We start from the raw sequence: 112,611 nt of genomic DNA on the forward strand, positions 1-112,611 counted from the left end.
TGGGCGGCCTCGTGATGCTGGCCGGCTGGATCGCCCTCGTCGTGGTGCGCCGGCGGTTCACCGCCCCGGCGTAGGCGGCCCCCGGCCCGGGCGGTGGAGCCCGGGGGCGACGGAGCCGTGTGGGCCCGCCCCGGCGCCCACCCGCCCCGACCGCGTCTGTGACGCGGATTCAGCGGAAGGATCCGGCGGAACGCGGACGGGGCCCGGACCGCGCGGTCCGGGCCCCGTCGGGTGCGCCGTCAGGAGGGCATCAGCACCGTGTCGACGATGTACACGTTGGCGTTGGCGGTCTTGACGTTGCCGCAGACGACCTTCGAGGAGTCGTTGACGGTGTAGGACTCACCGGAGCCGGACGTGGCGAGCTTCGACTTCTCCAGGGTCGGGAAGGAGCCGTTCTCCAGGTCCTTGGGCGCGAGCTTCCGGCCGACGACGTGGTAGGTCAGGATCTTCGTCAGCTGGGCCTTGTCGGCCAGGACCTTGTCCAGGGTGGCCTTGGGGATCTTCTTGAAGGCGTCGTTGGTCGGCGCGAACACGGTGATGTTCTGCGCGTTGTTGAGCGTGTCGACCAGACCGGCCTTCTTCACGGCCGAGACCAGGGTGGACAGGGCCGGGTTGTTGGAGGCGGCGGTGGCCACCGGGTCCTTGGCCATGCCGTCGAAGGAACCGGCGCCGTCCTTGGGCACCGAGGAGCAGGCGGGTCCGAACGGCTGGTCCATGGCAGACGCGGAGCTGCCCATGCCGTCGTCCGCGGCGCCGGCCGACGCCGACGCGGAGGCCTTCGGCGCGGAGTCGGACTTGCCGGAGTCGCTGCCGCCGTCGGAGCAGGCGCTGAGCGCGAGCGGCAGGGTGGCCGCGGCGGCCAGGGTGACGGCGGTACGGCGGATACGGGAGTTCATCGGTTCTCTCCTGTCGGTAGCGGCGGCCGGAGCCGCCTGTCATGGGGAAAAGAGGTGGTCGGGACGGTCACTCGACGGTGACCACGACGGAGTGCCAGCCACTCGCGCCGTCGGGAACGGTCCGGGTGCGTCTTTCGGTCTGCACCCGGCCGGAGCGGTCGGTGGCGCGCACGGTGAGGGTGTGGGCGCCCTTGGCGGCCCGCCAGGGCAGGGACCACTGGCGCCAGGTGTCACGGCTGTCCTCGGCGGCCAGCCGGGCCTCCTGCCAGGGGCCGTCGTCGATCCGGACCTCGACCCTGCCGATGCCGCGGTGCTGGGCCCAGGCGACCCCGGCGACCATGACCGGGCCGGCCGCGGGCCGCGCGAAGGGCTTGGGGGTGTCGATCCGGGACTGGGTCCTGACGGGCGCCCTGCGGGCCCAGCCGCGCTCGACCCAGTAGGGGTCGTAGGCGTCGAAGGTGGTCAGCTCGAGGTCCGTGATCCACTTGCAGGCGGAGACGAACCCGTAGAGCCCCGGCACCACCATCCGCACCGGGAAGCCGTGGTCGAACGGCAGCGGCTCCCCGTTCATGCCGACGGCGAGCAGCGCGTCCCGGCCGTCCATGACGTCCTCGACCGGGCTGCCGATGGTCATGCCGTCCACCGAGCGGGCCACCAGCTGGTCGGCCGGCCCGCCGCGCGACGGCGGCCGCACCCCGCACTCGGCCAGCAGGTCGGCCAGCCGGGCCCCGGTCCAGCGCGCGGTCCCCACATAGGGGCCACCGACCTCGTTGGACACACAGGTGAGGGTGATGTCGCGTTCGACCAGGTCACGGCGGAGGAGCTCGTCGAAGGAGAGCACGACCGGCCGGGACACGCCCTTGCCGTGGATGCGCAGCCGCCAGGTGGTGGCGTCCACCTTCGGGACCACCAGCGCGGTGTCGACCCGGTAGAAGGAGCCGTTGGGGGTGATGAAGGGGCTCACCCCGGGGATCCGCAGAGCGGCGCCCCGGGGGACGGCGTCCGCGGGCGAGCCGGGCGCCGGCAGCACCAGCCGGTCGCGGGAGGCGACCGCGTCCCTGCTCCTCGCGCCGTTCAGCGACCGGCCCAGCGCGCCCGCCCCGGCGGAGGCGACGGCGGCGGTCGTGGCGGCGAGCACGAACCCGCGCCGGTCCCAGTCGCCGGAACCCTCGCCGGTACGCCGGTCCGCGGGGGCCGGCTCCCGCCACGCGAGCCGGGCCGCGAGGACGAGGAGGACGGCCGCTCCGGCGCCCGCGCCCACGAGTGACGGCAGCGCGTCGGACGGGCCGCGCGAGTCCGGCCGGCCGGTCGCGGCCAGCGCACCGACCAAGCCGAACAGCACGACGCCCGCCGCGCCGGTGCGCAGGAAGCGCAGCGCGGTGATTCCGAGGGCGCATGCGAAAAGCGTCAGCACCGCCAGAATTCCGAGTTGCAGAACCAGTTTGTCGTCGGTTCCGAAATTCCGGACCGCCCAGTCCTTCACGGCGGCGGGCGTGCGGTCGATCGCCGCCCCTCCCACCGCGACGACGGGCCCCGCCTGCGGACGGACCGCCACCGACACCAGCTCGGCCGTCGCGAGCGAGGCGAAGCCGGCGACGGCGCCGGCGAGCGCGCCCGCCGTCACCCGGAGCGGCCCCGAGGGCCTGCGCGGTTCCTTCTCGTCGTCGGTCACGTGGGGAATCCGGTTCCGCCGGGGGTCCGGATTGGCCTTTGCCTCGATCGAGTGAATCTTTTTTCCGCACCAATCCGCACCCCGCGCCGCTACGGATGAAGAGGAAATTCGAGGGCCGGTGATCCGGGTCCCGCCGGTCGTGCATCCGCCGGTGCCCCGCCGCCGAAGAAGTCGTGCGTCACAGGCACGGCGCACAGGTGTCCAAGTGGAGGAGACCGGACGAGAGGAGCCGCCCAGTGGCGGGGGCCCGCACACCGACCGCACCACCGGACGGCGGAGGCGTCACCGACGACGCCCTGCTCACGGTCCGGGCCGCGGAGGGCGACGAGGACGCCTTCGCGGTGCTCGTGCAGCGCCACGCACCGGCGCTGATCCGGCTGGCGGCGGCACGGGTGACCGTGACGGGCCTGGTCTGCCCCGGGGCGGGGCCCGGCGCTGCCACCGGGCTCCGCCCCTCGCGCCGCGCCGGTCCGGCCGTCAGGCCGGGAAGCCCAGCAGGGCCACCGGCGCGGACGTCGGCTTCGAGGAGCCGCCCGCCGGCTCCACGGTGACCCCCATGCCCGAGGCGCCGTCGACGCCGCCGCGCAGCAGCACGGCCTGGTCGGTGCGGCCGGGATCCATGAGACCGGCCGACCGCATCGTGCCCTTGTCGTCGAACCAGAGCTGGTAGACCTTGCCTCCGGCCGGCCGAGCCATCCCGGAGGCGACGAACACGGCCCTGTCCCGTTCCCGGGAGACGACGACGCTGCCGGTGGCGCCGTCGCCCAGGGCGGCGGTCCGGGTCCGCGCGTCCGGCGCCGCCAGCACGGCGGCGATCTCGGCGGTGCCCTGCCGGGCGCTGCGCGCCTGCCGCAGGGCGTCCTCGGCCCGCTGGTGCTGCCACACCGTCGTGCCGCCGAGGGTGGCGGCCGCCGCGAAGCAGGCGGCCAGGGCCCAGCGGGACAGCAGCCGCGCCCGCTTCCCGGACCGGCCCCCGGCACGGACCCCGCTCTGGCCGGGCGGTACCTGCCGGACGGAGGAGATCCGCCGCAGGACCTGCCCGCGCAGGGCCGGCGAGGGCGTCACGGTGGCGGCGAGCCCCAGCCGGGCCGCGGTGGCGGCCAGTTCGGCGGTCTCCTGCGCACACGGCTCGCAGTCCGCCAGGTGCCGCTCGAACGCGGCGCGTTCCTCGTCGGGCAGGGCGTGCAGGGCGTGGGCGCCGGTCATCCGGTGCAGGTCGGCGGTCGTGTTCACGCGGTCACCCCCAGGCAGTCGCGCAGCCGGATGAGGCCGTCCCGCAGCCGGGTCTTGGCCGTGCCGAGGGGGAGGGTGAGCGCCTCCGCGACCTGGCGGTAGGTCAGCCCGCGGTAGTAGGCGAGCGTCACCGCCTGCCGCTGGATCTCGGTCAGGGTGCGCAGGCACCGCCGCACCTGCTCCCGCTCCAGCCTGGCCTCGACCTGTTCGGTCACCTCGTCGAACTCGGGCGTCCGCGCCAGCAGCGCCGCCTTGTGGTCCCTGGCCGCCGCGGCCTCCACCGAGCGCACCCGGTCCACCGCACGGCGGTGCGCGAGCGTGAGCACCCAGTTGCGGGCCGTCCCGATCTCGGGCCGGTAGCGGGGCGCGGTCCGCCACACCTCCACCAGCACCTCCTGCGCCACCTCCTCCGACTGGGCCGGATCACGCAGCACGGCCTGGACGACCCCGAGCACGGGACCGGCCACGGCGTCGTAGACGGAGGCGAACGCGTCCTCGTCGCCGAGGGCGACACGGCCCATCAGCTCCTGCAGATCAGGTTCCGACGAGGGATTCACGCCGATGAACACGGCTTCTCTCACAAAGGGCCTCCGCGGTTGCGACATCTCCGGACGTAATCCGGTCCCGGGGAGGCCGCGGATTGGTCCCGGCGGTGAAAGAGCGCGGATACCCCCGAAGGGCGGCCCGAAGCCTGTTCGCCGGGCCGCCTTCACCCCGGCTGGAAGGGCCCCCATTCGGAGGAGCCGAGCGGATGGCTGTACGCGGGGCGTCCCACGTTCCCGCTGGTGCGGAAGGGCCTGCCGTCGTCGTCGACGCGCACGGTGCCGTGCCGGGCACCGCTGGACCAGTCCAGCTCCAGGTACCAGCTCACGTTGTGCGCCCGCGCGTCCGCGAAGACGTAGAAGACCTCGGGGTCGGACTCGCTCACCTTGTACGGGAAGTCGCGCTGACCCGCCTTCGGGGTGAGCGTGGGCCGCCCGGCGTCGAGATCCGTCCCGAACGACGCCGTCTCCACGCCGCCGCCGCACCCGACGCCCATCGCGAAGTCGTTCCAGGCGAGCGGCGCGCTCTTCTCCACCACGCGCACATGCAGGTCCTCCAGGACGACGGTGGCCCTGCCGGTCCCCTGCACGGTCAGCGCGAGCATCTGCCGGCCGCCGGCGACCCCGCCCAGCGCGGTGACCCACCCGCGCGCGTCCGGCTCACCCGGCGGCGGAGGCACCTGCTCGGGCTGCCGGTCGATCAGGTAGTGCTGAGTGCACGGGTCTTCCCACTTGTACGGATCGACGGCGACGGCGGGCGCGGTGGCCCCGTCCTCGGCGCCGCCCTGCGGCGATCCGCCCCCACCGTCACGGGAGGCGGAGGGGGACGGCGGGGGGCTCGCGCCGCGCGATGCGGACGGCGACGGCGACGGCGAACCGCTTCCCGCACCGGCCGGCTCGGAGGCGCCGGCACTCCCGGAGACGGGCCGGGAGGCCGCCGCCGGGGTGGACGGGGCGCCGGCCCGGCGCTGCTCGCCGCCGTCGGTCAGGAGGTTCGCCACGAGCGCGGCCGACACCAGGGCGGCGGCCACCCCGATCCCGGCGAGGACGACGGTACGCCGCCGCGCCGAGTGGGCCGCCGCCGAACGCACCGGCGCACCCTCGGCCCGGCCCCCGGCCCCCGCCGCCTCGTCGGGCTCCGCTCCGTCGCCCGTGTCCGGCGTCCCGGACACGGGCGTCCCGGGCTCCGCCGGCCCGTCGGCGGGCTCCGTCGCGGCCGTCGCTTCGGCCGCGGCGGCTCCGGTCCCCTCCGCCGCCCCGCTCGGCCTCTGCCGGCGCTTGGCGTCCGCGAGGACCCACCGCCGGTGCAGTTCCACCAGCTCCTCGGGCGTCGCCCTGCACAGCCGTGCGAACCGTTCCACGGGCGCGTAGTCCGTCGGCACGGCGTCCCCGTTGACGTACCGGTGCAGCGTGGACGCACTCGTGTGCAGCCGCTTGCCGAGCACCCCGTAACTGAGCCCGGACCGTTCCTTCAACCGGCCCAGCAGCTCCGGGAAATCGTCCCCCGTCACCGTTCCGTCCCCTCCAGGCGTCCCGCGCCCCCGTTCCAGGGGGAGGTCATTTCAGCAGGTCAGAGCTGTTGCGGGCATTCCAGCGTCCCGGATGTCCCGGCGGTCCTGGCGGCCGGGACGAAGCACCGCACAAGCTGGGGCCATCCAAGCACGCCGCCCCCGGGTCCCGGAGGAGCGGCCCACGCCAACACCCGTACGCACAAGGGGGATCCCATGTCCGCTCGCACCCGCCGCACCCGTCTGCTGTTCGCTTCGGCACTCGCCGCCGCCGCGCTGACGCTGACCGCCTGCGACAGCAGTGGTGACCTCCACGACGAGGGCGCGGCGGCGGGCTCCGCCGCCACGCAGGCGCCCACGGCCTCCGCCGCGCACTCGTCCGAGGTGAGCGGGGGAGGCTCCGCCGACTCGGCGGACGGCGCGGCCGGCGGTGCGGCCGCTTCGAACGGCGCCACGGGCGCCCGGCACTCGTCCGGGGCCAAGGGGGCGTCCGGGTACACCGGCTCGTCCGGGTCCACGGGTTCGAAGGACGCCGGCGGGTCGTCCGGGGCGAAGGGTGCGCCGGGCTCGAGCGGCGCGGGGACGGCCTCCGCCCGCTGCTCCGTCTCCGCCACCCGGACGACCGCGACGGTGGTCTCCCGCCCCCTGAACCACCTGCTCCTCACCGTCACCAACACCGGCTCGAAGAACTGCGACCTCCTGTACTACCCGGCGGTCCGGTTCGGCGAGGCCCAGTCCGTCCCGGCGGCCTACGAGGACTCCAAGCCGCAGGCGGTGGTCACGCTGGCGCCCGGTGAGTCGGGCTACGCCGGTGTCCGGCTCTCGGCCGGCGACGGCAGCGGCTCTCACGGCTACACGGCCAAGTCGCTCGAGGTCTACTTCGACACGGGCGCGAACACCGCCGCCCGGCCGTCGCTGCCCGCGAAGGGCGTGTACGTCGACGACTCGATCCGGGTCTCGTACTGGCAGTCGACCATGGACGACGCCCTGAACTGGTGACACGCGAACGAGCCGGGGCCCGCACCTCGAAGGTGCGGGCCCCGGCCACAGGGTGCGCGAACCACCGGCTCGCGACGATCTCGCGTCAGCGTCAGGCGGGAACGATGTTCTCCGCCTGCGGGCCCTTCTGGCCCTGCGTGACGTCGAAGGTCACCTTCTGGCCTTCCTGAAGCTCGCGGAAGCCGCTGGTGGCGATGTTCGAGTAGTGGGCGAACACGTCGGCGCCGCCACCGTCCTGCTCGATGAAGCCGAAGCCCTTTTCCGCGTTGAACCACTTCACGGTGCCAGATGCCATATTGAATCTCCCTTGAGGGGCAGTGCCGGATCCGCACTTTACGGAACCGAGTGGCCGCGATGATCACCCCTCCGGAAAGATCCGGAAAGCCGTGCAAAGAAAAAATCTCTGGCAATCAGAACTGCAACCGGTAGCAAGCTAACACAGGTCGCGGCCGCGGCGACTGAGCATTTTCCGGAGCGTCGGGTAATTCTCGTCCCGCCGTGCCCGGTAATTCTGTACCAGCGGGACTAGGTATTCGTGCCGCGCCCGTCCAGCTTCCGGCGCATGTCCCGGCTCAGCCGGAGGGCGTCGTCGAGCTGGTCCTCCAGGGACACGATGCGGCAGGCGGCCTCGACGGGAGTGCCCTGCCCGACCAGCTCACGGGCCCGGGCGGCGGCGCGCAGCTGGCGGCGGGAGTAGCGGCGGTGACCGCCCACCGAGCGCAGCGGGGTGATGAGCCCGGCCTCGCCGACGGCCCGGAGGAAGGCGGGCGTGGTCCCGAGGACGTCCGCGGCCCGCCCCATGGTGTAGGCGGGATAGTCGTCGTCGTCGAGGTTGCCGGCGACGGGGGCGTTATCGGCGGGCATGGCACCTTCGTCTCGGGGCGCGGAGGGCGGTCCGGGCGCGGGGCACCGGTGCGGCGCGGACTCGGCGCTCCGCCGCCTCGCATGGCGACCCTGGCGTCGGGAGGCACGCACTTGTGGCCTCACCGCTGCAGATTTCCGCGCGGGCCCGTGCCGGCCGCACCGGACGTGGCGGTCGGCGGGGTGGGGCCGGACGGCGGACACGGCCCCGGACGCCCGTTCAGCCGGTGCGGGAGCCGCGGCCGGCCGCCGGGTCGCCGGCGGCACGCCGGTACTCGGCGTTGATGCGCTGTGCTTCCTCGAGCTGGTCCTCCAGGATGACGATGCGGCACGCCGCGTCGATCGGGGTCCCCTTGTCGACGAGTTCGCGGGCCCGCGCGGCGATCCGCAGCTGGTAGCGGGAGTACCGGCGATGGCCCCCCTCCGAGCGGAGCGGAGTGATCAGACGGGCCTCCCCGATGGCCCGGAGGAAGGCCGGGGTGGTGCCGAGCATCTCGGCCGCCCGGCCCATCGTGTACGCGGGGTAGTCGTCGTCGTCCAGACGATCGTTCAAGGGGTTGTCCGATGTCATGTCACCTCGATGTGCAACGCGTCGAGGGGCCCTGGTGCCGTACGGCACCAGGGCCCCGAAGGAAATTGAACACCATCTGTCGGCCCTACTGCTGTGCCGACCTTCTGTTTCCGCTACCCGGCCCGGCAGGGCGGAGCGGGGATCGCAGCTGCGTGACCGGGGACCACCATCCATTCCGGGGTCTTGCGGTACCCGGACCGAGTGCTCCTCGGACCGGGCGATCCTGATGGCGTCTGCTCCTCCGTTCCTCTCTCGGACCAACCACTGAACTCACTGGCGTCGAGGTCAGCCAACGGCTCTGACCTGCGTACTCCGTCTTCTTCCACCCGCCCGTTCGCGTCTGGCGGGCCTTCTTCGACCTTGTCTACGTGAAGAAGCATACCCAGGGTGTCACCGAATATCTACTCCGGAGAGAGCAGGTTTCGCTCGTTCGGAGGAGGAGGCTTCTGTCGCGGCCGGTCTTCGCCGGTGGGAGCGGGGGTGCTTCCCGCCGTGCGCAAGTGACGGGGGCCCACGGGTGGTTCGGATACGCGCGGGGCCGCATAGGCTCTGTTGCCATGTCGAACCCCGATGATCTGCTCGTCGCCATCGCCGCCGCGGTCGAGGCCGAGCGAAGCAATCAGATGTCGCTGACCGTGGTCGTCGGCGGCGCCGTCCTGACCGGCCGGCTGGCCCCTGAGGCCGTATGGAGGGAGCGGGTGGCGGAGGTCCTCAGGGACTCGGACCGTCTGGGCCCGTTCGCGGACGTCTTCCGCCGCCCGCGGGGCGACCGGTCCGATCGCGGCGGGACCCCCACCCATCTGCACTTCCACCTCGCCCGGATTCTGCAGGGAAGCCTCGGCATCCCGGAGACGGGCGGCATGTACCGGGTCGCGATCGAGGACGTCGGCGCCTGGACCGTGGGGGACTTCAGCTACGTCGACCGGTGACACCGCCGCGGCTGAGAGCGCCCCGGCCCCGCCCCGGAACAGCAGAAAGGCCCGGGTCTTCCGACCTGGGCCTTCTTCGTGGAGCGGGTGACGAGAATCGAACTCGCGCTCTCAGCTTGGGAAGCTGATGTTCTACCATTAAACTACACCCGCGTGATCACGGGCCGACCGCTTCCGCGGAGTCGATGCCCGAACGCTCGCTCACTGTACCCCATCGTGGACCCCCGGTGCCCGGACCCGGGGGGTCCACGTGCGTCCGGGGCATGGGATACCGCTGCGGGGGAACGGAGTTGGGGCGTACCGTGGCGGGGTGGGAGAGGGGCCGGGCGAGGCCGGAGTGCCGCCTGGAGAGTCGTCTCTTTGATCCCGTAATGTGGCTTTCGTCGCCGGAGCAGCAGGGCGACGAGGCTCTTGGGGAAGGGACTTGAGGGATTTGATGGATCGCACCGTCGTTCGTTGCGCGGACGGACACGTCTTCAGCGCCACGTCGTTCCCGATGCAGAAGGCCGAGCGGCTGGGGCCCGGCCGGCTCGTGCGGTGTCCGCGGTGTGCCCGGCTCCGCAGCGTGGTGCCGGTCGCCCTGGAGAGGCGGTAACCGGACCGACCGCACACGGACACAGGCGCGCGGACCCGTCACGATTGTCGGGGCTCCGCGCGCCTTGCGTATCCTCGGGGCGTGCTTCTCTCAGACAAGGACATCCGGGCCGAGATCGACGCCGGGCGGGTACGGATCGATCCCTATGACGAAACAATGGTGCAGCCGTCGAGCATCGACGTCCGGCTGGACCGGTACTTCCGGGTGTTCGAGAACCACCGGTACCCGCACATCGACCCCTCGATCGAGCAGGCCGATCTGACCCGGCTGGTCGAGCCCGAGGGCGACGAGCCGTTCATCCTGCACCCCGGTGAGTTCGTGCTCGCGTCGACGTACGAGGTGATCACGCTTCCCGACGATCTCGCCTCGCGACTCGAGGGGAAGAGCTCCCTCGGCCGGCTCGGGCTCGTCACGCACTCCACCGCCGGGTTCATCGACCCGGGGTTCAGCGGTCACGTGACCCTGGAGCTGTCCAACCTCGCCACCCTGCCGATCAAGCTCTGGCCCGGCATGAAGATCGGCCAGCTCTGCATGTTCCGGCTGACCTCGCCGGCCGAGCACCCGTACGGCAGCGAGCGCTACGGCTCCCGGTACCAGGGGCAGCGCGGGCCGACCGCCTCGCGGTCCTTCCTGAACTTCCATCGGACCCAGGTGTGAGGGCGGCCGCATGACGCAGGCACGTGAGAATTTGACCTACGAGCGGTTCGGCACCGCGGTCCGCGAGCTGGCGCAGACCATCGCGGACGACGGGTACGAGCCCGACGTCGTGCTGAGCATCGCGCGGGGCGGGGTGTTCGTGGCGGGCGGCCTGGCCTACGCCCTCGACTGCAAGAACATCCACCTGGTCAACGTCGAGTTCTACACCGGCGTCGGCACCACGCTCGAGATGCCCGTCATGCTCGCGCCCGTGCCGAACCTGATCGACTTCTCCGACAAGAAGGTGCTGATCACCGACGACGTCGCGGACACCGGCAAGACGCTCAAGCTGGTGCGCGACTTCTGCCTCGACACCGTCGCCGAGGTGCGCTCCGCGGTGATCTACGAGAAGTCCCACTCCCTGGTGAAGTGCGAGTACGTCTGGAAGCGCACCGAGGACTGGATCAACTTCCCGTGGTCCGTGCTGCCTCCGGTCCGCAGGGCCGGGGTGCCGGTCACACCGTCCAAGGACGCCCTCTAGGACACGCGAACGGTCCGGCGCCCGGAGACTCGTGCCGCAGGGCGCCGGACGTGCCGTCAGCGCGCCGTCGTCACTGCCCGGCCGCCTGCTGCTGTTGCTGCTGCTGGGTGCAGTTGATGACCGTGTTCTCGCCGTCCTTCGTGACCGTCTTCAGGACCTTGGCGGACTTGGTGGTCTTCGTCGCCTTGGCCGCCTTGGACGCCTTGGCGGACTTCAGCGCCTTGGCGGCGGCGGGGTCCGCAGCGGCCTGCTGCTGTTGCTGCTGCTGGTTGCAGATGACGGTGATGGTGCCCGCGCCGTCGTCCTTGGCGGCCCGCAGGGCCCTGGTGGCCATGTCGCCCGTGCGGACCTGGTCCATCGAGGGGTAGGCGACCTTCAGGAGCGTCATGTTGTCCAGCAGCGGAAGGGCGTCCCCGACACCGTGCGCCTGGGCGCCGCCCGCGCTGAAGAGGACCGCGGCCGTAACAGCGGCGCTGATCGCGGCACATCGTTTGGCGAACTTCACTCGACCAACCTTTCGTCGTCCCTGGAGCCGAATTCCTGGCTTCGGTGGACAGAATGGTCACGACGGGCTGCGAAGGATCACTGGGCACGCTGCGGCGCCTTTCTTTTCCCCCGTACAGCCTCACCAGGGAAATCCGCCGAATCCCGCGCGAAAGGCCCCTGGCGGGTCAGCGCGCGGGGGCCTTTCGGGGAGGACGGGCCGGGCTAGAACGTGCCCAGCTTCACGATCGACAGCAGCGCGATGAGCTGGATGGCCGACGCGGCCAGCGCCTTTGGCCAGGGCAGGTCGTGCGAGCGGGACACCATCAGGGTGAGCAGCGCGCCCGCGCCGATCCACGTGGCCCAGCCGAGCACCTGGACGAAGCCCGCGTCGCCGCCGAAGAACATGGCGAAGACCAGGCGGGGCGCGTCCGTGAGGGACGTGATCAGCATGGAGAGGCCGACCGTGGGCTGCCAGGCGCCGTCGCCGCCGAGCTGGCGGGCCAGGGTGTGGGTGACCACGCCCAGGACGAAGGCGCTCAGCACCATCGCCACGGCGGTGACCAGGACGATCGGGATCGCGTTGGACAGCGTCGCGTCGATCACGTCCGCGCGGGCCCCGTCGAAGCCGAAGACGGCGAGCAGGCCGTAGAGGAACGTGACGATGAGCGCCGGGGCCCACATCGTGTAGTCCCGCATCCGCAGGAACGTCTGGTTGGGCGCGAACACGACGCCCTTCAGCAGTTCCTTCCAGTGCAGGGGCGGCCCGATCGGCCCGGACGGCGCGGCCGTGCCGGCGTGGTAGGTCGAGCCCTGGGTGTAGCCGGCGGCCTCGTCGACCGAGAACGCCTGGGTGTGGCCCGGGTTGTTCGCCGCGTACGGGTCGTACCCGCCGGGGCCGGCGCCCGGGTGGCCGCCGTCGCCGAAGTACTCCGGGCCGTCGCCGGCCGGCCCCGGGTACCCGTACGGCTGTCCCTGCTGCGGGTACGGCGGCTGCTGCGCCGCCGGGTAACCGTACGAGGGGCCCGCGGGCCGTCCGTGCGACGGTCCCTGACGTCCCTGCGAGGGCCCGCCGGGCCGCCCCTGTCCGTACGACGGGCCCTGCGGCGCCTGCTGTCCTTGGGGGGTGCGGTTGTCGCGGCCCCCACGTCCGCTCCTGAATCCAGCCACGTCATCGAACGTACCTGGTCCCGGAGACCGGCGTGCCGGACCCGGGCGTCCGGGCCCGGCTTTGCGGCCGACCTGTGACATCCCCTAAGGGGCCGTCAGGGTCGGTCAGTCGGCGAAGTTGGCGCCGAAGAACGGCGCTCCGGTGGTCGAGACGCCCGAGGTGCTCGGGGAGATGGCGCGGGAGCCGGTCGTGGTGATCTTCGTGCCGTCGGAGGGCAGGTAGGTCACCGCGCCGTTGTCGTCGTTCTCCCGGGATCCCACGATCAGGTCGGCCCGGTTGTCGCCGGTGACGTCGTCGAGCTTGACGTCCTGCCCGAAGTAGTCGTCGTCCTCGTCGCTGCCGGGCACGCCCGCCGTGGACTGGGCGAAGGACTGGGCGCCGGAGGTGGTGTCCAGGCCGTCCGGGGTGCCGTAGAGGACGGTGACCGTGCCCGTGTTGGCGGCGCTGCCGATGTTCTCGCCGGCCACCCCGATCGCGAGGTCGAGGAAGCCGTCGCCGTTGACGTCGCCGAGGTCGAGCTCGTACCCGAAGAAGTCGTTGCCCTCGGCGGTGCCGGGGACGTTGCCCGTGTCCTGGGTGATGCCGTGGGCGTCGGAGGGGCCGCCGTCCGAGCCGTACGTCACCCAGACCTTGCCGCCCTTGCCCGAGTCCGGGATGGCGGTGCCGTCCGACGTGGTGGGGTTCCAGTAGGCGCCGCTGACGATGTCCCCGTAGTGGTCGCCGTTGATGTCGCCGATCGCGGTGATCACACCGGGCTTGAGCGGCATGGCCTCGGACATGTGCAGTCCGTCGGTCCCGCCCGGGATGTAGTAGTTGCGGTTCCAGCCGTCGGCGGTGCCGCTCTCGAAGCCGTCGACCACCAGGTCGGTCTCCCCGCTGTTGTCGATGTCGCCGGCGGTGAGGTTGAGCGGGCCGTTCGCGTCGGTGCCCATGATCGGGGGCTTGACCGTGTACTTGCCGCCGGGGGTGCCGGAGGAGTCGAAGCCGCCCTTGAGGACGTAGACGGTGGCGGTGGAGCTGCCGACGGCCAGGTCGGCCCGGCCGTCGCCGTCGAAGTCGCCTGCGGCGAGGTTCTTGCCCCAGTAGTCGTGCGCGGAGGGTGCGGGGTCCGCGACCGAGACGCCCTTGCCGGTGATCCCGGAGACGGAGCCCCACAGGATGACGACGCCGCCGCCGTCGGTGTCGCTGCCGACGTCCTCGCCGGGGGTGCCGACGGCCAGGTCGTCGTAGCCGTCGTCGTTGAAGTCCGCGTACGCGGTCTCGGCGCCGAAGTGGTCGCCGGTCTCGGCGGAGCCCGGGTTGCCGGCGGTGTTCTGGCTGATCGTGGAGCGCTTGGCGGACGAGACGCCGCCGCTCTTGGAGCCGTAGAGCACGACGAGCTGGCCGGCGCCCTTCTTGCCGCTGACGTACGCGCCGTCGGCGGAGAAGGCCGTGTCGCCGATCCCGTCGTTGTTGAAGTCGGCCTGCGGGACGACGGTGGAGTCCGCGGCCGTCGCGGTCACGGCCGAGAACGTGAGCAGCCCGCCCGTCAGAGCGGCGGCGGTGGCCGTCGCGAGGGCGAGTCGCAGAGGCTTGTGCATGCGGTTTCTCCTGCTGCATGCGGGGGATGCCTGGCGGGCATCCGCAGTCGATGGGGTGCGGACCGTCCGGGTTCGCCGTGGGTTGTCCCGCGGTTCACGGAGCGTTCGGCGCAGAGGAGACCTGCCTCGGTGCGCAAGGGTTGTACGTGAGCCCGGACACTTTCCGGGGCCGGCGGGAACCGAGCCCGCCCGGATCACATCGCCAGGAACGCCGAGGTGGAGAAGGTCACCGCGGGCCGGCCGTCGAGCAGGTGCTTCGCCGAACCCCGGTACACGGCGACGGTGTCCTTCGTGCCGCCCAGCTGCGTGCGCACCACCAGGTCGGCCCGCCCGTCCCCGTCGAAGTCGCCGGCCGTGAGGACCCGGGTGGCGCCGGGCCCGGGCGGCGCCACCGTGACCGCGCCCTTCCCGGACAGGCCGGCCGCCCCCGCCCGCAGGACGCGCAGCCGGGAGCCGCTGGAGACGAGTTCGTCGCGGCCGTCGCCGTCGAAGTCGGCGGCGGCCGGCATCGAGCCGGACACGGGGAGGGCCGCCCGGGTCGCGGGGGCCGGGAGGTCGTAGCGCAGGGACGTTTCGGCGGTGCCGCCGACCGCCGCGTCGAGCGCCCTGCCGCGGCCGAAGCGGCCGAGGGCCACGTCGACGCCGGCGGGCAGGAGGGTACCGGTGCGGGCGGGGCCGGCCGGGCCGCCGAGCACGACCGCGGCCGTGCCGGCGCCCTCCGTGGCGCGGACCACCAGGTCGTCGGCGCCGTCGCCGTCGACGTCGGCCGCCGGCCCGGCGGGCACCTCACCCGGGGCGGCGAGCGGCGCGCCGGCCGTGCGCGGGGCGCCGGTGCGGCTGAACGGGCCGCGCAGGTACGACAGCCGGCTGCCGGAGGCGTGCAGCACCAGGTCCTTGTGGCCGTCCCCGTCGAAGTCGCCGCACACCGGCTGGTCCGGCCAGTCGTTGCCGAAGCGGGCGCGGGCCGGGACGGTGAGCTCGACGGCGCGGCCGGACAGCCCGGCCGGGGAGCCGAACAGCACCTGCAGCGGCACCGGGGGCCGGCCCTGGCCGTCGTAGGGCGGGTCGGTGGAGACGATCAGGTCGGTGAAGCCGTCGCCGTCCAGGTCGCAGCCTTCCTCGGCGTCGAACACGGCCGGGAGCCGTCCCCCGGAGCGGGCCGCCCGCTTCCCCGGGGTGAGCAGCTGCCGAGCGCCGGGCGTGAGGCCGTGCGGGCCGCCGTAGACGACGCCGATGCCCGCGTCGTCGGCGTGGCTGTCCTCCTTGACGAGGTCGTCGAGGACGAGGTCGCGGTGGCCGTCGCCGTTGAAGTCGTCGGGGACGTCGCTGCCCGCGCCCTGCGGTACGGGAATCACGGCGGGTGCGTCGGCGATCCGGGCGGGCGTGCGCCCGGCCCCGTCGTCGCCCGGTCCGCAGGCGGTGAGGAGCAGGGTGCCGCAGACGACGGCGGCCGCGGTACCGATCCCACCTCTGCGCACACGCACCGCGCACCCCTCCCGGCTCTCGGACGACGATCTCGCAATCATGCACGCGTTCGAGAGACGGGGTAAGGGGCGGGGTGGCGGTTCGGCCGGGGAGCCGGCGGCCGCGGCGGCCCCCGGACAGCACGGCGCCCCCCGGTCCGCCGTGCGGTCGGGGGGCGCCGTGGCTGTTCAGCGGGCGGTCACTTCACCGGCTCGGGCTCCGGCTCACTCTCGGTCTCCGCCTCGCCCGCCGGGTCGACCGGCGTCCTGACGGAGTCGAGCAGCAGCTGGGCGACGTCCACGACCTGGATGGACTCCTTGGCCTTGCCGTCGTTCTTCTTGCCGTTGACCGAGTCGGTCAGCATGACCAGGCAGAACGGGCAGGCGGTGGAGACGATGTCCGGGTTGAGGGAGAGGGCCTCGTCGACGCGCTCGTTGTTGATGCGCTTGCCGATCCGCTCCTCCATCCACATCCGGGCGCCGCCGGCGCCGCAGCAGAAGCCGCGCTCCTTGTGGCGGTGCATCTCCTCGTTGCGCAGGCCCGGGACCTTGCCGATGATCTCGCGCGGGGGCGTGTAGATCTTGTTGTGGCGGCCCAGGTAGCACGGGTCGTGGTAGGTGATGATGCCCTCGACCGGGGTGACGGGGATCAGCTTGCCCTCGTCCACCAGGTGCTGGAGCAGCTGGGTGTGGTGGATGACCTCGTAGTCGCCGCCGAGCTGCGGGTACTCGTTGCCGAGCGTGTTGAGGCAGTGCGGGCAGGTGGCGACGATCTTCTTCGCCGACTTCGGCTTCCTGGACTCCGCCGTGACCTTGCCGTCGTCGTCCAGCTCCTCGCCGAACGCCGTGTTCAGGGCCATGACGTTCTCCATGCCGAGCTCCTGGAACAGGGGCTCGTTGCCGAGGCGGCGGGCGGAGTCGCCGGTGCACTTCTCGTCGCCGCCCATGATCGCGAACTTCACGCCCGCGATGTGCAGCAGCTCGGCGAAGGCCTTGGTGGTCTTCTTCGCGCGGTCCTCGAGGGCGCCGGCGCAGCCGACCCAGTAGAGGTACTCGACCTCGGTGAGGTCCTCGATGTCCCTGCCGACGACCGGGACCTCGAAGTCGACCTCCTTGAGCCACTCGAGGCGCTGCTTCTTGGCCAGGCCCCAGGGGTTGCCCTTCTTCTCCAGGTTCTTGAGCATCGTGCCCGCCTCGGACGGGAACGCCGACTCGATCATGACCTGGTAGCGGCGCATGTCGACGATGTGGTCGACGTGCTCGATGTCCACGGGGCACTGCTCGACGCAGGCGCCGCAGGTGGTGCAGGACCACAGGACGTCCGGGTCGATGACGCCGTTCTCCTCGGCGGTGCCGACGAGCGGGCGCTCGGCCTCCGCGAGGGCGGCGGCGGGCACGTCCTTGAGCTGCTCCTCGGAGGCCTTCTCCTCGCCCTCCATGGTCTTGCCGCCGCCGGCCAGCAGGTACGGCGCCTTGGCGTGGGCGTGGTCCCGCAGCGACATGATCAGCAGCTTCGGGGAGAGCGGCTTGCCGGTGTTCCAGGCGGGGCACTGCGACTGGCAGCGGCCGCACTCGGTGCAGGTGGAGAAGTCCAGCAGGCCCTTCCAGGAGAACTGCTCGACCTGGGAGACGCCGAAGACGTCGTCCTCGCCCGGGTCCTCGAAGTTGATCGGCTCGCCGCCGGAGGTCATCGGGAGCAGGGCGCCGAGGGAGGTGCCGCCGTCGGCGTTGCGCTTGAACCAGATGTTCGGGAAGGCGAGGAACCGGTGCCAGGCCACACCCATGTCGGTCTTCAGGGCGACGGTGATCATCCAGATGAAGGACGTCGCGATCTTCAGGCCCGCGAAGAAGTAGGTGAGGTTCTGGAGCGTGGAGACGTCCATGCCCTCGAGCCAGTGGACGACCGGGTACGAGATGAAGAACGAGGCCTCGTAGCCGTCCACGTGGTGCTGGGCGCCCTCCAGCGCGTGCAGCATGAAGATGCAGACGCCGACGATGAGGATGACGGCCTCGACGAAGTACGCCTGGCCGAAGTTGGAGCCGGCGAAGCGGGACTTGCGGCCCGGCTTGCGCGGGTGGGTGAGCTGCCGGATGACGATCAGGGCGAGGATGCCGAGCACCGTCATCGTGCCGATGAACTCGACGAAGACGTTGTACGGCGCCCAGTCGCCGATGACCGGCAGCAGCCAGTCGGCCTGGAAGAGCTGGCCGATGGCGTTGACGATCGTCAGCAGCAGCGAGAAGAAGCCGACCGCCACGAACCAGTGCGCGACACCGACGATGCCCCAGCGGTTCATCCGGGTGTGGCCGAGGAACTCCCTGACCACGGTGACGGTGCGCCGGCCGGGCTCGTCGGTTCGGGTGCCCGCGGGCACGTTCTGGCCGAGCCGCATGAAGTTGTAGATCTGCAGGAGGGCGCGGGCGAACAGGGCCACGCCGACCACGATCAGAACCAGCGACACGATGATCGCGGCGAGTTGCATTTCGGGGCTCCTCGGGCCTGCGAGGGAAATTACTAAGCGGTAACTTATGCAGTCCGTTCGAGACTACCCGCATCTTTACTCGCACTGTAGCCAGGCGCGAGGTGATCTGGATCGCTGAGGTGTGCCTGAGCCGGATGGCAATCTGATCGTGTTATTCGTACCGAATTGCTACTTTCGCGCCTAACTTAGAGCCGTGCTCTACGGGATCGCCGCGGCCTGCGCCGCCCTCCTCCTCACCGCCGTGCTCGCGGCGCTGCTCCGGATGCCCGCGCTGCGCGCGGGAATCCTGGACCGGCGGCGGCAGCGGCCCCTCCCGGTGCTCGGGGGCGTGGCCGTCGTGGCCGTCACCTGCCTGGTCGCCTGGGCGGGGCAGTGGCTCGGGGTGGCGCCGTTCGGGGACGGGGTCGGCCGGCTGCTCGCCGCCGCCGCCGGGATCGCCTCGCTGGGACTGGTCGCCGACGTGTGGCGGCTGCGGTCCCGGGTACTGGTGACCGGCACGGCCGTCGCGGCGGCCTGCGTGGTGCCGTACGACGAGACGGGCGCCTGGGGCGGCCTGCTGGCCGTGGCCTGGATCGTCTTCGCGACGCTCGCCTTCAAGGGGCTCGACCACGCCGACGGTCTCGCCGGGACCGTGGGGGTGGTCACCGCCTTCGGGGCGGGAGTGTGCGCCGCGGCCGAGCTGATGGACGGGCTGGCCGTGCTCCTCAGCGTGTTCGCGGCGGCCCTGACCGGCTTCCTGATGCACAACTGGCATCCCGCGCGCGTGGGGCTCGGGGCCTGCGGATCGCTCTTCACGGGCTTCCTGCTGTCCTCGGCCGTCGTCTTCACGCGTGCCGGGTACGGGCTGGAGCAGAGCGCGGGCGTCGTGTTCAGCCTGAGCGCCGTGGCGGCGGCCGACTTCCTGCTGGTCGTCCTCGCCCGCCTCACCTCCCGCCGCCCGCTGCTCAGGCGGGGCCCGGACCACCTGGCGCACCGGCTGCGGCGGCTCGGGCCGACCCCGCCGGGGGCGGTGGTGCTGCTGGGCGCCGGGTCCTTCTCCTCCGTGCTCGTGGGGGTGCTCGTCCACACGGGGTGGACCGGGGAGAAGGCGGTGCTGTGGGTGGTCGGCGGGGTGGTCTTCGCCGTCCTCGTACTCCTTCGCATCCCTGTCCAGCCACCCCGTCGGACGGTGTCGACGCAGGTCAGCGCGCGATTGCGTGTGAGGAACGGATAAGAGTTGAGTCCGACTGACTCAGGTCTGTTGACCGCACGGCCTCCCTCATGCACACTTGAGCCTGTTCCACTCAAGTCAGCTGGAGGAATCAACCATGGCACGTGCGGTCGGCATCGACCTGGGCACGACTAACTCCGTCGTCAGCGTTCTGGAGGGCGGCGAGCCCACCGTCATCACCAACGCCGAGGGTGCCAGGACCACGCCGTCCGTCGTCGCCTTCGCGAAGAACGGCGAGGTGCTCGTCGGCGAGGTGGCCAAGCGCCAGGCGGTCACGAACGTGGACCGGACCATCCGGTCCGTCAAGCGCCACATGGGCACCGACTGGAAGATCCAGCTCGACGGGAAGGACTTCAACCCGCAGCAGATCTCCGCCTTCATCCTGCAGAAGCTGAAGCGGGACGCCGAGTCGTACCTGGGCGAGAAGGTCACGGACGCGGTCATCACCGTCCCGGCCTACTTCAACGACTCCGAGCGCCAGGCGACGAAGGAGGCCGGCGAGATCGCCGGTCTGAACGTCCTGCGCATCGTCAACGAGCCCACCGCGGCGGCGCTCGCCTACGGCCTCGACAAGGACGACCAGACGATCCTCGTCTTCGACCTCGGTGGCGGCACGTTCGACGTGTCCCTCCTGGAGATCGGCGACGGCGTCGTCGAGGTGAAGGCCACCAACGGTGACAACCACCTCGGTGGTGACGACTGGGACCAGCGTGTCGTCGACTACCTGGTCAAGCAGTTCCAGTCCGGTCACGGCGTGGACCTGTCCAAGGACAAGATGGCGCTGCAGCGTCTGCGCGAGGCCGCCGAGAAGGCGAAGATCGAGCTGTCCTCGTCCACCGAGACCTCGATCAACCTGCCCTACATCACGGCGTCCGCCGAGGGCCCGCTGCACCTGGACGAGAAGCTCACCCGCGCCCAGTTCCAGCAGCTCACCGCGGACCTGCTGGAGCGCTGCAAGACGCCGTTCCACAACGTCATCAAGGACGCGGGCATCCAGCTCGGCGAGATCGACCACGTGGTCCTCGTCGGCGGCTCCACCCGCATGCCGGCCGTCGCCGAGCTCGTCAAGGAGCTGACCGGCGGCAACGAGGCCAACAAGGGCGTGAACCCGGACGAGGTCGTCGCCATCGGCGCCGCCCTCCAGGCCGGTGTCCTCAAGGGCGAGGTCAAGGACGTCCTGCTCCTCGACGTGACCCCGCTGTCCCTCGGCATCGAGACCAAGGGCGGCATCATGACGAAGCTCATCGAGCGCAACACCACGATCCCGACCAAGCGGTCCGAGATCTTCACCACGGCCGAGGACAACCAGCCGTCGGTGCAGATCCAGGTCTACCAGGGCGAGCGCGAGATCGCGGCGTACAACAAGAAGCTCGGCATGTTCGAGCTGACCGGTCTGCCGCCGGCGCCGCGCGGCGTCCCGCAGATCGAGGTCGCCTTCGACATCGACGCCAACGGCATCATGCACGTGACCGCGAAGGACCTCGGCACGGGCAAGGAGCAGAAGATGACCGTCACCGGCGGCTCCTCGCTGCCGAAGGACGAGGTCGACCGCATGCGCCAGGAGGCCGAGAAGTACGCGGAGGAGGACCACGCCCGCCGCGAGGCCGCCGAGACCCGCAACCAGGGCGAGCAGCTCGTCTACCAGACCGAGAAGTTCCTCAAGGACAACGAGGACAAGGTCCCGGGCGAGGTCAAGACCGAGGTCGAGGAGGCCGTCGCCGAGCTGAAGGAGAAGCTCAAGGGCGAGGACACCGCCGAGATCCGCACCGCCACCGAGAAGGTCGCGGCCGTCTCGCAGAAGCTGGGTCAGGCCATGTACGCCGACGCCCAGGCCGCCCAGGCCGCCGGTGGCGCGCCCGAGGGTGAGGCCAAGGCGGACGACGACGTCGTGGACGCCGAGATCGTCGACGACGAGCGCAAGGACGGTGCCGCGTGACGGAGGAGACCCCGGGCTTCGAGGAGAAGCCCGACGTCCCCTCCGGCGCCACCCCTGACGACGCCGAGCCGAAGGCCGCCCCCGAGGAGGGGGCGGCCCCGGCCGGGGACGCAACCGCAGACGCCGGTCTGGTGGCACAGCTGGACCAGGTGCGCACGGCACTGAACGAGCGCACGCTGGACCTCCAGCGCCTGCAGGCCGAGTACCAGAACTACCGCCGCCGCGTCGAACGCGACCGGGTCGCGGTCCGGGAGATCGCCGTCGCGAACCTCCTGACCGAGCTCCTGCCCGTGCTCGACGACATCGGCCGGGCACGGGAACACGGCGAACTGGTCGGCGGCTTCAAGTCGGTGGCCGAGTCGCTGGAGACCGTCGCGGCCAAGATGGGCCTGCAGCAGTTCGGCAAGGAGGGCGAGCCCTTCGACCCGACGATCCACGAGGCCCTGATGCACAGCTACGCGCCGGACGTCACCGAGACGACGTGCGTGGCCATCCTGCAGCCCGGGTACCGCATCGGCGAGCGCACCATCCGCCCCGCGCGGGTGGCCGTCGCCGAACCGCAGCCCGGCGCGCAGACCGTCAAGGCCGAGGGCGCCGAGGACGGCGGCACCGACGCGGACGCGGCCGACGACAAGGAGAACGGTGGCCCGGAGGAGGGCTGACGTAATCACCGGGGACAGGAAGGAGGGACGTCGGGGATGAGTACCAAGGACTTCATCGAGAAGGACTACTACAAGGTCCTCGGCGTCCCCAAGGACGCCACCGAGGCCGAGATCAAGAAGGCGTACCGGAAGCTCGCCCGCGAGTTCCACCCGGACGCCAACAAGGGCAACGCCAGGGCCGAGGAGCGCTTCAAGGAGATCTCCGAGGCGAACGACGTCCTCGGCGACCCGAAGAAGCGCAAGGAGTACGACGAGGCGCGCGCCCTGTTCGGCAACGGGGGCTTCCGCCCCGGGCCGGGCGCCGGCGGCGGCAACTTCAACTTCGACCTCGGCGACCTCTTCGGGGGCAACGCGCAGACCTCGGGCGGCTTCGGCGGCGGGCTCGGCGACGTCTTCGGCGGCCTGTTCAACCGCGGCGGCGCGGGCACTACGCGTACCCAGCCGCGGCGCGGCCAGGACATCGACACCGAGGTCACGCTGAGCTTCACGGAGGCCATCGAGGGCGCCACCGTGCCCTTGCGGATGTCCTCCCAGGCGCCCTGCAAGGCCTGTTCGGGCACCGGCGACAAGAACGGCACGCCGCGCGTGTGCCCGACCTGCGTCGGCACCGGGCAGGTCGCCCGGGGCTCGGGCGGCGGGTTCTCGCTCACCGACCCCTGCCCCGACTGCAAGGGCCGCGGCCTCATCGCCGAGCACCCCTGCCTGGAGTGCAAGGGCAGCGGCCGCGCCAAGTCCTCGCGCACCATGCAGGTCCGCATCCCGGCCGGCGTCACGGACGGGCAGCGGATCCGGCTGCGCGGCAAGGGGGCGCCCGGCGAGCGGGGCGGACCGGCGGGCGACCTCTACGTGGTCGTGCACGTCGGTGAGCACCCGGTGTTCGGGCGCAAGGACGACAACCTCACCGTCACCGTGCCGGTGACGTACGCCGAGGCGGCTCTCGGCGGCGAGGTGCGGGTCCCGACTCTCGGCGGCCCGGCGGTCACCCTGAAACTGCCGCCCGGCACCCCGAACGGCCGCACCATGCGCGCCCGGGGCAAGGGCGCGGTCCGCAAGGACGGCACCCGCGGCGACCTTCTGGTCACCGTCGAGGTGAGTGTCCCGAAGGACCTGTCGGGGAAGGCTCGTGACGCGCTTGAGGCGTATCGCGAGGCGACCGCGGGCGAGGACCCGCGGGCGGAGCTGTTCGAGGCCGCGAAGGGAGATTGAGCGCCCCATGGACACACCCGGCCGTCGGCGCAACCCGTACGAACTGACCGAGGAGACCCCGGTCTACGTCATCTCGGTGGCGGCCCAGCTCTCCGGACTCCATCCGCAGACGCTGCGCCAGTACGACCGTCTCGGTCTGGTCTCCCCGGACCGCACGGCCGGACGGGGCCGCCGCTACTCGGCCCGTGACATCGAACTGCTCCGCCAGGTGCAGACGTTGTCCCAGGACGAGGGCATCAACCTGGCCGGTATCAAGCGCATCATCGAACTGGAGAACCAGGTCGCCGCGCTCCAGTCCCGCGTCGCGGAGCTGCAGGGGGCACTGGACGGCGCGGCGGCCGCGATGCGGCAGCGCGAGGCCGCCGTCCACGCCTCCTACCGGCGCGACCTGGTGCCGTATCAGGAGGTGCAGCAGACCAGCGCGCTGGTGGTCTGGCGGCCCAAGCGGCAGCAGCAGGCGGACTGACCGCCCGCGGGGAAACGGCACGGCGAGGGGCCGGGGACGGGCGACCGTCCCCGGCCCCTCGCACGTGTGCGGCGGGCGCGGGTGGTTGCCGGATCTTTGCCCTCCCGTGAACTTCCTTTGCGTGGAGGGTCCGTAAAGGCTGTTTGGAGGCGATTCCGCTCCTCCTTCACAGGTGCAGCGGAGCGTGCTGTTGCGCACTCGTTAAGTAGTTCCGCTTGACGCCGGGTGGCCGCTCCGCGTTGTCTTTTCAGACACCTGGGTCGTAAAGCAGCCCCCACGTCCGGATCGCACCTGAAGTGAGCCCTCGAATGCGTCGTATCGCCATATCCGTGGCCGCGTCCACGTTGATCCTTTCGCTCGCCGGGTGCGGCGTGCTGGACGCGACGGGGGACGGTGCGAGCGCGAGCCCGACGAAGGGCGACGACGTCACCGTCGGACTGCTGCTGCCGGAGAAGGCGAACACCCGCTACGACAAGTTCGACTACCCCATCATCAAGAGCAAGGTGGCCGAACTGACCGGCAAGAAGGGCACGGTCCGGTACGCCAACGCGGACGCGGACGCCGCCCGGCAGGCCGGCCAGATGCAGACGATGATCGACGAGAAGGTCGACGTCATCCTGCTCGACGCGGTCGACTCGCACGGCATCGTCGGCGAGGTGAAGAAGGCCAAGGAGGCGGGCATCCCGGTCATCGCCTACGACCGTCTCGCCGAGGGCCCGATCGACGCCTACATCTCCTTCGACAACGAGCTGGTCGGCGAGGTGCAGGGCCGCACGCTGCTGGAGGCCCTGGGCTCGGGCGTGGACACCTCCGACAAGGTCGTCATGGTGAACGGCTCGCCCACCGACCCCAACGCCAAGCAGTTCAAGCAGGGCGCGCTGTCCGAGCTGAACGGCAAGGTGGACATCGCGAAGTCCTACGACACCACCGACTGGAAGCCGGAGATCGCCCAGGCCTACATGACCAAGGCGATCGCCGAGATCGGCAAGGACAACATCGCCGCTGTCTACGCCGCCAACGACGGCATGGCGGGCGGTGTCATCAAGGCCCTGCAGGCGGTCGGCGTCAGCAAGCTGCCCCCCATCACCGGCCAGGACGCCGAACTGGACGCGGTCCAGCGGATCGTCGCCGGCGACCAGTACATGAGCGTCTACAAGTCCTACCCGGACGAGGCCGAGGCCGCCGCCCAGATGGCCGTCACCAAGGTGCAGGGCAAGGACATCCAGTTCGACGCCCTGACCCAGGACCACGTCGACAGCCCCACCGACAAGAACATCCCGTCCCGCCTCGTCCAGGTGAGCGCGCTGACCCGGGGCAAGATCAAGGACACCGTGATCGCCGACGGGATCTACACGGTCGGCGACATCTGCACCGCCAAGTACAAGGCGGCCTGCGCGTCCATCGGCCTGAAGTAGCCCGCGTCCCGCCCGCCAGCTTGTTGCTGCGCGGCGGGCCTAAGACCCGTACGCAACGGCGCATACCGGCCGATTTCCCCGCCCGGGGCGGCCGGAGCCGTGTTGCGGAGCCGGTCCCGGCCGCGCATAGTTGCGCTGCGGAAGTGGCAGCAACCGGGGGTGGAATGGGCGATGGCCGGGCACGGGACGGAGGATCATCCTCACGGTGCCGACCGGCTGTGCGAGGCCGGGGATCGCGTGTATTCCCGGGCCGTACGCCGGGGGCGGGTGCCGCGCACGGACGCCGAGCCGGTGCCCTGTCTGCTCGAACTGGCCCTGCTGCACCCCGATCCGGACGACATGGACTGGCTGGTGCCGACCTCGCCGCAGGAGGTCATGACGCGGCTGCTGCGCGGGGTCCACGACGAGGTCAGGGAGAGCCAGCTGCGGGTGGGCTCGGCGGTCGCCGCCTTCGAGTGGTACGCGGGCCTGGGCCGGCAGCTCCAGGCGCTCACGGCGTCCGGTGAGGGCACGGCCATCCGGGTGCTGGACGGACTGTCCCGCATCCAGGCCGCGATGGACGAGGCGACCGCGGCGTGCACGGCCGAGGTGCTCACCGTGCAGCCCGGCGGCATCCGCCGCGAGGACGAGCTGACCGAGGGGCTGCACCGGGCGCTGGCCCTGCGCGGCCGGGGCGTGCGCATGCGCGACCTCTACACGCACGTGGCGCGGCACGGGCAGGGGCTGCTCAACTACCTGGAACTGATGGGCGGAGCGGTCGAGGCCCGCACCTTGGACGAGGTCATCGACCGGCTGATCCTCTTCGACCGCACGGTCGCGTTCATCCCCGCCAACTCCGAGCGCACGATGGCCCTCGAGCTGCGCCACCCGGCCCTGGTCGAGTATCTGGTGACGGTCTTCGAGCGGCTCTGGCGACTGGCGCTGCCGCTGACGGCCCCGCTGCCCGACACCGGGATCGAGGGCATCTCGCACCGTGAGCGGTCCATCGCCGCGCTGCTCGCGGAGGGCCACCAGGACGCCGTGATCGCCGAACGCCTCGGCATCAGCGTCCGTACCTGCCGCGGCCACATCGCCCGGCTCTCCGAGACGCTCGGGGCGGCCAGCCGCACGCAGTTGGGCGTCCGCCTCGCCCAGGCGGGTCTGGACCGGCCGCCGCAGGCCGCGCACGTCGCCGCGCCGGCCGTCGGCCGCTCCGGCCGGGAGGCCCGTTCCGCCCTGTGAGGCGGCCGGGTCGCGCCGGTCAGTGGCCGTTCGGCCCCGGCGCCAGGGCGTCCTTGTCCTCCAGCATTCCGGACTGGGCGATGAGGAAGCCGAGCTGGGCCCGGCTGCCGCTGCCGAGGGCCTGGGCGAGCTTGGCGATGTGGGCGCGGCAGGTGCGTACGTTCATGCCAAGGCGCCGGGCGATCGCCTCGTCGACGTGGCCCTCGACGAGGAGCTTGGCGATGGAGTGCTGGACCTCGGAGATGCCGTCGGGGGCGGTCTCGTAGGGGGCGCCGGCGCTCAGGGGGACCGCGCGGCCCCACATGAACTCGAACACCTTGATCAGGTAGCGGACCAGGCCCGGGTGGCGCAGTTCGAGGGCGACCTGCTGGTCGTCCCGGATGGGGATGAAGGCGACGGAGTCGTCGCAGACGATGAGGCGCTCCACCAGTTCGTCGATGGTCCGGTACTCCGCCTTGCCGCTGGCGAGCTGGGCCACGTAGGCCAGCTTCTCCGGGTTGTACCGCGCGGTGTGCTGGTACAGCGTGCGGATCCGGACGCCGCGTTCGATGAGCGGGCGGTCCCGTTCGAGGCCGCGCAGCAGGTTCTGTTCGGAGAGGCGGTCGCTCGGCTGTACGGTGAGCACCTCGTTCTGGCACTGCGACGTGGCGAGGTTCAGCGCCGCGTTGATGCGCTCCCCGCCCTCCAGCACCGCGATCGAGTCGGTGGCCGCGGCTATGTGGCTGTGGAGGGATATGAACGGCTCGAAGGCGTCGGCGAGCCGGATGGTCAGCCGCCTGCGGTCCGCGATCTCGCGCTCCAGGGGGCTGAGCCGCTGGGCGAGGGCGACGGGCGCGGGCAGCGGGCGCAGCCACTCCGGATCGTCCGGATCCGGGTACAGGAGGTCGAACTCCAGCAGGCAGGGGGCGGGTTCGACGTCGGCTCGCGCGATGCGCCCGGCGCGCAGGGCGGCGGCGTAGAGACGTCCACCTTCCTCACACATCTCGGTCACAGCATGGGGATGTGCGTGTTTAGTCTGATTCGTTTCCAAATCTCCACCCCCCAGGGTCCTGAACGTGCAGGAACATGATGCATTGATTATGTGGCCATGACGTGCCCGAATGAGCCATCGTCGTACTCGACGGGGGAAGAGGGGACCTTCAAGTGAGGACGAAGCCGACTATGGGCAAGAGACTGCTTCGCTCGATACTTGTCGCCGCTTTCTCTGTTGCTTTGACTGCGGGGGCGATGGGCGGCCTCGCGAGCGAGAAGGCCGACGTACGAGCGGACACGACATGGCCGGGCGCGGTCGTGAACAGCGCGCCGCTCAGGGATACCACGTGGCCGGTGCAGCCCAGGGACGGCGTGAGGAGTTGACGTGACGACCCCGCCTGACGACCGCTCCTTCCGTCGCGAGATGGCCACCGCCTACCGCTCCGGCTGGCACTTCATCGACCTGGTCACCGCCATCCCCCACAGTGGTGACTCGCTGATGGTGACCGTCTTCGGAGAGCCGGTCGTCGTCACCCGCGACGAGGACGAGGACGTACGGGCCTACCGGTGCCTGCGCAAGCCGCGCGGGGCGCCGCAGCCGGTGCGGTGCGCCATCCGCTACGGCATGATCTTCGTGAACCTGGACCAGCGGGACCACCGGCTCGCGGAGCCGGAGGACCCGGAACTCACCGCCATCTCAGCCACCCCCCGCAGTGCCTGACGCGATTCCCCCGTCGTAACAGATCGCTCAGGTGCTTCCCCCCGCAGCGGCGTCACCGTGACCTGAACACGGTGACCCCGCTGCAGTTTATGGGCAGATTCCGGGCATGGGAGCGCGGCCACACCGGCTGAAATCCGTCGGGTGTCAGCCGTGCCCGAGCGCCCGCTCGATCTCGATCTCGATCACCACCCGCCGCGGGTTCTCCGCCGGCACCCGGTGGTAGCGCTCGGCGTACCGGCGCTCCGCCTCCGCGACCCGCTCCCGGTCCTCGCGCACCCGGGCCCGGCCCTCCAGCGTGGCCCAGCGGCGGCCGTCGACCTGGCACACCGCGACCCGGGCGCCCTCGGCGCCGGCCGCGCGCACGTGGGCCGCCTTCACGCTGCCCCCGTTCGTGATCACCCGGGCCAGCCGCGCCTCGGGGTCGTACGTCACCCCGACCGGCACCACGTGCGGACTGCCGTCCGGGCGCAGGGTGGTCAGGGTGCACAGATGCCGCTCCCGCCAGAAGGCGAGATAGGGCTCGTCGGGGGCAGCCGGGTCTACGGAGTGCTTGGCCATGGCCGAAACCTAGCCGCTGATTCCCGCGTCCGGCGCCATGTCTCGCCTTGAGCGGAATAGACTCAACTTTGTGTACGCTGATCAAGTCAGCACTGGGAAGGACCTGGCCGCCGAGCCGACGCCGAGGAGGAGAACGGACACGTGGACGCCGAGCTGACCAACAGGAGCCGGGACGCGATCAACGCGGCCGGCAACCGCGCAGTCACCGGGGGGCACCCGGACCTCACCCCCGCCCACCTGCTGCTGGCTCTGCTCCAGGGCCAGGACAACGAGAACATCACCGACCTGCTCGCCGCCGTCGAGGCCGACCAGGCCGCCGTACGCTCCGGCGCCGAGCGCGTGCTGGCCGGACTGCCCAGCGTGACCGGCTCCACCGTCGCGCCGCCGCAGCCCAACCGCGAGCTGCTCGCGGTCATCGCCGACGCCACCGAGCGGGCGAAGGCGCTCGGCGACGAGTACCTGTCCACCGAGCACCTGCTCCTCGGCATCGCCGCCAAGGGCGGCGCGGCCGGCGAGGTGCTCCGGAAGCAGGGCGCCGACGCCAAGAAGCTGGAAGAGGCCTTCACCAAGGCCAGGGGAGGACGCCGCGTGACCACCGCCGATCCCGAGGGTCAGTACAAGGCCCTGGAGAAGTTCGGCACCGACTTCACCGCCGCCGCCCGCGAGGGCCGGCTCGACCCGGTCATCGGGCGGGACCAGGAGATCCGGCGGGTCGTGCAGGTGCTGAGCCGCCGTACCAAGAACAACCCCGTCCTGATCGGCGAGCCCGGCGTGGGCAAGACCGCCGTCGTGGAGGGACTCGCCCAGCGCATCGTGAAGGGGGACGTCCCCGAGTCGCTGAAGGACAAGCGGCTGGTCGCGCTCGACCTCGGCGCGATGGTGGCCGGCGCCAAATACCGCGGCGAGTTCGAGGAGCGGCTGAAGTCCGTGCTCGCCGAGATCAGGGACTCCGACGGGCAGATCATCACCTTCATCGACGAGTTGCACACCGTCGTCGGCGCCGGTGCCGGCGGCGACTCGGCCATGGACGCGGGCAACATGCTCAAGCCGATGCTGGCCCGCGGCGAGCTGCGCATGGTCGGCGCCACGACCCTGGACGAGTACCGGGAGCGGATCGAGAAGGACCCCGCCCTGGAGCGCCGCTTCCAGCAGGTGCTGGTCGCCGAGCCGACCGTCGAGGACACCATCGCCATCCTGCGCGGGCTCAAGGGCCGGTACGAGGCCCACCACAAGGTGCAGATCGCGGACAGCGCGCTGGTGGCCGCCGCCACCCTGTCCGACCGGTACATCACCTCCCGCTTCCTGCCCGACAAGGCCATCGACCTGGTCGACGAGGCGGCCTCCCGGCTGCGCATGGAGATCGACTCCTCCCCGGTGGAGATCGACGAGCTCCAGCGCTCCGTGGACCGGCTGAAGATGGAGGAGCTGGCGATCGCCAAGGAGACCGACCCGGCCTCCCGGGAGCGCCTGGAGAAGCTCCGCCGCGACCTCGCCGACAAGGAGGAGGAGCTGCGGGGCCTGACCGCCCGCTGGGAGAAGGAGAAGCAGTCCCTCAACCGGGTCGGTGAGCTGAAGGAGCGCCTGGACGACCTGCGCGGCCAGGCCGAACGCGCGCAGCGCGACGGCGACTTCGACACCGCGGCCAAGCTCCTCTACGGCCGGATCCCGGAGCTGGAGAAGGAGCTGGAGGCCGCCTCCGAGGCCGAGGAGGAGGTCGCCAGGGACACCATGGTCAAGGAGGAGGTCGGCTCCGACGACATCGCCGACGTCGTCGGCGCCTGGACCGGCATCCCCGCCGGGCGCCTGCTGGAGGGCGAGACCCAGAAGCTGCTGCGTATGGAGGACGAGCTGGGCCGGCGCCTCATCGGCCAGACCGAGGCCGTGCGCGCGGTGAGCGACGCCGTACGCCGCTCCCGGGCCGGGATCTCCGACCCCGACCGCCCCACCGGTTCCTTCCTCTTCCTGGGCCCGACCGGCGTCGGCAAGACAGAACTGGCCAAGGCGCTCGCCGACTTCCTCTTCGACGACGAGCGGGCCATGGTCCGCATCGACATGTCGGAGTACGGCGAGAAGCACAGCGTGGCCCGGCTGGTGGGCGCGCCCCCCGGCTACGTCGGCTACGAGGAGGGCGGCCAGCTCACCGAGGCGGTGCGGCGGCGCCCGTACAGCGTGGTGCTGCTGGACGAGGTGGAGAAGGCCCACCCCGAGGTCTTCGACATCCTGCTGCAGGTGCTGGACGACGGTCGCCTGACGGACGGCCAGGGCCGCACGGTCGACTTCCGCAACACCATCCTTGTGCTCACCTCCAACCTGGGCAGCCAGTTCCTGGTCGACCCGGTGAGCAGCGAGGCGGAGAAGCGGGAGCAGGTGCTGGAGGTGGTCCGGGCCTCCTTCAAGCCCGAGTTCCTCAACCGGCTCGACGACCTGGTGGTCTTCACCGCGCTGACCAAGCCCGAGCTGGAGCGGATCGCCGGGCTCCAGATCGACCGGCTGGCGAGGCGGCTGGCCGAGCGCCGGCTCGCGCTGGACGTCACGCCCGCGGCGCTGGCCTGGCTCGCCGAGGAGGGCCTGGACCCGGCCTACGGCGCCCGCCCGCTGCGCCGGCTCGTGCAGACCACGATCGGCGACCGCCTCGCCCGGGAGATCCTCTCCGGCGAGGTCAAGGACGGCGACACGGTCCGCGTGGACCGCTTCGAGGAGGGCCTGATCGTGGGCCCGGCGACCGGCAAGACGCTCTGACGCGAGCGGCCGTGCGACCCGGGGGGCGCTGCTCCCGACCCCGGGTCGCCGGGCGGGCGCCGTGCGGCCCGCGCCCGGCTCACCGGATCATGTCAGCCCTGGGCTGACAGGCCGCGTCGGGGCTTGCCACCCCCCTCCCCGCATGGGGGAGGATGGCGGGATCCAATGAAGGGAAAAACACGGTGAGCATCGACCCGTCCTCGATTCCGAACTTCGGGGGCCAGCCAGAACCGCAGCCCCAGGGACCGGTGGGCCCCGTCGTCCCGGATCAGGACCTCGTGAAGCAGCTCCTCGACCAGATGGAGCTGAAGTACGTCGTCGACGAGGAGGGAGACCTCGCGGCGCCCTGGGAGCAGTTCCGCACGTACTTCATGTTCCGCGGGGAGGATGAGCAGGCGGTCTTCTCGGTGCGGACCTTCTACGACCGCCCCCACCAGATCGGCGAGAAGCCCCAGCTGCTGGAGTCCGTCGACGACTGGAACCGCCGCACGCTGTGGCCCAAGGTGTACACCCACACCCACGACGACGGCACCGTCCGACTCATCGGCGAGGCGCAGATGCTGGTCGGCACCGGCGTCGACCTCAACCACTTCGTCTCCTCCACGGTCAGCTGGGTGCGGGCCGCGATCGAGTTCGACAAGTGGCTGGTGGCGCAGCTGGGCCTGGAAGAGGAAGTGAACGAAGCGGAGAAGCCCGAGGACGACGGGGAGTAGACCCCGCCCGGCCGGTCCGGGGGCCACGGCCCCCGGACCCCGCCCTCACATGCGCCGCAACCGCTCCGCGGCCTCCCGCAGCACCTCCGCGCGCTTGCAGAACGCGAACCGCACGAACGGCGCCCCCGCCTCGCGGTCGTCGTAGAACACCGCGTTGGGGATGGCCACCACACCCGCCCGCTCCGGCAGCGCACGGCAGAACGCGAAGCCGTCCTTCTCGCCGAGGGGCCGGATGTCGGTGGTGACGAAGTAGGTGCCGGCGGGCCTGAAGACCTCGAAACCGGCCTGGACCAGGCCCTCGGCCAGGATGTCCCGGCGGGTCCGCATGTCCCGGCGGAAGTCCTCGTAGTACGAGTCCGGCAGGGCCAGGGCCTCCGCCACCGCGTACTGGAACGGGCCCGCGGAGACGTAGGTCAGGAACTGCTTGGCCGAGCGCACGGCGGCCACCAGCTCAGGGGCGGCCGTCACCCAGCCGACCTTCCAGCCGGTGAACGAGTACGTCTTGCCGGCCGAGCCGATCGTCACCGTGCGCTCGCGCATCCCGGGGAACGTGGCCAGCGGCGTGTGCTCGGCGTCGTCGAAGACCAGGTGCTCGTAGACCTCGTCCGTCACCACGAGCAGGTCCCGCTCCACCGCCAGTTCGGCCACCGCGGCGAGTTCCGCGCGGGTCAGCACCGTGCCGGTCGGGTTGTGCGGGGTGTTGATCAGCAGCAGCCGGGTGCGGTCCGTGACGGCCGCCCGCAGCTCGTCCAGGTCCAGGCGGAAGGCCCCGTCGTGCGGCCGGAGCGTCACCGGCACCCGGCGCCCGCCCGCCATCGCGATGCTCGCCGCGTAGGAGTCGTAGTACGGCTCCAGGGCCACCACCTCGTCGCCGGGTTCCAGCAGCGCCAGCAGGGAGGCCGCGATGGCCTCCGTGGCGCCGGCCGTCACCAGCACCTCGGTGTCGGGGTCGTACGCCAGCCCGTAGCGCCTGAGCTGGTGCGCGGCGATCGCGGTGCGCAGCTCGGGGACGCCCGGGCCCGGCGGGTACTGGTTGCCGCGCCCGTCGCGCAGCGCGCGGACGGCGGCCTCCCGGATCTCCTCGGGGCCGTCGGTGTCGGGGAAGCCCTGTCCCAGGTTGATCGCCCCGCTCGCCACGGCGAGGGCGGACATCTCGGCGAAGATCGTCGTGCCGAACTCCGCCAGACGGCGGTTCAGGAGCGGGCGCGCGCTGGAGGTCATGCCGGTCATCCTGCGCCCAGGTTCCGGGGTTCCTCAACTCCGCCCGCCCGGTCTTCGGCCTCGCGCCTCAGAAGTTGCTCAACTCTGCTTTGGCGCGCTCGGCCGCCGGGCATCCCCCGGTCACCGCACCGGAGACGGTGACGGCGAGGCGCCCACGGGGGGCCGCTTCGGGGGAGAGGAAGGAGGGCGGCGCCATGGCGATCGGATTCGGACTGGCTCTGCTGGCGCTGCTGGTCATCGCGGGGGCGGCGGACCGGGCGCGCAGGAAGCGGGCCGCGAACAGGCGCCCGAACCTCAGGAAGGGCGGGACCCGTCCGTCGGGCCGGACCCGCTCGTCGCGCACGAGGTCCTCGTCGTCGTACGACAGCGGCGGAAGCTGGTGGGTCGCGGGTGCCGCGGACGCCGGCTCGTCGTCCGGCGGCCACCACGGCGGGGGCCACTCCGGCGGGCACCACTCCTGCGGAGGAGGCGGCTCGTCGTGCGGCGGCGGTTCGTCGTCCTGCGGCGGCGGCTCGTCCTGCGGCGGGGGCTCCTCGTGCGGTGGCGGCGGTGGCTGCGGCGGCGGAAGCTGACCGGCCGCGAGCGGGGGAGGCGGCTGACACGGGGCAGCCGGCTCCCCGGAGCCCGGGCGCCCGCCGGAGGAACGCATCCGGCGGGCGCCCGGGTGTTTCCCGGCCCCGCGCCGGGCGCACGCCGTAGTTGAACAGTTGAGCTGTGGAGCCCTCTGACGGATGGAAACCCCACGAACTTGGGTAAAAAAGCTGTGGTGGCACCACTGTTCATGATTCCCTCTAATTCACCAATCCGGCCGTCCTCCTTACCGACACAGCCCTCGGACTCCCGCAGTCGCCCCCACCGGCCGGGCTGACTGGGCTGACAAGGCCGAACTCCCCCCTCCTTGTTCGTTAGCGGAGCCGACCCATGCTCACGACCCTGAACACCTCCTACACCGACACCCGTGCCGCCGACCTCGCCTGGGCCCTCGGCCGCGAGCCACTGCCCGCCCTCGCCACGCTCGACCTCGAACTGGGCGGCGCCAGACTGCAGTTGCGGCTCCTCGGCGCGTCCCACCAGGTGCTGCTCGAGGAGGAGCGGGGGCGATGTTCGGAGACGGTCGCGTGCATCCCCGGGTCCAGCACCCCGCTTCCGCTGGGCGTGGCCAAGCGCGTCGACGACTGGGAGTACGAGTTCGCGGCGCGCGTCGAGGTGCTCACGCCGGGCTCGTTCGAGCGCCGCGCCCAGGAGCTGCTGGCCCTCGTCTCCGACCATCCGCACGGCCTCGCCGGTGTCTTCCCCGGCAGCCCGCACGCCTTCACCGCGCTGCTGGCCCAGTGGCACGAGGGCCAGGTCCACTGGCGCACCTGGCACGCCTATCCGCAGGACGGGCAGCTGGTGGCGACCCGGACCCGGGTCGGGGCGCGGGTCCCGGCCGGCCGGACGCGGCGCCACGCGTTCCACGCGGCGTAAACCGGGAATGCGTCAACTGCCCGGAGATCCACACGTGTGGGTGACGAAGCGTACCGAGTGCGTGACGTAACGTCGCAGCGTGATCGATCCGCACGCGCCCGCTCCGCCGGTCGCCCCGCCCTGGACGGCCCCCGCACCGCTGCCCGTGCGGCCCGGCACCGGGCGGTTCCTGGTGCTCGTGTGCGTCTTCGTCTGCGCGGCCTGCGGGCTGGTGTACGAACTCGAACTCGTCGCCTTCGCCTCGTACCTGATCGGCGACTCGGTCACCCAGGCCTCCGTCGTGCTGTCGGTGATGGTGTTCGCGATGGGCATCGGCTCGCTCGCCGCCAAGCGGCTGCGCTGGCACGCGGCCGCCGGGTTCGGCGCGCTCGAGATCGCGCTCGCCCTGGTCGGCGGCTGCAGCGCGATGGCGCTGTACGCGGTCTTCGCCTGGACCGGCGGCTGGGGCGGGCTCTGGGCCGACGGCCCGCGCTGTCTGCTGGTCGCCTTCTCGCTGGCCATCGGGCTGCTCGTGGGCGCCGAGGTGCCGCTGCTGATGGAGCTGATCCAGCGCATCCGCCGGCAGGACGCGGGCGGCGCGGTCGCCGACCTGTTCGCCGCCGACTACGTGGGCGCGCTGGTCGGCGGTCTCGCCTTCCCGTTCCTGCTGCTGCCGTTCCTAGGCCAGTTGACGGGCGCGCTGCTCACCGGCGCGGTCAACGTGGTCGCCGGGGGCGCCCTGGTGCTCGGCCTGTTCCGCCGCGACCTCGGCCGCCGCGCCCGCTGGACCCTGCTGCTGGCCGGTCTCGCCGTGCTCGGCGTCCTCGCCGCCGCGGCCGCCCTCGCCGACGACTTCGAACGCGCCGCCCGGCACGCGGTGTACGGCGAGGACGTCCGGGTCGCCGTGCGGACCGGCGTGCAGGAGGTCGTCCTCGCCGGCGGCACCGGCGGCCGGCCCCTCGACCTGTTCCTCGACGGCCGGCTCAGGGTCGGCGGCCGGGACGAGCGCCGCTACCACGAGGCCCTCGTCCAGCCCGCGCTGAGCGGCCCGCACACGCGCGTGCTCATCCTCGGCGGCGGCGACGGCCTGGCCGCCCGCGAGGTCCTGCGCCACCGCGACGTGCGCCGCGTCGACGTGGTCGAACTCGACACCGGGCTCGTCCGCCTGGCCCGCCGCGACCCCGGCCTGTCCGCCCTCAACGGCCACGCCTACGACGACCCCCGCCTGCGCCTGACGACGACGGACGCGCTCACCTGGCTGCGCGGTGCGCCGGCCGGGACGTACGACGTCGTGATCGCGGACCTGCCCGACCCCGGCATCACCGCCAGCGCCAAGCTGTACTCCCAGGAGTGCTACGGCCTGGTCCGCCGCGCCCTCGCCGCCGACGGACGGCTCGTGGTGCACGCCGGTCCGGTCACCGGCCGCCCCCGCGCCTTCTGGACGGTGGCCTCGACCCTCCGGGCGGCCGGCCTCACCGCCGCCGCCTACCAGGTCCCCGGCCGGGACTCCGGCTTCCCGGCCGGCCCCGACCGCTCGGCCGACGCCTCCCGGGCCCCGCACGACTGGGGGTTCCTGCTGGCGGCGCCGGGCCGCACGCCGCCGCCGCTGCGCCTGGACCCCGAGGGCCCCGCGCCGCGCACCCTGACCGGGAACGGCCTGGCGGCCGACGCGCGCGCTGCGGCCGCGACCCGGATCAGGGGGCTGCCGGCGTCGACGCTGGTGCGTCCGAGGTACTGACCGGGCCGCCCGCGCCTCACGGGCAGCCCTCCAGGGACTGCTGGGCCCACACGGTCTTGCCCTCCGCCTGGTACCGGATGCCCCAGTTGTCGGCCAGGGTGGCGACGATGAACAGCCCGCGCCCCGTCTCGTCACTGGTGCGGGCGTGCTTGAGGTGCGGAGCGGACATCGCGCCGTCTCTGAGCTCGCACGTCAGCATGCCGTCGCAGATCAGCCGCAGGCGCATCGGCGGGGCGCCGTAGCGGACCGCGTTGCCGACGAGTTCGCTGACGATCAGCTCGGCGGTGAACGCCGCCTCCCGGTCGACCCCCCACGTGCGCAGCCGGCGCCGGGCCTCCTCGCGCGCGAACGGCGCGGCCTCCGGCCCGGCAGGCAGGGCGCAGTCGAAGACCCGCTCGGCGGGCAGCGCCGCGGTGCGCGCCAGCAGCAGCAGCGCGTCGTCCGCCCGCGGGCCGTCGCTGACGGCGTAGGCGACGGCGTCGCACAGGTCGGGCAGCGGCTCGTGGGCGTGCTCGTCGAACAGGGCGCGCAGCGGCGCGGACGGGGCCAGGACGTCCCGCGCCAGGGTGCGGGTGCCGACGGCAAGCGTGCTCCCTGCGGGCAGGGCGACCGTGGTGGCCGGGAACGGGGCGTTGCCGGGGCCGGCGAGCAGCGGTCCCGCGGGCACGGAGACGACGGCCGGGGCGCCGTCGGGCGGCACCACGACGGGCTCCGAGAGACCCGCCCGCACGAAGGTGCAGGTGAGATCGATCGGGTCGTAGACGGCGAGCAGGCAGCTCGCGGTCAGCGGCTCGCGGTGCAGCGGGTCGCCCGTCGGCAGCGCGGCGCGTTCCGTGGCGAGGCGGGCCGCCGTGTCGCTGAGCCGGGCCATCAGCTCGTCCGGCGCCAGGTCCAGGGACGCCAGCGAGTGGATGACCGTGCGGAGCTGGCCCATCGTGGTCGCCGCGGCCATGCCGTGGCCGGCCACCTCGCCGACGATCAGCGCCGTCCGGGCGCCGGCCATGCCGATCACGTCGAACCAGACGCCCCCGCCCTCGGTGGCCGGCAGATGCAGATGGGACAGCTCGACCGTGTCCGGCACGGTCGGCCGCTGCGGGAGCAGCCGGCGCTGCACGGTGGCGGCGATGGACCGCTCCCGGGCGTAGCGACGGGCGTTGTCGATGCACAGCGCTGCGTGCGCGCACACGTCGGCGGCCAGGGCGACGTCCGCCTCCTCGAACGGGACCTCCTCCCGGTGCCGGTAGAAGCTGACCACGCCGAGCGCCTCGCCGCGCAGCGCCAGCGGGGCGACGATCAGGGAGTGGGCGCCGGAGGCACTGATGGCGTCCGCCCGCGGCGGGTCGGCCGAGAGCCACAGGCTGTCCTCGTCCACCGTGACGAGCCGCGGCCGCAGATCGGTGAGCACCCGCGAGAACGGGGTGCCGTACGGCAGCCACCGCACCTCGCCCACCGGATACGCCGACACCACCCCCCGGAACGCGGCCCGGCGCAGCGGCACCTCGCGGCCGACCGGGACCAGGGGCGGCGCCTCCCCCCGGACCACCTCCTCGAGCACCTCGACCACCGCGATCCCCGAGAACCGCGGCACCACCGCGTCCACGAACTCCTGGCAGACGGCGATCACGTCCAGCCGCTCGCCCACCCGGCGCCGCACCTCGTCCACCACCGAGAGCCGCCACAGGGCGTGCTCGCGCTCGGTCACGTCGACGGCCGAGGCGACCAGGCCGAGGATGTCGCCGCGCGTGTTCTCCAGACGCACGTAGGAGACGGAGTACACGCTGTGCTCGTGACCGGCCGCACCCGGCACCACCCGCACGATCCGGTTCAGCTCCGCCCGGCCGGTCTCCAGCACCCGGCGCGCCGCCGCCTCCTCCTGGCCGGGGTCGGCCAGGCCGTACACCCGGGAGAAGACCTGCCCCACCAGCCGGTCCTCGGCCGTGCCGCGCAGCGCGCGGGTGGCGGTGTTGACGCGGACGATGCGCAGCCGGTCGTCCAGCACGTGCAGGCCCACCGGGGACTGCGTGAACATCGCCCGCAGGATGGCGAGGTCCTCGCCGGACGCGGCCTCCGCCGCCGCGCACACCTCCCACACCAGCGTCCCGTCCGCCGCCATACCGGGCCTGACCAGCACGGGCCGCATCGCCGCCGGGCGGGCGGGGCCGGCCGGGCCGCCGCGCAGCAGGGACGCCACGGTCCGCCCGACGGCCTCCTCGGCGGACCAGCCGTACGCCTCCTGGGCCGCACGGCGCCATTCGAGCACCCGCCCGGTCTCGTCGAGACGCATGAGCCGGTCGTCGCTGGCCATCTGGGCAACACCTCCGCCCCATCCATGCCCGCGCCGTCCACCGGCCGGACCCGATCCCGGCAAGCTGCCGCCGTTCGGGGCATCACCGGGTGCGCGGGTGGCCGGGGACCCGGGTCGCACGGGCTCCGCGCGCGGGAGGGTGCGTTCCGGCCGGGACTGGGTAGGCTCAGCCGACATGGAGCACCAGGTCTTCGTTCCGGTTCCGGCCGACCGGCTCAGGGAGGCGCTCGCCGAGCCCGCCCGGGTCGCCCGGGCGGTCCCCGGGCTCCAGCAGGACGCCGGCGCCGAACCCGTCTCGGGGCGGCTGAAGCTGCGGGTGGGCGGACACTCCGTCACCTACCGCGGGGCGCTGCGCATCACCCCCCGCGCGGACGGCGGCTACGCCGTGGACGGCGAGGCCGGCGAGGCCCGCGGCAGCGGTACGGCCAAGGTCGCGCTCACCCTGCGCCTCGAAGGCACCGCCGACGGCACCACCGTCACGGTCGAGGGCACCGCGGAGGCGGACGGGCGCATCGCCGAACTGCCGGCGGACGCGGTGAGCTCAGCGGTGACGCGGCTGCTGAGCCGCTTCGTGGAGAGCCTCGCGGCCAGCCCCGACAACCCGGACCGGGCGCCCGGCACCGATTCCGCCTCCGTCTTCGACACCGAGGTCCCCGCGCCCTCCCTCGACCCCGCCGCCGACGACACCGCCGCCGCCGACCGCCCGGCGGACGGCTTCGCCGAAACGGGGGCGCCGCCCGCCGAGGCCGCGCACGCGCGCCGGACGATGATCGGCCGCAGCGCGGAGGAGGTCGACCACGCGCCCCCGCGCGGCCGTTACGCCCCCGTGCCGGCCCCCCAGACCGGCGCCGGCAGCCAGGTGCTGCGCTGGGCGGCCCCGGCGGCGGCCCTGGCCGTGGCCTCCGCGATCGTCGTGGGCCGCGCCCTGCGCCGCCGGCGCTAGGCCGTGTCCGCAAAGTCGCGTCTGCGTCGCGACGCCCGGCACGCACTCTCGCCGCACCGGCCGAAAGCCCGAGTACACCCAGTACGAGGGCATCCGGCCGGCACTCCCCCAGCCTTCGGCCGGGGGGACCCCCAGAGCACGCACCGGACGCCGCGACGCCCGCCCTGCGGGCGAACGACGCGACTTTGCGGACACGACCTAGCCGGTTTCCCGGCCGCCTCCGGCCCCGTGCGGTCGTGCGGCGGACGCCCTCTTGATCGCCGAAGTAGGGTCGTCACGTGAGTAACGAAGACATCACGCTGACCGCGGGCGACGCGGAAGTGAGCGTGCGGCCCGGCAACGGCGGCCGTATCGGTGGGCTCCGGATCGGCGGCGTGGAGCTGCTGCGCCAGGGCGAGCGCTACGGCTGCTTCCCCATGGTGCCCTGGTGCGGCCGGACCCGGGAGGGCCGCTTCCTGGACGGCGCCACCGTCCGGCAGATGCCCCTCAACTCCCCGCCGCACGCCATCCACGGCACCGCGCGCGACGGCGCCTGGCGCACCGCCCGGGTGTCGGCGGACGAGGCCGTCATCACCCACGACCTGACCGACCCCTGGCCGCACCGCGGCCGGGTCACCCAGGTGGTCAGGCTGACCGCGGACAGCCTGGCCCTGACCATGTCCGTGGAGGCGTACGACGACTCCTTCCCGGCGCAGATCGGCTGGCACCCCTGGTTCAACCGCAGCCTCGGCGGCGCGGACGTGCGGCTCGACTTCAAGCCCGCCTGGCAGGAGGAGCGCGGCGCCGACCACCTGCCCACCGGCAACCGCGTCGAGCCCGGGACCGGCCCGTGGGACGACTGCTTCGGCATGCCCGGCGGCGTCGACGTCACCCTCACCTGGCCCGGGCGGCTCGAGCTGAAGGTCGCGAGCCGCGAGGAGTGGGTGGTCGTCTACGACGAGCAGGCCGAGGCCGTGTGCGTCGAGCCGCAGACCGGCCCGCCCAACGGCCTGAACACCCTCCCGCGCCTGGTCACCCCGCTGGAGCCGCTGGAGGCGACGACCACCTGGACCTGGCGGCGGCTCTAAGCTGGGCGGCATGACGGACGACGTGCGCGGCGCGCTGCTGCAGCAGATCAAGGACAAGGCCGTGGTGCACGGCAAGGTGACCCTCTCCTCGGGTCTCGAGGGCGACTACTACGTCGACCTGCGCCGCATCACCCTCGACGGGGAGGCCGCGCCGCTGGTCGGCCAGGTGCTCCTGGACCTGACCGCCGACCTGGAGTTCGACGCGGTGGGCGGCCTCACCATGGGCGCCGACCCGGTCGCCGCCGCCATGCTGCACGCGGCCGCCGCGCGCGGCAGGCGGCTGGACGCCTTCGTCGTCCGCAAGGCGGCCAAGGCGCACGGCCTGCAGCGGCGGGTGGAGGGGCCGGAGATCGCGGGCCGGCGGGTGCTCGTCGTGGAGGACACCTCCACCACCGGCGGTTCGCCGCTCACCGCCGTGGAGGCCGTGCGCGAGGCGGGCGCCGAGGTCGTCGCCGTGGCGACCATCGTCGACCGGGCCACCGGCGCGGCCGAGAAGATCGAGGCCGGTGCGGGCGTTCCGTACCGGTTCGCCTTCTCGAAGGATGAACTGGGTCTGGACTGACGCCCGGAATTGACCTGGACTTGCCCGTGGCTTGACCGGAGCCACTGGCACCGGGTCATGTCTGGAAAGATGGGAACGACGATGACGTCACACCCAAGGTCTAGGTCAGGGCCGTAGTACGCAGAACCCAACCCGCACACTCCAAGGAGCGGACCATGCCCATCGCAACCCCCGAGGTCTACAACGAGATGCTCGACCGGGCGAAGGCAGGCAAGTTCGCCTACCCGGCCATCAACGTCACCTCGAGCCAGACCCTGAACGCCGCCCTGCGCGGCTTCGCGGAGGCGGAGAGCGACGGCATCGTCCAGATCTCCACGGGTGGCGCCGAGTTCCTGGGCGGCCAGTACAACAAGGACATGGTGACCGGCGCCGTCGCGCTCGCCGAGTACGCGCACATCATCGCCGAGAAGTACCCGGTCAACATCGCGCTGCACACCGACCACTGCCCGAAGGACAAGCTCGACGGGTACGTGCGTCCGCTGCTGGCGCTCTCCCGCAAGCGCGTCGAGGCCGGCCTCAACCCGCTGTTCCAGTCGCACATGTGGGACGGCTCCGCCGAGACCCTCGCCGACAACCTGGAGATCGCGCAGGAGCTGCTGGAGCAGGCCCGCGCCGCGAAGATCATCCTCGAGGTCGAGATCACCCCGACCGGCGGCGAGGAGGACGGCGTCTCCCACGAGATCAACGACTCCCTCTACACCACGGTCGAGGACGCGATCCGCACCGCCGAGGCCCTGGGCCTCGGCGAGAAGGGCCGCTACCTGCTGGCCGCCTCCTTCGGCAACGTGCACGGCGTCTACAAGCCGGGCAACGTCGTGCTCCGCCCCGAGCTGCTGAAGGAGCTGGCCGACGGCGTCTCCGCCAAGTTCGGCAAGGCGGCGCCGTTCGACTTCGTCTTCCACGGCGGCTCCGGCTCCACCGAGCAGGAGATCCTCACCGCGCTGGACAACGGCGTCGTGAAGATGAACATCGACACGGACACCCAGTACGCCTTCACCCGTCCGGTCGCCGACCACATGTTCAAGAACTACGACGGCGTCCTGAAGGTCGACGGCGAGGTCGGCGACAAGAAGACCTACGACCCGCGCACCTGGGGCAAGCTGGCCGAGGCGAGCATGGCCGCGCGTGTCGTCGAGGCCACGCAGAACCTGCGCTCCGCGGGTAACAAGATCAAGTAAGTCGCGTACGGCGGCTTCGGCGGGCCCGGTGCCTCGGCACCGGGCCCGCTGTATATCTGGAGCATGCCCGATGTCCGGCTGGGCTCGTCCCAGGGCAAGTGGATCCTGCTCACCACGGTGCTCGGCTCCAGCATGGCCATGCTGGACTCCACCGTGGTCAACGTCGCGCTGCCGACCATCGGCCGCGACCTCGACGCCAGCCTCGCCGCGCTGCAGTGGACGGTCAACGCGTACATGGTCACGCTGGCCGGTCTGATCCTGCTGGGCGGCTCCCTGGGGGACCGGTACGGCCGCCGGCGCGTCTTCGTGCTGGGCGTCGTCTGGTTCGCGGCCGCCTCCCTGCTCTGCGGCCTCGCCCCGAACCCCGTGGTGCTGATCGCCGCCCGTGCCCTGCAGGGGGTCGGCGGGGCTCTGCTCACCCCCGGCTCCCTCGCCCTCATCCAGGCCTCCTTCCATCCGGACGACCGCAGCCGGGCGGTCGGCCTGTGGTCCGGCTTCGGCGGGGTCGGCGCGGCCGTCGGCCCGTTCCTGGGCGGCTGGCTGGTGGACGGCCCCGGCTGGCGCTGGGTGTTCCTGCTCAACGTGCCGGTCGCCCTGCTGTGCGCGCCGATCGCCGTGCGGCACGTACCGGAGTCCGCCGCCGGCCCCGGCAAGGGCCGCTTCGACGTCCTCGGCGCCGGCCTCGGGGCGCTCGCCCTGGCCCTGCTGACGTACGCCCTGATCGAGGCGGGCGGCGGCGGGACCGGGGTGGTGGTGAGCGCGGTCCTCGGCCTGGCCGCGGCGGTGGCCTTCGTGTACGTCGAGAGGCACCGCGCGAACCCGATGCTCCCGCCCGGCATCTTCGCCTCGCGCCGCTTCACCGCGGTCAACCTGGTCACGCTGTGCGTGTACGCGGCCTTCGGCGGCTTCTTCTTCCTGACCGCGCTCCAGCTCCAGGTGGTGTCCGGCTACTCGCCCCTGCAGGCCGGCACGGCCCTGCTGCCGACGACGGTCCTGATGCTGCTGTTCTCGGCCCGCTCGGGCGCCCTGGCCGACCGCACCGGTCCGCGGCTGCCGCTGACCGTGGGGCCGCTGCTCTGCGCGGCGGCGATGCTGCTGATGCTGCGGGTGGGCGCGGACGCGGACTACCTCACCGACGTCCTGCCCGCGCTGCTCGTCATGGGCGCCGGCATGGTCACCCTGGTCGCCCCGCTGACCGCCACGGTGCTCGCCTCCGTCGACACCGCCCGCGCGGGCCTGGCCAGCGGCATCAACAACGCGGCCGCCCGGGCGGCCGGGCTGGTCGCGGTGGCCGCGCTGCCGCTGCTGACGGGGATGGGACCGGAGGCGTACCGCTCCGCGGTGGCCTTCGACGCGGCGTTCTCCCGGGCGATGCCGATCTGCGCGGGGGTGCTGGTGCTGGGCGCGGTGCTGGCCTTCACCCTGATCCGCCGGCCGCCTCCCGGCTGCCGCCACCCGGAATGCAGGACCTTCTGCGGCGTCACGGCTCCCCCGCTGGAGTCCGGCCGCCACACCTGACCCCCCTCCACGGCCGTTCGCGCGTGGGCATCCGGCGTCGTCCGTCCGCGGCTGCGTGGTGGCTGGTCGCGCAGTTCCTCGCGCCCCTTGCTCAGGCACCCGGTGCCGGCCCCCAGCTGCGGGCATGCGTGCCGCTAGGGGCGGCACGGGTGGGCGGTGGGGGTCCCCCCGCTCGAGCGAAGTCGAGAGCGGGGGAGGTACCCCGTTAGCGCGGGCAAGCGGAACGCCCTCCGGTCGGCACCGGCACCGCACCTCAGCGACACCGGGCACCAGACCCACCAGCACCGGGCACCCACCAGCACGGGCACCGTCAAGCACCGCACCCGGCGAGCACCAGGCATCGACGAGCACAACGCACCGAGCGAGCCCCGGGCACCAGCGAGGACCACGCACCCGGCGAGCCCCACGCACCGGTGCCGATCCGCCGGGGGCGCGTGCGTGCGACAGACTGGAGGCATGACGATTCACGAAAACCTTCTCGGCGGCCCGCCCCCCACCCACCTCCCCGACGACCCGGAGCCCCGCGAACTCCTCGCGACCGGCACCGCCCCCGCGGACGTCGCCGCCAAGTACCCGACCTCCTCCCTCGCCTGGGCCCAGCTCGCCGACGAGGCCTTCGAGCGGGGCGCGGTCGTGGAGTCGTACGCGTACGCCCGGACCGGCTACCACCGCGGCCTGGACGCCCTGCGCCGCAACGGCTGGAAGGGCCACGGCCCGGTGCCCTGGGAGCACGAGCCCAACCGCGGCTTCCTGCGCGCCCTGCACGGCCTCGCCCGCGCCGCCCAGGCGATCGGCGAGCAGGAGGAGTACGAGCGCTGCTCCCAGTTCCTGAAGGACTCCTCGCCCGCGGCGGCCCAGACCCTCGGCTGACCGGCCCACCAGCCGGCCGAGCCGGCCGGCCCCCGCGGCGTCACCTGTGTGGCCCGTCTGGCAGCAAGCGGGCCTTGCCGTGACCGGAGTGATTGCGGAGGATGCGGGGTGGGGACCGGGGCCCCCGTGCCGGCATCGGCAGGGGCGGACCGCCACCCGGAGCAACAACAGGAGACAGCGATGTCGCAACCGGCTCGCCCCCCTCACGAGGCCGCTGAGCCCGAGACCCCGCATCTCGACTTCGCGGGTACGACGCCCTACGAGGACTACGTCCGGGCGGACGTGCTCACCCACCTCCAGCACACCCTCTCCGACGATCCCGGAGAGATGGTCTTCCTGGTGACGACCCAGGTCATGGAGCTGTGGTTCACCGTCGTCGTGCACGAGTGGGAGACCGCCGCGAAGGCTCTCCGCCAGGACGACGTGCAGACCGCGATCGCCGCGCTGAAGCGTTCCGTGCGCGAGCTGGAGGCGCTGAACGCCTCCTGGAAGCCGCTCGGCCAGCTCACCCCGGCGCAGTTCAACTCGTACCGCGGCGCCCTCGGCGAGGGCTCCGGCTTCCAGTCGGCGATGTACCGCCGGCTGGAGTTCCTGCTCGGCGAGAAGTCCGCGTCGATGCTGGTCCCGCACCGCGGCGCCCCCCGCGCCCACGCGGAGCTGGAGAAGGCCCTGCACGAGCCCAGCCTGTACGACGAGGTCCTGCGGCTGCTCGCCCGCCGCGGCCACGCGATCCCCGCCTCGGTGCTGAACCGGGACGTCTCCCAGCGCTACGAGCCCTCGGAGGCCGTCGAGTCGGCCTGGGCCGCTCTCTACTCCGGCGACCAGGACGACGAGCTGGTGCGGCTCGGCGAGGCCCTGTCCGACGTGGCCGAGCTGGTCTGGCGCTGGCGCAACGACCACCTGGTCGCCACCCGCCGCGCGATGGGCTCGAAGACCGGCACGGGCGGCTCGGCGGGCGTGGCCTGGCTGGAGAAGCGCGCCCGCAAGAACGTCTTCCCCGAGCTGTGGACGGCGAGGTCCCATGTCTGAGCGCCTCGAACTCGCGCTGCGCGCCAAGGAACTGGACGCCGCCGACGAACTGGCCCCGCTGCGCGAGCGCTTCGTCCTCGACGACGTCGTCTACCTGGACGGCAACTCCCTCGGCGCCCTGCCCGCGCACGTCCCCGACCGGATGGCGGACGTGGTCCGCAGGCAGTGGGGCGAGCTGCGCATCCGCTCCTGGGAGGAGAGCGGCTGGTGGACGGCGCCGGAGCGGATCGGCGACCGGATCGCCCCGCTGGTCGGCGCGGCGCCGGGCCAGATCGTGGTGGGCGACTCCACGAGCGTCAACGTCTTCAAGGCGCTCGTGGCGGCGGTCCGGATGGCGGACGCCGGCCGCGACGAGCTCCTCGTCGACGCCACGACGTTCCCCACCGACGGCTACATCGCCGAGTCGGCCGCCCGGATGACCGGCCGCACCCTGCGCCCGGTGACCCCGGCGGAGCTGCCCGCCGCGCTGGGCGACCGCACGGCCGCGGTGCTGCTCAACCACGTCGACTACCGATCCGGCCGGCTGCACGACCTGCCCGGCCTCACCGCCGCGATCCACGCGTCCGGCGCCCTCGCGGTGTGGGACCTGTGCCACAGCGCGGGCGCGCTGCCGGTGGGCCTGGACGAGCACGGCGTGGACCTCGCGGTCGGCTGCACCTACAAGTACCTGAACGGCGGCCCCGGTTCGCCCGCGTACCTGTACGTGCGCCGGGAGCTGCAGGACCGCTTCGACTCGCCCCTGCCCGGCTGGACCTCCCACGCCGAGCCGTTCGCGATGAGCCCGTCCTACGCACCGGCGCCGGGCGCCGTGCGCGGCCGCGTCGGCACCCCGGACATCCTCTCCATGCTGGCCCTCGAGGCCGCCCTGGAGGTGTGGGACGGGGTCGGCGTCGACGCGGTGCGGGCCAAGTCCCTGGCGCTGACGGACTTCTTCCTGGAGTGCGTCGCCGCGTACACCGAGGCCGGCCGGGCCGAGTGCGTGACCCCGGCGCCGCACGCGGAGCGGGGCAGCCAGATCGCGCTGCGCTGCCCCGACGCCGGCGAGGTGATGAAGCGGCTGATCGAGCGGGGCGTGGTGGGCGACTTCCGCCACCCCGACGTGCTCCGCTTCGGCTTCACCCCGCTGTACGTGGGCTTCGCGGACACGGAGCGCGCGGCCCGGATCCTGGGGGAGCTGCTCAACGGGTGACGTGGCACGGCGGCGGGGTGCCCCGCGCCCCCGCCGCCGGGCCCCGGCCCGGTGTCCGCCCACGTCACCCGCCTGGTACCGTCCCGGCCAACGGCCGACGCTGCGTACCGATTCGTACCCACCAGGTCCGCCGGACCCATCCCGCCGCCGAGAGGTCGGAGCATGCCGGACGACGCCGCCGAAGCCCGCGCCGCCGCCGAGGAGGAGTCGGCCTTCTCGCACCCCGCGGTCGACCCCGACGCGACCGCCGCCTACGGCGACCACCCCGACCAGGTGATCGACTTCTACGCCCCGCGGACCGGCGCGTCCGGCGCGCCCCTGGTCGTCGTCCTGCACGGCGGGGCCTGGCGCGCCCGCTACGACCGCCGCCACGTCACCCCGTTCGCGGACCACCTGGCCCGCGCCGGCTTCGCCGTGGCCAACGTCGAGTACCGGCGCGGCGGCGAGCCGCTGATCCCGGCGCAGCTCCAGGGCGCCGGGCCCGGCCCCTCGGACGCGACCCCGCCGGCCGGCCGCTGGCCCGACACCTTCGACGACGTGGCCGCCGCCCTGGACGCCCTGCCCGGCCTGGCCCGCGCGGCGCTCCCGCAGGCCGACCCGCGCCGCACCGTCCTCACCGGGCACTCGGCGGGCGGCCACCTCGCCCTGTGGGCCGCGGCCCGGCACGTGCTGCCCGCTGACGCGCCCTGGCGCACCGACCGTCCCGCCCCGCTGCGCGGCGTCGTGGCCCTCGCCCCGGTCGCCGACCTCGACGTGGCGGAGAAGCTGGACGTCTGCGGCAACGCCTCCCTGCAACTCCTCGGCGGGCACGACCACTTCGCCGAGCGCCGGCCGTACGCCGACCCCGTGCTGCTCCTCCCGAACGGCATCGCCACGACGCTGGTCCAGGGCGAGGCCGACCTGGTGGTGCCCCCGGCGGTGGCCGAGTCGTACGCGAACGCCGCCGAGAAGGCGGGCGAGTTGGTGGGCCTGACCCTGCTGGCGGACGTCGGGCACTTCCCGCTCATCGACCCGGCGACCGACGCCTGCGCGGTGGTGGCCGAGGAGATCGCCCAACTCGCCTGGTGAGCCGCCCCGGTCATACCCGTAGTACCTGAGAGCTACCCCGCGGGACGGCTCCCTGGCGGGACGCCGGCGACGCCCTGCGGCTCCTAACTTCCCTTCTGGACAAGCCCGATGGCCGGGCTTCGCGAAGGGAAGCCACCATGGGGCAAGCGCCGCCGTCCACCGCCGGTCCGCAACCGCCGCCGCCCAGCCGGAGCCGGTGGCGGCCGGGGCGGAACGGGATCTGGCGCCAGGCGCTGCTCACCGCCGCCACGGTCGTCGCCCTGACCGCCGCCGCGCACTCCACCATCCCCGCCCCGCCCCCGGCCGGCCACGCCCCGGCCACCACGGCCACCCTGGGCTCGGTCTACGCGGCGAACCGGGCCAACGCGGCCGAGGCCGCCGCCATGGCCGCCGCCCACGGCGACGCGCACCGGGCCGCCGCCGACCGGGCGCTGGCCGCCCGCGAGCTGCTCGCCTTCGACGGCCGCGGCCCCGGCCAGGCCACCGAGGTCCTCGGCGAGCTGCGCCGGGCCGGCCGCGTCGCCGTCCTGGTACCCGGCTCGGACACCTCGATCGACACCTACGCCCGCTTCCACCGGGCGGCGGCCGCCCTGTACGACGACCTCACGCGCCGCGCCCCCGCCGGCACCCGCGTCGCCGTGGTCGCCTGGCTCGGCTACCGCACCCCCGGCACGGTCAGCACGACGGTGACCACGACCGCCAGGGCCGACGAGGCGGCGCCCCGTCTGCGCGCCCTCACCGGGCAGTTGCGCGCCATCGCCCCCGCGCGGGCCCGGATCTCCCTGCTCTGCCACTCCTACGGCTCCGTCGTCTGCGGCCGGGCCGCGCACGGTCTGGACGTCGGCGACGTCGTCCTCGTCGGCAGCCCGGGCACGGGCGTCGGCACCGTCGCCGGGCTGCACACCCGTGCCCGGGTCTGGGCGGCGCGCGGCAGCCGCGACTGGGTGGCCCACGTCCCGCACGTACGGGCCGGTCTGCTGGGCGCCACCGTCGGCCTGGGCGCCGACCCGGTCTCCGGGGCCTTCGGCGCCCAGGTCTTCGACGCCGCGGACGCCGATCACAGCGGCTACTTCACGCCGGGCTCGGCCGCCCTCGCCAACCTGGCCCGGATCACCCTCGGCGCCACCTCGGAGGTGACCCGTGCCTGAGCCGGTCCCCGGCCCCCGGCGCCGGACTCCCGCCCGCACCGCGGCGGCCAGGGCCCCCCGCCCGCCGCGCCTGACGCACGCGGTACGCCGGGGCGCCCGCCGGGTGGACGCCGCCACCCCGGCCTCCCGGGACCGCGCGGTCGACGCGCTGCGCGCCCTCGCTGTCCTCGGTGTGGTCCTCGGCCACTGGCTGGTCACCGCCCTGGTGCCGCAGGACGGGGCGCTGCACACGGCGAGCCCGCTGCGGCACCTGCCGTGGCTGGCCCCCGTCTCCTGGGTCTTCCAGACCCTCGCGGTGTTCTTCCTGGTCGGCGGTCACGTGGCGACGCGCTCACTGGCCTCGGCGCGGACCCGGGGGCTCACCTACGGGGCGTGGCTGCGCAGCCGCCTGGCCCGTCTGCTCCGGCCGGTGCTCGCGCTCCTCGCCCTGTGGACGGCGGCCGCCGCCGCTCTGCTGCTGAGCGGCGTCCCCTTCGCGACACTGCACACGCTGCTCAAACTGGCCCTGTCGCCGCTGTGGTTCCTGCTGGTCTTCGCCGCCCTCACGGCGGCCACCCCGCTGCTCGTCCGGCTCAGCCCGCTCTGGCCGCTGGCCGTCGTCCTGCACGTGGACATCCTCCGCTTCGGCCTGCACACCGGCCCCTCCTGGCTGGGCTGGGTGAACGTGGCGGCCGGCTGGCTGGTGCCGTACACCCTGGGCGCCGCCTGGACCCGCGGTGAGCTGGACGGCCGCCACGCGGCCCGGCTGCTGCTCCTCGGCGGTACGGCGGCCACGGTCCTGCTGGTGACGTGCGCGGGCTATCCCGCGTCCATGGTCGGGGTGCCGGGCGCCCCCGTCTCCAACCTGAACCCGCCGACGCTGGCGGCCGTGACCTTCGGTCTGGCCCAGTGCGGACTGGCCCTCCTGCTGCGCGACCGGCTGCGCCGGGCGATGCGCCGCCCGCTCGCCTGGGCGGCCGCGGCCCTGGTCAACCTCTCCGCGATGACCGTCTTCCTGTGGCACCAGACGGCCCTGATGACCACCACGGTCGCCGCCCTCGCGGCAGGCCGGCTCCCCGGCCTGCACACCCGGCCGGACGACCTGCACTGGGTCGCGGCCCGGCTCCTGTGGCTGCCGGTGTTCACCGCCGTACTCGCCCTGTACTGGGCGGTGTTCCGCTCCCGCGAGCAGGGCGCCCGCCGCCGTCCCGCGAGCGGCGGTTCCGCCGGCCGGTCCCGGGTGGTCCGCGTGCACCGCGCGGCGGACCGGGGCGCAGCGGGCGCGGGCCACCGGACCCACCGGACCCACAGGCCCTAGGGTGGACCGCGTGACGGAGACGGGGGGCCGCCGGAGCCCGGTGCTGCTCGCGGACCGGTGGCGGCGCCGGATACGGGTGCTGCACGGCGACCTGTGGGACTTCCGCCCGGATCCGCTGCCCGTATCGGTGTGGCTGCGCTGGCTGCCGCACGGTCTGCTGTGCCTGGCCGCGTTCGGGGTCACCGTCGGCGGCAGCGCGCAGCTCGCGGACAACGGGCACCTGCAGCCCGGAGCGGCCTTCGTGATCGCCCTGGCGCAGGGCGGTGCGATCCTGCTCGCGATGTGGCGGCCCGTCGCGGGCTGGTGGCTGTCGACGGCCGGAACCGTGGTGGGCGCGGCGGCGGTGCGCGGCAGGCTGGACCTGGTGCCGGGCGTGACGTTCACCTGGCCCTGGACCGCGGCCGGCATCGTCGCCCACCTGCTCGTCCTGCTGCTGCTCGCGCTGCGCGTGCGCCCCCGGGTCTCGGCCGAGGCGCTGGCCCTGACCGCACTGGTCACCTGGTTCCTGCAGGGCGTGTGGGGCGGCTCGCACTACCAGCCCACCGGAGTCCTCGCCGTCGTCCTGTCCGCGGTCGTCGTGGTGCTCGGCGCCGCCCTGCGCGACCGCCGCGTGGCCCGCGCGGAACTCGTCGAGCAGACCTCCCAGACCTCCGAGGAGCGGGCCCGCCGCACCCTGCTGGAGGAGCGCAGCCGCATCGCCCGGGAACTGCACGACGTGGTCGCGCACCACATGTCGGTCATCTCCATCCAGGCGCAGGTCGCCCCGCATCTCGTCGAGCAGCCGTCCCCGGAGCTGGTCGAGAACCTCGCGGGCATACGGCAGAACGCGCTGGAGGCGCTCACCGAACTGCGCCGGGTGCTCGGCGTGCTCCGGTCGGAGAACCCCGAGGACCCCTACGGCCTCGGCGACCCCGGCACCGGCGCCGCCCCGGACGCCCCCCAGCCGACGCTCGACCGGCTCGGCGCGCTGATCGAGAACACCCGGGCGGCCGGACTGGACGTGACCGCCGAGGTCGGCGGTGCGGCGCGGCCCTGCGCCCCGGGGGTCGAGCTGTCGGCGTACCGGATCGTGCAGGAGGCGCTGAGCAACGCCCTGCGCCACGCGCCGGGTTCGACGGTCCGGGTCGAGGTCGCGCACGGCCCGGACGGGCTGCGGCTGACGGTGGCCAACTCCCGGCCGCGCCGCCCCGTGCCGCCCTCCCCGGGCGCCGGGCACGGGCTGCTCGGCATGCGGGAGCGCGCGGCGATGCTCGGCGGCCACGTCACCGCCGGCCCGGCCCCGGACGGCGGCTTCGCGGTCGCGGCCTTCCTGCCCCGGGACGGCGCCCCGTCCGCCGCCCCGACCGGCGCGCTCGACCGACGCGAGCCGCCCCACCCGTCCACGACAGGAGACCAGACGCCATGACGAGCGGCGCCGGCACCATCCGCGTACTCATAGCCGACGACCAGCAGATGGTCCGGCAGGGCTTCACCGTGCTGCTCGACACCAAGCCCGGCATCCGGGTGGTCGGACAGGCGGTGCACGGTCTCGACGCCATCGCCAAGGTCCGCGAACTGGCCCCCGACGTGGTGCTGATGGACATCCGGATGCCCGAGCTGGGCGGCATCGAGGCGACCCGCCGCATCACCGCCGACCACCCCGATGTCCGGGTCCTGGTGCTGACCACGTTCGACCTGGACGAGTACGTGTACCAGGCGCTGCGCGCGGGGGCCTCCGGCTTCCTGCTGAAGGACGCCTCCGCCGACCAGCTCGCCGAGGCGGTGCGGGTGGTGGCCGCGGGGGACGCGCTGCTCGCCCCGGGCGTCACCCGCCGGCTGATCGCCGAGTTCTCCCGGCTGGACGGCACGCCCCGCCCCCCGCTCATGCGGCGGGTCGGCGCCCTGACCGAGCGGGAGACCGAGGTGCTGACGCTGATCGCGCAGGGCCTGTCGAACGCGGAGATCGCCGGGCGGCTGGTGGTGGCCGAGCAGACGGTGAAGACGCACGTGGGCCGGATCCTGGTGAAGCTGGGGCTGCGCGACCGCACCCAGGCGGCCGTCTTCGCCTACGAGTCGGGTCTGGTGCGGCCGTCCGGATACTGAGCCCGGCGGAGCCGTAGTACTTCAGGGGGACGGCCGAGGACCCTTCTGCGAGGTGACGACCGCGGACCCGGCGCGGCCTACCGTTGCCCACGTGACCGAGACGACGCACACGCAGACGACCCCGGCCGGTGGAGCCGAGCGGCCGCGCAGCCCCGAGCGCGAGTTCGCCGGGGACGCCCTGCGCGGCCTGCGGCAGGACCTGTTCGACGACGCCTTCGCCTACCGCCCGCTGCCCCGGACCAGGGCCGTCGGCCGCTCCGGCCGCCCGACGCGGTACTCGGGCTGGACACCGCACGCCGTCGTCGTCGGCCTCGGCGGGCTGGCGATGCTGATCGGGCTGGCGGGCACGAGCGGCTCCGGCCCGGTGTCGCTGCTGTGCGGGCTGCTGGCGCTGGGACCGGTGCTGCTGACCCTGGTGCGTCCGGTGGGCGCCTTCTGGTTCTCGCTCGCCGCGACCACGGTCCTCTCCGTGATCGGCGGGGCGACCGGCATGGACTGGCCGTGGGGACCGGGCAGCTTCGTCTCGCACCTGGTGGTGCTCACGGTGGTGGCGATACGCACCCGCCCGCGCACGGCGGCCTGGATGTGGGTGCTCACCGCGGTCTACGGCTTCCTGACCGACACCCTCCTCGGCTGGAGCCACTACGACACCGACGTGGCGCCGATGCTGATCCTGTCGGCGCTGATCCTGCTGGCGGTCACCGTGCGGCACATCCGCCGGCAGGCCCAGCGCGAGGTGACCGAGGAGCGGACGGTGACCGCGGCGGAGCGCTCCCGGCGCACCCTGCTGGAGGAGCGCACGACCATCGCCAGGGAACTGCACGACGTGGTCGCGCACCACATGTCGGTGGTCGCCATCCAGGCGGAGGCCGCGCCGTACCGGGTGCAGAACCCGCCGGAGGAGCTGGAGAAGGCGTTCGCCACCATCCGGGAGAACGCGGTGGCGGCGCTGACCGAGCTGCGCCGGGTCCTCGGGGTGGTCCGTGCGGAGGACTACGAGGCGCCGGACGCCCCGCAGCCCACCCTCGCGGACCTGGACCGGCTGCTGGCCAACGTGCGGGAGACCGGTCTCGACGTGGAGAAGGCGGTGACCGGCGCGGTGCGCGAACTGCCCCAGGGCGTCGAGCTGTCGGCGTACCGGATCGTGCAGGAGGCGCTGAGCAACGCCCTGCGGCACGCGCCGGGCGCCGGCGCCCGGGTGGAGATCGGGTACGTGCTCGGCGGCCTGGGCCTGCGCGTGGTCAACGGCCCGCCGCCCGCCCCCGGCCTGGTGAAGCCCTCCCCCGGGGCCGGGCACGGCATCACCGGCATGCGGGAGCGTGTCACCATGCTGAGCGGCGAGATGACGGCGGGCCCGACGGCCGACGGGGGCTACGAGGTGACGGTGTTCCTGCCGGTGCCGGCGGACATCGCGATCGAGGGTGGGGCATGACGATCCGCGTGCTGATCGCGGACGACCAGATGATGGTGCGCGAGGGCTTCTCGGTCCTGCTGAACGCGATGCCGGACATCGAGGTCGTCGGTGAGGCCGTCAACGGCCGGGAGGCGGTCGAGCGGGTGCGTGAACTCGCCCCCGACGTGGTGCTGATGGACATCCGCATGCCCGAGCTGAACGGCATCGAGGCCACCCGGGAGATCGTCGCCGCCGACGGTGCGGCGAAGGTGCTGGTGCTGACCACGTTCGACCTGGACGAGTACGTGTACCAGGCGCTGCGCGCGGGGGCCTCCGGCTTCCTGCTCAAGGACGCCTCGGCCCGCCAACTGGCGGACGGCGTGCGGGTGGTGGCCTCCGGCGAGGCGCTGCTCGCGCCCTCGGTGACCCGGCGGCTGATCACCGAGTTCTCCCGGCTCGCGGACGCCCCGCGGCTGATGCCGTCGGCGCAGGCGGCGTACGGGGAGCTGACGGAGCGGGAGACGGAGGTGCTGGTCCTGATCGCGCAGGGCCTGTCGAACGCGGAGATCGCCGGGCGGCTGGTGGTGGCCGAGTCGACGATCAAGACCCATGTGAGCCGCATCCTGGTGAAACTGGGCCTGCGGGACCGCACCCAGGCCGCGGTGTTCGCGTACGAGGCGAGGCTGGTCACACCGGGCTGAGCCGGGCTAGCGTCCCTCCATGGCCACTGCCGCGGATCTCGCCTTCGACCCCTGGGACCCCGGGTTCCTCGCCGACCCGTACCCGGCCTACGCCGATCTGCGGGCGCGCGGCCGGGTGTTCCGGTACGAACCGACCGACCAGTGGCTCGTACCGCACCACGCGGACGTCTCCGCGCTGCTGCGCGACCGCCGCCTGGGCCGCACCTACCAGCACCGCTTCTCCCACGAGGAGTTCGGCCGGACCGCGCCCCCGGCGGAGCACGAGCCGTTCCACGTCCTCAACGACCACGGCATGCTCGATTTGGAGCCGCCGGACCACACCCGGATCCGGCGCCTGGTGTCCAAGGCGTTCACCCCGCGCACGGTGGAGCGGCTGCGGCCGTATGTGCGCGGCCTGGCGAACGACCTGGTGGCGCGCCTGGTCGAGGCGGGCGGCGGAGATCTGCTCACGGACGTGGCGGAGCCGCTGCCGGTGGCGGTGATCGCCGAGATGCTGGGCGTCCCGGAGGCGGACCGGGCGAGCCTGCGGCCCTGGTCGGCGGCCATCTGCGGGATGTACGAGCTGAACCCGTCCGAGGAGACGGCGGCGAACGCGGTCCGGGCCTCGCAGGAGTTCTCCGCGTACCTCGCGGAGCTGATCGCGGACCGCCGCGAGCGGCCCGGCGAGGACCTGATCTCGGGCCTGATCGCGGCGCACGACGAGGGCGACCGGCTGACCGAGCAGGAGATGATCTCCACGGCGGTGCTGCTGCTCAACGCCGGCCACGAGGCCACGGTCAACGCCACGGTGAACGGCTGGTGGGCCCTGTTCCGCAACCCCGGCCAGCTGGCGGCCCTGCGCTCCGACCACTCCCTCGTCCCGTCCGCGATCGAGGAGCTGATGCGCTACGACACCCCGCTCCAGCTCTTCGAGCGCTGGGTGCTGGACGACGTCGAGATCGCCGGGACGGTGATCCCCAGGGGTGCGGAGATCGCCATGCTCTTCGGCTCCGCCAACCACGACCCGGCCGTCTTCACCGACCCGGACCGCCTCGACCTCACCCGCCGGGAAAACCCGCACATCTCCTTCAGCGCGGGCATCCACTACTGCATCGGCGCCCCCCTGGCCCGCATCGAGCTGGCCGCCTCCATGACGGCCCTGCTGGAGCAGGCGCCCACCCTGACCCTGGCGGAAGAGCCGCGCCGCAGGCCGAACTTCGTCATCCGGGGGCTGGAGGGGCTGAACGTGGAGGTGAGGTGAGGCTGGTGCCGCTCAGCCCGCCAGGTCCCGGCGTCGCAGGGCCGCCAGGCCCGTCGCGGTCAGTGCCGCCGCCAGAGCCGTGAGGGTGAGCACCGGGCCCCACTCCATGCCCCCGCCCGGCAGCTTCGGCAGGTGGCCGAAGGGGGAGAGGTCCAGGACGATCCGCGGGGCGTCCAGGGCCGGGCCCACCCAGCCGATCAGCAGGACCGCCACCGCGACCCCCCAGGCGGCCGGCGCGAGCCGCGGGGCCGCGCCGTACAGCAGCACCGCGACCCCGCCGATCACCCACACCGCCGGGAGCTGCACCAGGCAGGCGCCCAGCACCGGCACGACCTCCCTGCCGTAGCCGACGGCGAAGCCCAGGCCCGCCAGGGTCATGATCAGGGCGGAGCCGCCGAAGGCGATCGTCAGATGCCCCGCCGCCCAGCGCAGCCGTCCCACCGCGCACGCCAGCACCGGTTCCGCCCGGCCCGAGGTCTCCTCACCGTGCAGGCGCAGCACCGACGCCACCGCGAACAGGGCCGCGATCAGGCCGAGCATGCCGGTCATCGACGCCAGGAACGCCTCCGTGAGGCCGCTGTGGCCGCCCATCCGCTCGAAGATCCGCCGGGCGCTCTCGTTGTCGCGGACCAGGCCGGCCGCGCCGTCGGTGAGACCGCCGTACACGACCCCGGCGAGGAAGAAGCCGGCCGACCAGCCGAGCACACCGCCCCGCTGCAGCCGCCGGGCCAGCGCGCCCGCCGTGCCGAGGCGGCCGGCGGCCGGGCCCGGCCGGGTGGGCAGGAAGCTCATGCCGGTGTCCCGGCGCCCGGCGAGCGCGTACGCCACCGCCGCCTGCGCGGCCACCGCCGCCGCGAACAGCGCGAGCACCCACCAGCGTTCGTCCGCGAAGGACCGCAGGTTCTCCAGCCAGCCCAGCGGGGACAGCCAGGTCAGCGGCGAGGAACCGTCGTCGGCCGCCGAGTCGCCCGCCGCGCGCAGCACGAACGCCGCCCCGAGGAGGGCCGCCGTCAGGCCCCGGGCGAGACGGGCGCTCTCGGTGAGCTGGGCGACGATCGCCGCGAGGGTGGCGAAGACCATGCCGACGCCGGCGAGACCGAGGCCGAAGGCCAGCGCGCCGCCCGCCCCCTGCCCGGCCAGGCCCGCCGTGACCAGCAGCGCCAGGGCCGCGTCGGCGACGGCCGCCGCCAGCAGCGCCGCCGTGAGGGGGGCCCGGCGGCCCACCGCCCCGGACGCCACCAGTTCCTGCCGGCCGCTCTCCTCCTCGTCCCGGGTGTGCCGTACGACGATCAGCATGCTCATCGCGGCGCCGAGCGCGGCGGCGTACACACCCACCCGCCAGGCGGTCAGGGCGCCGACCGAGGTGTCGAAGACCGGGCCGATCAGCGCCCGGAACGAGGCGTTGGTCTCCAGCTGGGTCACCAGGCCGACGCGTTCGGCGGTGGTGCCGTACAGGCTCCGCAGGGTGCCCGGCATGGAGAGGACCATGAGGGCGTTGACCGCGACCCAGACCGGGGTGGTCACCCGGTCCCGGCGCAGCGCGAAGCGCAACAGGGTTCCGGTGCCGGCCAGTTGGCGTGACCGGCCGGAGGCCCGCACCGCGAGGGTGGTCATCGCGCCACCTCGTTCCGTGCGGCGGAGTCGTCGAGTCCGGCAGGCTCGGCCTGGTAGTGCCGCAGGAACAGTTCCTCCAGGGTGGGCGGCGTCGAGGTCAGCGACCGTACGCCCGACGCGCCGAGCTGCCGCAGCACCCCGTCCAGCTTGTCGGTGTCGACCTGGAGCCGCACCCGCCGGCCCCGGACGTCGAGGTCGTGGACGCCGGGCAGGTCCGCAAGGCCGTTCGGCGGGCCGGCGAGTTCGGCGCTGACGCTGGTGCGGGTGAGGTGGCGCAGGTCGGCCAGCGAACCGCTCTCCACGGTGCGGCCGCCCCGGATGATGCTCACCCGGTCGCACAGCTCCTCCACCTCGCTGAGGATGTGCGAGGAGAGCAGGACGGTCCGGCCCCGGTCCCGCTCCTCCTCGACGCACCGCTGGAAGACCTCCTCCATCAGCGGGTCGAGGCCGGAGGTCGGCTCGTCCAGGATCAGCAGGTCCACGTCCGAGGCGAACGCCGCGACCAGGGCGACCTTCTGCCGGTTGCCCTTGGAATAGGTGCGGCCCTTCTTCGTCGGGTCCAGCTCGAACCGCTCGGTCAGCTCCGCGCGCCGTCGCGGGTCCAGGCCCCCGCGCAGCCGCCCGTAGAGGTCGATGACCTCGCCGCCGGACAGATTGCGCCACAGGGTCACGTCGCCGGGGACGTAGGCGATACGGCGGTGCACCTCCACCGCGTCTGCCCACGGGTCGCGGCCCAGCACCCGCGCTGTGCCCGCGTCGGCGCGCAGCAGGCCGAGCAGGACGCGGATGGTGGTGGACTTCCCCGAGCCGTTCGGGCCGAGGAAGCCGTGGACCTCGCCGGTCTCGACCTCCAGGTCCAGGCCGTCCAGCGCGTGCGTACGGCCGAAGGACTTGTGGAGCCCGGAGACCGTGATTGCCTTCGTCATGTTTCGCAACGTACGCTTCTTTCACAAACTTGTGAAGTTAAGGAACCGTATAAACTGCGGGAGTGTGTCGTGAGGGTGCGACGGCGGTGCTGATCAGGGGAGATGATCCGGGGATGACGGAGCGGGCGGACAGGGCCGAACGGCCCGGGGCGGCGGGCCGGCAGACCTCCCCGGCGCCGGAACGCGACCCGGAGACGGTCTCCCGCTTCGTGGAGCACTTCGCGGCCCAGCTCGTCGAGGCGGGCGTGCCCCGGATGCCGGCCCGGGTCTTCGCCGCGCTGCTCGCGTCCGACTCCGGCACCCTGACCTCGGCCGAGCTCGGCGAGCGGTTGCGCATCAGCCCCGCGGCCGTGTCCGGCGCGGTGCGCTACCTGGCGCAGGTGCACATGGTCTCGCGGGAGCGCGAACCCGGCTCGCGCCGGGAGCGGTACCGGGTGCACGGCGACCAGTGGTACGAGGCCCTGACCAGCCGCGAGGCCGTCATCAAGCGCTGGGAGCACGCCCTGCGGGAGGGCGTGGACAGCCTCGGCGCCGACACCCCGGCCGGGCGCCGGCTCGCCGAGACGCTGGCCTTCTTCGAGTTCGTCGACACCGAGATCGCCGCGATGATGCTCCGCTGGCGCACCCGCCGCGAAGAACTCTTCGGCTCGCAGTGACGCCCCGGGGTCCCGGACTAGCCTGGCACCGGCAGAGTCAGGCCCCAGGCTCCCTCGCGTACCGTCCATGTCCGTCTGCGCACGGGGCCCGAGACCACCGCGTCCGCCCGGTAGCGGAAGTCCGCTCCCACGACCGTCACCGTCCGCCCCGCGGCCAGCAGGGGCGAGGCCTGCGCGCCGGGGCCCGGCAGTGGCCGCACCTCCACCGCGGCGGTCCCGCTGTCGCCCGGCGTCACCGACACCGCCTCCACCGGCTGGTCCAGGTCCACCACGGTCTCCCCGTCGACCTCCACCCGCAGCCGGGCGGGACCGGGCGCCGGCACCGCGTCCAGCCGGGCGGGGCGCTGGGCCAGCGTGCGGACCAGCGAGCGGTACCGCGTACGCAGCCAGGGGTGCCCCTCGGCGCCGGCCCCCCGGTTCGCGGCCGCCGCCCGCGCCGGCGGGATGCCCAGCGTGCCCAGCACCACCCCGTCGCTGTCGTCGACCAGCAGGTCGAGCCGCCGCTCGGCGCCCTCCAGCACGGCCCGCGCCGCCGCCACCGGCCCGGCCGGCACGCCCAGCGACTCCGCCAGCGCCGCCTCCCCGACCGGCACCACGGCCAGCGCGCACCCGGTCAGCTCGCGGTGCCGGTGCAGCAGGGTCACCGCGCGCACCAGCGCCCGGTCGTCACCGATCACGACCGGCCGCCGGGAACCCCGTCGGCCCAGTGCCCGGGCGAATTCCTCCGGGCCCTCCGGCAGACACACCTTGGTGGTCGCACCCGCGCTGAGCACGTCTTTCGCGATCCGAACGGACTCGCCGTCCCCCTGCCGTGCCGCCGGATCGATGATCACCAGCAGCTGATCGGACGTCGCGAAAGTCGCCACCTCGGTCCTGCCTCGCTTCCTCGGGTAGCATCTTTGTGCAAGAGCCCCTTGCGCTATTGCGCCAGGGGCTTCGTCTATTCCGGGGCATCCGGTCCGACGGTCGTGCGACCAAAGGCGGTCGCGGGTATGCGGCGGTGCACCTTACGCCCACGCCTCCGACCATGGACATGCCCCGCCCGGAAGGGGTGTACGCGCGTGCCCGCACTTGTGCTGCTCGGTGCTCAGTGGGGTGACGAAGGCAAGGGGAAGGCGACCGACCTGCTCGGTGGCTCGGTGGACTATGTAGTGCGATACCAGGGCGGCAACAACGCCGGCCACACGGTCGTCGTCGGCGACCAGAAGTATGCACTCCACCTCCTCCCTTCCGGAATCCTCTCGCCCGGCTGTACGCCGGTCATCGGTAACGGCGTCGTTGTCGACCCGTCGGTCCTGCTCTCCGAGCTGAGCGGTCTGAACGAGCGTGGCGTCGACACGTCCAAGCTCCTGATCAGCGGTAACGCGCACATCATCACGCCGTACAACGTGACCGTCGACAAGGTGACGGAACGCTTCCTCGGCAAGCGCAAGATCGGCACGACCGGCCGCGGCATCGGCCCGACCTACGCGGACAAGATCAACCGCGTGGGCATCCGGGTCCAGGACCTGTACGACGAGTCGATCCTGACCCAGAAGGTCGAGGCGGCGCTCGACGCCAAGAACCAGATCCTCACCAAGCTCTACAACCGCCGCGCGATCGCCGCCGGCCAGGTGGTCGAGGAGCTGCTGGGCTACGCCGAGCAGATCAAGCCGTACGTCGCCGACACCGTCCTGGTCCTCAACCAGGCGCTGGAGGACGACAAGGTGGTCCTCTTCGAGGGCGGTCAGGGCACGCTGCTGGACATCGACCACGGCACGTACCCCTTCGTCACCTCGTCGAACCCGACCGCGGGCGGCGCCTGCACGGGCGCCGGCGTGGGCCCGACGAAGATCAGCCGGGTGATCGGCATCCTCAAGGCGTACACGACCCGTGTCGGCGCCGGCCCGTTCCCGACGGAGCTCCTGGACGAGGACGGCGAGGCGCTGCGCCGCATCGGCGGCGAGCGGGGCGTGACCACCGGCCGCGACCGCCGCTGCGGCTGGTTCGATGCGGTCATCGCCCGCTACGCGACCCGGGTCAACGGCCTGACCGACTTCTTCCTCACCAAGCTGGACGTCCTCACCGGCTGGGAGCAGATCCCGGTCTGCGTGGCCTACGAGATCGACGGCAAGCGGGTCGAGGAACTGCCCTACTCACAGTCCGACTTCCACCACGCGAAGCCGGTCTACGAGACCCTGCCCGGCTGGTCCGAGGACATCACCAAGGCGAAGTCCTTCTCCGACCTGCCGAAGAACGCCCAGAACTACGTCAAGGCGCTGGAGGAGATGTCCGGCGCCCCGATCTCCGCGATCGGCGTGGGCCCGGGCCGGACCGAGACGATCGAGATCAACTCGTTCCTCTAGGCGTCCGTTTCCCGGGATCCGGGATCCGGCGGGACGGCCGGCGCGGGGAGACCCGCCCGGCCGTTCCGCCTTTCACGGGGCGTCCCGCGGCCCGGCCGGACCCGCGAGGCGCCCCCGGTCAGCGACGGCGCCGCAGGGCCAGCGTGGCCCGCTCGGCGTCGGAGTGGCGGGTGAGGGTCGCGGCGGCGCCGGGGCCGTGGACGGTGTAGGCGTACGCGACGGACGCCGACCGGCACGACGGGTCCGAGCGGGTCGGGATCACCTGGGCGCCGGTGGTGGCGATCGTGGTCCGGTGGGCCTCCAGGAGCGCCGCTTCCCACTCGCAGTGCCGCCCGCCGCGCTCGTCGGTGCCGTGGACGGCGAGCATGCTCCGCTCACCGTCGTCGATCCTGATCCGGAGTCCGCCGTCCGCGGTGTACCAGTCGCCGCGCAGGGCGTCCCCCACGAAGGTGGACTCGGGGACCCGCCTCAGGCCGTAGGACGTGCCCCGGCTGTCCCAGGACATCTCCTGGTTCTGGCCGGCGACGAGCCGCATGGTGTCCGGCACCCCGCAGTCGCCCTCGCCGCTGCGGTTCGTCCCGATCTCGCGCATCCGGAACCCGCCGAGCACCAGCTTCTCCTCCGACCGGGACCGCACCGTCGCCACGCCCGCGCAGAGCCTGTCGCGGGAGGCGGCGACGACGGTGGCGCCCGGCCGCCCCGTGCGGGCGCCCCGCACGAAGCTGAGACGCATGCTGAACAGCGGCGCGTCCTCCTCCTCGGTGACGCTCCAGGAGCCGTCGAAGACGTAGTAGCCCGGCGCCCGTTCGGGCGGCCCGTCACCCAGTGCCGACCAGGGCGCCGCCATCAGTGCGGGCAGGACGAAGTATCCGCCGGTCACCACGGACAGCACGGCGAGGACGGGCAGCAGCGTGCCCGCCGCCCGCCGCCCGGCCCGAGCGGTCAGGGACGGCGCGGGCGCCGCCACCACCTGGGGCGGGGCGATACCGGCCTCCGGGACGTCCAGCGGGTCGCGCCGGCTTCCGCTGTCCCGAAGGTCGTCGAGCGAGTCGGGAAGCTCCGGGAACTCCGGGAACTCCTCGAACTCCGGGTGGCCGGGTGACTCCGGGAGGTCCGGGCCGCCGGTTGGCTCGGGGGCCGTCTCCTCGCGGCGCGGGGTGTCCGGCAACGGCTGCGCCGCCACCCGGTCGAGACGGGCCAGCAGCGACGCGGGCAGCCAGGCGCCGGCGGGGGCGCGCCGGGTCAGGGAGATCAGCTCGCGGACCGTCGGCCGGTCGCCCGGCCGCTTGGCCAGGCAGTGCCGGACGAGATCCGCGATCGCCTCCGGCACGCCGGTCAGGTCGGGTTCCTCGTAGGCGATGCGGAACAGCAGCGCGTGCATCCCGCCCTCGCCGCCCCGGCGCTGGAACGGCGAACGGCCGGTGGCCGCGTAGGCCAGGACCCCGCCCAGGCCGAACACGTCGCCGGCCGGGCTGACCCGCTCGCCCCTGACCTGCTCCGGGGACATGAACTCGGGCGTGCCGACGAGGGTCCCGGTACGGGTGAGCGTGGAGTCGGCGGTGCCGTCCAGGGCGTGGGCCAGCCCGAAGTCGATGACCCGCGGCCCGTCGACGGTGAGCAGGATGTTGGACGGCTTGAGGTCGCGGTGGACGAGCCCGGCGCCGTGGATGGCGTCCAGGGCCTGCGCCAGCCGGTGGGCGAGCACGTGCGCGGAGGCGGAGGGCAGCGCTCCGAAGTCGCCGCGCACGACGGCCCGCAGGGTGGGTCCGGGCACGTACTCGGTGGCCACCCAGGGCTGTTCGGCGTCCGTGTCCGCGTCGAGCACCCGGGCCGTCCATGCCCCGCTCACCCGCCGGGCCGCCGCCACCTCCCGTCCGAAGCGCCGCCGGAACTCCGTCTCCTCCCCGTCGGCGTCGGTGCGGATCAGCTTGACGGCGACGGTCTCCGCGTGGGCGCCGGCGCCGGCCTCCCGCGCGAGGTAGACCCGTCCCATGCCGCCGGCGCCGAGGCGGGCGATCAGGCGGTAGGGGCCTATGGACGAGGGGTCGTCGTGGGCCAGGGGCTGCATGGTCCGCGATCATTCCAGACGGCGGCCGGGACCCGGACGGTCCCCGGGGGCCCACGCCCCGGTGGGCGCGGGACGCGGGCCCGGGGACGACGCGAATCCTCAGCTGAACACGATCATCGAGCCCTGGGCCAGCGACCGGGTCGCCGCCGCGTGCAGGCCCAGCCACACGTGCCGTTCGCGGGCGAAGGGGCTGGGGTCGTACGGCGCGGGGACGGCCGGCTCCTCCAGCTCCGTGGGGGCGGCGGGGGGCTCCGGCGCGGCCGGCGGGTTGGCCGGGTCGATGCCGATCGACGGGGCCACGTGCTCCAGCTCGCGCAGCAGGCTCTGCGAGGAGCCCAGCGGGCCGCCGCCGGCCAGGAGTTCGTCGTTGGACAGCGGGTGCGGGAAGTCGACGGGGACGTACGCGCCCGCGTGGTCGTAGTGCCACACCAGGTGGGACTGCTGGGCCGTCGACTCGAACATCTCCAGCAACTGCTCGTAGTCGCCTCCGAGTTCGTCCACCGGGGTCACCGGCAGCCCGCAGACCTGGAGCAGGTAGGCCCGCCGCAGGAAGTGCAGCGCGTCGTAGTCGAAGCCGGCCACCGGGGCGACCTCGCCGGACAGGCCCGGCATGTACTGGTACACCGGCACCGGCGGGAGCCCGGCCGCGGCCAGCGCGTCGTTGTAGTGCGCGAGTTCCTCGGCGAACGGGTTGTCCGGGGTGTGGCACAACACGTCCACGAGCGGTACCAGCCACAGGTCACAGGCCAAAGAGAGCTCCTCGCATCGGCAGGCGCGTGTCTCACGCACGGCAGCGGGTGGTCAGGGAAGGGTAGTCGGTGCGGGGCGGCCACGGCCCCTGTCGTGCGGGTCCCATACCCGGCGCTCACCGTGGAGTCCCCGCGTCCGCGTCATTCCGGCGGCAGCCGTTCCAGCAGGGCCAGCGAGTGGGCGTTGGCGGCGGCGACGATCTCCTGGGCGGCCCGGGCCTCGCGGCGGGCCAGCGCGTCGACGAGTTCGGTGTGCCCGGCCCACAGCCGGCCCCGGACGTCCGGCAGCCGGCGCAGGTGCTGCACCGCGCACACCCACGACTGCACGCGCAGCCGGTGCAGGAAGTCGGCGAGGTAGGGGTTGCCGAACAAGCCGCTCAGCTCGCGCCAGAAGCGCAGGTCGTAGCCGATCAGCACGCCGAGGTCGCCGGCCGCGGCGGCGCGCTGCGCCTCCTCGCCGCGGCGGCGCACGGCGGCGAGCGCCGCGACCGTCCGCGGGCTGTCCATGTCGGCGAAGGCGGGGTGGTCGTGGGTCAGCGCCTGGAACATCCCGTCGGTGACCAGGCCGCGGGCCTCGAGCATGCTGCGGTAGTCGGTGAGGGAGTACTCGGGGACCCGGAAGCCCCGGTGCTGGTCGGCCTCCAGGATGCCCTGCGCGGACAGGTCGACCAGCGCCTCGCGGACCGGCGTCGCCGAGACCCCGTACTGGTCGGCGATCTCCTTGACGGTGAACGCCCGGCCCGGGGCGAGGCGGCCCGCCAGCACCTCGTCGCGCAGCGCGTCCGCGATCTGCTGGCGCAGGGTGCTGCGCGTCACGGAGACGTTGCCGGGCATGGTCGGGGCCTCTCTTCACGCGTAAGGGTGACGTACTCGCACGTACTCGCCATTCTTTACGAGCATGTCACCTTACGCGTTCGGATGGTCCCGGCGGCAGCCGCGGAGTGGCTACTCGGTGTACTCGTCGGCCGTGCCCAGCGCCGTGTCCAGGGCCGCAAGGCCCTCCTTCAGCTCGGCCTCGGTCACGTTGCACGGCGGCACCACGTGGGTGCGGTTCATGTTCACGAAGGGCCACAGGCCGTTCCGCTTGGCGGCGGCCGCGAAGGCGGCCATCGGGGCGTTCGCCTCGCCGGCCGCGTTGTACGGCACCAGCGGCTCGCGGGTCTCCCGGTTCTTCACCAGTTCCAGCGCCCAGAACATGCCCGTGCCGCGGACCTCGCCCACGCTCGGGTGCCGCGCGGCCAGCTCGGCCAGGGCCGGGCCGACCACGCTCTCGCCGAGCCGCCGGGCGTTGTCGACGACGCCCTCCTCGGCCATCACGCCGATCGTGGCGACGGCGGCGGCGCAGGCCAGCGGGTGCCCGGAGTAGGTGAGACCGCCGGGGTAGGGCCGCTTGCCGAAGGTCTCGGCGATCTCCGCGGAGATGGCGACGCCGCCGAGCGGCACGTACCCGGAGTTCACGCCCTTGGCGAAGGTCATCAGGTCCGGCACCACGCCGTACAGGTCGGCGGCGAACCACTCGCCGGTCCGCCCGAACCCGGCCATGACCTCGTCCAGGACGAAGACGATGCCGTACTTGTCGCACAGCTCGCGGACGCCGGCCAGGTAGCCGGGCGGCGGCAGCATGATCCCGGCGGTGCCGGGGACGGTCTCCAGGATGATCGCGGCGATCGTGCCCGGCCCCTCGAAGGCGATCGTCGTCTCGAGGTGCTCCAGGGCCCGCGCGGTCTCCTGCTCCTCCGTCTCCGCGTAGAAGCGGGAGCGGTACAGGAACGGCGCCCAGAAGTGGACGACGCCGGCGCTGCCGCTGTCGGAGGGCCAGCGGCGCGGGTCGCCGGTGACGTTCACCGCCTGCTGGGTGCCGCCGTGGTACGAGCGGTACGCCGAGAGCACCTTCGGGCGGCCCGTGTGCAGCCGGGCCATGCGCAGCGCGTGCTCGACGGCGTCCGCGCCGCCGTTGGTGAAGAAGATCTTGTCCAGGTCGCCGGGGGTCCGCTCGGCGATCAGCCGGGCCGCCTCCGAGCGGGCCTCGATCGCGAAGGCGGGCGCGAAGGTCGTCATCCTCGCCGCCTGCTCCTGTATCGCGGCGACGACCTTGGGGTGCTGGTAGCCGATGTTGGTGTAGACGAGCCCGCTGGTGAAGTCCAGGTACCGCTTGCCGTCGTAGTCCCAGAAGTACGACCCCTCGGCGCCGGCCACGGCGAGCGGGTCGATGAGGTCCTGCGCGGACCAGGAGTGGAAGACGTGCGCGCGGTCCGCGGCCTTCACTGCGGCGCCGGCTTCGGGATCAGGCTGAGGGGTCATGCGGCCGAGGGTAGATGGCCCTGCCACGCTCGCGACATCGGCGTCCTGTTCCCTGGCCGCGTGCTTTTCACGACAGGTTGTCGACGTGCGCCGGGTGGTGCGCCCCGGCGGCCGGGGGCGCCCGGGCGGGCTGTTACCGAACCGTGGACGCAGCCCGGCGCGGCTCCCGGCACGCCCGCACTATTCTCGGTCCGTTGCAGACCTATGGGGGGAAGGCGGCGCGGGGATGGACAAGCTCGGACCGGGGGACCCGCGGCAGATCGGGGCGTACCGGCTGCTGGCGCGGCTGGGCGCGGGCGGCATGGGGCAGGTGTTCCTGGCGCGGTCGGACCGGGGCCGTACCGTCGCGGTGAAACTGATCCGCCGGGAACTGGCCGCGCAGGAGGAGTTCCGGGCCCGGTTCCGGCAGGAGGTGGGCTCCGCGCGACGGGTCGGCGGGTACTGGACCGCGCCGGTGCTGGACGCGGACACCGAGGCGCCGGTGCCGTGGGTGGCCACCGGGTATGTCGCCGGGCCGAGCCTGCAGCAGGTCGTCGGGCACGATCACGGGGCGCTGCCCGAGCGGTCGGTGCGCATCCTCGCGGCCGGGCTCGCGCACGCGCTGAAGGACATCCACGCGGCCGGGATCGTCCACCGCGACCTCAAGCCGTCGAACGTGCTGGTGACGATCGACGGGCCGCGCGTGATCGACTTCGGCATCGCGCGGGCGCTGGAGACGCTGGCCGGGGACGGCCTGACCCGGACCGGTTCGCTGGTGGGCTCGCCCGGGTTCATGGCGCCGGAGCAGGTGCGCGGCGACCGGGTCACGCCCGCCTGCGACGTCTTCTGCCTCGGGTCCGTGCTGGCCTACGCGGCGACCGGCGTGCTGCCCTTCGGCGGCGCGAACAGCGGGGTGCACGCCCTGATGTTCCGCATCGCCCAGGAGGAGCCCGACCTCGCGGGGATGCCGGAGGGCATCGCCGACCTGGTCCGCGAGTGCCTGCGCAAGGACCCCGCCGCCCGCCCCTCACTGGACCGCATCCTGGAGCGGACGGGCGCGGAGGACACGGTCTCCGGCGGCCGCTCCCGCGACCCCTGGCTCCCCGGCGCCCTGGTCGCCCAGCTCGGCCGCCACGCGGTCCGCCTCCTGGAGGTCGAGGACCCGCACTCCGGCCCGGACCCGGACCCCCACGACGCGCGGAACGCGGACACGTCCCCGGCCCCGGGCGGCTCTCCGGGCGCGGGACCGCACTCCCGGCCGGGTGGCCCTGGGGCCGCGGGGGCGTACGCGGGTGCCGTTGGCCCGGCGGGCCCGGCCGGCCTGGTGGGTCCGGACGCGGAGGCGGCCGGGGGCGCACCGGCGAGTCCGGGCGCGCCTGCGTCCGGCGGTGCGCCGGTGGGTCCGGGTGCGGACGGCGCTGGTGGAGCGCAGGGTGCGGGCGCAGGCGCCCCAGCGGGTCCAGGTGGCCCGGCGGGTCCGGCTGGGTCGGCCGGCGGGGTGGGACGGGCGGGCCCGGGTGCCCGGGCAGGCGCGGGTGTCCAGGCGGGTCAGGGCGCCCCGAGCGGGGCGCAGGGCTCGCCGCCGGACGCGGGGGAGTCCGAGGGCCCGGGCGGCGCGGGTCGACAGGCGGTCTCAGGCACCCCGGCAGACGGGGGCGCACAAGCGGTTCCGGGCGCCCCGGGCGCGGGGGACCCGGCGGGACCGGCCGCCCCGGCGGGTCGGGGTGCCCAAGCGGGCTCGGGCACCCCAGCGGGTGCGGGTGCGCAGGCGGGCTCGGGTGACGGTGGCCCGGCGGGGCCTGCCGCCCCGGCGGGTCGGGGTGCCCAGGCCGGCTCGGGCAAGGGCGCCCAAGCAAGCCCGGGTGGCCCGGCCGCAGGTGGCCACGGTGAGGCGCAGGGTCCCGGGGCCGGCGAGGGACCCTGGGCGGGGCCGGGCGCCCCAGCGGGCTCGGTCGAGCACTCGCCCGTCGCTGACGACGCCCCCGCACCCCCGCCGCCGGGCGGGCCCGGCGGCGGAGGCGCAGCGGTCGGGCATCTGCCGACCCTGGTGGCCGGGCAGATCCCGCCGCCCGGGGCGCCCCCCGCGTACGGCTCGCCCGCTCCGTACGGCTACGGCCATCCGCAGCAGGCCCAGCCGCACCCGCAGTCCCCGCCCGCCGGTTACGGCTATCCGCAGTCCCCGTCCGCCGGCTACGGCTACCCGCAGCAGCCGTACACCCCGTACGGCGGGCTCGGTTCCACCCCGCCCTACGGTCCGCCGCCGTTCGCCGAGCGGCCGGAGCGGGAACGCCCGGGCGGGCGGTCCACCGCGCTGCTCGTCGTGATCGCGCTGGTGGTGGCGCTGGGCGCGGGCGGCTCGGTGTACGCGCTGATGAAGCACGGCGGCGACGACACGGCCGGCGGCACGGTCGGCCCCGCGCCGACCGGCGCCACGAGCGCCCCGCCCGCCACCTCCCCGGCGCCCACGCCGACGCCCTCCGCCTCGGCCTCCGCCGCGGCCGCGGACGGCGCCGTTCCCGCCGCCTACCTCGGCACCTGGGAGACCACCATCGACAACGCGAAGGGCGCCAACACCCGCCGGCTGACCATCGAGCAGGGCGAGGTGGGCGACACGGTCCTCACCCTGGTCGCGGACGGCCCCGGCGACGGCGGCGGCACGTACCACTGCGTCTTCGAGGCGACCCTCGCCGAACAACCGGACGGCGCAGGCCCGTTGGAGATCGGTCCGTCCACGGTGACCAGCGGCGAGCCGATGTCGTCCTGCTCCCCGGGCGAGGCCAGCGAGGTCACCCTGCTCCCGGACGGTCGGCTGAAGCGTGCGAAGGCGAGCGGCGGCGAGAGCCTGACGTATACCAAGCAGTGAGCTGAAGTCCCGTCCGCCACAGAGTCGTTGAACGTTCGGCGAACTTCGGCGGACGTGTCCGGTTCCCGCCCCTCCCGGTGCGTACCGTGACCCCACCATCCGACTCCGGTGAGTGGCGGGGGCACCCATGGAGTGGCTGAGCGCGGAGAACGTCGTGGCCGTCGGCACGGCGGTGCTGGGCATCGTCGCGTCCGCCGGCATGGTCTGGTACGAGCGCCGGGTGCCGCGCCGCAAACGAATCGGCTACCGGGTGCAGATGGACAACCCCATAGGCGACGACGTGCGTTCGGGCCGGGCCAACCGCCGGCTCGGCCTCTTCGACGAGGCGCCGGACATGGCCGACGCGACCCTCGTCCTGCTCCGCCTGGAGAACGACGGCTCGCAGGGCATCGACCGCGACGACTACACGGGCCCCGAACGGCACGGTCTGACCGCGGTGTTCACCGACCGCACCGTGCGGGGCGTCTCGGTCACCCAGCCGACCGACACCGACCACCTGATGGACCACTTCACCGCCGAGCGCGGGTTCGGCTACGAGGGCAACACCCTGCGCGTCCCGCGCGTGCCGCTGAACCGGGGAGACCACTTCAAGCTGCTCGTGCTGCTGTCCGGCGGGGACGTGGGCCGGGAGATCCGGGTCGTCGGCGGGATCAGGGACGGCGAGGTCCACCCCAACCGCAGCGCCACACCCGACGACAAACCGCCCCTGTTCAGCCGTGCCTCCCGGTTCATCACCATCATGCTCACGGTGTCCGTGGTGACGCTGGCGGCCATCGTGGTGGCCCGCGACGACACGCCCCCGCCGATCGGCTGCGCCAGGGGCGCGCTGATCGTCGCGGGGTCGACGGCGTTCGCGCCGGTGCTGCGGGAGGTGGCGCGCAAGTACGAGGCGGACTGCGAGGGCGCGGCCGTCACCGTGGACCCGCACGGCTCGACGGCCGGCCTGCGGGAGCTGGAGGCGGCCGGCGCCGAGGCGAAGAAGGGCTCGCCGCCGCTGCTGGCCCTCTCCGACGGGCCGAAGAGCGCCGACATGCCGGAACTGCGGGAGAACCGCGTCGCGCTGTCGGTCTTCGCGCTGGTCGTGAACGACGACGTGGGCCTGAGGAACCTGTCCACGGCCGACGTACGGCGCCTGTACCGGGGCGAGATCCGCGACTGGAGCGAGCTGGGCGGCCGGTCGCTGCCGGTACGGCTGGTCAGCCGGGACGCGGGCTCCGGCACCCGGCAGGTCTTCCAGCGCCGGGTGCTGGGCCGCGGCGAGATCGCCAACTCCTCCGTCGACTGCGTCCACAAGGACGACGCGACGGCCCGGGTGACCCGCTGCGAACTCGACTCCACCGACCAGGTGCTGGCCGAGGTGGCCCGGCTGCCCGGCGCCGTCGGCTACAGCGAGATCAACCTGGCCACCCGGGCCGAGGGCCTCCACGTCCTGGCCCTGGACTCGAACGCCCCTTCCGTGGACGCGATCGAGCACGGCCGCAGCGCCTACCCGTACCGCGAGATCGAGTACGCGTACACCTACGGGCAGCCCCCGGCGGACTCCCTGGCGTCGAGCTTCCTGACCTATCTGGCCAGGGGCAACGGGCAGGACGTCATCCGTACCCACGGCCATGTGCCGTGCTGGACGCCCCAGGGCCTGCGGCTCTGCCGGTGAGGCGCGGCCTACCGCGGCTCCGGCGGCCGCTGGCGGGGCATGTTCGGGCGGGCGCCGTTCGCGGGCGGCAGGGGGTGCCGGCCCGCCGGGGCCACCGCCTCCGCCCGCACGCCGGAGGCCGCCGTCTGGATGCCGAGCGGCGCCGACCCCGTGCGGAACGCCACCATCCAGTCGGCCGTCTCGGTGCGCACCAGGTCCTGCACGTCCTCCGAGAAGCGCCGCAGCACCCCCAGGCACCGCTCGGCGGCCTCGCTGGCCGTGCCCTCGGCGGGCCCCAGCATCTCCCGTACGCACTCCGAGGCCCAGTCGAACTGCAGCGCCTGCAACCGCCGCTGCACGGCCTGCGCGGTGGCCACGTCCCTTATCCACCCGGACGTGACCCCGAAGAACCGGTCGGCGCCGAGGCAGGCCACCGCGAACAGCAGCGCCAGATAGCCCCAGGGCGCGACCCCGCCGACCACCCCGGTCATGTCGAGCAGGGGCAGCGCGGCCCCGAGGACCGTCCCGGTCGCCGCCCCGGCCCGCAGCGCGCGGGCGCCCCGCCGCTTCCACACCCGGTCCTCCAGGTACCAGGCGGCCGTGTGCAGCGCCCCGCGCTCCACCCACCGGTACAGCTCGTCGAGGCGTTCGGCGGGCTCTCCCCAGTCCCCGAGCGGGAAGGTCCGCCCGGTCAGATCGCCCGGCCGCGGTCCGGCCGGACCCTCGTCCCGCCCGTCCTGAGGCGGACCCTCGGGCTGCATCTCCGGCTGACCCACCCGGCACTCCCTACTGAACACGACACCGATCACGGCACTGCGCACCCCCGTCACACGGTGTGACGTCGGATGCCGGTGTGCGGCCACCTTCCTACCGCCCAATGGGTGGCGCGGACGTGGCTTTGCCGGCTTTTCCGCCCGGAAGAGGGCCTTGATCAGGTATAGGGCCGCCGCCGTAATCACTCGAAAGAGTGGCGCGGCGATGGCGGGGCGGACCACGTAGGCTCGTGCACAGCGAACGACGACGCAGTGGACGAGGAACCAGGAGCTGATCGTGATTCCCGGTGGTGGCCAGCCCAACATGCAGCAGCTGCTCCAGCAGGCCCAGAAGATGCAGCAGGACCTCCAGCGGGCCCAGGAGGAACTGGCGAACACGGAGGTCGACGGGCAGGCGGGCGGCGGTCTGGTGCGGGCGACCGTCACCGGCTCCGGCGAGCTGCGGGCGCTGAAGATCGACCCGAAGGCGGTGGACCCCGAGGACACCGACACCCTCGCGGACCTGATCGTGGCGGCCGTCCAGGCGGCGAACGAGAACGCGCAGACCCTGCAGCAGCAGAAGCTGGGCCCGCTGGCCCAGGGCCTCGGCGGCGGCAGCGGCATCCCGGGCCTGCCCTTCTGATCCGGCGCCCGTTCCGGTGCCCGCCACCTGAGCGAAACCTCCGCCGCCTTCCAAGGACGGGCGGCAGCCGACTACCGTACGTACCGAAAGGTCTCCAGGAAGGGCAGTCCGTTGTACGAAGGCGTGGTCCAGGACCTCATCGACGAGCTGGGGCGGCTGCCCGGCGTCGGTCCCAAGAGCGCGCAGCGGATCGCCTTCCACATCCTGCAGGCGGAGCCGGCCGACGTGAAGCGGCTCGCGCAGGCGCTCCTGGAGGTCAAGGCGAAGGTCCGCTTCTGCGCGGTCTGCGGCAACGTGGCGCAGGAGGAGCTGTGCAACATCTGCCGCGACCCGCGCCGCGACCCGTCCGTCATCTGCGTGGTGGAGGAGCCGAAGGACGTCGTCGCGATCGAGCGCACCCGTGAGTTCCGCGGCCGCTACCACGTCCTCGGCGGCGCGATCAGCCCGATCGAGGGCGTCGGCCCCGACGACCTGCGCATCAGGGAACTCCTGGCCCGGCTGGCGGACGGCACGGTCACCGAGCTGATCCTCGCCACCGACCCCAATCTCGAAGGCGAGGCGACGGCCACGTACCTCGCCCGCATGATCAAACCCATGGGCCTGAAGGTCACCCGCCTGGCCAGCGGCCTCCCGGTGGGCGGCGACCTGGAATACGCGGACGAGGTGACTCTCGGCCGCGCCTTCGAGGGGAGACGACTCCTAGATGTCTGACGCCACGCTGCACGACTCGACGCGGAACCCGGACGACTTCTCGGTCCAGATCGCGGACCAGGTCGAGAGCTTCCTGGTCGCCGTCACGGAGGTGGCGAGGGGAGACGAGCCCGGCTCGACCGTTCCCTTCCTCCTTCTGGAGATCTCCCAGCTCCTGCTGGCCGGCGGCCGGCTCGGCGCCCACGAGGACTTCGTCCCCGAGGAGCGCTACGAGCCCGACCTCGGACCCGAGGGGGACGTGGACGAGCTCCGCGAGAACCTGGCCCGGCTGCTGGACCCCGTCGACGTCTACTCCGAGGTCTTCGACCCCTACGAGCCCCGCAAGGCCTCCGTGCCGGCCCGGATCTCCGACGACATCGCCGACATCATGGCCGACCTCCGCCACGGCATGGCCCACTACCGCTCGGGCCGCATCACGGAGGCCCTGTGGTGGTGGCAGTTCTCCTACTTCTCCAACTGGGGCCCCACCGCCTCCGCCGTGCTGCGCGCCCTCCAGTCCGTCCTCATCCACGTCCGCCTCGGCCAGCCCCTCGAGGAGCTCGACGGCCTCGACACCGACCAGGGCATGGGCGACGAGACCCTCGAGTTCGAGGCGGGCCGTGTCATGGCCGAGGAGATCGGCGGCCCCCTCGGCATGGGCCGTCCGGCCACGTAGCCGCCGCACTGTGACGCGGGGCACTTTGCGCGTGCCCGGCTCCCGGCTGGGCAGGTGCCGGTTGCGGGCGTCCGGTGTCTCACCATGCGGGAGCAGGGGGGCGGAAAACGGACGCTCGGTAAACTGAGCCGACACAAACGAACCGAGCGAGGAGCGCACGTGGGCCTTGTCGTGCAGAAGTACGGAGGCTCCTCCGTAGCCGATGCCGAGGGCATCAAGCGCGTCGCCAAGCGGATCGTGGAAGCGAAGAAGAACGGCAACCAGGTGGTTGTCGTCGTTTCCGCGATGGGCGACACGACGGACGAGCTGATCGATCTCGCCGAGCAGGTTTCACCCATGCCTGCCGGCCGGGAGTTCGACATGCTGCTGACCGCCGGTGAGCGCATCTCCATGGCGCTGCTGGCCATGGCGATCAAGAACCTGGGGCACGAGGCCCAGTCGTTCACCGGGAGCCAGGCAGGCGTCATCACCGACTCGGTCCACAACAAAGCCCGGATCATCGACGTCACGCCGGGGCGCATCCGCACCGCGCTGGACGAGGGCAACATCGCCATCGTCGCCGGGTTCCAGGGCGTCAGCCAGGACAAGAAGGACATCACCACGCTCGGCCGCGGCGGGTCCGACACCACGGCGGTGGCCCTGGCGGCCGCCCTCGACGCCGAGGTGTGCGAGATCTACACCGACGTCGACGGCGTGTTCACCGCCGACCCGCGCGTGGTGAAGAAGGCGAAGAAGATCGACTGGATCTCCTTCGAGGACATGCTGGAACTCGCGGCCTCCGGTTCCAAGGTGCTGCTCCACCGCTGTGTGGAGTACGCCCGCCGCTACAACATCCCGATCCACGTCCGGTCCAGCTTCAGCGGACTTCAGGGCACGTGGGTCAGCAGTGAGCCGATTGGGGACCAGAAGGTGGAGCAGGCCATCATCTCGGGCGTCGCGCACGACACCTCCGAGGCCAAGATCACGGTCGTCGGCGTCCCGGACAAGCCGGGCGAGGCCGCGGCGATCTTCCGGACCATCGCGGACGCCCAGATCAACATCGACATGGTCGTGCAGAACGTGTCCGCCGCGTCCACCGGCCTGACGGACATCTCCTTCACCCTGCCGAAGACCGAGGGCCGCAAGGCCATCGACGCCCTGGAGCGCAACAAGGGCGGCATCGGCTTCGACTCCCTGCGCTACGACGACCAGATCGGCAAGATCTCCCTGGTCGGCGCCGGCATGAAGACCAACCCGGGCGTCACCGCCTCGTTCTTCGAGGCGCTGAGCGACGCGGGCGTGAACATCGAGCTGATCTCGACCTCCGAGATCCGTATCTCGGTCGTCACCCGCAAGGACGACGTGCCGGAGGCCGTCCGCGCCGTCCACTCCGCCTTCGGGCTCGACTCCGACACCGACGAGGCCGTCGTCTACGGGGGCACCGGCCGATGACCGGCAAGCCGACGCTCGCGGTCGTGGGGGCGACCGGAGCCGTCGGCGCGGTCATGCTCCAGATCCTGTCCCAGCGCGCGGACGTCTGGGGCGAGATCCGTCTGATCGCCTCCCCCCGCTCGGCCGGCCGCAAGCTGGCCGTGCGCGGGGAGGAGGTCGAGGTGACGGCCCTGACGGAGGACGCCTTCGCCGGGGTCGACGTCGCCATGTTCGACGTGCCCGACGAGGTCGCCGCCGAGTGGGCGCCGGTCGCCGCCGCGCGCGGTGCGGTCGTCGTCGACAACTCCGGCGCCTTCCGGATGGACCCCGACGTGCCGCTCGTCGTGCCCGAGGTCAACGCGCACGCGGTGCGCAACCGGCCGCGCGGGATCGTCGCCAACCCCAACTGCACCACCCTGTCGATGATCGTCGCCCTGGGCGCGCTGAACGCCGAGTTCGGGCTGCGCGAGCTGGTGGTGTCGTCGTACCAGGCGGTGAGCGGCGCCGGGCGGGCCGGCGTGGACGCCCTGCGGGCCCAGTTGTCCCTGGTCGCCGGGACCGAGCTGGGCACGAAGCCCGGTGACGTGCGGCGGGCCGTCGGGGACGACACCGGGCCCTTCCCGGAGCCGGTCGCGCTCAACGTGGTCCCGTGGGCCGGGTCGCTGCGGGAGGACGGCTGGTCCTCGGAGGAGATGAAGGTGCGGGACGAGTCCCGCAAGATCCTCGGGCTGCCCGCGCTGCCGGTCGCCGTCACCTGCGTACGGGTGCCGGTGATCACCACGCACTCCCTCACGGTCCACGCCCGCTTCCAGGGCGAGGTGACCGTCGACGGCGCCCGCGAGATCCTCGCCACCGCGCCCGGCGTGGTGCTGTGCGACGACCCCGCCGCCGGCGAGTTCCCCACCCCCGCCGACGTCGTGGGCACCGATCCCACCTGGGTGGGGCGGGTCCGTCGGGCGTTGGACGACCCGACCGCGCTGGAGCTCTTCGTGTGCGGCGACAACCTGCGCAAGGGCGCCGCGCTCAACACCGCGCAGATCGCCGAGCTGCTGGCGGCGGAGATCACGGGAGATACTGTCGCCCGCGACTAGAACGTTTGTAGTATCCACATAAGGAATGTGGCCGGGAGCATGGTCCAAACCACTTGCTCCGCGCTCCCCGGCGGCAGAGGATTTTCCTCCCCGTCCCCCGCAACCGTGCGGAGGGCGGGGAGCGTCTTTGCAGTGACCCTTGCGAGACGTGGGCGTGGGGATCCGGCGTGGGGACGCCGTGATCCGGGCGGGGGACGCCCGTTCGATTGGGACATAAGGGAAGAGCGGGGCGCATGACGGCTGTTGAGGACCCGTCGGTTGTCGCACATGTGACGTCCGGCACGTACAACCCTTCTGGGGGGAAGCGTGTCCAACTGGCGTGGCAGAGGTACTCGAACTCAATGCGGCCCGCGGCACCGCGGCCCTCCGGCCGCCTCGTGCGGCGCTCCGGCCGCGCTTGGCCGGCGGCATGCCGGTGATCGCGCCCATGCCTGCAGCGCGGCCCACCCGCATCCCCAGTCAGCGTGACGGCTCCGACGACACCGCGGCCGCCGCGCCGGCCGCGGAAACCGCGGCCGCCGGCACCACCGTCGACCACCTCACCGAGACGTACCGGGCGCACTACCGCTCGCTGCTCGGTCTCGCCGCGCTGCTCCTCGACGACACCGCCTCCTGCGAGGACGTCGTCCAGGAGGCGTTCATCCGCGTCCACTCGGCCCGCAAGCGCGTCCGCGACCCCGAGAAGACCCTCGCCTACCTCCGGCAGACGGTCGTCAACCTGTCCCGCTCCGCCCTGCGCCGCCGCATCCTCGGCCTGAAGCTGCTCTCCAAGCCGATGCCGGACATGGCGAGCGCGGAGGAGGGCGCCTACGACCAGCTCGAGCGCCGCGACCTCATCAAGGCGATGAAGGGCCTGCAGCGCCGCCAGCGCGAGGTGCTGGTGCTGCGCTACTTCGCGGACATGACGGAGGCCCAGGTCGCCGAGACGCTCGGGATATCGCTGGGCTCGGTGAAGGCGTACGGCTCCCGGGGCATCGCCGCGCTGCGCGTGTCCATGGAGGCGTCGGCATGAGCGAGCGCACCGAGCACGGCGACGAGGGCGTCCCGCCCGAGGACCGCTCGGCCGAGGACCTCTCGCCCGAGGACCCCGCGCCCGGGAACCTCTCACCCGAGAACCTCTCGCACGAGCGCCACGAACCCTACGCCTGGCACGAGCCGACGGAGGGTCACGAGCAAGAGCACCCGCAATCGCACGCTGGGAACGGAACTGTGAACCACGGCCCCGAAGAGAAGGGCTCACAGAAGCCCGCCACGGGCCTCGACGCGCTCGACGGGCTGGGCTCGGACGAGCAGGCCCTGCGCAGTCTGCTGCACTCGGCGGTCGGCGACATCGAGCCGCGCACCGGCACCCTCGACCACCTGCGCCGGGCGGTACCGGCCCGCCGGGCCCGCAAGCGCCAGGCCGCCGTCGGCATGGCCGCCGCGGCCCTGTTCATCGGCACCGCCATCCCCGCTCTCGTCCATGTCTCGAACTCCGGTGGCACCGACCCCAACACCGCCATGGCGGGCCAGTCCTCCGAGGCGCAGGGCGGGGCGACCCAAGGAAAGGACCCGCAGGCCGGCTCCGGCGGCACCGGCGGCTCCCGCGGCAGCACCCCCGGGCAGGACAAGAGCAACGGCAAGACCGGTGAGCACGGGACGACCGGCGGCGGCAACGGCTCGGGCGGCGCCGCCGACCCGTCCGCCCCCACGGCCTCGGGCGCCGGACTGTGCACGGCGGCCCAGCTGAGCTCCGTCACCGGCAGCGCCGCCGCCCCGGACTCGACGGGCGTGGTCTACGGCACCTTCCGCGTCACCAACACCTCGGGCGCCGCCTGCACCGTGACCGGCGGGGTCGTGGTCAGCGCGACGGCGCAGGGCGCGGCCGACCAGGCCAAGATCGGGGTCGTCCGGCACGTGGCCGGGGACGCGGCGGCCGCGCTGCCCGACCCCTCCCTCGACGTCCCCAAGCTGGTCCTGCAGCCCGGTGCGGCCTACGAGGAGCGGTTCGCCTTCGTGCCCTCCGAGACCTGCCCCACCGGCGGCGGCTCCACCCCCACCGGCGGCTCCGACGGCGGGGTGGACCCCTCGCCCGACCCGTCGCCCTCGCAGGACGCGAGCGCCGGCGGCGGCACGGACACGGGCGGCACCTCGGGCACCACCACCCAGCTCGTCACCGAGGAGGGCACGGCCGACGGCAGCGTCCTCGTCGGCTACACCGGCGAGACGGGCTCCCCGTCGGCCTCCGCGACCGTGCCCAACGCGTGCGCGGGCACGGTGTACTACACCGGGGTGCTGGCCGCGTCGTAGCCCCGGGGCGGGCGGCGGCCGCAGGGGAGGCCGCCCGCGAGCGCGGCGTCTCAGACGGCGGTGGAAGCGGAGGCCTTCCCCCGCTCCTCGCCCTCGCGTTCCTGCTCCTGCTCGGGCAGCAGGCCGAGCGCCGCGTCCCGCTGGAACTCCACCTCGCGGCGCAGCAGCCGGAACCACATGAAGACCACGAAGCCGGCGAAGACGAACCACTCCCCGGTGTAGCCGAGGTTCTGGAAGGCCTTCAGGTCGAGACCGGTGCCGGCGGGCGCGGTCGCGGGCACGGCCTTCATCCCGGCGTCGGCCCGGTCGAGGGTGACCCAGGCGTCGTACAGCCGGTCCGGCACCAGGTTGACCAGCGTGGCCGAGCTGATCGCCGCCGTCTGCCCGGCGGGCAGCCCGCCCTCGGCGCCGGCGCCGTTGCTCCCCGGCGTCTCGGAGGCCTGCAGCGCACCGGTCACGGTGACCTCGCCGGACGGTGCGCCGGGCGCCTCGGCCGCGTTCGCGGCGCCGGGCAGCCAGCCCCGCACCACCGGCAGGGACCGGCCGGAGTCGGTGCGCAGCAGCGTCAGCACGTAGAAGCCGTTCCTGCCGTCCAGCTCCCGGCCGGGCACGAGGAGCTGCTTGCCGTACCGGCCGCTCGCGGTGACCCGCCGTCCCGAGGTGCTCTTGTCGACGGGCAGCATCGTGTCCAGGGGCCGGGCCGTCTCGTGCCCGTCCGACGCGGCCTGCTCGGTGGCGGCGCGGTGGTCCTGCACCCGCCCCTCGAACCGGCTCAGCTGCCAGGTCCCCATGAAGACGCAGAACGGGATGGCGAGCAGCACGAAGACGTTGATGCCCCACCAGCGGGGAGTCAGCAGAAACCGGTACACGCCCACAACGGTACGGGGCGGGGGCGACCGGCCCGTGCCGGGGTCGGCCGGCCGCGGGAGTGGACCTGCGTACGCACTTGTGCCCGTATGCGTGTGCGGACCGCGTGGGCGCGATCGGGAAGTTGTCCACAGGCTGGGGGCACCGTCAGCGGATTGTCGGTCGGGCCAGGCACTATGGGCGCATGACTGGGGCGATGAGTGAGAGCAGGACGCCGGACACACCGGACATGCCGGACTGGGAGAAGCGCTTCCGGGCGCCGCGGGTCTCGCTGCCCGACTGGGCCGAGGACGCGCCGGACCGCGCCCTGTTCGTGTCGAACGCGACGGGCACCTACGAGCTGTACGCCTGGGACCGGGCGACGGGCGGGCAGCGGCAGGCAACGGACCGGCCGAACGGCACGACGGACGGCGTGCTCGCCCCGGACGGCGAGTGGATCTGGTGGTTCGACGACAAGGACGGCGACGAGTTCGGCGTCTGGCGCCGCCAGCCGTTCACGGGCGGCGCGGACGAGACGGCCGTCCCCGGCCTCGACCCCTCCTACCCGGCCGGTCTGGCCCTCGCCCGGGACGGCCGCACGGCGGTGGTCGGCCGCTCCACGGACGACGAGGGCACGACCATCCACCTCGCCCGCCAGGGCGAGCCCACGGTGGAGATCTACCGCCACCGCGAGTCGGCCGGCGTCGGCGACCTCTCCCACGACGGCACCCTGATCGCCATCGAGCACACCGAGCACGGCGACGCGATGCACGCGGCCCTGCGCGTGCTGCGCCCGGACGGCACGACGGTCGCCGAGCTGGACGACACCAAGGGCGGCACCGAGGAGCTGGGCCTGGAGGTGCTGGGCTTCGCCCCCGTGGACGGCGACACCCGGCTGCTCATCGGCCACCAGCGCCGGGGCCGCTGGGAGCCCCTGGTGTGGGACGTGGCGGCGGGCACGGAGACGGACCTCTCCTTCGACCTGCCCGGCGACGTGAGCGCCGAGTGGTACCCGGACGGCGCCGCCCTGCTCGTCGTCCACGGCTACGAGGCCCGCAGCGAGCTGTTCCGCTACGACCTGGCCGCCGGCGAGCTGACCCGCATCCCCACCCCGCCCGGCACGGTCTCCGGGGCCACGGCCCGGCCCGACGGCGACGTGGAGTTCCTGTGGTCGTCGGCCGCCGAGCCGCCCGCGGTGCGCTCCACCTCCGGCCGCGTCGTCCTGGACCCGCCCGGCATGAAGTGCCCGCCGTCGGTGCCGGTGGAGGACGCCTGGGTGGAGGGCCCCGGCGGCCGCATCCACGCCCTGATCCAGAAGCCGGCCGGCGCGACCGGCCCGCTCCCCACGGTCTTCGACCTGCACGGCGGCCCGACCTGGCACGACAGCGACTCCTTCGCCGCCGGCCCGGCCGCCTGGGTGGACCAGGGATACGCGGTGATCCGCGTCAACTACCGCGGCTCCACCGGGTACGGCCGCGCCTGGACGGACGCCCTGAAGCACCGGGTCGGCCTGATCGAGCTGGAGGACGTGGCCGCCGTGCGCGACTGGGCGGTCTCCTCCGGCCTCGCCGACCCGGACCGCCTGGTCCTCACCGGCGGCTCCTGGGGCGGCTACCTCACCCTCCTCGGCCTCGGCACCCAGCCGGAGGCGTGGGCGGTGGGCATCGCGGTGGTGCCGGTCGCGGACTACGTCACGGCGTACCACGACGAGATGGAAGCCCTGAAGGCCATGGACCGCACCCTGCTGGGCGGCACCCCGGAGGAGGTCCCGGACCGCTTCGAGGCGTCCTCCCCGCTGACCTACGTCGACCAGGTCAAGGCCCCGGTGTACATCTCGGCGGGCGTCAACGACCCCCGCTGCCCCATCCGCCAGATCGACAACTACGTCCAGCGCCTCCAGGCCCGCGACGCCCCCCACGAGGTCTACCGCTACGACGCGGGCCACGGCTCCCTGGTGGTGGACGAACGGATCAAGCAGGTCTCCCTGGAGCTCGCTTACGCCAACCGCCATTTGAACAGGGCGTAACCGCCCCCGTCCGAGGGCTCGGCCGGTATCGAGGGTCCAGGGGGCGGAGCCCCCTGGACCCTCACCCCAACTCCGCCAGCCCCCGGCGAGTGGCGGCCACGACCACCCGGTCACCAGCCCCGAGCACGTAGTCAGGCCCCACGTCCCCCCGCCCCTCCACCGCCAGCACCCGCCAGGCCCCGCCCCGGAACGCCGAGCCCACAGCCCGCCCCTCCAGCTCCGCGTGCCCGCCCACCGACACCGAAGCGAACAGCAGCACCCTCCGCTCGACCGGCAGCGCCCCCAGCACCTGCCGCCCCAGCATCGCCCCCGCGAACGCGGGCGCCGAGAGGTGCGAGACACTCCGGCTCCGCGTAGGCGCCCCGGGATGCGCGGCCCGCAGCGTCCGGTAGACCGCCGTCGCGAAGTCGTCGTCGTACAGCCGCAGCACCACCCGCAGATCCGGCCGCACCGACCGGGCGTACAGCGCGGCCTCCAGATTGGTCGTGTCCGCGCTGGTCACCGCGAGCAGCGCATACGCGCGGTGGATCTTGGCGGCCTCCAGCACCCCCTCCTGCGTCACGTCGCCCAGCACCACCGGCACCCGCAGCCGCCGGGCCGTCGCCAGCCCCCGCGCCTCCGGGTCCGCCTCGACGCACACCACCGGGACGTTCAGCTCCCGCAGCCGGGTCAGCACCCGGGTGCCGATCTTCCCCAGCCCCAGCAGCACCACATGCCCCCCGAGCCCGCGCGGCGGCTTCCGCAGCGCGGAGGCGCTCCGGAAGGTGCCCAGCGCCTCCAGCACGGCAGCCAGCAGCACCGGCAGAAGCAGCAGCCCGACGAGCCCCGACAGCAGTTGCAGCACCTGCCGCCCGAGCGACTGCCCGATCGCGGGATCGTCGATGGCGAACAGGTCGAGCAGCGTCAGATAGAACGCCGGCAGGGCGCCGATGTCGGTGACCACCCACAGCGCGACGGCGAGCGCCACCACACACGCCACCAGACCGGCCAGCGACCACCGCAGCCGCCGCGAGAAGAGGGAGGCGAGCGGCGGTACGACCCCGGCCGCCACCCCGCCACCGCGTCCCGCCGCGTCCGGCACCGCTCCGCCCACGGCCGACACCTGCTCCAGCACCAGGGCCGGCCGCCCGCGGGCGAGCCGCACCTCGTCGTCGTCGGGCAGCAACCGGGGCTCCTGCTCCCCGCCGTGCTCCCCGCCGGCCCGGCCCGTTCCACCGGGCCCGCCGCCGTTGGCGGAAAGCAGCGCCAGTGTGCACAGGCCCTGGTCGGGGGGTTGCCCGTCCCGGGCCGGCGGCCGCTCGACGGACCGCAGCAGCAGCCCGCCGGCCTGGACGACCTTGGTGGTGCCGGCGACGGCGGCCGCGGCCAGCGCGGGCGCGGCGGTGTCGGCGTCGGACAGCACGGTCGTGGAGGCGTCCGGCCCGCCGTCGGGTCCCTCGCCCGAGGCCAGCGTCGCCGCCTGGTCGAGCAGTTCCTCGATGTGCTGGCCCAGCCTGCGGTTGTACAGCCGCAGGACGAGCCGGAGTCGGGGGTTGAGCCGGCGGGCGGTCAGCGCGGCCCTGATGTTGGTCTCGTCGTCGTCGTACACGAGCGCCAGCGCGGTCGCCCGCTCCACCCCGGCCTCGGCGAGCACGGCCTCGGTGACGTCGACGGCCTCCAGCACCCGCACGCCGTCCGCGTTCTGCGTACCCGCGCCGGCCCCTGCGGAGCCGGCGCCGCCGGCCCGTCCGACGGCGGCGCTGACCATCCGGTCGAGCAGCGCGGCCGAGGCGGCGCGCGCCCGCCCGACCACCGGGGGCCGGACCAGGCGCTCGTTGGGCGGCACGACGAGGGTGACCTGCTCACCGTGGAAGGTGCGCAACTCGGCGGTCAGGCGGTGCGCGAGCGCGTCGTCGCCGCACACCACCATCGTCGCCGTCCCGGCGCCGGGCCCACCCTGAATCGGAACGCTCGCCACGAGGGAGAAGACTGCCCCAAGCCGATAGGTGGTTCCAGCAACCAGATGAACCGGGTCAGCCCAGGCACACCACGAGCAGGCAGAGCTGGTGCTGGGAGGGCGAGGTGGCCGCGGGCGACGGACTCGTCTGCGTCGTTCCCGAGGCGGTGCTCCCGCCGTTGACGGGCGTCGAGGTGGCCGGCGCCTGCGCCGTCGTGCCGGTGCTCCCGGAAGCGGACCCGGAACCAGACCCGGACTCAGTTCCGGACCCGGACCCGGACCCGGACACCGAGCCGACGGTCTGCGTCACGGCCCGGGTGACCGCCGGAAGCGGGGAGGCGACGGCGTCCGGACGGCTGTCGGACGCGGTGGTGGGCGCCCCGGCGGCCATGGCGTGCCGGCCCTGCCCGTCGGACGCGGAGTGCCGGGCGCCGGCGTGCGCGGGGGCCGCCGGGGTGTGCGCCGGGGGAGTGGCCCGGTGACGGCCGGTGGGCGGTGTCGCGTCGGGCCGGGACTCGGCGGAGGTCTGCCGCTCCGCGACGCCCATGCTGTGGGCGTCGGCCGCCGAGGCCGCCTGGGCCCGGTCGCCGGACTGCCGGTCCAGGGAGGCCAGCGTGAGCCCGCCGCCGACGATCGCGAAGGCGGTGGCGACCGCCGCCCGGCGCTTGTTCTTCTTCCAGCGCACGAGCTGCCGCCGCCGGGCCGCCCGCCCCTGCGAAGCGGCCGGACGGACCGCGACCTCGCCGGACGGCTGGAACCGGGGCGCGCCGTCCGCGGCGGCCGGTGCGGGCTCCTCGTCGGCGTCGACGGGGCCGTCGTCGTACCAGTCACCGGTGCCGAACGCGTCGAACGGATGCGTCTCCGCCCCCGCCATGGACACGGCCGGAGTCGTCCGGGGCGCGCTCACGGCCGCCGGCGGAGCGATGTCGGGGGCGTAGGCGCCGCACCCGGGACACACCAGTGCGCCGTTCAGATGCCGACGGCACGAGGAGCAGTAGTCCATTCACGGTCTTCCTGAGTCGGCGGCGCCTGCGGCCACGGTCGGGGCCAGTTCACGTACGTACGGGAGATCGAGCGGCAACGGTAACGAGGCGTTCCGCAGACTGTGTGCGGTCTGTGTGGCGCTCCTGCACACATTTCCTGCGGATCCGTGACCGGCTCCGGATCACCGGTTCTCACGCCCCGCCCACCTGGAGTGACCCAGGTCACAACCGTTGCTGTCACATCTCCCCGGCCCGTTCCGTCAAGGAGGTGTAGCCAACAGCAACCGCACAGGAGGACGTCATGGACGCTCGTTTGAACCTCTTCGAGAACCCGGTCGCCGGCAAGTTCTTCCGTTACATCAACTCCGCCGGGAAGGTCCTGTCGGACTCGACGCTGCCGCTCGCGACGCAGGAACTGGTGAAGCTGCGCGCCAGCCAGATCAACGGCTGCGGTTTCTGCACCGACATGCACAGCAAGGACGCCGCGCATGCCGGTGAGACCGCGATCCGCCTCAACCTGGTCGCCGCCTGGAGGGAGGCGAAGGTCTTCACCGACGCCGAGCGCGCCGCGCTGGAACTGGTCGAGCAGGGCACCCGCATCGCCGACGCGGCCGGCGGCGTCAGCGACGAGGCCTGGGCCGACGCCGCCAAGCACTACGACGAGGAGCAGCTCGGCGCCCTGGTCTGCCTGATCGCCCTGATCAACGCCTACAACCGCATGAACGTCATCGTCCAGCAGCCGGCCGGTGACTACGAGCCGGGGATGTTCGGCTGAGGAGACACCGACGGCGCCCGCGCGCACCCGGCCCGCGGGCTCAGCACGCCTCGCCCAGGAAGGCCCCGGTGCGGCAGTCGCGGCAGTGACCCGGGGCCGGGGCGCGGAAGGCGCGGTCGCAGCCGTCGCAGTTCTGGAGCGGCAGGGTGGCCGGGCGGGCCGCGGGGTGCGACGGCTCGGGCGGGGCGCACAGCGGTGTCTCGCGGAGGCGGAAGGCGAGGATGTGGGCCGGGCGGGCCCGCAGACTGCCGGGGAGCCCTGCCGTGAGCAGCGCGGTGATCTGCGCGGAGTCCAGCCCCGCCGCCAGCCTCCGAGCCGTCCGGCAGCTCGAGGAGCGTCAGCGAGCCGCCCATCGCGTCGTGGGCCCCCTGGTCGAACGGCAGCACCTGCAGCGTGATGTGCGGTTCCGCCGCGGTCCGGAGCAGTCGCCTCAGTTGCTCACGCATCACGTCACGGCCCCCGACCGGACGCCTCAGCACCGCCTCGTCCAGGACGACCCACAACCGGGGCCGGTCGGCCGCCCTCCGCCCCGGAGGGCGAGTCGGGCCGCGGCCTGCTCCTCGTGGACGCCCTGGCAGCACGCTCGGGCTGGACGCCCCGGCACCCCGTGGGCAGGACGGTCTGGGCGGAGGTCGGGGTGCCGGCCGGTGCGGGGGATGCCGCTCGCGCCCGCGTGGGGCGATGATGGCGGCCATGGCGTTGTCGACGGCGTTCACGAAGTTGTTCGGGGTACGGCACCCGGTCGCGCTGGCGCCCATGGGCGGCTCCGCCGGGGGCGCGCTGACGGCGGCGGTCTCGCGGGGCGGTGGGTTCGGGCTGCTCGGCTCCGGCGACGGCGACCCGGACTGGCTGGCCCGCGAGGTGCCCCTGATCCGGCGGGGCACCGCGCAGCCCTGGGGTGTCGGCCTGCTGACCTGGCAGATCGACGCCCGTGCGGTCGAACGGGTACTCGAGCACCGGCCCAGGGCGGTGATGTTCTCGTTCGGGGACCCGAGCCCGTACGCCGAATCCGTCCGCCGGGCAGGCGCCGCGCTCATCGTGCAGGTCACCGACATGGAGGAGGCCCGGCAGGCGGTGGACCTGGGCGCCGACGTCATCGTGGCCCAGGGCACCGAGGGCGGCGGGCACGGGGCCCGGCACGGGCGCTCCACCCTGCCGTTCGTGCCGCTGGTGGTGGACCTGGCGGCGCCGGTGCCGGTGCTGGCGGCGGGCGGGATCGCCGACGGCCGCGGCCTGGCGGCCGTCCTGGCCCTCGGGGCCGCCGGGGCGCTGATCGGCACCCGCTTCCAGGCCACGGCCGAGGCGCTGGTCCACCCCTCGGTCTCCGCCGCGCTCGTCGACGGACGCGGGGAGGACACGGAGCGCAGCCGGGTACTGGACATCGTCCGTGGCTCCCGCTGGCCCTCCCGGTACACCGCCCGCACCCTGGGGCACCCGTATCTGGACCGGTGGCGCGACCGGGAGCAGGAGCTCGAAGCGGACGCGCGGGCCCGGCAGGACTACCAGGACGACGTGGCGCGGGGCGCGGTGCCGGCGCTGCCGGTGTGGGCGGGCGAGGCCGTCGACCTCGTCACCGGCCTGCCCCCCGCGGCCGGCCTGGTGGGCGCCCTGGCCGACGGCGCCGAGGAGGCGCTGCGCCGGGCGGGCAGATGCTGACCACGGCACGGGTGCTCCGGTGTGCGCCCCGGCGTGTCCCTACGATGTACCGCCCATGACCTGGGGACGGCGGAAGGGAGACGGGGCGTGACGGCAGACCGGCGGCGTTCCCGGCGCGGGCAGGGCGAGCTGGAGGCGCAGGTCCTGTCGGCGCTGCGGGAGGCGGGCGGACCCGCGACGGCCGGCTGGGTGCAGGAGCGCCTGGGCGGCGACCTCGCCTACACGACGGTGGTCACGATCCTCACCCGGCTGCTGGCCAAGGGCGCGGTCACCCGGGAGCGGGCGGGCCGGTCCTTCGCCTGGACGCCGGTGTCGGACGAGGCGGACCTGGCCGCGCGGAAGATGCGCAAGGTGCTGGACGCCGGCGGCGACCGGCAGGCCGTACTGGCCAGCTTCGTCACCGGTCTCGGCCCCGAGGACGGGCGACTGCTGCGCGAACTGCTGGGCGAGGACCTGCTGGGAGAGGACCCGCCGTGAGAAGACCCGCCGGGAGTGGACCTGCCGGGAGAAGACCTGCCGGGAGAAGACCTGCCGGCGGACGACTGAGGCCCGATGGCGATCCTCTGATGGAGATCACGGGGGCCTGATGGGACTTTTCGTCTTCCTGCCGCTGGTGCTGCCGTTGACGGCGTGGCCGGTCGCGCGCCTGGCCGAACAGCACCTGCATCCCCGTGCCGCCACGCGGCTGCTGGCGGCCGTGGCGGCGGTGATGGCGGTGTGCAGCACCGTCTGCCTCGCCCTGGTGATGGTGGTCGGCACCGCCCAGCTCCCCGGCAACCCGCTGCCCGACGCCTGGTCCGACCCCGAGGTGCGCGCCGCCGTGCCGTACGACGAGATCGCCGGCAAGGCGGCCATCCCGGCTCTGTGCGCGGTGGTCGCGGCCTGCGGCCGGACCCTGTGGCGCCACGCCCGCACCCGGCGTCGCGCGCACCGGGCCCTGGCCGGCCTCCGGCGCGCCCAGGTGGCCGTACTGCGTGACGAGGCGGCGTACGCGTACGCGCTGCCCGGCGGACGCGGACGAAGGGACCGCGTGGTCGTGACCACCGCCCTGCTGGAGCGGCTTCGGCGGCCCGGTGAACGCAGGGCCCTGTTCGCCCACGAGCGCGCCCACCTCGCCGCCCGGCACCACCGCCTGCTCCTCGCCGTCCACTTGGCGGCGTGCGCCAACCCGTTCCTGCGCCCGCTGCGCACGGCGGTGTCGTACACGGCGGAACGGTGGGCGGACGAGGAGGCGGCCCGCGTGGTCGGCAGCCGCCGGACGGTGGCCCGCGCCATCGGCCGGGCGGCCCTGTCCGCCCACCGCGCCCCGGCCGCGACGCTGCCGTGCCTCGCCGCGCCCGGACCGGTCCCGCGCCGGGTGGCGGCGCTGCTCGCGCCCGCCCCGTCGGGCCGCCCCTGGCCGCCGGTGTTCACCTCGGTGGGCCTGGCGGCCTGGGGCGCGGCGGTGGGCACGGCCGTGTCCGCGCTGTCGTCGGCGAACTCGGCCATGACGATGTACCTCGTCCTGAAGGCGGCGACGCCCCTTTGAGGACCGTGCGCCGCCGCCGTCAGGGCCTGACCGTCAGAGGTCGAACTCGTGCGGCGGCAGGTCGAGCGCGTAGCACGCCTCGCGGACGACGGCCTGCTCGTCCTTGTCGAAGTCGCCGTCGGCGCCGCCGATGACGATGCCGATCTGGATCACCGCACGGGCCTCCGCCGGCTTCTTCTTCGCCTTGGCGATCTCCTGCATCACGCTGACCTTGCCGAAGGCGAAGTCGGCGGTGAGCTTGTTCAGGTTCTCCTCGAAGCGCCGGCGCAGATCGTCGGCGGGGAAGTTCTGCAGTACCTCGTTGGTACCGATGAGCTGGGCCACGCGCTGCCGCTCGGAGGGATCGACGGTCCCGTCGGCAGCCGCGACCAGCGCGCACATGGCCATGCTCGCGTCTCGGAAGGCGCCGCTCTTGAGGTCGTTCTTCTTCGCCACCAACTGGTTCTGCATCTGAGACGCGGACTCCTTGAGGCGGTCCCACAGGGCCATGCCAACCAACTCCACATGCGATAGACGGCGTTGCGGCCACCAGAAGGGGCGACCGCATCTTCTACAGCAACGTAGAAACCAGCGCCGGGGTTCCACCTCCGGCCGGCAGGTCGGACTTCCCGACCACTCGGAGCGCGCCGCAGGACCGTACGGGCCGCGCGGGTGGCGCCGCCGTGCGCCTGCCTCGCGGTGTCGTGGTCCGCCGACGCGATGTCGCGGCCCGAGGCGAGTGACCTCTTCACAACCGAAACCCCCTCCTCATTTGTCACAGTCATGCCATACGCTGCCTCCAGCAGCCGCGCCCCGCGCGTCACCGCCGTCCGGCGGTCACGTCCGGGTGCCGCGCGGCGCACTCATCTCCCCGGTCCTGCACCGGGTCTCCTCGTGGGGGTAACAGCACTGTGCGTAGGCGCAGCATCTCGACCGCGACGGCGCTCGCGGTCCTCTTCGGCTCGGCGGCGCTGAGCGCCGGCGTGGCCGGCACCGCCTCGGCCGCCTCGGCCGCCCGGGTCACCACGCCCGGCGGCCTCGCGGTGGACGGCGCGGTGAAGCGGGTGTTCGTCGGCGACGCCGCCAAGGACACCGTCGTGGCCGCCGACTACTCCGGCGCCGTCCTCGGTTCGGTCGGCGGTGTCACCGGCGTCAGCGACCTCGTCGTCTCGGACGACGGCTCGACCGTGTACGCGGCCGCGCCGCAGATCCACGAGATCTGGGCCATCGACGCGACCACCCTGGACGTCAAGGCCCGCTACACCGTCTCCACCAACTACGGCCCGCGCCACGTCGCGTTCAGCGGCGGCAAGGTGTGGTTCTCCTACGGCGACCAGTGGGACGGCGACATCGGCTCCGTCGACCCGGCCGTGGACCCGGCGACCGGCGCCGACCCGGTGGCCATGGCGCAGTTCCCGACCGAGGGCACCTCGGTCGGCGTCTGGGGGCAGGCGCTGCTGGACACCGACCCGACCCAGCCGGGCGTCCTCGCCGTCGGCGAGACCGGGCTCTCCTCGGACTCGATGGCCGTGCTCGACGTCTCCGGCGCCAAGCCCGCCGTGGTCGCCTGGCACAACGGCGACTACTCCCTGAACAACGGCATCGGCGACATCGACGTGGTGCCCGGCGGCAAGCAGGTGCTGGTCAACGGCCGGGACCGGGACGCCTACGCGAACGGCACGTTCAAGGCCGCCGGCTCCTACCCCGGCGGCCAGTTCGCCGACATCGCCTCCAACGGCCTCGTCGCCCAGGCGAGCGGCACCAAGATCCTCACGTACCAGCCGAACGCCACCCTGCCGCTGCACACCTACGACCAGGGCAGCACCTCCCGCCCGGCCGACCTCGCCTGGGCGCCGGACGACTCCCGGGTCTTCGCGCTGGTCGGCACCGGCAGCGAGAGCGACGGCTACACCCTCAAGGTCCTCACCGACCCGGGGCTGAACAGCCCGGCCCTGACGGTCAAGGCGCCGGCCACCGCGACCCGCGGCAAGTCGCTCACCGTCACCGGCCGGCTGACCGCGTCGGTGCCGCTGCCGGCCGGCGTGAAGCTCCAGGCCACCCGCACCGACCTGGAGTCCCCGAGCGGCAAGGCGCTGCCCGACGTCACGGTGAAGTCGGACGGCACGTACTCCTTCTCCGACACCCCGCCCGCCGGCGGCACGGTCACCTACAAGGTCAGGTACGCGGGCGACGCCACGCACTCCGCGGTCTCCGCGACCGGCAAGGTCTCCGTCTCCCGCGCCTCGACCTCGCTGAGCCTGAACAACAACGGCAAGGTGTACTCCTACGGCGCCGACGTGAAGTTCACGGCGCACCTCGGCACGACGTACAAGAACCGCACGGTCGAGATCTGGGCCAACCCCTACGGCGGCGACAAGCCCAACAAGCTGCTCAAGAGCGGCACGGTCGACTCGCACGGCAACATCTCCGCCACGGTCGACATGACCCGCGACACCGACGTCACCGCGGTCTTCAAGGGCGACGCCCGCTACAAGCCGAAGACGGTCAAGTCCACGGGCTTCGCCAAGGTGAAGAACTCCAGCGTGATGTCGAAGTACTACAAGAAGGCCAAGATCGGCACGACGACGTACTACTGGTTCCACAAGAACACCGCTCCGGTGATCACCACGACCATGTCGTACTACTCGGGCCGCAAGGAGCGCCTCGACCTCCAGGTCTACTACCAGGGCAAGTGGTACGCCACGGACGGCAGTTCGGAGTACTTCAAGCTCGCCTCCAACGGCAAGTGCGCCGTGAACCTGGGCGCCCCCGGCCAGTCCGGCATCAAGGCCCGCGTCCGCGCGTCCTACATCAACGGCTCCTCGGGCGACACCGTCAACACGACGACGTACGGCTCGTGGAAGTACCTGTACTTCTCCAGCTGACCCGAGGGTGACCCAGCGGCACCGGCAGAGCCTCTGCCGGTGCCGCCGGCATGTCGGTGCGCAGGGCCGCCCCTTCGCGCGGCCCACCGCCCTGGGCGGAGCCGCCCACCAGCACGCATTCGGACTGGCAGGCCAGCCTCCCGCTCGCAGCCGTCGCAGCCGTCGCAGCCGTCGTCACTGTCGCGCGGCATACCGGGTACCCGTCCACCCATGCTGGCCCTCGTGTACCGGTCCTTCGACACGGCGACGACCGTGTGGGCGTTCGTGGCGTCGCTTCTGGTGGTGCTGGCCGTGGGCTGGTACGTCCGGCGCCGCAGATAGGCGCGACCTGCCGGTGGCCGAAGCCATCGAGGCCTGTCTCAGCCGGCGAGCCGCCCGCAAACCTCGGCAGCCAGCTCGTCAACGGCATCGAGCACGCTGAACAGCGCATCCGGGCCCGTGCCGAGCGCGGCGAACAGACCGTGGGCCCGCCCGGAGAAGTCCCGAGGCGCACCCGGGAGTTCCCCCGCGGCCTGAACAGCACCCTTCTCGTTCACCACCCAGCAGCCCGCGTGAGCATGCAGGCCGTGGACGAGAAGCCCCACCGCGCGGAACAGGCAGCCGGCGACATGGAAGGTGTCGCCGCGCATCGCTCCCTTGCGGGCGTTGGCCAGGATGAAGGGAGCCTCCCACCGCGCGTTGGCGATCAGCGCCTCGCGCAGCGGCTCCGGATAGCGCCGGGTCTCCTGCTGCAGGGCCCGCAACCGACCGCTGTCATCGACGAGAACCCGGCCGAGGGCCAGCTCCCCGGCATACGCGTGGGAGTACACCCCGAGCGGATGCCCGGCCTGTACCCCGACCTCTAAGCGCCCCTCCCGGCACTCCTCCCAGATCCGGCGAACGCGGTCCAGGTCGCGGTAGATCCAGTCGACACGGCACCCGTCGACGGTCAGCCAGGACCCACCGTCCACCCACGGCCCCCACCCGCCCGGCTCCGTCACCTCGACCCGCTCACCGGTCAGTTCGAACGCGAGCCGGCGCAGGGCGGCCGTGTCCAGCGGGGGCCGGTAGTACACCCCGAGATCGAAGTCGGAGTCGGGACGATGCGTCCCCCTGGCCCGACTGCCGCCCAGACACACACCGACCACTCCACCGACGCCGGCCAGCCGACCAGCGATCTCCATCAGGCGCTCCACGCACCAGAGTGTGCAGAACCGGCCGACTCACAGCGACCAATTTCTCCGCCGCCCTTGGCGGCTGGGCGCCGCCGAGGTGGGCGCCGCCGAGGTGGGCGACGTCGAGGTGGGCGACGTCGAGGAGCAGGCGTCTCAATTGCGCGGACTGCGTCGCTACGAGCGCAGCGCCCAGCGGTCGTACCTCCCCGCCTTCACGCTTGGCGAGCGCTGGAAGCGAGGCGATCGGCGAGCGCGCTGACGAGGTCGCGCAGTTCGTCGGGGCGCTCGATGACGAACGGCCGGTCGAGCGAGGCGAGCACGGGAGGCACCCAGTCGAGCCGCTCCGCCCGCAGCTCGACGCGGTGCCAGCGCTCGGCGACCTGGTCCTGGCCCGCCGCGGGTTCGAGCTCCTCGAGGCTCGCGATGCCCGCGGGCAGGTGGGCGCGGATCTGCTCGACCGTCCCGTGGATCCGCAGGGTCACCTCGTACCGGTACTCGGCGGTGGCGAACGCCGACAGCACGCGCTGCGCCGGACCGGGACCCGAGGGCGCTTCGAACGAACCGGGAAGGGTCCGCGCGTCCGCGATGCGATCGAGCCGGAAGGTCCGGTTCTCGCCGATCCGGGCGTCCTTGCCTGTGACGTACCACCGGCCCGCATGCGCGACGATCCCGTACGCGTGCAGCGTGCGTTCGCTGCGCCGCCCGTCGCGGTCGGTGTAGCGGACCAAGACCGGCCGGCGGTGGCGCACCGCGTCGGCGACGGTGAGCAGTACCCCGGTGTCCGGGGCCTCGAATTCCCCGGGCTGTTCAGTGAAGGCGAGGGATTCCAGGAGCGTGTCGAGCCGGCGGGCGAGGTGCTTGGGCAGCACTCGCCGGACCTTCACCGACGCCGTCTCGTTGGCCGTGCGCTGCGTCGTCGTCAGCCCGGCTCGGCGGCCGGCGACCAGGCCGAGCAGCACGGCCAGCGCCTCGTCGTCGCTGAGCATGAGGGGAGGCAGGCGGTACCCGGGCGCGAGCCGGTACCCGCCGTAGCGGCCGCGCACCGACTCCACGGGCACATCGAGGTCGATCAGCTGGTCCACGTACCGCCGCACGGTGCGCCCTTCGACGCCGAGCCGGTCGGCCAGTTCGGCCACTGTCCGGGTGCCGCCCGACTGCAGCAGTTCGAGGAGGGTGAGCACGCGGGCGGTGGGTCGGGACATGTACACAACCTAGGCGAATAGAGGACCGATTCTGTCCACTATTCCTCCTAGCCTGCGCAGTGCACGCCTCAAGCACAGCCAAGGAGATCCCCATGGAGTTCGTCTCGATCCGCATCATCACCGGCGACGTGGCACGCCTCGTCGAGTTCTACGAGCGGGCCACGGGGGCGCGGGCGACGTGGGCCACGAAGGACTTCGCCGAACTGACCACAGCGGGCGCCACCCTCGCGATCGCCGGCAGCAGCACCGTCCCGCTGTTCGCCCCGGGCTCGGCCCGCCCGGCGGACAACCACAGCGTGATCACCGAGTTCCTCGTCGACGACGTGGACCGCGTCCACCAGAACCTGACCGGCTTCGTCACGGACTTCGTCACCGAGCCGACCACGATGCCCTGGGGCAACCGATCGCTCCTGCTGCGCGACCCCGACGGCAACCTGGTCAACTTCTTCACCCCCGTCACCCCGGCGGCCATCGCGAAGTTCGCCCGCTGACCCCCCACGAACCCTTCCCGCCGAGGCCGGCGGGCTGATCGCCAACCTGTCCGCGTGGTCGACCCCGCTGATCGCCAGTTCCCCGCGGCCCTGGCCGCGGCCTTGACGCTCCCGTTCGACTACGACGACGGCCACGGCGTCGACTTCGAACCCTTCCCAGCCTTCCTGTCCGCCGAGGACACCACCGACTGGTTCCGGGCGTAGACAGGCAACGCGAAGCTGGACGGCGACTGCTTCCGAGTGTTCGGCCAGGATGGTACGGGTGGCTACGCGGCCATCTGGCTCGTCCACCCACACCGCCCGCTGGCCGACCAGCCCGTGGTCTTCCTCGGTTCCGAGGGAGAGACCGGTGTCGTGGCGCGCGACCTGAACGCGTTCCTGTGGCTGCTGGCCGGCGGATACGGCCCCTGGGAAGCGGCCACGTCGTACGCCTCCGACTGGACTCCGCGCCACAACCAGAAACTGACGGCCGTCGCCAAACGATTCGCCGCCCGCTCCGAACAGCCGGCGGCCGCAGTGGTCGAACAGGCAACCCAGGAATTCCCGAACTTCGACGAGACCATCACGCCCCTCTGCCGCTAACCGCACTCACCGCCCAGTCGTGCCGTGCTCGGCACCCCACGAGCAGGACGGACGCCCACCCAGGACGCGCACCTTCGTCCAGACGGAGACCGCCCCGACTCGGGGCGTGCCGCCGCGCGAGCTCTCGAGGCTCGTCGGGCACTGGGGGCGGCCGCGACCGCCGTGACCAAGGAGGTCTACCGGAAGCAGATCCGGCCCGTGATCCAGACCGGCGCCGTGGTCATGGACGGCATCTTCGGCACGCAGGAACGGCACCTGTAGACACGCGGGAAGCGGTAGTCACTCAGATAGACAACGCAGGCAGAAACAGCTCAGGCCGGTACTGAATCCAGTACCGGCCTGAGCTGCTGTTTCGGCTGTCGGGGTGGCGGGATTTGAACCCACGACCTCTTCGTCCCGAACGAAGCGCGCTGCCAAGCTGCGCTACACCCCGATGTCGCTGCTTCTCGCGGCGACGTCGTTTACTTTAGCCCACTGGTGGCCGGAGACGAAATCCGGTTTAGCCGCGGTGGCGGACTGGGCTCGGGCGGGCGTGGTCCAGGGCGACCAGGAGGACCGCCAGGGCGTAGATGGCGAGGCCGATGAGGAGGGCGTTCGCCAGGGTGTCGCGGTAGCCGTGGGTCTGCGCGTCGAGGAAGGGGTAGAGGTACCGGGCCGGCGCGGAGGGGGACCGGAGCGCCGCCTGGGTGAGATAGAAGGCCAGGTAGGCGAGGGGGTAGAGGAGCCAGGTCGCGGCGTGGCGCAGGCGCAGGCGGGCCGCGGGGGTGAGCAGGAGCCAGTCCAGGAGGGCCGCCAGTGGGGCGACCGTGTGGATGAGCTGGAGCGCTGCCCACTGGGCGTGCCAGCGGGCGGGGGGCGGGGCCGCGTCCGTCATCGTGAACGGCGGCGTGGCGTGGGCCAGCAGGACCTGGTAGGTCAGGGCGCTGATCACGGCGTAGAGGAGAGCGGCGCCGGTCACGGACGCGGGCAGGGGGCGACGCGTTCGCCAGGCTCTGGAGGCCGACGAGAGCATGACGACGGCCAGCAGGATGTCGGCCTGGACGCTGAAGTAGCTCAGGGTCCGGGCCGGGGTGCCGAGGAGGAGCTGCAGGACGACGCCGCCGGCCGCCGCGAGGGCGATCATCAGGCGGAAGAGCGCTGCCAGGGGGCGGTGCGTGGGGCCCACCACCGCCGTGGCCGGGACCGGGGCGGGCAGCAGGAGGGGCGGGCCGGGCACCGCGGGCAGGTCCGGGATGTCCCTGGGTATCGGGGCGGTCATGCCCTCACGCTAGGCAGAGGGGATGAATGGGGCCATATGGGGCAGTCCGAATGGGTTTGCGGCCACCGTGGTCCGCCCTTCCGACCCTCCGACCCTCGGTCCTTCCGCCATCGACAGGGGGCCGCCGCCCGGCACCCGCCTGGCGCGCCCCCAGTCCCGGCGCCCCCCCGGTTCAGGACGGCGCCCCGGCCCAGGGCGCCGTCCGGCCTACTCCCGGCCGACCAGCGTCAGCAGCGTCGCCTCCGGCGGGCAGGCGAAGCGGATGGGGGTGTAGCGGTTGGTGCCGCAGCCCGCCGACACGTGCAGGTAGGACGTGCGGCCCTCCGCCGTGTGCCGGGACAGGCCCTTCACGCGGTCCGTGTCCAGGTCGCAGTTGGTGACCAGGGCGCCGTAGAAGGGAATGCAGAGCTGGCCGCCGTGGGTGTGGCCGGCCAGGACGAGGGGGTAGTCGTCCGCCGTGAAGGAGTCGAGGACGCGCAGGTAGGGGGCGTGGACGACGCCCATCGAGAAGTCGTACGAGCCGGAGGGGCCGCCCGCCACCTGCGCGTAGCGGTCGCGCTTGATGTGCGGGTCGTCCAGGCCCGTCAGCTCGATCGACACGCCCTCGACCTTCAGGACGCCCCGGGTGTTCGTCAGGTTCAGCCAGCCCGCCGCGTCGAAGCCGTCCCTGATGTCCTCCCAGGGGTTGTGGATCACGCCCACGGCCGGTGGGTTGCCGTTCAGGCCGTGCCGTCCGCTCGTCTTCTCCAGCAGGTAGCGGGCGGGGTTGCGGAGCCTCGGGCCGTAGTAGTCGTTGGAGCCGAAGACGTACGCGCCCGGGAACTCCATCAGCGGGCCGAGCGCGTCGAGCACGTCGGGGACGCCCTCCGGGTCGGAGAGGTTGTCGCCCGTGTTGATCACGAAGTCCGGGCGCAACCCCGCCAGCGACTGCAGCCAGCGCTGCTTCTTGCGCTGGCCGCGCACCATGTGGATGTCGGAGACCTGGAGCACGCGCAGCGGACCCATGCCCGGCGGGAGGACCGGGACCGTCACCCGTCGGAGGCGGAAGGAGCGGGCTTCGAAGCCCGCCGCGTAGGCCACTCCGGCGGCGCCTGCCGCCATGATTCCCAGGGGTACTCCATATCGCGCGCGCATACGACCATCGTGTCAGACCCCGCGGTATGCCCGGGACCGGCCGCCCGGGAAATCAATGGGCGTTCGCGCCCCGGTACCTGAGACAATCGGCCCCATGACCACCACGCTCAAGTCGAAGCTGCAGGACGACCTCAACGCCGCGATCAGGGGGCGCGACGAGCTCCGCTCCTCGACGCTCCGGCTGACGCTCACCGCGATCACCAAGGAGGAGGTCGCGGGCAAGGAGAAGCGCGAGCTCTCCGACGACGAGGTGCAGAAGGTGATCACCCGTGAGGCCAAGAAGCGCCGCGAGGCGGCCGAGGCCTTCGCGCAGGGCGGCCGCGCCGAGCAGGCCGAGCGGGAGAAGGCGGAGGGCGAGATCCTTGCCGCGTACCTGCCGAAGCCGCTCAGCGACGACGAGCTGAACGCGATCGTCGCCCAGGCCGTCGAGGAGGCCAAGGCGGGCGGCGCCGAGGGGCCGCGGGCCATGGGCGCCGTGATGAAGATCGTGAACCCGAAGGTGGCCGGCCAGGCCGAGGGCGGCCGCGTCGCCGCCGCGGTGAAGAAGCTGCTGCAGGGCTGAGACGCGCCACCGGCGCCTGATCACGCCGGTGGCCCGCCCCCGGACACCGCGTGCACGACCACGGGGCCGCACCCTCTCGCAGAGGGTGCGGCCCCGCCGTTTCACAGTCGCCCCGTCATGGGGGAGGCGTCATCCCCGGCGCCCCCCGTTGCCGTTCCCGTGCGTGCCGCCGTTGGTCTGGCCCTCGATGAAGTTGTCGGGGAAGGAGAAGGTCGGGGTCGGGACGGTCCCGCCGGTGTCACCGCCCTGGCTTGTTCCCCCGTTTGTCGGTCCGCCGATCAGTCCCCCGGTCCGTCCCCCCGTGTTGTCCCCGTTCCTGTCGCGTCCCCCCTGATCGCCTTTTCCCTGGTCACCACCGTCCCCCTGGTCGTCCGGGATGTCGACGAGCTGGAAGTCCGGGGCGTCCTTGCCGGCGAGGGCGCCGGCCATGGCGTCCCGCCAGATGGGACCGGGGACCTGACCGCCGAAGACGAGATCGCGGTAGACGCCGCCGATGGTGATCCCGGTCATCTTCACGTTCTGCTTGGCGCTGCCCACCCAGACCGCGCCGGACATGTTCGGGGTGTAGCCGACGAACCAGGCGTTCTTGCGCTCGTCGGTCGTACCCGTCTTGCCCGCGCTCTCACGGTCGTTCAGGCCCGCCTCCTGGCCGGTACCGGAGTCGACCACACCGCGCAGCAGCGTGTTGACCGTGTCGGCGGTCTTCTCGCTCATCGCGCGCGAGCAGGTGGACTTGGGCACCTCGAGCGACTTCTGCTCGGTGCCGACCTTCTGGACGATCGACTCGATGGCGACCGGCGTGCAGTACATCCCGCGGGAGGCGAAGGTGGCGTAGGCGCCGGCCATGGTCAGCGGGGAGAGGCCGATCGAGCCGAGGGCGATCGACGGGGTCTCCGGGAGCTTCGAGCCGTCACCCTGCACCACGTGCAGCGCGTCGGTCATCTTCACCACCGGGCACAGGCCGATGTCGGAGATGAGCTGCACGAAGTAGGTGTTGATGGACTTGGCCATCGCCTCCTTCATGCGGTACGGGCCCTTCTCCGACTCGTTCTCGTTCTCGACCGTCTCGTTCTTGGTGTTGACGTACGGGTTGCTGCTGCACCGCTGGACGGGGCTCGGGTAGTTCATCTTGTACGGCGCCGAGTACTCCTGCGTCGCCGGCTTGCCGCCCTCGATCGCGGCCGCCGCCACGAACGGCTTGAACGTCGAACCGGTCGGGAAGCCGTAGTTCGAGCCGCCCAGGTCCCGGTCGACCGAGAAGTTGTACTCCGTCTCGTTGTTGCCGTAGCCGAACGGCTTCGACTGACCCATGGCCAGGACCTTGCCGGTGCCGGGCTCGACCAGCGTGGCGGCCGCCGCGACCTTGTCGGACTTGTAGACGTGCTCCTTCAGCGAGGCCTGGACGGAGTCCTGGGCCTGCGGATCGAGCGTCGTACGGATGGTCAGTCCGCCGCGGTTCCAGAGCTTGGCGCGCTCATCGCGGGTCTTGCCGAAGGTCGGGTCGGTCAGGAAGACGTGCTCCACGTACTTGCAGAAGAACGCGGAGCCCTTCGTCGCGGTGATGCAGCCGTTCTTCGGCTGGCTGACGTGCAGTCCGAGCGGCTTCTCCTTGGCCCGGTCGGCCTCCGCCTGGGAGACGTTGCCGACCTCCGCCATGCGCTGCAGCACGGTGTTGCGCCGCTTGGTGGCCTCGGCCTCGTCGTTCACCGGGTCGTAGCGGCTCGGGGACTGCACGATGCCGGCCAGCAGCGCCGACTCCTGCAGGTTCAGGTCCTTGGCGTGCTTGGAGAAGTAGCGCTGGGCGGCCGCCTCGACGCCGTAGGCCTGCTCGCCGAAGAAGGTGATGTTCAGGTAGTTCTCGAGGATCTTCTTCTTGCCCAGCTTCTCCTCGATCTGGATCGCGTACTTCAGCTCCTTGACCTTGCGGCCGAGGGTCTGCTGGGTGGCCTCGGCGACCTTCGTCGGGTCGTCGCCGGCCTCCTCGATGAAGTAGTTCTTCACGAGCTGCTGGGTCAGCGTGGAGGCGCCCTGGGAGACGCCGCCGCTCTGCGCGTTCTTGTTCAGGGCGCGCAGCACGCCCTTGAGGTCGATCGCGCCGTGCTTGTAGAAGCGCGAGTCCTCGATCGCGACGATCGCCTTCTGCATGTACGGCGAGATGTTCTTGAGGTCCACCACCGTGCGGTCACGGGAGTAGACGGTCGCGATCTGGGCCCCCCGGCTGTCCAGTATGGTCGTGCGCTGACTGAGCTGGGGGCTCTTGAGGTTGGCCGGAATCTCGTCGAAGCCCTTGACCGAGCCCTTGGCCGCGAGGCCCAGCGCGCCGGCCGCGGGCAGCGCGATGCCTGCCATCACGGCTCCCGCGAGCACACTGACTCCGAGGAACTTGGCGGCCTGCTGCGTCGCCGACAGGCCACCGCTCGAGCGCTTCTTTGCCATGGGGGCAGCCTAATCCGTACTCATGAGCGTTCCGAGGGAGCGGCCCTCCGTCGGGATGTTCGGGTGCCGGATCGTGACGTGCGCGCCTCCGGCCCGGCGGCCCGGGGCCGCTGTCACGGCACGGCGAAGCGGGGCCTACGTTCTCATTCGCCGGACAGGCGCACAGGCCTTGGCCTAAGCTGCTCGTAACTGTCACAGCGGCGGGCCACACATCAATACGTCCGGCGAACCCGAATCGTTCCGGAAGTACCCCTGAATCTTCGGCGGGGCGTGTCCGATTCCGCCTCGTGTGTCACCTGACGCACCGTGTGGCACACCACAGCCGTCCCGGTATGCCGGGATGGTCGCGCATGTCGTCAGCTCACTCCCCCGGGTGATCTGCCGCTTACCCATAGTCCGTTCGGACCATTCAAGATTGGGCCCGAAGGGGGTGTTGCGCTGTGCCCACCTTCCGTAACGTCCTCAACTGGCGGCGGTGAATATGCCGCTGCCGCCGTGGGGGAGCCTCGATTCGGGAGAGGACGGCGCCGGTATGGGCTGGGTAACCGACTGGAGTGCGCAGGCTGCCTGCCGCACTACTGATCCGGATGAACTGTTCGTGCAGGGAGCAGCGCAGAACAGGGCCAAGGCGGTGTGCACCGGATGTCCGGTACGTACCGAGTGCCTGGCCGACGCGCTGGACAATCGCGTCGAGTTCGGCGTGTGGGGAGGCATGACGGAGCGGGAGCGCCGCGCACTGCTGCGCCGGCGGCCCACGGTGACCTCCTGGCGCAGGCTGCTGGAGACCGCACGCTCGGAGTACGAGCGCGGCGCGGGCATCGTGTCCCTCGACAGCGACGAGGTGTACGAGAACTACGCGGCGGTCAGCTGAGGGCACATGCCACTGGGTGTCGCCCCGGAACCATTCGGGGCGAGCGCGGTCGAGGCGTGCGTGGTTGAGGCGACGGCCGCTCCAGGAGCGGCCTCGGCCCCGGCCGGCGGGTACGCGTCGGCGTGACGCTGCCCGCTGGGCAGGTGGCCGCCGGGCCGACGAGCGACAGTGGTCCGTCGGAGTGGCACTGGCCCGTCGCAGCGGTGACGGGGTGTCGCGGCGGTGCGGCCCCCGACGCGGCGTGGGTGACAGGCGCTCTGGCTAGCCGCGTGCGCCCGCTGTCCGAGCACGCGACCGACGCGCATGCCTGCCAGGAGCAGTCACGCGCGCGCGAACGCGCGGTGCGTGCCGTCCGCCGGACCCGCGCGGACGACCGCCACGTACGCGGACGACCGCCACGTACGCGTGCACGCCGAGCGGTAAGCGCTACGACAGTTCCGTACGCCCCGCCGCCAGCCGGTCGCCGATGTCGCGCAGCCCCGTGAGGTCGTGCACGTCACCGGGCAGCGCCGGTACCTCGACGACCGCCACTTCGGGATGACGGGCGAGGAAACGGTCACGCGTGCGCTGCTCGCGCGAGAGCAGATGCATGCGCTCGGCGTGCAGTCTCAGCAGGCCTGCGGTGAGCTGGTCCACAGTCCGCTCCGGGTCCGCGGCGGGGGAGCCGTCGTCGGTGCCGGCGGGGGAGCCGTCGTCCGGAGCCGATGGCGTGGCAGCGGGAGTTTCTGAACTGCCTTGCGTGTCGGGAGAGTTACGAAGTCCAGCTTTCCCGTCCCCCTGATCCACAATGCGGGGGTCCTCAAGATTTTCCGCGGCGTCGAGGGCCCGCTCCGCGGACAGCCGCCCGGCGCCGCTGCCGTGGACCCGGTTCAGCACCAGCCCCACCAGCGGCATGGCCTCCGCGGCCAGCCGCTCCACGAAGTACGCCGCCTCGCGCAGCGCGTCCCGCTCCGGCGCCGCCACCACCAGGAACGCCGTACCGGGCGCCTGGAGCAGCTTGTACGTGGCGTCCGCGCGGGTGCGGAAGCCGCCGAAGGTGGTGTCCATCGCGGCCACGAACGTCTGCACGTCCTTCAGCAGCTGACCGCCGAGCAGCTTGCCCAGGGTGCCGGTCATCATCGACATGCCCACGTTGAGGAAGGCCATCCCCGCGCGGCCGCCCAGCTTGGCCGGAGCGGTCAGCAGACGGATCAGCCGGCCGTCCAGGAAGGAACCGAGCCGCTTGGGCGCGTCCAGGAAGTCCAGCGCCGAGCGGGACGGCGGGGTGTCGACCACGATCAGGTCCCACTCGTCCCGCGCCCGGAGCTGCCCCAGCTTCTCCATCGCCATGTACTCCTGCGTGCCCGCGAAGCCCGCCGAGAGCGACTGGTAGAAGGGGTTCGCCAGGATCGCGGCCGCCCGCTCACTGTCCGCGTGCGCCTCCACGACCTCGTCGAAGGTGCGCTTCATGTCGAGCATCATCGCGTGCAGCTCGCCGTCGCCCTCGGTGCCCTTGACCCGCCTGGGCACGTTGTCGAGGGAGTCGATGCCCATCGACTGGGCGAGCCGGCGGGCCGGGTCGATGGTGAGGACGACCACCTTGCGGCCCCGCTCGGCCGCCCGCAGGCCCAGCGCCGCCGCGGTCGTCGTCTTGCCGACGCCGCCCGAGCCGCAGCACACCACGATCCGGGTGCCCGGGTCGTCCAGCAGCGGATCGACGTCCAGCACGCGCGCGGGGGAGAGATGAGGTCGGGCGGCGTCCTGCGCCTCGGCCGGGTCCACGCTCATGACAACCCCTGCTTCCGCAGCTCGGTGGCGAGTTCGTACAGGCCCGCGAGGTCCATGCCCTCCACGAGCAGCGGCAGTTCGTGCAGCGGCAGCTCCAGTTCGCCGAGGACCGCGCGCTGCTCCTGCTCCAGCGCGTGCCGCTCGGCGTACTCGGCCGCCTGCTCCAGCAGCGGGTCCACCAGCCGCTCGGCGTGCCCGCCGCGCCGCGCCCCGCCGAGCCCGGCGGCCGACAGGGACCGCGCGACGGAGGCGCGCGGCACGGTCCGTACGAGTTCCAGGTCCTCCGCGTCCAACACCCCCGGCCGGACCATGTTCACGATGACCCGGCCCACCGGTAGCCGCGCCGCGCGGAGTTCGGCGATCCCGTCGGCGGTCTCCTGGACGGGCATCTCCTCCAGCAGCGTCACCAGGTGCACCGCCGTCTCCGGCGACTTCAGCACCCGCATCACCGCCTGCGCCTGATTGTGTATCGGGCCGATCTTGGCGAGTCCGGCGACCTCGTCGTTGACGTTGAGGAACCGGGTGATGCGGCCGGTGGGCGGCGCGTCCATCACCACGTAGTCGTAGATGAACCGCCCGGCCTTGTCCTTGCGGCGGACCGCCTCGCACGCCTTGCCGGTCAGCAGGACGTCCCTGAGTCCCGGCGCGACCGTGGTGGCGAAGTCGATCGCGCCGAGCTTCTTCAGCGCCCGGCCCGCGCCGCCGAGCTTGTAGAACATCTGGAGATAGTCCAGAAGGGCGAGTTCGGGGTCGATGGCGAGGGCGTACACCTCCCCGCCACCGGGTGCGACCGCGATCTTCCGTTCCTCGTAGGGCAGCGCATCTGTCTCGAAGAGCTGTGCGATGCCCTGCCGACCCTCGACCTCCACGAGAAGCGTCCGCTTCCCCTCGGTCGCGAGGGCCAGCGCGAGTGCGGCGGCGACCGTCGTCTTGCCGGTCCCGCCCTTGCCGCTGACGACCTGGAGCCTGCTCACGTATTCGAGCCTAACCAGTCCGGCCGATGTCCACGCGGGAGGCTGTGGACAACCGCGCTCCCGACCGGCCCCCGGGACCCCCTTCCGCCGTCCTCGCGTCCGGCGCCTTCCGCTCCCTGCCCGGCGTACGGCACACCCGTGCACCGGTGCCCGCCGCGGGCGACGGAGGCCGTGGTCGGCCGCCTGACCGGGTGACCGCAGCGGCTACAGTCGGCCCATGACCAAGAAGTGGGAATACGCGACCGTGCCGCTGCTCGTCCATGCCACGAAGCAGATCCTGGACACCTGGGGCGAGGACGGCTGGGAGCTCGTCCAGGTCGTGCCCGGGCCGAACAACCCCGAGCAGCTCGTGGCCTACCTGAAGCGGGAGAAGCAGGCGTGAGCGCGGTCGAGGAGAAGCTGGCCGAACTGGGCCTGACCCTGCCGGAGGTCGTGCCGCCGCTGGCCTCGTACCAGCCGGCCGTGCGGTCCGGCGTCTACGTCTACACCGCCGGCCAGCTGCCGATGGTGGAGGGCAAGCTGCCGGTCACCGGCAAGGTGGGCGCCGAGGTCACGGCCGAGGAGGCCAAGGAGCTGGCCCGCACCTGCGCGCTGAACGCGCTGGCCGCCGTGAAGTCCGTCACCGGCGACCTGGACCGCATCGCGCGCGTGGTGAAGGTCGTCGGCTTCGTCGCCTCGGCCGCTGACTTCACCGGGCAGCCGGGTGTCGTCAACGGCGCCAGCGAGCTGCTCGGCGAGGTGCTGGGCGAGAAGGGCGTGCACGCCCGCAGCGCGGTGGGCGTCGCGGTGCTGCCGCTGGACGCCCCGGTGGAGGTCGAGATCCAGGTCGAGCTCGACCGGTAACCTCTCTGACCTCGGGTGCCTCTCGAACATTCGCCCTACACGGGATAGCCTCCGGCCATGGCGAACGGTCAGTGGTATCCCCCGGAGTGGCCCGACCGCATCCGCGCGCTCGCGGACGGCACCCTCGTGCCGGTGACCCCGAAGCGCGCGGCCACCGTGCTCCTCCTGAAGGACACCGCGGCCGGTCCGGCCGTCCACATGCTGCGCAGACGCGCCTCCATGGCCTTCGCCGGAGGCGCGTACGCGTATCCCGGCGGCGGTGTCGACCCGCGCGACGACGACCGCCTGGTCCGCTGGGCGGGTCCCACGCGCGCGTGGTGGGCCGAACGGCTGGGCGTCGACGAGAGCGGCGCCCAGGCCGTCGTCTGCGCCGCCGTGCGGGAGACGTACGAGGAGGCGGGCGTCCTGCTCGCCGGCCCGGACGCCGGCTCGGTGGTCGGGGACACCACCGGGGACGACTGGGAGGCCGACCGCGCCGCCCTCGTCGCGCGCGAGCTGTCGTTCGCCGAGTTCCTGGACCGCCGCGGCCTGGTGCTCCGCTCCGACCTGCTGGGCGCCTGGACCCGTTGGATCACCCCGGAGTTCGAGTCCCGGCGCTACGACACCTGGTTCTTCGTGGCCGTCCTGCCCGAGGGCCAGCGCACCCGCAACGCCTCCACGGAGGCCGACCGCACGGTGTGGATCCGCCCCGAGGAGGCCGCAGCCGGGTACGACAGGGGCGAGCTGCTGATGATGCCGCCCACCATCGCCACCCTGCGCCAGCTCCTGCCGTACGACACGGCGGCCGGGGCGCTCGCGGCCGCGCCGGCGCGGGACATGACCCCGGTGCTGGCCAGAGCCCGCCTGGTGGACGGCGAGATCGTCCTGTCCTGGCCCGGGCACGACGAGTTCACCAAGCATGTCCCGGCGAGTGGGACGGCCACCGGCGGGGCACCTGGGACGGAACGCGGGACGACGGCCCCGAGCACCGGAGGAGGCCCCGCATGACGGACGCAAGCGCCCTGCCCGGACAGCCCCGGGGCGGTGTCCTCACGGGTCCGGCGACCGAACGCGCCGTCAACGTGCTCGCGCCCAACGCCTCCGCGATGACCCTGGACGGCACCAACACCTGGATCGTCTCCGAGCCCGGCTCCGACCTGGCCGTGGTGATCGACCCCGGGCCGCTGGACGACGGCCACCTGGGCGCCGTCGTCGACACGGCCGAGAAGGCCGGCAAGCGCATAGCCCTGACCCTGCTCACCCACGGCCACCCCGACCACGCCGAGGGCGCCGCCCGGTTCGCCGAGCTGACCCGCACGCGCGTGCGCGCCCTCGACCCGGCGCTCCGGCTCGGCGACGAGGGCCTGGCCGCCGGTGACGTGATAGCGGTCGGCGGTCTGGAGCTGAGGGTCGTACCGACCCCCGGGCACACCGCGGACTCTCTCTGCTTCCACCTCCCGGCCGACCGGGCGGTGCTGACCGGGGACACCATCCTCGGGCGCGGCACGACCGTCGTGGCCCACCCGGACGGCCGCCTCGGCGACTACCTGGACTCCCTGCGCCGCCTGCGCTCCCTCACCGTGGACGACGGCGTCCACACGGTCCTGCCGGGCCACGGGCCGGTCCTGGAGGACGCCCAGGGGGCCGTCGAGTTCTACCTCGCCCACCGCGCCCACCGGCTCGCCCAGGTCGAGACGGCCGTCGAGGACGGCTACCGCTCCCCGGCGCAGGTCGTCGCCCACGTGTACGCCGACGTCGACCGCTCCCTGTGGCCGGCGGCGGAACTGTCGGTGCGGGCCCAGATGGACTACCTGAGCGAGCACGGACTCATATAGCGGTCCCGTACGCCGGGTGCCCGTCGGGCCGGGCTCCCGCAAGCCGCGGCCACCCGCAGGGCGGGTGGCGCAGGCCCGCGGGGCCGCTCAGAGCCGGTCCTCCGGCCGGGGGGCCTTCACACCGTGCACGCGCGCGTACTCGGCGGCCAGCCAGGGGCCGAGGTCGTCCACGTACGACCGCAGTACGTCCGCGTCGCCGACGGGCTCGTAGCCGCACTCCGCCGCCCGGCGCATCTGCGCGGCCCGCTCCGGGTAGTGGGCGCCGAACGCGCCGGCCATCTCGCGCAGGTCGCTGGTCCAGCCCCGCCAGCGGGGCATCACGAGGGTGAAGCCGGTGCGCACGAGGTGCCGGGACATGAAACGGACGAGCGGCCGCAGCGCCTCCTCGGTGCCTGCCGTCCGCTCGATCCGCTCGCGCCAGCGCGGCAGCAGCAGGGCGAGGTCGCCGTTGGTCTCCCGGGCCAGCAGGGAGTCGGGGCGGTACCGGGGCAGGTGCGCGGCGAGGTCGTCCCCGAGCAGCGGTGTGCACAGGCAGGCGACGAACCAGCCCATGTCGTGCCGCTCCATCTCGCTCAGCAGCCGCCCCCGGCCGTACAGCAGCGCGCCGACCCCGTCGATCTGCGGGAACTCCTCGTCGAGGCGCTCGCCGAAGGCCCGCACGTCCTGCCGGTCGGCGTCCGTCGGCTCCTCGCGCAGCGCAAGCAGCAGATCGAAGTCGCTGCGCCCGGGGCGCGCGGTGCCGCGCGGGATCGACCCGTAGAGGTACGCGCTGTGCAGCCGCGCCCCGAGGAGGTCCGGCAGCCGGTCGCGCGCGGCGGCCACGACGGGGCGGAACGCGTCCGGCACGCGCGCGAGGGAGCCCTCGCGGACGAGGAACCCCTGCGTGTCGAGTCCGGGACGCTGAACGGTGTCGGTCATGCGTTCACTGTGCCCGGTGCGGGGCCCCGGGGCGGGCGATTTACGGGCTGTCGGCATTGCGATGGGCCTTGCCGCCCCGCGCGGGGCATGCGAAAGGCCCCGCCGTACGGCAGGGCCTCACGCGCGTGTGCGGGCGGTCAGCGGGACCGCTTGGCCAGGCGCTCCACGTCCAGCAGGATCACGGCACGCGCCTCCAGGCGGAGCCACCCGCGCCCGGCGAAGTCCGCCAGCGCCTTGTTCACGGTCTCGCGCGAGGCGCCGACGAGCTGGGCCAGCTCCTCCTGCGTGAGGTCGTGGACGACGTGGATGCCCTCCTCGGACTGAACGCCGAAACGGCGGGAGAGGTCCAGCAAGGCGCGCGCGACACGGCCGGGGACGTCGGAGAAGACCAGGTCGGACATGGCGTCGTTGGTCTTGCGCAGGCGGCGGGCGACGGCGCGCAGCAGGGCGCCGGCCACCTCCGGGCGCACGTTCAGCCAGGGCTGGAGGTCGCCGTGGCCGAGGGCGAGCAGCTTGACCTCGGTGAGCGCGGTCGCGGTCGCGGTGCGCGGGCCCGGGTCGAACAGCGACAGCTCGCCGATCAGCTCGCTGGGGCCGACGACGGCGAGCATGTTCTCGCGGCCGTCGGGAGAGGTGCGGTGCAGCTTGACCTTGCCCTCGGTGACGACGTACAGCCGGTCACCGGGGTCGCCCTCGTGGAACAGCGAGTCACCACGCGCGAGGGTCACCTCACTCATGGAGGCGCGGAGCTCCGCGGCCTGCTCGTCGTCGAGCGCCGCGAAAAGCGGATTGCGCCGCAGAACGTCGTCCACGAGTTCTCTCCCTTGTCGACCTGCTCAGGGGACCATGATCCCCCGGCTACCAGGGGACCGTGTTCCCCGTTTTGCCGGGCGGTCCAAACAGTGTGATCTGTCACAAGGATGCCGCACAGATGTCCCGGGGTACGCGGCAGGGGTCCAATCGGGGGCCGATCCCCCGGGTCCGGGGCGGATGTCGGTGCCGGGCTTTAGGCTGGCCGGGTGTCCAAAACGCCGGTGAGAGCACAGGGCAAGGGGGCTGCACGGGTGGTTGCACGTCGAGATTCCGCTGTGGGCGAACAGGGTCCCGGCAGTAGTAGTAAAAGCGACAAATCGTCCAAAAAGGTCGCACCGGCCGAGAAGGCGGTGGGCGCCGAGAAGGCCGTGCCGGTGAAGAAGTCCGCGCCGGTCAAGAAGATCGCCGTGAAGCCGCCGGCCGGGGAGTCGCGCACCGCGCTGGTCCGCCGCGCCCGCCGCATCAACCGCGAGCTCGCCGAGGTCTACCCCTACGCCCACCCGGAGCTGGACTTCGAGAACCCGTTCCAGCTCCTGGTCGCCACGGTCCTGTCGGCCCAGACCACCGACCTGCGGGTCAACCAGACCACCCCGGCGCTCTTCGCCAAGTACCCCACGCCCGAGGACCTCGCGGCGGCCAACCCGGAGGAGGTCGAGGAGATCCTGCGCCCCTGCGGGTTCTTCCGGGCCAAGACCAGGTCGGTCATAGGCCTCTCGAAGGCCCTCGCCGAGGACTTCGGCGGCCAGGTGCCCGGAAAACTGGAGGAACTGGTCAAGCTGCCCGGCGTGGGCCGCAAGACCGCCTTCGTCGTCCTGGGCAACGCCTTCGGGCGGCCCGGGATCACCGTGGACACGCACTTCCAGCGGCTGGTCCGGCGCTGGCAGTGGACCGACGAGACCGACCCCGACAAGATCGAGGCGGCCGTCGGCGCCCTGTTCCCCAAGAGCGACTGGACCGACCTGTCCCACCACGTGATCTGGCACGGCCGCCGCATCTGCCACGCCCGCAAGCCCGCCTGCGGCGCCTGCCCCATCGCCCCGCTCTGCCCGGCCTACGGCGAGGGCGAGACCGACCCGGAGAAGGCGAAGAAGCTCCTGAAGTACGAGAAGGGCGGCCTCCCCGGCCAGCGACTGAAGCCGCCGCAGGCCTACCTCGACGCCGGCGGCAGGCCCGCGCCGCCGCTGGGGGCCGGATGACGGAACGATCTCGGTGCCCTCGGGCGTTGGACACGGCAGGACGGGGGTGGCGATGACGTACACGCACGAGACGCACGACACGCACAGGGGGCCGGTGACACTGAGCGAGGAGGGCCTTCCCGACTGGCTGGACCCGGTGGTGCGGGCGGCGCGGACGGTCCAGCCGCTCCAGCTCAGCCGCTTCCTGCCGCCGGAGAACGGCTCGGGACGGCAGTCGGCCGTGCTGATCCTCTTCGGCGAGGGCGAGCGAGGCCCCGAGCTGCTGCTCATGGAGCGGGCCGGCTCCCTGCGCTCCCACGCCGGCCAGCCGTCCTTCCCGGGCGGCGCCCTGGACCCGGAGGACGGCGATCCGGCGGGCGACGGACCGCTCAGAGCCGCGCTGCGCGAGGCCGAGGAGGAGACCGGCCTCGACCCGTCCGGCGTCCAGCTCTTCGGCGTGCTGCCCGCGCTCTACATCCCGGTCAGCGGCTTCGTCGTCACCCCCGTGCTCGGCTGGTGGCGCGAGCCCAGCCCGGTCGGCGTCGTCGATCCCAACGAGACGGCCCGCGTCTTCACCGTCCCCGTGGCGGATCTCACGGACCCCGCCCACCGGGCCACCGCCGTCCACCCGAGCGGCCACCGGGGTCCGGCATTCCTGGTCGAATCGGCCCTGGTCTGGGGTTTCACCGCCGGAGTGATCGACCGTCTGCTGCACTACGCGGGCTGGGAGCGGCCCTGGGACCGGGACAAGCAGGTCCCGCTCGACTGGCGGTCATGACAGGGTGAACCCCGTGCTGTGTTCGCCCGAGGGCAGTGACGTCGGCGGCTGCGCCGCGGGCCCTCGGACCCCCGGCCGAGGCTGCTGGGACCGGAGTGGAGTAGGCGAGGCCTGAAGCAGTGAACGTGCTGGACATCCTGTTGCTGGCCGCGGCCGTGTGGTTCGCGGTCGTGGGCTACCGCCAGGGCTTCGTCGTCGGCATCCTGTCGGTGATCGGGTTCCTCGGCGGCGGCCTCGTCGCCGTGTACACGCTGCCCGTCATCTGGGACGCCGTCTCCGACAACGCCCCGGTGGGCACCACCGCGGCCGTCGTCGCCGTGGTCGTCGTCATCGTCTGCGCCTCCGTCGGCCAGGCCCTGACCACCCACCTGGGCAACAAACTGCGCCGCTACATCACCTGGTCCCCGGCCCGCGCGCTGGACGCCACCGGCGGCGCCCTCGTCAACGTCGTCGCGATGCTGCTCGTCGCCTGGCTGATCGGCTCCGCCCTCGCCCAGACGACCCTGCCGACGCTGGGCAAGGAGGTCCGCAGCTCCAAGGTGCTGCTCGGCGTCTCCGAGGCGCTGCCCGCACAGGCGGACACATGGTTCCAGGACTTCACCTCGGTCCTCGCCCAGAACGGCTTCCCGCAGGTCTTCAGCCCCTTCTCCAACGAGCCGATCAAGGACGTGGAGCCGCCCGACCCGGCCCTGGCGAACAGCGCGGTCGCCACGCGCGCCCAGCGGTCCATCGTCAAGGTCACCGGCACCGCGCAGAGCTGCGGCAAGGTCCTTGAGGGCAGCGGCTTCGTCTTCGCCGACCGGCGTGTCATGACCAACGCGCACGTCGTCGGCGGCGTCGACGAGCCCACCGTCCAGATAGGCGGAGTGGGCCGCAAGTACGACGCGAAGGTCGTCCTGTACGACTGGAAGCGCGACATCGCCGTGCTCGACGTACCGGACCTCACGGCGAACGCCCTGAAGTTCAGCACCCAGGACGCGTCCGGCGGCGACGGCGCGATCGTCGCGGGCTTCCCGGAGAACGGCTCCTACGACGTGCGGGCCGCGCGGGTGCGCGGACGCATCACCGCCAACGGCCCGGACATCTACCACCGCGGCACGGTCGGCCGGGACGTCTACTCCCTGTACGCGACCGTCCGTCAGGGCAACTCCGGCGGCCCGCTGCTCACGCCCGACGGCAGGGTCTACGGAGTGGTGTTCGCCAAGTCCCTCGACGACGCCGACACCGGCTACGCCCTCACGGCGGACGAGATCCAGCAGGACATCGCCCGGGGCCGCACCGCGAACCAGCAGGTGGGCACCGACAGCTGCGCCCTGTGATCCCGGAGGCGGGGGACCGGCCGCGGTGACGACCCCGGGCGGCGGATCAGCCGCGCGGGTGACGCAGACGTACCGAGACCCAGCGGGCCCGGCGGCGCAGGATACGCGGAATTCCCACCCTGAGGTCCGCCTCCGCGAGCCGCGGAGTGCCTCGCTGCGGGGAGCTCAGCCCGGAGGCCGAGCGGCGGTTGCGGGGTGCGTCACTGTAGTCGTGCGTCCAGCCCATACCCCGACATCTGCCCCGCCCGAAGGTCGATAACCGCGTCCGCGCCCCCCAATTGGCCTATGCGGCGGGCATGTGGCCGTTCGAGGAACGGGTGTTCGGCGGACGGGTACCCACCGCGTCCGTCCCCTCACCGGTCCGGTTCGGGATCCCGCAGCCAGTTGACCAGTTCCGCGGAGAAGGCCGCCGGGTCCTCCTCGTGCGGGAAGTGCCCGAGCCCGTCGAACAGCCGCCAGCGGTACGGGGCTTCGACGTACTCGCCCGAGCCGGCCGCGCTGCGCGTGCGGGCCACCGGGTCGAGCGAGCCGTGCAGATGCAGCGTGGGCACGCGCACCGGCCGCTTCATCCTGCGGTTGAACTGGATGCCGTCCGGGCGGACCAGGGAGCGCACCAGCCAGCGGTACGGCTCGATGGAGCAGTGCGCGGTGGACGGGATGCACATGGCCCGCTGGTAGTTCTCCACGGCCTCGTCCTCCGGCAGCCGCGGCCCGGACCACTCCCGGATCAGCCGGCCCACCAGCGCGCCGCCGTCGGCGGTGAGTTGGCGCTCCGGGATCCAGGGCCGCTGGAACCCCCAGATGTAGGAGCCGGCCGCCGTCTGCCGGGCGTCCCGGAGCATCGCGGCACGCCAGCGCCGGGGGTGCGGCATCGAGACGACCGCGAGCCGCCGCACGAGCTTGGGCCGCATCGCCGCCGCCGTCCACGCCAGATAGCCGCCCAGGTCGTGGCCGACCAGCGCGGCGTCCGGCTCGCCGAGGGAGCGGATCACCCCGGTGACGTCCAGGGCGAGGTTGGCGGGGTCGTACCCGCGCGGGGTGCGGTCGCTGCCGCCGACCCCCCGCAGGTCCATCGCCACCGCCCGGTAGCCCGCCTCGGCGAGCGCGACGAGCTGATGGCGCCATGTCCACCAGAACTGCGGGAAACCGTGCAGCAGCAGCACCAGGGGGCCGTCGCCGAGCTCGGCGATGTGGAACCGCGCGCCGTTGGCGGCGACGTCCCGGTGTGTCACCTTCTCCCCGGA

101 protein-coding genes, 2 tRNA genes and 4 pseudogenes (2 of these 107 running past the window's edge) are annotated in these 112,611 nt (G+C 73.0%); 63 read left to right on the forward strand and 44 right to left on the reverse strand.

Features of this window, described 5'->3' with window-relative positions; translation table 11 throughout:
• Positions 1–74, forward strand: partial view of a hypothetical protein gene (locus tag ACZ7JA_RS10665; RefSeq protein ID WP_470807900.1) — the end only. The gene continues 214 nt to the left of window position 1, outside the view; 74 of the gene's 288 nt are visible here — the last part of the coding sequence; its start codon lies beyond the left edge, outside the window; its stop codon occupies positions 72–74.
• A 165-nt stretch (positions 75–239) separates the two neighbouring features.
• Here the strand turns inward: ACZ7JA_RS10665 and ACZ7JA_RS10670 are convergent, their stop codons facing one another.
• Together ACZ7JA_RS10670 and ACZ7JA_RS10675 are read right to left on the reverse strand one after the other, a co-directional pair.
• Positions 240–896: a fasciclin domain-containing protein gene (locus ACZ7JA_RS10670; protein ID WP_351672529.1), complete on the reverse strand. Its 657-nt coding sequence runs from the start codon at positions 894–896 to the stop codon at positions 240–242.
• A gap of 67 nt (positions 897–963) precedes the next feature.
• Positions 964–2,568, reverse strand: a complete 1,605-nt coding sequence (locus ACZ7JA_RS10675) for a molybdopterin-dependent oxidoreductase (RefSeq protein WP_470807901.1) — start codon at positions 2,566–2,568, stop codon at positions 964–966.
• A gap of 236 nt (positions 2,569–2,804) precedes the next feature.
• Here ACZ7JA_RS10675 and ACZ7JA_RS10680 point away from each other — a divergent pair.
• A pseudogene (locus ACZ7JA_RS10680) lies at positions 2,805–2,951 on the forward strand (RNA polymerase subunit sigma-70); the annotation flags it as partial.
• A 94-nt stretch (positions 2,952–3,045) separates the two neighbouring features.
• Here ACZ7JA_RS10680 and ACZ7JA_RS10685 read toward each other — a convergent pair.
• The 3 genes from ACZ7JA_RS10685 to ACZ7JA_RS10695 all read right to left on the reverse strand — a co-directional run bounded on the left by ACZ7JA_RS10685 (position 3,046) and on the right by ACZ7JA_RS10695 (position 5,854).
• Positions 3,046–3,774: an anti-sigma factor gene (locus ACZ7JA_RS10685; protein ID WP_470807972.1), complete on the reverse strand. Its 729-nt coding sequence runs from the start codon at positions 3,772–3,774 to the stop codon at positions 3,046–3,048.
• Positions 3,775–3,797: 23 nt separating this feature from the next.
• Entirely contained in the window at positions 3,798–4,382 is a 585-nt protein-coding gene (locus ACZ7JA_RS10690) for a sigma-70 family RNA polymerase sigma factor (RefSeq protein WP_351672536.1), read from the reverse strand.
• Between the two features lie 128 nt (positions 4,383–4,510).
• Complete coding sequence (locus tag ACZ7JA_RS10695; protein ID WP_470807902.1) at positions 4,511–5,854, reverse strand: helix-turn-helix domain-containing protein; 1,344 nt, start codon at positions 5,852–5,854, stop codon at positions 4,511–4,513.
• A 213-nt stretch (positions 5,855–6,067) separates the two neighbouring features.
• Between ACZ7JA_RS10695 and ACZ7JA_RS10700 the strand changes: the two genes are divergently transcribed.
• Positions 6,068–6,850 (forward strand): DUF4232 domain-containing protein, encoded by a 783-nt coding sequence (locus tag ACZ7JA_RS10700; protein WP_470807903.1) that lies wholly within the window; start codon positions 6,068–6,070, stop codon positions 6,848–6,850.
• Positions 6,851–6,941: 91 nt separating this feature from the next.
• On the opposite strand, the gene ACZ7JA_RS10705 is transcribed toward ACZ7JA_RS10700, so the two are convergent.
• The 3 genes from ACZ7JA_RS10705 to ACZ7JA_RS10715 form a co-directional block, all read right to left on the reverse strand.
• Positions 6,942–7,145, reverse strand: a complete 204-nt coding sequence (locus ACZ7JA_RS10705; protein ID WP_007383480.1) for a cold-shock protein — start codon at positions 7,143–7,145, stop codon at positions 6,942–6,944.
• Positions 7,146–7,375: 230 nt separating this feature from the next.
• Complete coding sequence (locus tag ACZ7JA_RS10710) at positions 7,376–7,714, reverse strand: MerR family transcriptional regulator (RefSeq protein WP_351672542.1); 339 nt, start codon at positions 7,712–7,714, stop codon at positions 7,376–7,378.
• Positions 7,715–7,931: 217 nt separating this feature from the next.
• On the reverse strand, positions 7,932–8,282 hold the full coding sequence (locus tag ACZ7JA_RS10715) for a MerR family transcriptional regulator (RefSeq protein WP_351672544.1): 351 nt from the start codon (positions 8,280–8,282) through the stop codon (positions 7,932–7,934).
• A gap of 557 nt (positions 8,283–8,839) precedes the next feature.
• Here ACZ7JA_RS10715 and ACZ7JA_RS10720 point away from each other — a divergent pair.
• Positions 8,840–9,211 (forward strand): hypothetical protein, encoded by a 372-nt coding sequence (locus ACZ7JA_RS10720; protein ID WP_351672546.1) that lies wholly within the window; start codon positions 8,840–8,842, stop codon positions 9,209–9,211.
• Between the two features lie 79 nt (positions 9,212–9,290).
• Here the strand turns inward: ACZ7JA_RS10720 and ACZ7JA_RS10725 are convergent.
• A tRNA-Gly gene (locus ACZ7JA_RS10725) sits at positions 9,291–9,364 on the reverse strand.
• Positions 9,365–9,887: 523 nt separating this feature from the next.
• Between ACZ7JA_RS10725 and dcd the strand changes: the two genes are divergently transcribed.
• Together dcd and ACZ7JA_RS10735 are read left to right on the forward strand one after the other, a co-directional pair.
• Positions 9,888–10,463, forward strand: a complete 576-nt coding sequence (gene dcd, locus ACZ7JA_RS10730; RefSeq protein WP_351672548.1) for a dCTP deaminase — start codon at positions 9,888–9,890, stop codon at positions 10,461–10,463.
• A 10-nt stretch (positions 10,464–10,473) separates the two neighbouring features.
• On the forward strand, positions 10,474–10,983 hold the full coding sequence (locus tag ACZ7JA_RS10735) for a phosphoribosyltransferase (protein ID WP_351672550.1): 510 nt from the start codon (positions 10,474–10,476) through the stop codon (positions 10,981–10,983).
• Between the two features lie 70 nt (positions 10,984–11,053).
• On the opposite strand, the gene ACZ7JA_RS10740 is transcribed toward ACZ7JA_RS10735, so the two are convergent.
• The 5 genes from ACZ7JA_RS10740 to ACZ7JA_RS10760 all read right to left on the reverse strand — a co-directional run bounded on the left by ACZ7JA_RS10740 (position 11,054) and on the right by ACZ7JA_RS10760 (position 18,163).
• Positions 11,054–11,488: a hypothetical protein gene (locus ACZ7JA_RS10740; RefSeq protein WP_351672552.1), complete on the reverse strand. Its 435-nt coding sequence runs from the start codon at positions 11,486–11,488 to the stop codon at positions 11,054–11,056.
• A gap of 203 nt (positions 11,489–11,691) precedes the next feature.
• Entirely contained in the window at positions 11,692–12,717 is a 1,026-nt protein-coding gene (locus tag ACZ7JA_RS10745; protein ID WP_389300565.1) for a Yip1 family protein, read from the reverse strand.
• Between the two features lie 24 nt (positions 12,718–12,741).
• Positions 12,742–14,217, reverse strand: a complete 1,476-nt coding sequence (locus tag ACZ7JA_RS10750) for a VCBS repeat-containing protein (RefSeq protein WP_351673280.1) — start codon at positions 14,215–14,217, stop codon at positions 12,742–12,744.
• Between the two features lie 194 nt (positions 14,218–14,411).
• Entirely contained in the window at positions 14,412–15,701 is a 1,290-nt protein-coding gene (locus ACZ7JA_RS10755) for an FG-GAP repeat domain-containing protein (protein ID WP_470807904.1), read from the reverse strand.
• A gap of 179 nt (positions 15,702–15,880) precedes the next feature.
• On the reverse strand, positions 15,881–18,163 hold the full coding sequence (locus ACZ7JA_RS10760; protein WP_351673276.1) for a (Fe-S)-binding protein: 2,283 nt from the start codon (positions 18,161–18,163) through the stop codon (positions 15,881–15,883).
• Between the two features lie 193 nt (positions 18,164–18,356).
• Between ACZ7JA_RS10760 and ACZ7JA_RS10765 the strand changes: the two genes are divergently transcribed.
• From ACZ7JA_RS10765 to ACZ7JA_RS10795, 7 genes are all read left to right on the forward strand, one after another.
• A complete protein-coding gene (locus ACZ7JA_RS10765) occupies positions 18,357–19,376 on the forward strand; it encodes an MraY family glycosyltransferase (RefSeq protein ID WP_351673274.1) in 1,020 nt (339 codons plus the stop codon).
• Positions 19,377–19,470: 94 nt separating this feature from the next.
• Positions 19,471–21,309 (forward strand): molecular chaperone DnaK, encoded by a 1,839-nt coding sequence (gene dnaK / locus ACZ7JA_RS10770; protein WP_351673272.1) that lies wholly within the window; start codon positions 19,471–19,473, stop codon positions 21,307–21,309.
• Entirely contained in the window at positions 21,306–21,971 is a 666-nt protein-coding gene (gene grpE / locus ACZ7JA_RS10775) for a nucleotide exchange factor GrpE (protein ID WP_351673270.1), read from the forward strand. The genes dnaK and grpE overlap by 4 nt, the downstream gene beginning before the upstream one ends.
• Before the next feature lie 36 nt (positions 21,972–22,007).
• Positions 22,008–23,177: a molecular chaperone DnaJ gene (gene dnaJ / locus ACZ7JA_RS10780; protein WP_351673268.1), complete on the forward strand. Its 1,170-nt coding sequence runs from the start codon at positions 22,008–22,010 to the stop codon at positions 23,175–23,177.
• A gap of 7 nt (positions 23,178–23,184) precedes the next feature.
• Positions 23,185–23,643: a heat shock protein transcriptional repressor HspR gene (locus tag ACZ7JA_RS10785; RefSeq protein ID WP_389300578.1), complete on the forward strand. Its 459-nt coding sequence runs from the start codon at positions 23,185–23,187 to the stop codon at positions 23,641–23,643.
• A 308-nt stretch (positions 23,644–23,951) separates the two neighbouring features.
• On the forward strand, positions 23,952–25,058 hold the full coding sequence (locus ACZ7JA_RS10790; protein ID WP_470807905.1) for a sugar ABC transporter substrate-binding protein: 1,107 nt from the start codon (positions 23,952–23,954) through the stop codon (positions 25,056–25,058).
• 171 nt (positions 25,059–25,229) lie between these two features.
• Entirely contained in the window at positions 25,230–26,279 is a 1,050-nt protein-coding gene (locus tag ACZ7JA_RS10795; RefSeq protein ID WP_351673262.1) for a helix-turn-helix transcriptional regulator, read from the forward strand.
• Positions 26,280–26,298: 19 nt separating this feature from the next.
• Here the strand turns inward: ACZ7JA_RS10795 and ACZ7JA_RS10800 are convergent, their stop codons facing one another.
• Positions 26,299–27,261, reverse strand: a complete 963-nt coding sequence (locus ACZ7JA_RS10800) for a helix-turn-helix transcriptional regulator (protein ID WP_351673284.1) — start codon at positions 27,259–27,261, stop codon at positions 26,299–26,301.
• A 375-nt stretch (positions 27,262–27,636) separates the two neighbouring features.
• Here ACZ7JA_RS10800 and ACZ7JA_RS10805 point away from each other — a divergent pair, with 375 nt between their 5' ends.
• On the forward strand, positions 27,637–27,972 hold the full coding sequence (locus ACZ7JA_RS10805) for a hypothetical protein (protein WP_351673260.1): 336 nt from the start codon (positions 27,637–27,639) through the stop codon (positions 27,970–27,972).
• Between the two features lie 144 nt (positions 27,973–28,116).
• On the opposite strand, the gene ACZ7JA_RS10810 is transcribed toward ACZ7JA_RS10805, so the two are convergent.
• Entirely contained in the window at positions 28,117–28,530 is a 414-nt protein-coding gene (locus tag ACZ7JA_RS10810; RefSeq protein WP_470807906.1) for a pyridoxamine 5'-phosphate oxidase family protein, read from the reverse strand.
• A 141-nt stretch (positions 28,531–28,671) separates the two neighbouring features.
• Between ACZ7JA_RS10810 and clpB the strand changes: the two genes are divergently transcribed.
• Together clpB and ACZ7JA_RS10820 are read left to right on the forward strand one after the other, a co-directional pair.
• A complete protein-coding gene (clpB, locus tag ACZ7JA_RS10815; protein WP_351673256.1) occupies positions 28,672–31,269 on the forward strand; it encodes an ATP-dependent chaperone ClpB in 2,598 nt (865 codons plus the stop codon).
• A 182-nt stretch (positions 31,270–31,451) separates the two neighbouring features.
• On the forward strand, positions 31,452–31,982 hold the full coding sequence (locus ACZ7JA_RS10820; RefSeq protein WP_470807907.1) for a type III secretion system chaperone family protein: 531 nt from the start codon (positions 31,452–31,454) through the stop codon (positions 31,980–31,982).
• Positions 31,983–32,027: 45 nt separating this feature from the next.
• Here the strand turns inward: ACZ7JA_RS10820 and ACZ7JA_RS10825 are convergent, their stop codons facing one another.
• Positions 32,028–33,212: a pyridoxal phosphate-dependent aminotransferase gene (locus ACZ7JA_RS10825; protein WP_389300582.1), complete on the reverse strand. Its 1,185-nt coding sequence runs from the start codon at positions 33,210–33,212 to the stop codon at positions 32,028–32,030.
• A gap of 58 nt (positions 33,213–33,270) precedes the next feature.
• Positions 33,271–33,852 (reverse strand): hypothetical protein, encoded by a 582-nt coding sequence (locus ACZ7JA_RS10830; RefSeq protein WP_389300584.1) that lies wholly within the window; start codon positions 33,850–33,852, stop codon positions 33,271–33,273.
• A 272-nt stretch (positions 33,853–34,124) separates the two neighbouring features.
• On the opposite strand from ACZ7JA_RS10830, the gene ACZ7JA_RS10835 reads away from it, so the two are divergent.
• Together ACZ7JA_RS10835 and ACZ7JA_RS10840 are read left to right on the forward strand one after the other, a co-directional pair.
• On the forward strand, positions 34,125–34,670 hold the full coding sequence (locus tag ACZ7JA_RS10835; RefSeq protein WP_403683546.1) for a DUF2617 family protein: 546 nt from the start codon (positions 34,125–34,127) through the stop codon (positions 34,668–34,670).
• Positions 34,671–34,749: 79 nt separating this feature from the next.
• Positions 34,750–36,387, forward strand: coding sequence for a polyamine aminopropyltransferase (locus ACZ7JA_RS10840; RefSeq protein WP_470807908.1), 1,638 nt, complete (start codon positions 34,750–34,752; stop codon positions 36,385–36,387).
• Between the two features lie 16 nt (positions 36,388–36,403).
• Here the strand turns inward: ACZ7JA_RS10840 and ACZ7JA_RS10845 are convergent, their stop codons facing one another.
• Positions 36,404–38,692 (reverse strand): SpoIIE family protein phosphatase, encoded by a 2,289-nt coding sequence (locus tag ACZ7JA_RS10845; protein WP_470807909.1) that lies wholly within the window; start codon positions 38,690–38,692, stop codon positions 36,404–36,406.
• Positions 38,693–38,867: 175 nt separating this feature from the next.
• Here ACZ7JA_RS10845 and ACZ7JA_RS10850 point away from each other — a divergent pair, with 175 nt between their 5' ends.
• The 16 genes from ACZ7JA_RS10850 (at position 38,868) to ACZ7JA_RS10925 (ending at position 55,977) form a co-directional block, all read left to right on the forward strand.
• Complete coding sequence (locus tag ACZ7JA_RS10850) at positions 38,868–39,635, forward strand: SRPBCC domain-containing protein (RefSeq protein WP_470807910.1); 768 nt, start codon at positions 38,868–38,870, stop codon at positions 39,633–39,635.
• Between the two features lie 278 nt (positions 39,636–39,913).
• Complete coding sequence (locus ACZ7JA_RS10855) at positions 39,914–40,702, forward strand: aldose epimerase family protein (protein WP_351667486.1); 789 nt, start codon at positions 39,914–39,916, stop codon at positions 40,700–40,702.
• A 10-nt stretch (positions 40,703–40,712) separates the two neighbouring features.
• Positions 40,713–41,264, forward strand: coding sequence for an orotate phosphoribosyltransferase (pyrE, locus tag ACZ7JA_RS10860; protein WP_351667485.1), 552 nt, complete (start codon positions 40,713–40,715; stop codon positions 41,262–41,264).
• Positions 41,265–41,419: 155 nt separating this feature from the next.
• The gene (fbaA, locus tag ACZ7JA_RS10865; protein WP_351667484.1) at positions 41,420–42,442 is read left to right on the forward strand and encodes a class II fructose-bisphosphate aldolase; all 1,023 of its coding nucleotides are present in this window, start codon (positions 41,420–41,422) and stop codon (positions 42,440–42,442) included.
• Positions 42,443–42,505: 63 nt separating this feature from the next.
• Positions 42,506–43,960, forward strand: a complete 1,455-nt coding sequence (locus ACZ7JA_RS10870; RefSeq protein ID WP_389300602.1) for an MFS transporter — start codon at positions 42,506–42,508, stop codon at positions 43,958–43,960.
• 456 nt (positions 43,961–44,416) lie between these two features.
• On the forward strand, positions 44,417–44,830 hold the full coding sequence (locus tag ACZ7JA_RS10875) for a DUF3151 domain-containing protein (RefSeq protein ID WP_351667482.1): 414 nt from the start codon (positions 44,417–44,419) through the stop codon (positions 44,828–44,830).
• 180 nt (positions 44,831–45,010) lie between these two features.
• A complete protein-coding gene (locus ACZ7JA_RS10880) occupies positions 45,011–45,859 on the forward strand; it encodes a tryptophan 2,3-dioxygenase family protein (protein WP_351667481.1) in 849 nt (282 codons plus the stop codon).
• Positions 45,852–47,048 (forward strand): kynureninase, encoded by a 1,197-nt coding sequence (kynU, locus tag ACZ7JA_RS10885; protein WP_470807911.1) that lies wholly within the window; start codon positions 45,852–45,854, stop codon positions 47,046–47,048. The genes ACZ7JA_RS10880 and kynU overlap by 8 nt, the downstream gene beginning before the upstream one ends.
• Positions 47,049–47,210: 162 nt before the next feature.
• Complete coding sequence (locus tag ACZ7JA_RS10890; RefSeq protein WP_351667479.1) at positions 47,211–48,116, forward strand: alpha/beta hydrolase; 906 nt, start codon at positions 47,211–47,213, stop codon at positions 48,114–48,116.
• A 137-nt stretch (positions 48,117–48,253) separates the two neighbouring features.
• Positions 48,254–49,264, forward strand: a complete 1,011-nt coding sequence (locus tag ACZ7JA_RS10895; RefSeq protein ID WP_470807912.1) for an alpha/beta hydrolase — start codon at positions 48,254–48,256, stop codon at positions 49,262–49,264.
• A complete protein-coding gene (locus tag ACZ7JA_RS10900; protein WP_470807913.1) occupies positions 49,257–50,561 on the forward strand; it encodes an acyltransferase family protein in 1,305 nt (434 codons plus the stop codon). Before ACZ7JA_RS10895 ends, ACZ7JA_RS10900 begins: the two co-directional genes overlap by 8 nt.
• 10 nt (positions 50,562–50,571) lie before the next feature.
• Positions 50,572–51,966 (forward strand): sensor histidine kinase, encoded by a 1,395-nt coding sequence (locus tag ACZ7JA_RS10905; RefSeq protein ID WP_389300614.1) that lies wholly within the window; start codon positions 50,572–50,574, stop codon positions 51,964–51,966.
• Positions 51,963–52,643: a response regulator transcription factor gene (locus ACZ7JA_RS10910; RefSeq protein ID WP_351667476.1), complete on the forward strand. Its 681-nt coding sequence runs from the start codon at positions 51,963–51,965 to the stop codon at positions 52,641–52,643. The genes ACZ7JA_RS10905 and ACZ7JA_RS10910 overlap by 4 nt, the downstream gene beginning before the upstream one ends.
• A 91-nt stretch (positions 52,644–52,734) precedes the next feature.
• Positions 52,735–54,075, forward strand: a complete 1,341-nt coding sequence (locus tag ACZ7JA_RS10915; RefSeq protein WP_351667475.1) for a histidine kinase — start codon at positions 52,735–52,737, stop codon at positions 54,073–54,075.
• Positions 54,072–54,737 (forward strand): response regulator, encoded by a 666-nt coding sequence (locus ACZ7JA_RS10920; RefSeq protein ID WP_389300621.1) that lies wholly within the window; start codon positions 54,072–54,074, stop codon positions 54,735–54,737. Before ACZ7JA_RS10915 ends, ACZ7JA_RS10920 begins: the two co-directional genes overlap by 4 nt.
• A gap of 19 nt (positions 54,738–54,756) precedes the next feature.
• Positions 54,757–55,977, forward strand: coding sequence for a cytochrome P450 (locus tag ACZ7JA_RS10925; protein ID WP_470807914.1), 1,221 nt, complete (start codon positions 54,757–54,759; stop codon positions 55,975–55,977).
• A gap of 12 nt (positions 55,978–55,989) precedes the next feature.
• Here the strand turns inward: ACZ7JA_RS10925 and ACZ7JA_RS10930 are convergent, their stop codons facing one another.
• Positions 55,990–57,591: an ABC transporter permease gene (locus tag ACZ7JA_RS10930; RefSeq protein WP_470807915.1), complete on the reverse strand. Its 1,602-nt coding sequence runs from the start codon at positions 57,589–57,591 to the stop codon at positions 55,990–55,992.
• On the reverse strand, positions 57,588–58,517 hold the full coding sequence (locus tag ACZ7JA_RS10935) for an ABC transporter ATP-binding protein (protein WP_389300629.1): 930 nt from the start codon (positions 58,515–58,517) through the stop codon (positions 57,588–57,590). Before ACZ7JA_RS10935 ends, ACZ7JA_RS10930 begins: the two co-directional genes overlap by 4 nt.
• A 113-nt stretch (positions 58,518–58,630) precedes the next feature.
• Here ACZ7JA_RS10935 and ACZ7JA_RS10940 point away from each other — a divergent pair, with 113 nt between their 5' ends.
• Positions 58,631–59,173: a GbsR/MarR family transcriptional regulator gene (locus tag ACZ7JA_RS10940; protein WP_470807916.1), complete on the forward strand. Its 543-nt coding sequence runs from the start codon at positions 58,631–58,633 to the stop codon at positions 59,171–59,173.
• Between the two features lie 17 nt (positions 59,174–59,190).
• Here ACZ7JA_RS10940 and ACZ7JA_RS10945 read toward each other — a convergent pair whose 3' ends face one another.
• On the reverse strand, positions 59,191–60,039 hold the full coding sequence (locus ACZ7JA_RS10945; protein ID WP_351667469.1) for a diacylglycerol kinase family protein: 849 nt from the start codon (positions 60,037–60,039) through the stop codon (positions 59,191–59,193).
• Positions 60,040–60,234: 195 nt separating this feature from the next.
• On the opposite strand from ACZ7JA_RS10945, the gene ACZ7JA_RS10950 reads away from it, so the two are divergent.
• Positions 60,235–61,518, forward strand: coding sequence for an adenylosuccinate synthase (locus ACZ7JA_RS10950; RefSeq protein WP_351667468.1), 1,284 nt, complete (start codon positions 60,235–60,237; stop codon positions 61,516–61,518).
• A gap of 118 nt (positions 61,519–61,636) precedes the next feature.
• Here the strand turns inward: ACZ7JA_RS10950 and ACZ7JA_RS10955 are convergent, their stop codons facing one another.
• From ACZ7JA_RS10955 to ACZ7JA_RS10970, 4 genes are all read right to left on the reverse strand, one after another.
• On the reverse strand, positions 61,637–63,586 hold the full coding sequence (locus tag ACZ7JA_RS10955) for a serine/threonine-protein kinase (protein ID WP_470807917.1): 1,950 nt from the start codon (positions 63,584–63,586) through the stop codon (positions 61,637–61,639).
• A 99-nt stretch (positions 63,587–63,685) separates the two neighbouring features.
• A complete protein-coding gene (locus ACZ7JA_RS10960) occupies positions 63,686–64,336 on the reverse strand; it encodes a hypothetical protein (protein WP_143629802.1) in 651 nt (216 codons plus the stop codon).
• 140 nt (positions 64,337–64,476) lie between these two features.
• Entirely contained in the window at positions 64,477–65,169 is a 693-nt protein-coding gene (locus ACZ7JA_RS10965) for a GntR family transcriptional regulator (protein ID WP_351667465.1), read from the reverse strand.
• Between the two features lie 111 nt (positions 65,170–65,280).
• Complete coding sequence (locus tag ACZ7JA_RS10970) at positions 65,281–66,636, reverse strand: aspartate aminotransferase family protein (protein ID WP_389448976.1); 1,356 nt, start codon at positions 66,634–66,636, stop codon at positions 65,281–65,283.
• A 226-nt stretch (positions 66,637–66,862) separates the two neighbouring features.
• On the opposite strand from ACZ7JA_RS10970, the gene ACZ7JA_RS10975 reads away from it, so the two are divergent.
• Both ACZ7JA_RS10975 and ACZ7JA_RS10980 read left to right on the forward strand, forming a co-directional pair.
• Positions 66,863–69,478: a serine/threonine-protein kinase gene (locus tag ACZ7JA_RS10975; protein ID WP_470807918.1), complete on the forward strand. Its 2,616-nt coding sequence runs from the start codon at positions 66,863–66,865 to the stop codon at positions 69,476–69,478.
• Between the two features lie 127 nt (positions 69,479–69,605).
• Positions 69,606–71,132, forward strand: coding sequence for a substrate-binding domain-containing protein (locus tag ACZ7JA_RS10980; RefSeq protein WP_470807919.1), 1,527 nt, complete (start codon positions 69,606–69,608; stop codon positions 71,130–71,132).
• Between the two features lie 8 nt (positions 71,133–71,140).
• Here ACZ7JA_RS10980 and ACZ7JA_RS10985 read toward each other — a convergent pair whose 3' ends face one another.
• A complete protein-coding gene (locus tag ACZ7JA_RS10985; protein ID WP_351667459.1) occupies positions 71,141–71,887 on the reverse strand; it encodes an SLATT domain-containing protein in 747 nt (248 codons plus the stop codon).
• A 274-nt stretch (positions 71,888–72,161) separates the two neighbouring features.
• Here ACZ7JA_RS10985 and ACZ7JA_RS10990 point away from each other — a divergent pair, with 274 nt between their 5' ends.
• The 7 genes from ACZ7JA_RS10990 to ACZ7JA_RS11020 all read left to right on the forward strand — a co-directional run bounded on the left by ACZ7JA_RS10990 (position 72,162) and on the right by ACZ7JA_RS11020 (position 78,662).
• Positions 72,162–72,506 carry a YbaB/EbfC family nucleoid-associated protein gene (locus ACZ7JA_RS10990; protein ID WP_351667457.1) on the forward strand — a complete coding sequence of 115 codons (345 nt, stop codon included), beginning with the start codon at positions 72,162–72,164 and terminating at the stop codon, positions 72,504–72,506.
• 111 nt (positions 72,507–72,617) lie between these two features.
• The gene (gene recR, locus ACZ7JA_RS10995) at positions 72,618–73,217 is read left to right on the forward strand and encodes a recombination mediator RecR (RefSeq protein ID WP_250401419.1); all 600 of its coding nucleotides are present in this window, start codon (positions 72,618–72,620) and stop codon (positions 73,215–73,217) included.
• Entirely contained in the window at positions 73,210–73,872 is a 663-nt protein-coding gene (locus ACZ7JA_RS11000) for a DUF5063 domain-containing protein (protein WP_351667455.1), read from the forward strand. Before recR ends, ACZ7JA_RS11000 begins: the two co-directional genes overlap by 8 nt.
• A 159-nt stretch (positions 73,873–74,031) precedes the next feature.
• Entirely contained in the window at positions 74,032–75,303 is a 1,272-nt protein-coding gene (locus tag ACZ7JA_RS11005) for an aspartate kinase (RefSeq protein ID WP_351667453.1), read from the forward strand.
• A complete protein-coding gene (locus tag ACZ7JA_RS11010; protein WP_351667451.1) occupies positions 75,300–76,373 on the forward strand; it encodes an aspartate-semialdehyde dehydrogenase in 1,074 nt (357 codons plus the stop codon). The genes ACZ7JA_RS11005 and ACZ7JA_RS11010 overlap by 4 nt, the downstream gene beginning before the upstream one ends.
• Before the next feature lie 319 nt (positions 76,374–76,692).
• Complete coding sequence (locus tag ACZ7JA_RS11015) at positions 76,693–77,385, forward strand: SigE family RNA polymerase sigma factor (protein ID WP_389300653.1); 693 nt, start codon at positions 76,693–76,695, stop codon at positions 77,383–77,385.
• Positions 77,382–78,662 carry a DUF4232 domain-containing protein gene (locus ACZ7JA_RS11020; protein WP_404025681.1) on the forward strand — a complete coding sequence of 427 codons (1,281 nt, stop codon included), beginning with the start codon at positions 77,382–77,384 and terminating at the stop codon, positions 78,660–78,662. The genes ACZ7JA_RS11015 and ACZ7JA_RS11020 overlap by 4 nt, the downstream gene beginning before the upstream one ends.
• 50 nt (positions 78,663–78,712) lie before the next feature.
• On the opposite strand, the gene ACZ7JA_RS11025 is transcribed toward ACZ7JA_RS11020, so the two are convergent.
• Positions 78,713–79,531, reverse strand: a complete 819-nt coding sequence (locus tag ACZ7JA_RS11025) for an SURF1 family protein (RefSeq protein WP_470807920.1) — start codon at positions 79,529–79,531, stop codon at positions 78,713–78,715.
• 194 nt (positions 79,532–79,725) lie between these two features.
• On the opposite strand from ACZ7JA_RS11025, the gene ACZ7JA_RS11030 reads away from it, so the two are divergent.
• Positions 79,726–81,534: a S9 family peptidase gene (locus ACZ7JA_RS11030; RefSeq protein WP_389300660.1), complete on the forward strand. Its 1,809-nt coding sequence runs from the start codon at positions 79,726–79,728 to the stop codon at positions 81,532–81,534.
• A 61-nt stretch (positions 81,535–81,595) separates the two neighbouring features.
• Here ACZ7JA_RS11030 and ACZ7JA_RS11035 read toward each other — a convergent pair whose 3' ends face one another.
• Positions 81,596–83,443, reverse strand: coding sequence for an NAD-binding protein (locus tag ACZ7JA_RS11035; protein ID WP_470807973.1), 1,848 nt, complete (start codon positions 83,441–83,443; stop codon positions 81,596–81,598).
• Between the two features lie 103 nt (positions 83,444–83,546).
• Complete coding sequence (locus ACZ7JA_RS11040) at positions 83,547–84,473, reverse strand: SCO2400 family protein (protein WP_470807921.1); 927 nt, start codon at positions 84,471–84,473, stop codon at positions 83,547–83,549.
• Between the two features lie 281 nt (positions 84,474–84,754).
• Here ACZ7JA_RS11040 and ACZ7JA_RS11045 point away from each other — a divergent pair, with 281 nt between their 5' ends.
• Positions 84,755–85,228, forward strand: a complete 474-nt coding sequence (locus ACZ7JA_RS11045) for a carboxymuconolactone decarboxylase family protein (RefSeq protein ID WP_351667443.1) — start codon at positions 84,755–84,757, stop codon at positions 85,226–85,228.
• Positions 85,229–85,536: 308 nt separating this feature from the next.
• Here the strand turns inward: ACZ7JA_RS11045 and ACZ7JA_RS11050 are convergent.
• Positions 85,537–85,743: pseudogene (locus ACZ7JA_RS11050) on the reverse strand (Scr1 family TA system antitoxin-like transcriptional regulator); the annotation flags it as partial.
• A 178-nt stretch (positions 85,744–85,921) separates the two neighbouring features.
• Here ACZ7JA_RS11050 and ACZ7JA_RS11055 point away from each other — a divergent pair.
• The 3 genes from ACZ7JA_RS11055 to ACZ7JA_RS11065 all read left to right on the forward strand — a co-directional run bounded on the left by ACZ7JA_RS11055 (position 85,922) and on the right by ACZ7JA_RS11065 (position 88,412).
• The gene (locus tag ACZ7JA_RS11055) at positions 85,922–86,884 is read left to right on the forward strand and encodes an NAD(P)H-dependent flavin oxidoreductase (RefSeq protein WP_450742646.1); all 963 of its coding nucleotides are present in this window, start codon (positions 85,922–85,924) and stop codon (positions 86,882–86,884) included.
• An 87-nt stretch (positions 86,885–86,971) separates the two neighbouring features.
• On the forward strand, positions 86,972–87,361 hold the full coding sequence (locus ACZ7JA_RS11060) for a BlaI/MecI/CopY family transcriptional regulator (RefSeq protein WP_450748709.1): 390 nt from the start codon (positions 86,972–86,974) through the stop codon (positions 87,359–87,361).
• A gap of 109 nt (positions 87,362–87,470) precedes the next feature.
• Complete coding sequence (locus ACZ7JA_RS11065; RefSeq protein ID WP_470807922.1) at positions 87,471–88,412, forward strand: M56 family metallopeptidase; 942 nt, start codon at positions 87,471–87,473, stop codon at positions 88,410–88,412.
• A gap of 33 nt (positions 88,413–88,445) precedes the next feature.
• Here the strand turns inward: ACZ7JA_RS11065 and ACZ7JA_RS11070 are convergent, their stop codons facing one another.
• A complete protein-coding gene (locus tag ACZ7JA_RS11070; RefSeq protein ID WP_351667435.1) occupies positions 88,446–88,901 on the reverse strand; it encodes a tellurite resistance TerB family protein in 456 nt (151 codons plus the stop codon).
• A 401-nt stretch (positions 88,902–89,302) separates the two neighbouring features.
• On the opposite strand from ACZ7JA_RS11070, the gene ACZ7JA_RS11075 reads away from it, so the two are divergent.
• A complete protein-coding gene (locus tag ACZ7JA_RS11075; protein ID WP_351667433.1) occupies positions 89,303–91,276 on the forward strand; it encodes a YncE family protein in 1,974 nt (657 codons plus the stop codon).
• Between the two features lie 359 nt (positions 91,277–91,635).
• Here the strand turns inward: ACZ7JA_RS11075 and ACZ7JA_RS11080 are convergent, their stop codons facing one another.
• Positions 91,636–92,439 (reverse strand): nucleotidyltransferase domain-containing protein, encoded by an 804-nt coding sequence (locus ACZ7JA_RS11080; RefSeq protein ID WP_470807974.1) that lies wholly within the window; start codon positions 92,437–92,439, stop codon positions 91,636–91,638.
• A 203-nt stretch (positions 92,440–92,642) separates the two neighbouring features.
• Positions 92,643–93,632, reverse strand: a complete 990-nt coding sequence (locus ACZ7JA_RS11085; protein ID WP_470807923.1) for a helix-turn-helix transcriptional regulator — start codon at positions 93,630–93,632, stop codon at positions 92,643–92,645.
• Positions 93,633–93,724: 92 nt separating this feature from the next.
• Between ACZ7JA_RS11085 and ACZ7JA_RS11090 the strand changes: the two genes are divergently transcribed.
• From ACZ7JA_RS11090 to ACZ7JA_RS11100, 3 genes and pseudogenes are all read left to right on the forward strand, one after another.
• Positions 93,725–94,123, forward strand: coding sequence for a VOC family protein (locus ACZ7JA_RS11090; protein ID WP_351667429.1), 399 nt, complete (start codon positions 93,725–93,727; stop codon positions 94,121–94,123).
• A gap of 54 nt (positions 94,124–94,177) precedes the next feature.
• Positions 94,178–94,705 (forward strand): annotated as a pseudogene (locus tag ACZ7JA_RS11095) (SMI1/KNR4 family protein).
• A 100-nt stretch (positions 94,706–94,805) separates the two neighbouring features.
• Positions 94,806–94,966: pseudogene (locus ACZ7JA_RS11100) on the forward strand (site-specific integrase); the annotation flags it as partial.
• A gap of 98 nt (positions 94,967–95,064) precedes the next feature.
• Here the strand turns inward: ACZ7JA_RS11100 and ACZ7JA_RS11105 are convergent.
• The 3 genes from ACZ7JA_RS11105 to ACZ7JA_RS11115 form a co-directional block, all read right to left on the reverse strand.
• Positions 95,065–95,138: transfer RNA gene (locus tag ACZ7JA_RS11105), tRNA-Pro, on the reverse strand.
• 66 nt (positions 95,139–95,204) lie between these two features.
• Positions 95,205–95,963: a Pr6Pr family membrane protein gene (locus ACZ7JA_RS11110; protein WP_470807924.1), complete on the reverse strand. Its 759-nt coding sequence runs from the start codon at positions 95,961–95,963 to the stop codon at positions 95,205–95,207.
• Between the two features lie 207 nt (positions 95,964–96,170).
• On the reverse strand, positions 96,171–97,097 hold the full coding sequence (locus ACZ7JA_RS11115; RefSeq protein WP_351667423.1) for a metallophosphoesterase: 927 nt from the start codon (positions 97,095–97,097) through the stop codon (positions 96,171–96,173).
• A gap of 94 nt (positions 97,098–97,191) precedes the next feature.
• Here ACZ7JA_RS11115 and ACZ7JA_RS11120 point away from each other — a divergent pair, with 94 nt between their 5' ends.
• A complete protein-coding gene (locus ACZ7JA_RS11120; RefSeq protein ID WP_351667421.1) occupies positions 97,192–97,659 on the forward strand; it encodes a GatB/YqeY domain-containing protein in 468 nt (155 codons plus the stop codon).
• Positions 97,660–97,788: 129 nt separating this feature from the next.
• Here ACZ7JA_RS11120 and ACZ7JA_RS11125 read toward each other — a convergent pair whose 3' ends face one another.
• On the reverse strand, positions 97,789–100,095 hold the full coding sequence (locus ACZ7JA_RS11125; protein ID WP_470807925.1) for a transglycosylase domain-containing protein: 2,307 nt from the start codon (positions 100,093–100,095) through the stop codon (positions 97,789–97,791).
• Positions 100,096–100,627: 532 nt separating this feature from the next.
• On the opposite strand from ACZ7JA_RS11125, the gene wblA reads away from it, so the two are divergent.
• A complete protein-coding gene (gene wblA / locus ACZ7JA_RS11130) occupies positions 100,628–100,966 on the forward strand; it encodes a transcriptional regulator WblA (protein ID WP_174266212.1) in 339 nt (112 codons plus the stop codon).
• Between the two features lie 426 nt (positions 100,967–101,392).
• Here the strand turns inward: wblA and bagB are convergent, their stop codons facing one another.
• A complete protein-coding gene (gene bagB / locus ACZ7JA_RS11135) occupies positions 101,393–102,733 on the reverse strand; it encodes an ATPase BagB (RefSeq protein WP_351667416.1) in 1,341 nt (446 codons plus the stop codon).
• Entirely contained in the window at positions 102,730–103,707 is a 978-nt protein-coding gene (bagA, locus tag ACZ7JA_RS11140; RefSeq protein ID WP_351667414.1) for an ATPase BagA, read from the reverse strand. The genes bagB and bagA overlap by 4 nt, the downstream gene beginning before the upstream one ends.
• A gap of 217 nt (positions 103,708–103,924) precedes the next feature.
• On the opposite strand from bagA, the gene ACZ7JA_RS11145 reads away from it, so the two are divergent.
• From ACZ7JA_RS11145 to ACZ7JA_RS11160, 4 genes are read left to right on the forward strand one after another with little or no spacing between them, the layout of a single operon-like run.
• The gene (locus ACZ7JA_RS11145) at positions 103,925–104,089 is read left to right on the forward strand and encodes a DUF4177 domain-containing protein (RefSeq protein ID WP_136744038.1); all 165 of its coding nucleotides are present in this window, start codon (positions 103,925–103,927) and stop codon (positions 104,087–104,089) included.
• Positions 104,086–104,550, forward strand: coding sequence for a RidA family protein (locus ACZ7JA_RS11150; protein WP_351667412.1), 465 nt, complete (start codon positions 104,086–104,088; stop codon positions 104,548–104,550). Before ACZ7JA_RS11145 ends, ACZ7JA_RS11150 begins: the two co-directional genes overlap by 4 nt.
• Positions 104,551–104,607: 57 nt before the next feature.
• Positions 104,608–105,537 (forward strand): NUDIX hydrolase, encoded by a 930-nt coding sequence (locus tag ACZ7JA_RS11155; protein WP_351667410.1) that lies wholly within the window; start codon positions 104,608–104,610, stop codon positions 105,535–105,537.
• A complete protein-coding gene (locus ACZ7JA_RS11160) occupies positions 105,534–106,364 on the forward strand; it encodes an MBL fold metallo-hydrolase (protein ID WP_351667408.1) in 831 nt (276 codons plus the stop codon). Before ACZ7JA_RS11155 ends, ACZ7JA_RS11160 begins: the two co-directional genes overlap by 4 nt.
• A gap of 87 nt (positions 106,365–106,451) precedes the next feature.
• Here the strand turns inward: ACZ7JA_RS11160 and ACZ7JA_RS11165 are convergent, their stop codons facing one another.
• Entirely contained in the window at positions 106,452–107,282 is an 831-nt protein-coding gene (locus ACZ7JA_RS11165; RefSeq protein WP_389300703.1) for a nucleotidyltransferase domain-containing protein, read from the reverse strand.
• A gap of 137 nt (positions 107,283–107,419) precedes the next feature.
• On the reverse strand, positions 107,420–108,094 hold the full coding sequence (locus tag ACZ7JA_RS11170) for a Crp/Fnr family transcriptional regulator (RefSeq protein ID WP_199211391.1): 675 nt from the start codon (positions 108,092–108,094) through the stop codon (positions 107,420–107,422).
• Positions 108,095–108,370: 276 nt separating this feature from the next.
• On the opposite strand from ACZ7JA_RS11170, the gene nth reads away from it, so the two are divergent.
• The 3 genes from nth (at position 108,371) to ACZ7JA_RS11185 (ending at position 111,367) form a co-directional block, all read left to right on the forward strand.
• Positions 108,371–109,291, forward strand: coding sequence for an endonuclease III (nth, locus tag ACZ7JA_RS11175; protein WP_351667403.1), 921 nt, complete (start codon positions 108,371–108,373; stop codon positions 109,289–109,291).
• Positions 109,292–109,343: 52 nt separating this feature from the next.
• Entirely contained in the window at positions 109,344–110,048 is a 705-nt protein-coding gene (locus ACZ7JA_RS11180) for an NUDIX hydrolase (protein ID WP_351667401.1), read from the forward strand.
• A 119-nt stretch (positions 110,049–110,167) separates the two neighbouring features.
• Positions 110,168–111,367 carry a MarP family serine protease gene (locus ACZ7JA_RS11185; protein ID WP_351667399.1) on the forward strand — a complete coding sequence of 400 codons (1,200 nt, stop codon included), beginning with the start codon at positions 110,168–110,170 and terminating at the stop codon, positions 111,365–111,367.
• Between the two features lie 46 nt (positions 111,368–111,413).
• On the opposite strand, the gene ACZ7JA_RS11190 is transcribed toward ACZ7JA_RS11185, so the two are convergent.
• Positions 111,414–111,593, reverse strand: coding sequence for a hypothetical protein (locus tag ACZ7JA_RS11190; RefSeq protein WP_351667397.1), 180 nt, complete (start codon positions 111,591–111,593; stop codon positions 111,414–111,416).
• A gap of 127 nt (positions 111,594–111,720) precedes the next feature.
• On the reverse strand, positions 111,721–112,611 hold the 3' portion of the coding sequence (locus tag ACZ7JA_RS11195) for an alpha/beta fold hydrolase (protein ID WP_351667395.1). The gene runs 45 nt beyond the window's last position; only the last 891 of its 936 coding nucleotides appear in the window; its start codon lies beyond the right edge, outside the window; the stop codon is at positions 111,721–111,723.

The organism is Streptomyces sp. NPDC038135 (assembly GCF_055601245.1).

Coding starts and splice junctions, on each gene's coding strand:
- ACZ7JA_RS11030 (WP_389300660.1), top strand. CDS start 79,726: ATGAGTGAGAGCAGGACGCCGGACACACCGGACATGCCGGACTGGGAG.
- ACZ7JA_RS10935 (WP_389300629.1), bottom strand. CDS start 58,517: ATGACGAAGGCAATCACGGTCTCCGGGCTCCACAAGTCCTTCGGCCGT.
- ACZ7JA_RS11065 (WP_470807922.1), top strand. CDS start 87,471: ATGGGACTTTTCGTCTTCCTGCCGCTGGTGCTGCCGTTGACGGCGTGG.
- ACZ7JA_RS10790 (WP_470807905.1), top strand. CDS start 23,952: ATGCGTCGTATCGCCATATCCGTGGCCGCGTCCACGTTGATCCTTTCG.
- ACZ7JA_RS10825 (WP_389300582.1), bottom strand. CDS start 33,212: ATGACCGGCATGACCTCCAGCGCGCGCCCGCTCCTGAACCGCCGTCTG.
- ACZ7JA_RS11190 (WP_351667397.1), bottom strand. CDS start 111,593: ATGGGCTGGACGCACGACTACAGTGACGCACCCCGCAACCGCCGCTCG.
- ACZ7JA_RS10930 (WP_470807915.1), bottom strand. CDS start 57,591: ATGACCACCCTCGCGGTGCGGGCCTCCGGCCGGTCACGCCAACTGGCC.
- ACZ7JA_RS11115 (WP_351667423.1), bottom strand. CDS start 97,097: ATGCGCGCGCGATATGGAGTACCCCTGGGAATCATGGCGGCAGGCGCC.
- ACZ7JA_RS10745 (WP_389300565.1), bottom strand. CDS start 12,717: ATGTCACAGGTCGGCCGCAAAGCCGGGCCCGGACGCCCGGGTCCGGCA.
- ACZ7JA_RS10920 (WP_389300621.1), top strand. CDS start 54,072: ATGACGATCCGCGTGCTGATCGCGGACGACCAGATGATGGTGCGCGAG.
- ACZ7JA_RS10800 (WP_351673284.1), bottom strand. CDS start 27,261: ATGTGTGAGGAAGGTGGACGTCTCTACGCCGCCGCCCTGCGCGCCGGG.
- ACZ7JA_RS11010 (WP_351667451.1), top strand. CDS start 75,300: ATGACCGGCAAGCCGACGCTCGCGGTCGTGGGGGCGACCGGAGCCGTC.
- fbaA (WP_351667484.1), top strand. CDS start 41,420: ATGCCCATCGCAACCCCCGAGGTCTACAACGAGATGCTCGACCGGGCG.
- ACZ7JA_RS10910 (WP_351667476.1), top strand. CDS start 51,963: ATGACGAGCGGCGCCGGCACCATCCGCGTACTCATAGCCGACGACCAG.
- ACZ7JA_RS11080 (WP_470807974.1), bottom strand. CDS start 92,439: ATGGAGATCGCTGGTCGGCTGGCCGGCGTCGGTGGAGTGGTCGGTGTG.
- ACZ7JA_RS10875 (WP_351667482.1), top strand. CDS start 44,417: ATGACGATTCACGAAAACCTTCTCGGCGGCCCGCCCCCCACCCACCTC.
- ACZ7JA_RS10810 (WP_470807906.1), bottom strand. CDS start 28,530: ATGGCCAAGCACTCCGTAGACCCGGCTGCCCCCGACGAGCCCTATCTC.
- ACZ7JA_RS10750 (WP_351673280.1), bottom strand. CDS start 14,217: ATGCACAAGCCTCTGCGACTCGCCCTCGCGACGGCCACCGCCGCCGCT.
- ACZ7JA_RS11035 (WP_470807973.1), bottom strand. CDS start 83,443: ATGGTGGTGTGCGGCGACGACGCGCTCGCGCACCGCCTGACCGCCGAG.
- ACZ7JA_RS10670 (WP_351672529.1), bottom strand. CDS start 896: ATGAACTCCCGTATCCGCCGTACCGCCGTCACCCTGGCCGCCGCGGCC.
- ACZ7JA_RS11110 (WP_470807924.1), bottom strand. CDS start 95,963: ATGACCGCCCCGATACCCAGGGACATCCCGGACCTGCCCGCGGTGCCC.
- ACZ7JA_RS11020 (WP_404025681.1), top strand. CDS start 77,382: ATGAGCGAGCGCACCGAGCACGGCGACGAGGGCGTCCCGCCCGAGGAC.
- ACZ7JA_RS11125 (WP_470807925.1), bottom strand. CDS start 100,095: ATGGCAAAGAAGCGCTCGAGCGGTGGCCTGTCGGCGACGCAGCAGGCC.
- ACZ7JA_RS10895 (WP_470807912.1), top strand. CDS start 48,254: ATGGGGCAAGCGCCGCCGTCCACCGCCGGTCCGCAACCGCCGCCGCCC.
- ACZ7JA_RS10705 (WP_007383480.1), bottom strand. CDS start 7,145: ATGGCATCTGGCACCGTGAAGTGGTTCAACGCGGAAAAGGGCTTCGGC.
- ACZ7JA_RS10830 (WP_389300584.1), bottom strand. CDS start 33,852: ATGCGTTCCTCCGGCGGGCGCCCGGGCTCCGGGGAGCCGGCTGCCCCG.
- ACZ7JA_RS10785 (WP_389300578.1), top strand. CDS start 23,185: ATGGACACACCCGGCCGTCGGCGCAACCCGTACGAACTGACCGAGGAG.
- ACZ7JA_RS11090 (WP_351667429.1), top strand. CDS start 93,725: ATGGAGTTCGTCTCGATCCGCATCATCACCGGCGACGTGGCACGCCTC.
- ACZ7JA_RS11055 (WP_450742646.1), top strand. CDS start 85,922: ATGGCGTTGTCGACGGCGTTCACGAAGTTGTTCGGGGTACGGCACCCG.
- ACZ7JA_RS10980 (WP_470807919.1), top strand. CDS start 69,606: ATGGAGTGGCTGAGCGCGGAGAACGTCGTGGCCGTCGGCACGGCGGTG.
- ACZ7JA_RS10970 (WP_389448976.1), bottom strand. CDS start 66,636: ATGACCCCTCAGCCTGATCCCGAAGCCGGCGCCGCAGTGAAGGCCGCG.
- ACZ7JA_RS10955 (WP_470807917.1), bottom strand. CDS start 63,586: ATGCAGCCCCTGGCCCACGACGACCCCTCGTCCATAGGCCCCTACCGC.
- ACZ7JA_RS11165 (WP_389300703.1), bottom strand. CDS start 107,282: ATGACCGACACCGTTCAGCGTCCCGGACTCGACACGCAGGGGTTCCTC.
- ACZ7JA_RS11085 (WP_470807923.1), bottom strand. CDS start 93,632: ATGTCCCGACCCACCGCCCGCGTGCTCACCCTCCTCGAACTGCTGCAG.
- kynU (WP_470807911.1), top strand. CDS start 45,852: ATGTCTGAGCGCCTCGAACTCGCGCTGCGCGCCAAGGAACTGGACGCC.
- ACZ7JA_RS11155 (WP_351667410.1), top strand. CDS start 104,608: ATGGCGAACGGTCAGTGGTATCCCCCGGAGTGGCCCGACCGCATCCGC.
- ACZ7JA_RS10890 (WP_351667479.1), top strand. CDS start 47,211: ATGCCGGACGACGCCGCCGAAGCCCGCGCCGCCGCCGAGGAGGAGTCG.
- ACZ7JA_RS11040 (WP_470807921.1), bottom strand. CDS start 84,473: ATGGACTACTGCTCCTCGTGCCGTCGGCATCTGAACGGCGCACTGGTG.
- ACZ7JA_RS10720 (WP_351672546.1), top strand. CDS start 8,840: ATGTCGAACCCCGATGATCTGCTCGTCGCCATCGCCGCCGCGGTCGAG.
- ACZ7JA_RS10845 (WP_470807909.1), bottom strand. CDS start 38,692: ATGGCCAGCGACGACCGGCTCATGCGTCTCGACGAGACCGGGCGGGTG.
- ACZ7JA_RS10795 (WP_351673262.1), top strand. CDS start 25,230: ATGGCCGGGCACGGGACGGAGGATCATCCTCACGGTGCCGACCGGCTG.
- pyrE (WP_351667485.1), top strand. CDS start 40,713: ATGACGGACGACGTGCGCGGCGCGCTGCTGCAGCAGATCAAGGACAAG.
- ACZ7JA_RS10715 (WP_351672544.1), bottom strand. CDS start 8,282: ATGACATCGGACAACCCCTTGAACGATCGTCTGGACGACGACGACTAC.
- ACZ7JA_RS11000 (WP_351667455.1), top strand. CDS start 73,210: ATGTCTGACGCCACGCTGCACGACTCGACGCGGAACCCGGACGACTTC.
- ACZ7JA_RS10700 (WP_470807903.1), top strand. CDS start 6,068: ATGTCCGCTCGCACCCGCCGCACCCGTCTGCTGTTCGCTTCGGCACTC.
- ACZ7JA_RS10850 (WP_470807910.1), top strand. CDS start 38,868: ATGGAGCACCAGGTCTTCGTTCCGGTTCCGGCCGACCGGCTCAGGGAG.
- ACZ7JA_RS10965 (WP_351667465.1), bottom strand. CDS start 65,169: ATGCCCGGCAACGTCTCCGTGACGCGCAGCACCCTGCGCCAGCAGATC.
- ACZ7JA_RS10835 (WP_403683546.1), top strand. CDS start 34,125: ATGCTCACGACCCTGAACACCTCCTACACCGACACCCGTGCCGCCGAC.
- ACZ7JA_RS10975 (WP_470807918.1), top strand. CDS start 66,863: ATGGACAAGCTCGGACCGGGGGACCCGCGGCAGATCGGGGCGTACCGG.
- ACZ7JA_RS10870 (WP_389300602.1), top strand. CDS start 42,506: ATGCCCGATGTCCGGCTGGGCTCGTCCCAGGGCAAGTGGATCCTGCTC.
- ACZ7JA_RS10735 (WP_351672550.1), top strand. CDS start 10,474: ATGACGCAGGCACGTGAGAATTTGACCTACGAGCGGTTCGGCACCGCG.
- ACZ7JA_RS10760 (WP_351673276.1), bottom strand. CDS start 18,163: ATGCAACTCGCCGCGATCATCGTGTCGCTGGTTCTGATCGTGGTCGGC.
- dnaJ (WP_351673268.1), top strand. CDS start 22,008: ATGAGTACCAAGGACTTCATCGAGAAGGACTACTACAAGGTCCTCGGC.
- ACZ7JA_RS10925 (WP_470807914.1), top strand. CDS start 54,757: ATGGCCACTGCCGCGGATCTCGCCTTCGACCCCTGGGACCCCGGGTTC.
- ACZ7JA_RS11160 (WP_351667408.1), top strand. CDS start 105,534: ATGACGGACGCAAGCGCCCTGCCCGGACAGCCCCGGGGCGGTGTCCTC.
- bagB (WP_351667416.1), bottom strand. CDS start 102,733: ATGAGCGTGGACCCGGCCGAGGCGCAGGACGCCGCCCGACCTCATCTC.
- dnaK (WP_351673272.1), top strand. CDS start 19,471: ATGGCACGTGCGGTCGGCATCGACCTGGGCACGACTAACTCCGTCGTC.
- ACZ7JA_RS11120 (WP_351667421.1), top strand. CDS start 97,192: ATGACCACCACGCTCAAGTCGAAGCTGCAGGACGACCTCAACGCCGCG.
- ACZ7JA_RS10710 (WP_351672542.1), bottom strand. CDS start 7,714: ATGCCCGCCGATAACGCCCCCGTCGCCGGCAACCTCGACGACGACGAC.
- ACZ7JA_RS10940 (WP_470807916.1), top strand. CDS start 58,631: ATGACGGAGCGGGCGGACAGGGCCGAACGGCCCGGGGCGGCGGGCCGG.
- ACZ7JA_RS11070 (WP_351667435.1), bottom strand. CDS start 88,901: ATGGCCCTGTGGGACCGCCTCAAGGAGTCCGCGTCTCAGATGCAGAAC.
- ACZ7JA_RS10880 (WP_351667481.1), top strand. CDS start 45,011: ATGTCGCAACCGGCTCGCCCCCCTCACGAGGCCGCTGAGCCCGAGACC.
- wblA (WP_174266212.1), top strand. CDS start 100,628: ATGGGCTGGGTAACCGACTGGAGTGCGCAGGCTGCCTGCCGCACTACT.
- ACZ7JA_RS10685 (WP_470807972.1), bottom strand. CDS start 3,774: ATGACCGGCGCCCACGCCCTGCACGCCCTGCCCGACGAGGAACGCGCC.
- ACZ7JA_RS11045 (WP_351667443.1), top strand. CDS start 84,755: ATGGACGCTCGTTTGAACCTCTTCGAGAACCCGGTCGCCGGCAAGTTC.
- ACZ7JA_RS11145 (WP_136744038.1), top strand. CDS start 103,925: ATGACCAAGAAGTGGGAATACGCGACCGTGCCGCTGCTCGTCCATGCC.
- ACZ7JA_RS11180 (WP_351667401.1), top strand. CDS start 109,344: ATGACGTACACGCACGAGACGCACGACACGCACAGGGGGCCGGTGACA.